Source organism: Stenotrophomonas sp. YJH_SMC_12-1 (assembly GCF_059370935.1).
This window is the reverse complement of the sequence record NZ_JCAFUD010000001.1, coordinates 619,792-733,514: the sequence shown is the minus strand read 5'-3', so window position 1 is coordinate 733,514 and position 113,723 is coordinate 619,792. Positions and strand designations below refer to the sequence as shown.

The 113,723-nt window shown below is 67.2% G+C and carries 96 protein-coding genes and 1 tRNA gene (2 of these 97 only partly in view); 68 read left to right on the top strand and 29 right to left on the bottom strand.

Annotated elements, in window-relative coordinates:
* Nucleotides 1-2,227, bottom strand: partial view of a TonB-dependent receptor plug domain-containing protein gene (locus AC5P8Y_RS03340; RefSeq protein WP_164133609.1) — the 5' portion only. 209 nt of this gene lie to the left of the window's left edge; 2,227 of the gene's 2,436 nt are visible here — the first part of the coding sequence; the start codon lies at nucleotides 2,225-2,227; the stop codon falls past the left edge of the window.
* A gap of 215 nt (nucleotides 2,228-2,442) precedes the next feature.
* On the opposite strand from AC5P8Y_RS03340, the gene AC5P8Y_RS03335 reads away from it, so the two are divergent.
* From AC5P8Y_RS03335 to AC5P8Y_RS03320, 4 genes are all read left to right on the top strand, one after another.
* Nucleotides 2,443-2,925, top strand: a complete 483-nt coding sequence (locus AC5P8Y_RS03335; protein ID WP_049410962.1) for a DUF3574 domain-containing protein — start codon at nucleotides 2,443-2,445, stop codon at nucleotides 2,923-2,925.
* Nucleotides 2,926-2,961: 36 nt separating this feature from the next.
* The gene (locus AC5P8Y_RS03330) at nucleotides 2,962-3,816 is read left to right on the top strand and encodes an XAC2610-related protein (protein ID WP_111108692.1); all 855 of its coding nucleotides are present in this window, start codon (nucleotides 2,962-2,964) and stop codon (nucleotides 3,814-3,816) included.
* A gap of 131 nt (nucleotides 3,817-3,947) precedes the next feature.
* Nucleotides 3,948-5,666 carry a thiamine pyrophosphate-dependent enzyme gene (locus tag AC5P8Y_RS03325; protein WP_111108681.1) on the top strand — a complete coding sequence of 573 codons (1,719 nt, stop codon included), beginning with the start codon at nucleotides 3,948-3,950 and terminating at the stop codon, nucleotides 5,664-5,666.
* Between the two features lie 613 nt (nucleotides 5,667-6,279).
* Complete coding sequence (locus tag AC5P8Y_RS03320) at nucleotides 6,280-7,884, top strand: SulP family inorganic anion transporter (protein ID WP_164133555.1); 1,605 nt, start codon at nucleotides 6,280-6,282, stop codon at nucleotides 7,882-7,884.
* 79 nt (nucleotides 7,885-7,963) lie between these two features.
* Here AC5P8Y_RS03320 and AC5P8Y_RS03315 read toward each other — a convergent pair whose 3' ends face one another.
* Entirely contained in the window at nucleotides 7,964-8,674 is a 711-nt protein-coding gene (locus tag AC5P8Y_RS03315; protein WP_049403885.1) for a glutathione S-transferase, read from the bottom strand.
* A 168-nt stretch (nucleotides 8,675-8,842) separates the two neighbouring features.
* Here AC5P8Y_RS03315 and AC5P8Y_RS03310 point away from each other — a divergent pair, with 168 nt between their 5' ends.
* Entirely contained in the window at nucleotides 8,843-9,664 is an 822-nt protein-coding gene (locus AC5P8Y_RS03310; RefSeq protein ID WP_111108683.1) for a DUF3014 domain-containing protein, read from the top strand.
* A gap of 181 nt (nucleotides 9,665-9,845) precedes the next feature.
* Nucleotides 9,846-12,431 (top strand): ATP-dependent chaperone ClpB, encoded by a 2,586-nt coding sequence (clpB, locus tag AC5P8Y_RS03305; protein WP_049451219.1) that lies wholly within the window; start codon nucleotides 9,846-9,848, stop codon nucleotides 12,429-12,431.
* A 72-nt stretch (nucleotides 12,432-12,503) separates the two neighbouring features.
* Here the strand turns inward: clpB and AC5P8Y_RS03300 are convergent, their stop codons facing one another.
* The 3 genes from AC5P8Y_RS03300 to AC5P8Y_RS03290 form a co-directional block, all read right to left on the bottom strand.
* Nucleotides 12,504-13,304, bottom strand: a complete 801-nt coding sequence (locus AC5P8Y_RS03300) for a MipA/OmpV family protein (RefSeq protein WP_005410774.1) — start codon at nucleotides 13,302-13,304, stop codon at nucleotides 12,504-12,506.
* A 140-nt stretch (nucleotides 13,305-13,444) separates the two neighbouring features.
* Entirely contained in the window at nucleotides 13,445-14,734 is a 1,290-nt protein-coding gene (locus AC5P8Y_RS03295; RefSeq protein WP_111108684.1) for an ATP-binding protein, read from the bottom strand.
* Nucleotides 14,731-15,468, bottom strand: a complete 738-nt coding sequence (locus tag AC5P8Y_RS03290; RefSeq protein ID WP_111108685.1) for a winged helix-turn-helix domain-containing protein — start codon at nucleotides 15,466-15,468, stop codon at nucleotides 14,731-14,733. The genes AC5P8Y_RS03295 and AC5P8Y_RS03290 overlap by 4 nt, the downstream gene beginning before the upstream one ends.
* A gap of 182 nt (nucleotides 15,469-15,650) precedes the next feature.
* Here AC5P8Y_RS03290 and AC5P8Y_RS03285 point away from each other — a divergent pair, with 182 nt between their 5' ends.
* Nucleotides 15,651-16,937: an O-acetylhomoserine aminocarboxypropyltransferase/cysteine synthase family protein gene (locus AC5P8Y_RS03285; RefSeq protein ID WP_005410771.1), complete on the top strand. Its 1,287-nt coding sequence runs from the start codon at nucleotides 15,651-15,653 to the stop codon at nucleotides 16,935-16,937.
* 449 nt (nucleotides 16,938-17,386) lie between these two features.
* Here the strand turns inward: AC5P8Y_RS03285 and ybaL are convergent, their stop codons facing one another.
* Nucleotides 17,387-19,084 (bottom strand): YbaL family putative K(+) efflux transporter, encoded by a 1,698-nt coding sequence (gene ybaL, locus AC5P8Y_RS03280; RefSeq protein ID WP_032958934.1) that lies wholly within the window; start codon nucleotides 19,082-19,084, stop codon nucleotides 17,387-17,389.
* Between the two features lie 483 nt (nucleotides 19,085-19,567).
* Here ybaL and AC5P8Y_RS03275 point away from each other — a divergent pair, with 483 nt between their 5' ends.
* From AC5P8Y_RS03275 to AC5P8Y_RS03260, 4 genes are all read left to right on the top strand, one after another.
* Nucleotides 19,568-19,840 carry a hypothetical protein gene (locus AC5P8Y_RS03275; protein WP_239502988.1) on the top strand — a complete coding sequence of 91 codons (273 nt, stop codon included), beginning with the start codon at nucleotides 19,568-19,570 and terminating at the stop codon, nucleotides 19,838-19,840.
* Nucleotides 19,837-20,106, top strand: coding sequence for a hypothetical protein (locus tag AC5P8Y_RS03270; RefSeq protein ID WP_239502989.1), 270 nt, complete (start codon nucleotides 19,837-19,839; stop codon nucleotides 20,104-20,106). The genes AC5P8Y_RS03275 and AC5P8Y_RS03270 overlap by 4 nt, the downstream gene beginning before the upstream one ends.
* Nucleotides 20,107-20,150: 44 nt before the next feature.
* Nucleotides 20,151-20,648: a hypothetical protein gene (locus AC5P8Y_RS03265; RefSeq protein ID WP_495201838.1), complete on the top strand. Its 498-nt coding sequence runs from the start codon at nucleotides 20,151-20,153 to the stop codon at nucleotides 20,646-20,648.
* 156 nt (nucleotides 20,649-20,804) lie between these two features.
* On the top strand, nucleotides 20,805-21,656 hold the full coding sequence (locus AC5P8Y_RS03260) for a hypothetical protein (protein ID WP_239502990.1): 852 nt from the start codon (nucleotides 20,805-20,807) through the stop codon (nucleotides 21,654-21,656).
* A gap of 104 nt (nucleotides 21,657-21,760) precedes the next feature.
* Here AC5P8Y_RS03260 and AC5P8Y_RS03255 read toward each other — a convergent pair whose 3' ends face one another.
* Nucleotides 21,761-24,148, bottom strand: a complete 2,388-nt coding sequence (locus tag AC5P8Y_RS03255; protein ID WP_111108688.1) for a TonB-dependent receptor plug domain-containing protein — start codon at nucleotides 24,146-24,148, stop codon at nucleotides 21,761-21,763.
* A gap of 335 nt (nucleotides 24,149-24,483) precedes the next feature.
* On the opposite strand from AC5P8Y_RS03255, the gene AC5P8Y_RS03250 reads away from it, so the two are divergent.
* Complete coding sequence (locus AC5P8Y_RS03250; protein ID WP_005414284.1) at nucleotides 24,484-26,349, top strand: ABC-F family ATP-binding cassette domain-containing protein; 1,866 nt, start codon at nucleotides 24,484-24,486, stop codon at nucleotides 26,347-26,349.
* A gap of 78 nt (nucleotides 26,350-26,427) precedes the next feature.
* On the opposite strand, the gene ampR is transcribed toward AC5P8Y_RS03250, so the two are convergent.
* On the bottom strand, nucleotides 26,428-27,294 hold the full coding sequence (gene ampR, locus AC5P8Y_RS03245) for a LysR family transcriptional regulator AmpR (protein WP_005410767.1): 867 nt from the start codon (nucleotides 27,292-27,294) through the stop codon (nucleotides 26,428-26,430).
* A gap of 175 nt (nucleotides 27,295-27,469) precedes the next feature.
* On the opposite strand from ampR, the gene blaL2 reads away from it, so the two are divergent.
* From blaL2 to AC5P8Y_RS03230, 3 genes are all read left to right on the top strand, one after another.
* Nucleotides 27,470-28,381, top strand: a complete 912-nt coding sequence (blaL2, locus tag AC5P8Y_RS03240) for a L2 family extended-spectrum class A beta-lactamase (RefSeq protein ID WP_111108689.1) — start codon at nucleotides 27,470-27,472, stop codon at nucleotides 28,379-28,381.
* 85 nt (nucleotides 28,382-28,466) lie between these two features.
* Entirely contained in the window at nucleotides 28,467-29,681 is a 1,215-nt protein-coding gene (locus tag AC5P8Y_RS03235; protein WP_005410765.1) for a cation:proton antiporter, read from the top strand.
* 53 nt (nucleotides 29,682-29,734) lie between these two features.
* Nucleotides 29,735-30,376, top strand: coding sequence for a hypothetical protein (locus AC5P8Y_RS03230; RefSeq protein WP_033832988.1), 642 nt, complete (start codon nucleotides 29,735-29,737; stop codon nucleotides 30,374-30,376).
* Between the two features lie 49 nt (nucleotides 30,377-30,425).
* Here the strand turns inward: AC5P8Y_RS03230 and AC5P8Y_RS03225 are convergent, their stop codons facing one another.
* Nucleotides 30,426-31,163, bottom strand: coding sequence for a DUF3011 domain-containing protein (locus AC5P8Y_RS03225; RefSeq protein WP_033832987.1), 738 nt, complete (start codon nucleotides 31,161-31,163; stop codon nucleotides 30,426-30,428).
* Nucleotides 31,164-31,321: 158 nt separating this feature from the next.
* Here AC5P8Y_RS03225 and aspS point away from each other — a divergent pair, with 158 nt between their 5' ends.
* The 18 genes from aspS (at nucleotide 31,322) to queC (ending at nucleotide 47,518) form a co-directional block, all read left to right on the top strand.
* Complete coding sequence (gene aspS, locus AC5P8Y_RS03220) at nucleotides 31,322-33,073, top strand: aspartate--tRNA ligase (protein WP_111108690.1); 1,752 nt, start codon at nucleotides 31,322-31,324, stop codon at nucleotides 33,071-33,073.
* A 16-nt stretch (nucleotides 33,074-33,089) separates the two neighbouring features.
* Complete coding sequence (locus AC5P8Y_RS03215) at nucleotides 33,090-33,407, top strand: hypothetical protein (protein ID WP_005410761.1); 318 nt, start codon at nucleotides 33,090-33,092, stop codon at nucleotides 33,405-33,407.
* Between the two features lie 31 nt (nucleotides 33,408-33,438).
* Entirely contained in the window at nucleotides 33,439-33,960 is a 522-nt protein-coding gene (locus tag AC5P8Y_RS03210; protein ID WP_111108691.1) for a GNAT family N-acetyltransferase, read from the top strand.
* Between the two features lie 75 nt (nucleotides 33,961-34,035).
* On the top strand, nucleotides 34,036-34,668 hold the full coding sequence (locus AC5P8Y_RS03205) for an esterase/lipase family protein (protein ID WP_005410759.1): 633 nt from the start codon (nucleotides 34,036-34,038) through the stop codon (nucleotides 34,666-34,668).
* Nucleotides 34,669-34,852: 184 nt separating this feature from the next.
* The gene (locus AC5P8Y_RS03200) at nucleotides 34,853-35,584 is read left to right on the top strand and encodes a YebC/PmpR family DNA-binding transcriptional regulator (RefSeq protein WP_005414277.1); all 732 of its coding nucleotides are present in this window, start codon (nucleotides 34,853-34,855) and stop codon (nucleotides 35,582-35,584) included.
* Nucleotides 35,585-35,689: 105 nt separating this feature from the next.
* Nucleotides 35,690-36,211, top strand: a complete 522-nt coding sequence (gene ruvC, locus AC5P8Y_RS03195; protein ID WP_005410757.1) for a crossover junction endodeoxyribonuclease RuvC — start codon at nucleotides 35,690-35,692, stop codon at nucleotides 36,209-36,211.
* Nucleotides 36,212-36,224: 13 nt separating this feature from the next.
* Nucleotides 36,225-36,818, top strand: a complete 594-nt coding sequence (gene ruvA / locus AC5P8Y_RS03190; RefSeq protein ID WP_005410756.1) for a Holliday junction branch migration protein RuvA — start codon at nucleotides 36,225-36,227, stop codon at nucleotides 36,816-36,818.
* 49 nt (nucleotides 36,819-36,867) lie between these two features.
* Nucleotides 36,868-38,787, top strand: coding sequence for a potassium transporter Kup (locus AC5P8Y_RS03185; RefSeq protein ID WP_005410755.1), 1,920 nt, complete (start codon nucleotides 36,868-36,870; stop codon nucleotides 38,785-38,787).
* Nucleotides 38,788-39,176: 389 nt separating this feature from the next.
* Complete coding sequence (ruvB, locus tag AC5P8Y_RS03180; RefSeq protein ID WP_005410754.1) at nucleotides 39,177-40,217, top strand: Holliday junction branch migration DNA helicase RuvB; 1,041 nt, start codon at nucleotides 39,177-39,179, stop codon at nucleotides 40,215-40,217.
* Nucleotides 40,207-40,638 carry a tol-pal system-associated acyl-CoA thioesterase gene (gene ybgC / locus AC5P8Y_RS03175; protein ID WP_033832981.1) on the top strand — a complete coding sequence of 144 codons (432 nt, stop codon included), beginning with the start codon at nucleotides 40,207-40,209 and terminating at the stop codon, nucleotides 40,636-40,638. Before ruvB ends, ybgC begins: the two co-directional genes overlap by 11 nt.
* Nucleotides 40,639-40,648: 10 nt before the next feature.
* Nucleotides 40,649-41,428, top strand: coding sequence for a protein TolQ (gene tolQ, locus AC5P8Y_RS03170; RefSeq protein WP_005410752.1), 780 nt, complete (start codon nucleotides 40,649-40,651; stop codon nucleotides 41,426-41,428).
* 24 nt (nucleotides 41,429-41,452) lie between these two features.
* Nucleotides 41,453-41,881 (top strand): protein TolR, encoded by a 429-nt coding sequence (tolR, locus tag AC5P8Y_RS03165; protein WP_005410751.1) that lies wholly within the window; start codon nucleotides 41,453-41,455, stop codon nucleotides 41,879-41,881.
* On the top strand, nucleotides 41,871-42,926 hold the full coding sequence (gene tolA / locus AC5P8Y_RS03160) for a cell envelope integrity protein TolA (protein ID WP_005410750.1): 1,056 nt from the start codon (nucleotides 41,871-41,873) through the stop codon (nucleotides 42,924-42,926). Before tolR ends, tolA begins: the two co-directional genes overlap by 11 nt.
* 282 nt (nucleotides 42,927-43,208) lie before the next feature.
* Nucleotides 43,209-44,528 (top strand): Tol-Pal system beta propeller repeat protein TolB, encoded by a 1,320-nt coding sequence (gene tolB, locus AC5P8Y_RS03155; RefSeq protein WP_005410749.1) that lies wholly within the window; start codon nucleotides 43,209-43,211, stop codon nucleotides 44,526-44,528.
* Between the two features lie 64 nt (nucleotides 44,529-44,592).
* A complete protein-coding gene (gene pal, locus AC5P8Y_RS03150; protein WP_005410748.1) occupies nucleotides 44,593-45,111 on the top strand; it encodes a peptidoglycan-associated lipoprotein Pal in 519 nt (172 codons plus the stop codon).
* A 3-nt stretch (nucleotides 45,112-45,114) separates the two neighbouring features.
* Nucleotides 45,115-45,933, top strand: coding sequence for a tol-pal system protein YbgF (gene ybgF / locus AC5P8Y_RS03145; RefSeq protein ID WP_033832980.1), 819 nt, complete (start codon nucleotides 45,115-45,117; stop codon nucleotides 45,931-45,933).
* 139 nt (nucleotides 45,934-46,072) lie between these two features.
* A complete protein-coding gene (gene queE / locus AC5P8Y_RS03140; protein ID WP_024958176.1) occupies nucleotides 46,073-46,774 on the top strand; it encodes a 7-carboxy-7-deazaguanine synthase QueE in 702 nt (233 codons plus the stop codon).
* 78 nt (nucleotides 46,775-46,852) lie between these two features.
* The gene (gene queC, locus AC5P8Y_RS03135) at nucleotides 46,853-47,518 is read left to right on the top strand and encodes a 7-cyano-7-deazaguanine synthase QueC (RefSeq protein ID WP_005410745.1); all 666 of its coding nucleotides are present in this window, start codon (nucleotides 46,853-46,855) and stop codon (nucleotides 47,516-47,518) included.
* A gap of 132 nt (nucleotides 47,519-47,650) precedes the next feature.
* Here queC and AC5P8Y_RS03130 read toward each other — a convergent pair whose 3' ends face one another.
* Nucleotides 47,651-48,607, bottom strand: coding sequence for a DUF2268 domain-containing putative Zn-dependent protease (locus AC5P8Y_RS03130; protein WP_024958175.1), 957 nt, complete (start codon nucleotides 48,605-48,607; stop codon nucleotides 47,651-47,653).
* Between the two features lie 179 nt (nucleotides 48,608-48,786).
* Here AC5P8Y_RS03130 and AC5P8Y_RS03125 point away from each other — a divergent pair.
* Nucleotides 48,787-48,862 (top strand) — tRNA-Lys (locus tag AC5P8Y_RS03125).
* Nucleotides 48,863-48,937: 75 nt separating this feature from the next.
* On the opposite strand, the gene AC5P8Y_RS03120 is transcribed toward AC5P8Y_RS03125, so the two are convergent.
* Nucleotides 48,938-49,276, bottom strand: coding sequence for a hypothetical protein (locus AC5P8Y_RS03120; protein WP_005410743.1), 339 nt, complete (start codon nucleotides 49,274-49,276; stop codon nucleotides 48,938-48,940).
* Nucleotides 49,277-49,450: 174 nt separating this feature from the next.
* Here AC5P8Y_RS03120 and AC5P8Y_RS03115 point away from each other — a divergent pair, with 174 nt between their 5' ends.
* A complete protein-coding gene (locus tag AC5P8Y_RS03115; RefSeq protein ID WP_062605813.1) occupies nucleotides 49,451-50,293 on the top strand; it encodes an alpha/beta hydrolase in 843 nt (280 codons plus the stop codon).
* Between the two features lie 82 nt (nucleotides 50,294-50,375).
* Nucleotides 50,376-51,314 carry an alpha/beta hydrolase gene (locus AC5P8Y_RS03110; RefSeq protein ID WP_049404673.1) on the top strand — a complete coding sequence of 313 codons (939 nt, stop codon included), beginning with the start codon at nucleotides 50,376-50,378 and terminating at the stop codon, nucleotides 51,312-51,314.
* A gap of 8 nt (nucleotides 51,315-51,322) precedes the next feature.
* Here the strand turns inward: AC5P8Y_RS03110 and AC5P8Y_RS03105 are convergent, their stop codons facing one another.
* Complete coding sequence (locus tag AC5P8Y_RS03105) at nucleotides 51,323-51,745, bottom strand: response regulator (RefSeq protein ID WP_005410740.1); 423 nt, start codon at nucleotides 51,743-51,745, stop codon at nucleotides 51,323-51,325.
* Nucleotides 51,746-51,837: 92 nt separating this feature from the next.
* Entirely contained in the window at nucleotides 51,838-52,605 is a 768-nt protein-coding gene (locus tag AC5P8Y_RS03100; protein WP_111188474.1) for a CPBP family glutamic-type intramembrane protease, read from the bottom strand.
* Between the two features lie 149 nt (nucleotides 52,606-52,754).
* Between AC5P8Y_RS03100 and AC5P8Y_RS03095 the strand changes: the two genes are divergently transcribed.
* The gene (locus AC5P8Y_RS03095) at nucleotides 52,755-53,063 is read left to right on the top strand and encodes a TFIIB-type zinc ribbon-containing protein (RefSeq protein ID WP_044570743.1); all 309 of its coding nucleotides are present in this window, start codon (nucleotides 52,755-52,757) and stop codon (nucleotides 53,061-53,063) included.
* Nucleotides 53,064-53,136: 73 nt separating this feature from the next.
* On the opposite strand, the gene AC5P8Y_RS03090 is transcribed toward AC5P8Y_RS03095, so the two are convergent.
* From AC5P8Y_RS03090 to AC5P8Y_RS03065, 6 genes are all read right to left on the bottom strand, one after another.
* Entirely contained in the window at nucleotides 53,137-53,649 is a 513-nt protein-coding gene (locus AC5P8Y_RS03090; RefSeq protein ID WP_184014032.1) for a GNAT family N-acetyltransferase, read from the bottom strand.
* An 81-nt stretch (nucleotides 53,650-53,730) separates the two neighbouring features.
* Nucleotides 53,731-54,756 (bottom strand): copper resistance protein B, encoded by a 1,026-nt coding sequence (locus AC5P8Y_RS03085; RefSeq protein ID WP_353949856.1) that lies wholly within the window; start codon nucleotides 54,754-54,756, stop codon nucleotides 53,731-53,733.
* Nucleotides 54,753-56,561 carry a copper resistance system multicopper oxidase gene (locus AC5P8Y_RS03080; RefSeq protein ID WP_353949857.1) on the bottom strand — a complete coding sequence of 603 codons (1,809 nt, stop codon included), beginning with the start codon at nucleotides 56,559-56,561 and terminating at the stop codon, nucleotides 54,753-54,755. Before AC5P8Y_RS03080 ends, AC5P8Y_RS03085 begins: the two co-directional genes overlap by 4 nt.
* A 75-nt stretch (nucleotides 56,562-56,636) precedes the next feature.
* The gene (locus AC5P8Y_RS03075; RefSeq protein ID WP_049396260.1) at nucleotides 56,637-57,017 is read right to left on the bottom strand and encodes a CopL family metal-binding regulatory protein; all 381 of its coding nucleotides are present in this window, start codon (nucleotides 57,015-57,017) and stop codon (nucleotides 56,637-56,639) included.
* 154 nt (nucleotides 57,018-57,171) lie between these two features.
* The gene (recQ, locus tag AC5P8Y_RS03070; RefSeq protein WP_033832969.1) at nucleotides 57,172-58,977 is read right to left on the bottom strand and encodes a DNA helicase RecQ; all 1,806 of its coding nucleotides are present in this window, start codon (nucleotides 58,975-58,977) and stop codon (nucleotides 57,172-57,174) included.
* A gap of 640 nt (nucleotides 58,978-59,617) precedes the next feature.
* On the bottom strand, nucleotides 59,618-60,166 hold the full coding sequence (locus AC5P8Y_RS03065) for a Dps family protein (protein ID WP_005410730.1): 549 nt from the start codon (nucleotides 60,164-60,166) through the stop codon (nucleotides 59,618-59,620).
* Between the two features lie 86 nt (nucleotides 60,167-60,252).
* On the opposite strand from AC5P8Y_RS03065, the gene hrpA reads away from it, so the two are divergent.
* The gene (hrpA, locus tag AC5P8Y_RS03060; protein ID WP_353949858.1) at nucleotides 60,253-64,338 is read left to right on the top strand and encodes an ATP-dependent RNA helicase HrpA; all 4,086 of its coding nucleotides are present in this window, start codon (nucleotides 60,253-60,255) and stop codon (nucleotides 64,336-64,338) included.
* Between the two features lie 73 nt (nucleotides 64,339-64,411).
* Here the strand turns inward: hrpA and AC5P8Y_RS03055 are convergent, their stop codons facing one another.
* Nucleotides 64,412-64,948, bottom strand: coding sequence for a hypothetical protein (locus AC5P8Y_RS03055; protein ID WP_005410728.1), 537 nt, complete (start codon nucleotides 64,946-64,948; stop codon nucleotides 64,412-64,414).
* Between the two features lie 130 nt (nucleotides 64,949-65,078).
* Between AC5P8Y_RS03055 and AC5P8Y_RS03050 the strand changes: the two genes are divergently transcribed.
* The 8 genes from AC5P8Y_RS03050 (at nucleotide 65,079) to tsaB (ending at nucleotide 77,376) form a co-directional block, all read left to right on the top strand.
* A complete protein-coding gene (locus AC5P8Y_RS03050) occupies nucleotides 65,079-67,235 on the top strand; it encodes a bifunctional (p)ppGpp synthetase/guanosine-3',5'-bis(diphosphate) 3'-pyrophosphohydrolase (protein ID WP_164133624.1) in 2,157 nt (718 codons plus the stop codon).
* Between the two features lie 30 nt (nucleotides 67,236-67,265).
* Entirely contained in the window at nucleotides 67,266-68,837 is a 1,572-nt protein-coding gene (locus tag AC5P8Y_RS03045; protein WP_049404687.1) for a hypothetical protein, read from the top strand.
* A 62-nt stretch (nucleotides 68,838-68,899) separates the two neighbouring features.
* On the top strand, nucleotides 68,900-69,790 hold the full coding sequence (locus AC5P8Y_RS03040) for an SDR family oxidoreductase (RefSeq protein ID WP_495201837.1): 891 nt from the start codon (nucleotides 68,900-68,902) through the stop codon (nucleotides 69,788-69,790).
* A gap of 72 nt (nucleotides 69,791-69,862) precedes the next feature.
* Nucleotides 69,863-70,915: a glycosyltransferase family 2 protein gene (locus AC5P8Y_RS03035; RefSeq protein WP_049404690.1), complete on the top strand. Its 1,053-nt coding sequence runs from the start codon at nucleotides 69,863-69,865 to the stop codon at nucleotides 70,913-70,915.
* An 84-nt stretch (nucleotides 70,916-70,999) separates the two neighbouring features.
* The gene (gene mrcB, locus AC5P8Y_RS03030) at nucleotides 71,000-73,435 is read left to right on the top strand and encodes a penicillin-binding protein 1B (RefSeq protein ID WP_495201836.1); all 2,436 of its coding nucleotides are present in this window, start codon (nucleotides 71,000-71,002) and stop codon (nucleotides 73,433-73,435) included.
* The gene (locus AC5P8Y_RS03025) at nucleotides 73,432-73,968 is read left to right on the top strand and encodes a hypothetical protein (protein ID WP_049404693.1); all 537 of its coding nucleotides are present in this window, start codon (nucleotides 73,432-73,434) and stop codon (nucleotides 73,966-73,968) included. The genes mrcB and AC5P8Y_RS03025 overlap by 4 nt, the downstream gene beginning before the upstream one ends.
* 636 nt (nucleotides 73,969-74,604) lie before the next feature.
* Nucleotides 74,605-76,653, top strand: a complete 2,049-nt coding sequence (yoaA, locus tag AC5P8Y_RS03020) for a DNA repair helicase YoaA (protein ID WP_049452989.1) — start codon at nucleotides 74,605-74,607, stop codon at nucleotides 76,651-76,653.
* A 9-nt stretch (nucleotides 76,654-76,662) separates the two neighbouring features.
* Entirely contained in the window at nucleotides 76,663-77,376 is a 714-nt protein-coding gene (tsaB, locus tag AC5P8Y_RS03015; protein WP_049402513.1) for a tRNA (adenosine(37)-N6)-threonylcarbamoyltransferase complex dimerization subunit type 1 TsaB, read from the top strand.
* A gap of 491 nt (nucleotides 77,377-77,867) precedes the next feature.
* On the opposite strand, the gene AC5P8Y_RS03010 is transcribed toward tsaB, so the two are convergent.
* Both AC5P8Y_RS03010 and gshB read right to left on the bottom strand, forming a co-directional pair.
* The gene (locus AC5P8Y_RS03010) at nucleotides 77,868-78,752 is read right to left on the bottom strand and encodes an energy transducer TonB family protein (RefSeq protein WP_111108631.1); all 885 of its coding nucleotides are present in this window, start codon (nucleotides 78,750-78,752) and stop codon (nucleotides 77,868-77,870) included.
* Nucleotides 78,752-79,699 carry a glutathione synthase gene (gene gshB / locus AC5P8Y_RS03005; protein ID WP_049404563.1) on the bottom strand — a complete coding sequence of 316 codons (948 nt, stop codon included), beginning with the start codon at nucleotides 79,697-79,699 and terminating at the stop codon, nucleotides 78,752-78,754. Before gshB ends, AC5P8Y_RS03010 begins: the two co-directional genes overlap by 1 nt.
* Nucleotides 79,700-79,939: 240 nt before the next feature.
* Between gshB and pilG the strand changes: the two genes are divergently transcribed.
* The 7 genes from pilG to AC5P8Y_RS02970 all read left to right on the top strand — a co-directional run bounded on the left by pilG (nucleotide 79,940) and on the right by AC5P8Y_RS02970 (nucleotide 91,881).
* Entirely contained in the window at nucleotides 79,940-80,341 is a 402-nt protein-coding gene (gene pilG, locus AC5P8Y_RS03000) for a twitching motility response regulator PilG (RefSeq protein ID WP_005418455.1), read from the top strand.
* Between the two features lie 18 nt (nucleotides 80,342-80,359).
* Nucleotides 80,360-80,722: a response regulator gene (locus tag AC5P8Y_RS02995; RefSeq protein WP_005410717.1), complete on the top strand. Its 363-nt coding sequence runs from the start codon at nucleotides 80,360-80,362 to the stop codon at nucleotides 80,720-80,722.
* Nucleotides 80,722-81,252: a chemotaxis protein CheW gene (locus AC5P8Y_RS02990; protein WP_005410716.1), complete on the top strand. Its 531-nt coding sequence runs from the start codon at nucleotides 80,722-80,724 to the stop codon at nucleotides 81,250-81,252. Before AC5P8Y_RS02995 ends, AC5P8Y_RS02990 begins: the two co-directional genes overlap by 1 nt.
* A 41-nt stretch (nucleotides 81,253-81,293) precedes the next feature.
* The gene (locus AC5P8Y_RS02985) at nucleotides 81,294-83,330 is read left to right on the top strand and encodes a methyl-accepting chemotaxis protein (RefSeq protein ID WP_005410715.1); all 2,037 of its coding nucleotides are present in this window, start codon (nucleotides 81,294-81,296) and stop codon (nucleotides 83,328-83,330) included.
* Between the two features lie 100 nt (nucleotides 83,331-83,430).
* Complete coding sequence (locus tag AC5P8Y_RS02980) at nucleotides 83,431-90,108, top strand: Hpt domain-containing protein (protein ID WP_049404565.1); 6,678 nt, start codon at nucleotides 83,431-83,433, stop codon at nucleotides 90,106-90,108.
* Nucleotides 90,095-91,420 (top strand): chemotaxis protein CheB, encoded by a 1,326-nt coding sequence (locus AC5P8Y_RS02975; protein ID WP_033833437.1) that lies wholly within the window; start codon nucleotides 90,095-90,097, stop codon nucleotides 91,418-91,420. Before AC5P8Y_RS02980 ends, AC5P8Y_RS02975 begins: the two co-directional genes overlap by 14 nt.
* The gene (locus tag AC5P8Y_RS02970; protein ID WP_033833436.1) at nucleotides 91,417-91,881 is read left to right on the top strand and encodes a chemotaxis protein CheW; all 465 of its coding nucleotides are present in this window, start codon (nucleotides 91,417-91,419) and stop codon (nucleotides 91,879-91,881) included. The genes AC5P8Y_RS02975 and AC5P8Y_RS02970 overlap by 4 nt, the downstream gene beginning before the upstream one ends.
* Before the next feature lie 102 nt (nucleotides 91,882-91,983).
* On the opposite strand, the gene AC5P8Y_RS02965 is transcribed toward AC5P8Y_RS02970, so the two are convergent.
* The gene (locus AC5P8Y_RS02965) at nucleotides 91,984-92,721 is read right to left on the bottom strand and encodes a 16S rRNA (uracil(1498)-N(3))-methyltransferase (protein ID WP_033833435.1); all 738 of its coding nucleotides are present in this window, start codon (nucleotides 92,719-92,721) and stop codon (nucleotides 91,984-91,986) included.
* The gene (bioA, locus tag AC5P8Y_RS02960) at nucleotides 92,712-94,103 is read right to left on the bottom strand and encodes an adenosylmethionine--8-amino-7-oxononanoate transaminase (RefSeq protein WP_033833434.1); all 1,392 of its coding nucleotides are present in this window, start codon (nucleotides 94,101-94,103) and stop codon (nucleotides 92,712-92,714) included. The genes AC5P8Y_RS02965 and bioA overlap by 10 nt, the downstream gene beginning before the upstream one ends.
* Before the next feature lie 77 nt (nucleotides 94,104-94,180).
* Between bioA and nudE the strand changes: the two genes are divergently transcribed.
* From nudE to AC5P8Y_RS02910, 10 genes are all read left to right on the top strand, one after another.
* The gene (gene nudE / locus AC5P8Y_RS02955) at nucleotides 94,181-94,744 is read left to right on the top strand and encodes an ADP compounds hydrolase NudE (RefSeq protein WP_033833433.1); all 564 of its coding nucleotides are present in this window, start codon (nucleotides 94,181-94,183) and stop codon (nucleotides 94,742-94,744) included.
* Nucleotides 94,741-95,544: a 3'(2'),5'-bisphosphate nucleotidase CysQ gene (cysQ, locus tag AC5P8Y_RS02950; RefSeq protein WP_033833432.1), complete on the top strand. Its 804-nt coding sequence runs from the start codon at nucleotides 94,741-94,743 to the stop codon at nucleotides 95,542-95,544. Before nudE ends, cysQ begins: the two co-directional genes overlap by 4 nt.
* 13 nt (nucleotides 95,545-95,557) lie before the next feature.
* Nucleotides 95,558-96,397, top strand: a complete 840-nt coding sequence (gene mazG / locus AC5P8Y_RS02945; protein WP_033833431.1) for a nucleoside triphosphate pyrophosphohydrolase — start codon at nucleotides 95,558-95,560, stop codon at nucleotides 96,395-96,397.
* A complete protein-coding gene (locus tag AC5P8Y_RS02940; RefSeq protein WP_049395784.1) occupies nucleotides 96,394-96,723 on the top strand; it encodes a YnfA family protein in 330 nt (109 codons plus the stop codon). Before mazG ends, AC5P8Y_RS02940 begins: the two co-directional genes overlap by 4 nt.
* A gap of 125 nt (nucleotides 96,724-96,848) precedes the next feature.
* Nucleotides 96,849-97,151 carry an Mpo1-like protein gene (locus AC5P8Y_RS02935; protein WP_033833429.1) on the top strand — a complete coding sequence of 101 codons (303 nt, stop codon included), beginning with the start codon at nucleotides 96,849-96,851 and terminating at the stop codon, nucleotides 97,149-97,151.
* Nucleotides 97,152-97,217: 66 nt separating this feature from the next.
* Nucleotides 97,218-98,177 carry an SPFH domain-containing protein gene (locus AC5P8Y_RS02930; protein WP_005410704.1) on the top strand — a complete coding sequence of 320 codons (960 nt, stop codon included), beginning with the start codon at nucleotides 97,218-97,220 and terminating at the stop codon, nucleotides 98,175-98,177.
* A 1-nt stretch (nucleotide 98,178) separates the two neighbouring features.
* Nucleotides 98,179-98,625, top strand: coding sequence for an NfeD family protein (locus AC5P8Y_RS02925; protein ID WP_049404570.1), 447 nt, complete (start codon nucleotides 98,179-98,181; stop codon nucleotides 98,623-98,625).
* A gap of 359 nt (nucleotides 98,626-98,984) precedes the next feature.
* Nucleotides 98,985-100,097: a glycine cleavage system aminomethyltransferase GcvT gene (gene gcvT, locus AC5P8Y_RS02920; RefSeq protein WP_049402546.1), complete on the top strand. Its 1,113-nt coding sequence runs from the start codon at nucleotides 98,985-98,987 to the stop codon at nucleotides 100,095-100,097.
* Nucleotides 100,098-100,190: 93 nt separating this feature from the next.
* The gene (gene gcvH, locus AC5P8Y_RS02915) at nucleotides 100,191-100,586 is read left to right on the top strand and encodes a glycine cleavage system protein GcvH (protein ID WP_005410701.1); all 396 of its coding nucleotides are present in this window, start codon (nucleotides 100,191-100,193) and stop codon (nucleotides 100,584-100,586) included.
* 774 nt (nucleotides 100,587-101,360) lie between these two features.
* Nucleotides 101,361-101,855 (top strand): hypothetical protein, encoded by a 495-nt coding sequence (locus AC5P8Y_RS02910; RefSeq protein WP_049402545.1) that lies wholly within the window; start codon nucleotides 101,361-101,363, stop codon nucleotides 101,853-101,855.
* Nucleotides 101,856-101,975: 120 nt separating this feature from the next.
* Here AC5P8Y_RS02910 and AC5P8Y_RS02905 read toward each other — a convergent pair whose 3' ends face one another.
* Complete coding sequence (locus AC5P8Y_RS02905) at nucleotides 101,976-102,869, bottom strand: LysR substrate-binding domain-containing protein (RefSeq protein ID WP_049402544.1); 894 nt, start codon at nucleotides 102,867-102,869, stop codon at nucleotides 101,976-101,978.
* Between the two features lie 114 nt (nucleotides 102,870-102,983).
* Between AC5P8Y_RS02905 and AC5P8Y_RS02900 the strand changes: the two genes are divergently transcribed.
* Entirely contained in the window at nucleotides 102,984-103,742 is a 759-nt protein-coding gene (locus AC5P8Y_RS02900; RefSeq protein WP_049402543.1) for an SDR family NAD(P)-dependent oxidoreductase, read from the top strand.
* A gap of 99 nt (nucleotides 103,743-103,841) precedes the next feature.
* On the opposite strand, the gene AC5P8Y_RS02895 is transcribed toward AC5P8Y_RS02900, so the two are convergent.
* Nucleotides 103,842-105,242: a serine hydrolase domain-containing protein gene (locus tag AC5P8Y_RS02895; protein ID WP_005410697.1), complete on the bottom strand. Its 1,401-nt coding sequence runs from the start codon at nucleotides 105,240-105,242 to the stop codon at nucleotides 103,842-103,844.
* A 324-nt stretch (nucleotides 105,243-105,566) separates the two neighbouring features.
* Here AC5P8Y_RS02895 and AC5P8Y_RS02890 point away from each other — a divergent pair, with 324 nt between their 5' ends.
* Nucleotides 105,567-106,856 (top strand): NTP/NDP exchange transporter, encoded by a 1,290-nt coding sequence (locus tag AC5P8Y_RS02890; protein ID WP_172958442.1) that lies wholly within the window; start codon nucleotides 105,567-105,569, stop codon nucleotides 106,854-106,856.
* A gap of 42 nt (nucleotides 106,857-106,898) precedes the next feature.
* The gene (locus tag AC5P8Y_RS02885) at nucleotides 106,899-107,249 is read left to right on the top strand and encodes a DUF1304 domain-containing protein (RefSeq protein ID WP_043034500.1); all 351 of its coding nucleotides are present in this window, start codon (nucleotides 106,899-106,901) and stop codon (nucleotides 107,247-107,249) included.
* Between the two features lie 505 nt (nucleotides 107,250-107,754).
* Here the strand turns inward: AC5P8Y_RS02885 and AC5P8Y_RS02880 are convergent.
* From AC5P8Y_RS02880 to AC5P8Y_RS02870, 3 genes are all read right to left on the bottom strand, one after another.
* Nucleotides 107,755-108,222 carry a hotdog fold domain-containing protein gene (locus tag AC5P8Y_RS02880; RefSeq protein WP_005410693.1) on the bottom strand — a complete coding sequence of 156 codons (468 nt, stop codon included), beginning with the start codon at nucleotides 108,220-108,222 and terminating at the stop codon, nucleotides 107,755-107,757.
* 76 nt (nucleotides 108,223-108,298) lie between these two features.
* A complete protein-coding gene (locus AC5P8Y_RS02875; RefSeq protein ID WP_049404523.1) occupies nucleotides 108,299-110,776 on the bottom strand; it encodes an acyl-CoA dehydrogenase in 2,478 nt (825 codons plus the stop codon).
* Nucleotides 110,773-111,690: an alpha/beta fold hydrolase gene (locus tag AC5P8Y_RS02870; RefSeq protein ID WP_005410691.1), complete on the bottom strand. Its 918-nt coding sequence runs from the start codon at nucleotides 111,688-111,690 to the stop codon at nucleotides 110,773-110,775. The genes AC5P8Y_RS02875 and AC5P8Y_RS02870 overlap by 4 nt, the downstream gene beginning before the upstream one ends.
* Before the next feature lie 141 nt (nucleotides 111,691-111,831).
* On the opposite strand from AC5P8Y_RS02870, the gene AC5P8Y_RS02865 reads away from it, so the two are divergent.
* Together AC5P8Y_RS02865 and AC5P8Y_RS02860 are read left to right on the top strand one after the other, a co-directional pair.
* A complete protein-coding gene (locus AC5P8Y_RS02865; RefSeq protein ID WP_005410690.1) occupies nucleotides 111,832-112,431 on the top strand; it encodes a TetR/AcrR family transcriptional regulator in 600 nt (199 codons plus the stop codon).
* Nucleotides 112,432-112,661: 230 nt separating this feature from the next.
* Nucleotides 112,662-113,723, top strand: the 5' end (the start) of a protein-coding gene (locus AC5P8Y_RS02860) for a TonB-dependent receptor domain-containing protein (protein WP_033834033.1). It continues 1,896 nt past the right edge of the window; 1,062 of the gene's 2,958 nt are visible here — the first part of the coding sequence; the start codon lies at nucleotides 112,662-112,664; its stop codon lies off the right edge, out of view.

The following is a 113,723-nucleotide window of genomic DNA, read 5'->3' as shown; positions in this document are numbered from 1 at the left end:
AGGTCTGGCGCGGGATGTAGCCGTCACCGAAGTTGAACACGCGGGTGGCGCTGCCGTAGCGGTTCACGCGGCTGCTCAGCGACCAGTGGTCGTTGCTCCACGCGGCAGAGAAGCTGCCGCGGGTACGCGGCGTGGCATCGGTAAGCGTGTTGGTTTCTTCGATGCCGAACAGCACGTAGTCCGGATTCAGTGCACGCAGCTGTGCCGGCGTGGCCAGCACGTTCTTCAGCGTGGTCTTGGTGTACGCATAGGTGCCGGTCAGCAGCAGCTGGCCGTCGCCCAGCGACTGGCGCCAGTTGCTCACCAGCTCGGCGCCGCGGGTGCGGGTATCGGCGGCGTTGACGAAGAAACTGGCGCTCTGCAGGCCGCTGACGCCGTAGTTGGCGGCCACGTAGTCGGTCAGTGCATCGCCGGTGATGCTCTCCGACAGCGCGATGCGATCGTCGATGTCGATCTGGAAGAAGTCCAGTGACAGGTCGAAATGCTCGCCGATGCGGCTGGTGAAGCCCAACGAGGTGTTCAGCGATTTCTCCGGCTTCAGATTCTGCGCACCCAGGCCACGCGCGATCGGATTGTTGACCGACAGCAGGCGGCCCTGCACCAGCTGGCCGCCAGCGTTGTAGCCGGTGGAGGTGGATTCGTAGCCGATCTGTGCCAGCGACGGCGCACGGAAGTTGTTGGAGATGGCACCGCGCAGCGCGAACGCCGGGGTGAATTCATAGCGCAGGCCGAGTTTGCCGGTCAGTTCACCGCCGAAGTCGTCGTTGTGCTCGTAGCGCGCGGCCAGGTCGGTGGAGAACTTCTCGCCGAACTGACTGGACAGGCTGGCGTAGGCGCTGGCGACATCGCGCGACAGGGTGGCCGCGTCCTGCGGGGTCAAGCCGCCACCGGCCTGCGAACCGGTCGGGCGGTCGGTGTACGGGCCGGCCGCATAGCTGGCCGGGTCGCCGGGACGGGTCTGGTAGCGCTCATGGCGCGCTTCCACGCCCAGGCCCAGCGTGTGGCTGATGCTGTCGCTCTGGGTGAACACGCGGCTCAGGTCGAGATTGCCCACCGTCTGTGCGTACTGGTAATCGGCAGTCTTGAAGCGGGTCGGGCTGGTCGGGCCCAGCGAGGCGTTGAGCGAATCACGCAGGCGGTAGGTGAAGTCGTTCTGGCCGTAGTCCAGGCTGCCGTCGTAGCTCCATTCGCCCCACTGCCCGCGCACGCCGGCCACGGCCTGAACGTCGCGGTTCTCGCCCTCGGAGATCGGCCGGTACCCATTCGGATAGACCTCCTTCCAGTTGGCCTCGCCATCGGGGTAGCGGAAGTAGTTCGCACCTTCGGTATCGCGCTGGTTGAAGGTGCCGAATGCATAGAATGTCGAGGTCTGGCCCACCGGGATCTCGGTGTTCAGCCACAGGTTGATGTCCTTGCTCTTGCCATCGCCCAGCACATAGTTGCGCTTGCCCTGCAGCGCCAGGTTGCCCGGGGTCTGGTCCCACGGCGGAATCTGGTCGAAGCCGGCGCGGTTGGTGCCGTTGCGGTGCTTGTATTCCAGGCCGACGCGCAGGAAGCCGCCGTCCTCGCCCAGCGAGGTACCGACCTTGGCGCTGATATTGCCGGTCTGGCCGTCGGTAAGGGTACGCCCGATCGGCTTGAGGTCGGTGTGGTTGGCGCCGTAGCTGGCCTCGATCTCGCCACCGTCGCCGCCGTTGTCGAGGATCACGTTGATCACACCGGCCACCGCATCCGAGCCATACAGCGCACCAGCGCCATCACGCAGTACTTCGATGCGCTTGATCGCGCTGACCGGGATCGAATTGAAATCAACCGGGGTGGTGCCCTTGCCGATCTTGCTGTCGGTGTTGACCAGCGCGGTGTGGTGGCGGCGCTTGCCGTTGACCAGCACCAGCACCTGGTCCGGCGACAGGCCACGCAACTGCGCGGCGCGCACATGGTCGGCGCCACCGGAGTTGGACTGGCGCGGGAAGTTGAACGACGGCAGCAGCGCCTGCAGCGCGCTGCCCAGCTCACCGTTGACCACGCCCGCCTTGCGGATGTCCTCGGCGGTGAGCACATCCACCGGCGAGGTGGATTCGAGCACGGTGCGGTCGGCGGCACGGGTGCCGGTGACGATCACCGTATCCAGGTTGGTGGCGTCCTGGGCCAGGGCCGGGGCGGCGGCGGAGGAAAGCGCGAGGGCGATGGCGAGGCCGAGCGGCGACGCGGGCAGGCGGGCGGACATGGGGGCTCCAGCAACAACGACGACGGGGGAAGAGGAGATAGTTTCACTTACATCCATCCGGATGAAGCGATATATTATCTTCGCGTGATGACCGGTGCGGATGCAAGCCCCTGCCGGTCCGGCATGAGCTGATGCCCGGTTGGCATCAGCACGCCGGGCCGGTGGCGCTGTACGCTGCCGGCTCGCCTTGTCCCCCCTTCTCCGGAGCTGTACCGATGAAACACCTTGGCCTCGTCTTCGCCGTGCTGTTGGCCACCAGCGGCTGCGCCAGCCTCTCATCGCAGGCGCCCAGCGCCTATGCCACGGCCACCACCGCCGAACTGAAGGGCGATGCTGCACGCCCGTCCGCCGGCCACGGCTGGGTGCGCAGCGAGCTGTATTTCGGCGTGGGCGAGGAGCAGGGCGCCGGCAACCGCCCGCAGGCCGATACCATCAGCGAGGCGCAGTGGCGCACCTTCCTGGACAAGGAAGTGACCCCGCGCTTCCCGGATGGCCTGACCGTGTTCGATGCCTATGGCCAATGGCTGTTCCGCGGTGATGCCGCGCCCAACCGCCTGCGCACCAAGGTGCTGGTGGTGCTGCATGAGGACACCCCGCAGCGCCGCGCCGATATCGAAGCGATCCGCCTGGCGTGGAAGCAGCAGACCAGGCATCAGTCGGTGCTGTGGTCGCGGCAGCCGGTCGAGGTATCGTTCTGAGTTGAAGGTGCCGCCGCGGTGCCGCAGGGAGCAATGATGAACTACAGGGAATGCCTGCTGGGCCTGGTGTTGGCCGGCGCGCTGGCACCGACGGCGCAGGCGGAGGACGAGGGCGAAACGCTACGCTTCCAGGTGGCCGCGCATGTGCAGGCGCACGCCGATCCCCAGCAGGACGGAAGCATCGTGGTGCAGCTGTCACCGTCGGGCAAGCGGCAGACGCTGGCGGGCGCGGCGGATGCCGACGGCAATTCGCGCTGGGGTCTGGAGGACGTCGATTTCGATGGCTACCCGGAACTGGTCGCGCGCGCCTCGGTAGGCATGGTCAACGAGGCGGTGGCGGTGTACCGCTTCGATCCGGCCAGTGCCGGTTTCCGCGCGCTGCAGGCCGATACCCACGGCAAGGACAGTTGTGGTGACCTGATGGGGCTGAGTGTCGACCGTCCGAGCCGCACCCTGACCAGCAGCTGCCGCAGCGGCCCGATGTGGTACACCGACCAGTACCGGTTTGCAGGCGCGAAGCTCCATCTGTACCGCTCTGAGAGCGTGCTGATGCTGGGCGATACGTTGAACGCCGCGCTGCATTGGGAACAGACCGAAGAGCAGGGCCCGTTGGCGGTCTGGCGCACCTATGACCCCGCCGGCCGTGTGCTGGAAAGTGCCATCGCCGATGGCCTGGGAGCACCGCCGGACGGGCCGTTGCGGGGGCAGCAGGCCACCGTGGTGCCCGCGCGCCTGTTCCTCTTCGACCGACCCGGCGCGTCCAGCACCAAGCGTTACCTGGTGCAGGGGGATCGCGTGGAACTGCTGGATGAACAGGACGGCTGGGTGAAGCTGCGCTACCGCAACGTGAAGCAGGGCGCGGTGGTGGGCTGGATCAACGTCAACGATTGAAGAAAAAGGGGACGGAGGGAATCAAGTCGTTTGTGGCACATACGACTTGATTCCCTCCGTCCCCTTTTTTTGCGGAGGCATCACTTCATCGGGTCTAGCCTCGGACGTTCCCCCGTTCGAGGATGTATCCGATGAGCAAGCGCGTGGCCGAAATCGTGGTGGACGCCCTGCAGCAGGCCGGTGTCCGCCGTTGCTACGGCATCGTGGGCGATACGCTCAACCATGTGACCGATGCGATGCATGGCAGCGAGATCGCATGGGTGCATGTGCGGCATGAGGAAGTAGCAGCCTTTGCCGCAGGCGCCGATTCGCTGGTGAGCGGCGAGTTGACCGCCTGTGCGGGCTCCTGTGGTCCCGGTGGCCTGCACTTCATCAACGGCGTGTTTGAGAGCAACCGCAACCGTGCGCCGATGGTGCTGATCGCCAGCCAGGTGGTGACCAGTGAGCTGGGCATGGAATTTCCGCAGGAAGTGGATTTCAAGGCGGTCTATGGCAGCTGCACGGTGTTCTGCGAGCAGGTGCACAGCCCGGAGCAGGCGCGACGCGTGGTGGCCCTGGCCTGCCAGGCGGCGATCAGCCGGCGTGGCGTGGCGGTAGTGATCCTGCCGGCCGACATCAGCCAGGCTGAGGTGAAGCACGATGTGCCGTTCTCGGTGCACTACACCCAGCCGGTGCTGCGCCCGTCCGACGCCGAACTGCAGCGCATTGCCGAGCTGCTGGGGCAGGGCAAGCGTATCGGCATCTATGCCGGTGCCGGTTGCCAGGGCGCGCACGCGCAGCTGCTGGAACTGGCCCGGCGCCTGCAGGCGCCGGTTGCGCATACTTCGCGCGCCAAGGATTTCGTCGAGCCGGACAACCCGTACAACATGGGCATGACCGGAATCTTCGGCATCGAATCCGGCTTCCACACGCTGATGGAGTGCGACACGCTGCTGCTGCTCGGCGCCGACTTCGCCTGGGGCCAGTTCTACCCGGACAAGGCCACGATCATCCAGGTCGACCGCGATGGCAGCCACCTCGGCCGCCGCCACCCGGTAAACCTGGGCGTGGTCGGTGACATCGCACCGACGCTGGATGCCTTGCTGCCGATGCTGCCGCCGCGCGAGGACAGCAGTTTCCTGGACGAATGTATCGAACGTCGCGACAAGGCGCTGAAGAAGCGCGAGCAGGAAGAACAGCCGGGCGAGGGCGAGCTGATCCACCCGCAGCATCTGACCGCGCTGCTGTCGAAGCATGCCAGCGACGATGCGCTGTTCACCGCTGACGGCGGCTCGCCGATGGTCTGGGTGCTGCGGCATATCCGCGTCAACGGTCGCCGCCGCACGCTGACCAGCCTGCTGCACGGCACGATGGCCAATGCAATGCCGCAGGCCCTGGGCCTGCAGAAGGCGTTCCCCGGCCGGCAGGTGATTTCGCTGTCCGGCGATGGTGGCCTGGCGATGCTGTTGGGTGACCTGCTGACCGCGGTGCAGGAAAACCTGCCGATCAAGGTGGTGGTGTTCAACAATGGCTCGCTGAACTTCGTCGAGCTGGAGCAGAAGGTGGAAGGCCTGCTGGACAACTACACCGACCTGAAGAACCCGGACTTCGGGCGCCTGGCCGAGGTGATCGGCTTCCACGGCCGCACGGTGACCCGTAGTGAGGATCTGGAGGAAGCGGTGCAGGATTTCCTGGCCCAGCGCGGCCCGGCGCTGCTGGATGTGCATACCAGCCGCGCCGAGCTGGTGATGCCGCCGCAGATCGAGGCCAAGCAGGTGGCCGGTACCGCGCTGTATGCAGCCAAGGCGGTGTTGAACGGCCGCTTCGACGACGTGAAGCATCTGCTGGTGGACAACTTCCTGAAGAAGTAACGGGGTGGGTTTGATGCAGGGCTGCGCCCTGCACCCGCTACGAGCCGGAGCCAGAGCAGAAGCGGGCTTCCTGAGGGATGGCGGGGTGGGTCCGGTTGCGGGGGACGCCGTAAACCCGTCCCTGGGGGCTTGGCCGCGGCATCCATGCCGCGGACACCCCCGCAACCGGACCCACCCCACCTTCGACAGTTTCCTGCGATCTGTCGGTAGATCCACGCCCTGCGTGGATAGCGTGGAAATGATCGAATTGTTCGTGTAGAGCCGAGCCATGCTCGGCTCAGAGCGAAGCGACCCGCTTTTGCTTTTGATCCTTTGATTCCTTTCCGTGGCTGGCACGCGCAAGGAATTATCAGGGAATTATCAGGGGCCGGTCGGGATGGGCTGCGCAGGACCGTTGGCGCCATGGATGGCGCCATCGAGCCCCCAGGGATGGGTTTACGGCGTGTCCTGCGCAGCCCATCCCGACCGGCCCACTCCGATAAAGCTGCTTTTGACGCCCCCCCCAGCCACGAGGGGCTCCGCCGTTGGCTGGAACCCATCATTCCACGACGGAATTGGCGCGCTGGCCCCGCTGGGCCTACCATCGGCGGTCCCCACCCCCACCGCCCCTTCCATGTCCGCTCCCGCTTCCGCCGCACCGCGTCGCTGGTTCGTCGCCGGTGACTTCAACGGCTTCTTCGGTCTGGTCGTCGACAACCTCTCCATCCTCGGCTTCATCGCCATGGCCCTGGTCGGGATCTTCCAGTTCCCCGCCGACGTGGTGTTCGGCCGCATGTTCCCCGGCACCGCCTTCGGCGTGCTGGTCGGCAACCTGCTGTACACCCTGATGGCGCGGCGGCTGGCCGCGCGCACCGGCCGCGACGATGTCACCGCCATGCCGCTCGGCCTGGATGCACCGACCAGCATCGGCATGGCGCTGCTGGTGCTCGGCCCGGCCTTCCTCGCGTTCAAGCAGCAGGGCATGGACCCGCACGCTGCGGGCATCGCCACCTGGCAGCTGGGCATGGCCGCGCTGGTCATCATGGGCGTGCTCAAGTTCGTGCTGTCGTTCTTCGGCGAAGCGGTCACCCGCGCGCTGCCGCGAGCCGCGCTGCTGGGTTCCATCGCCGGCATCGCGCTGGTGCTGATGGGCCTGCTGCCGCTGCTGGAAACGCTGCGCTCGCCGCTGGTCGGCTTCACCACGCTCGGTTTGCTGCTGTACGTGCTGATCGCCAAGGGCAAGCTGCCGGTGCGTGGCCCGGGCGTGCTGCTGGCCTTCGTGTTCGGCACCGTGCTGTATTACGGCCTCGGCCTGGCCGGGCTGGGCGCGCCGGGCTTCCATGTGCCGGCGTGGGTGCCGCCGCAGGTGGTGCTGCCACTGCCGACGCTGGGCTTCCTCGACGGCCTACCCACCGCGATGACCTACCTGCCGCTGCTGTTGCCGTTCGGTCTGCTGATGGTGGTCGGCGGCATCAACGTGTCTGAAAGCGCGCGCGCAGCCGGCGACGACTATCGCACCCGCGACATCCTGCTGGTGGAAGCGGTGGCCACGCTGGTGGCCGGCGTCTGCGGTGGCGTGGCGCAGACCACGCCGTACATCGGCCAGCCGGCGTACAAGCACATGGGTGCGCGCAGCGGCTACACGCTGCTGACCGGCCTGTTCGTCGGCATCGGCGGCATGCTCGGCATCATCTCCGGGCTGGTGCAGTGGCTGCCGCTGGCGGTGCTGGCACCGATCATCGTGTACGTGGCCATCGATATCACCACCCAGGCCTTCCAGGCCACGCCGCGTCACCACACCGGTGCGATGGTGTTCGGTTTCCTGCCGTCGGTGGCCTACCTGCTGGCGATCAAGGCACCTGGCTGGATCGCGCCGGACCAGCTGCCGCAGCTGCTGACCAAACTGGATGGCCACGGTCTGCCCGAGCTGGCGGTGATCTTTACCCTCGGCAACGGCTTCATCATCACCTCGATGCTGTGGATTTCGGCGGTGGCGGCGATGGTCGATGGCCGCCTGCGCCGTGCCTGCGGCTTCCTGCTGGTGGCTGCGGTGCTGACCCTGTTCGGGCTGATCCACTCGGTGGATCCGCGCGGTGGCATCTACCTGCCGTGGGAGCTGGACGGCCTGGCGCGCATCGTCAGCTGGCAGTTCGCTGGTGCCTACGTGGCACTGGCGTTGCTGCTGGGGTTGCTTTCGCTGCAGAAGCAGCCGGTGCAGCCGCTGGGTGAAAACAACTGACCCAACGGTAGTGCCGGCCGCTGGCCGGCAACCTCATGGGCTTCGGTCGGATCGTGCAGCTGCCGGCCAGCGGCCGGCACTACCGTTCGGCGTCCAGTTCCGGGTAGTGGCGGAAGATACCGTTGGTGTTGAACGGCAACCGCCGCTCCGAGGCCAGATAGGCGGCGATGTTCGGCCGCTTTGCCACCCGCTCCTGCAGCGCGCGCAGCAGGGGCAGGGTCGGCGCCAGTGCCTGCATCCGGCGCGGGAACATGTAGTCCAGCCCGCTCAGCAGCTGGAACAGCGACAGATCCACATAGGAATGCTCGCGCAGTGCGTGGCGGCCACCATTGGCGGCCAGCACCTGCTCGAAGTAGCCGAGGAACTTCGGCAGCCGCTCGCTGCGCAGTGACGCGGCACGCGCCTTGGCTTCGCTCTTCTGCTCTTCGTAGTACTTCGATGCGGCAATTGGATGGTGGGTGTCGTGCACCTCGGCTACCAGGTCGGCGATGGTCAGCTGCAACTGCAGTGCCTGCACCCGCCGCGAGGCCGCCTGCGGCACCAGGTCCAGCGTCGGGCCGAGGAAATCCAGGATCGCGGCGACCTGTGCAATGACCTGGCGGCCCGCCTTCAGGAATGGCGGCGCGAAGGGCTGCGCACCTTCACTGCCGCCATCGAGAAACGGCTCCATCACCGCATCGCCGTGCACCCGCGCCATGTCGATGTAGTCGGCACCGGCGTCCTCCAGCGCAAGCCGCACGAACTCGCCACGGCCCTGGATGCCGGTCCAGTAATACAGCGCGTACTGCATGGTGGTGCCTCCACAGTGCAAGGCGTACAGCCTCGCGCGAAGCATGCAAAGCAGGCGTGAGCGCGACACGGGTGCAGGCGAACCCCAACGGCAGCGGAACAGCCGGGGAACCCGTTGCAACCGTGGGGGTCACACCCTTTCCATGCGTGTAATACGAGGTGCTGCATCATGCAGAGCGGAAAGGCGGTCTGGCCCTGGGTGTTGGGTGTGGTGGTGATCGGTGGTGCGGGCGGCTGGTTGTTCCGCGATCAGCTGAAGCGCCTGGCAGACGGTGTTTCCGTGCCGGTGCAATCAACCCCCGCCAGTACCAGCGCGCCGCCGCAACCGCAGGCGGCCGCAGAACCCGCGCCAGCACCGCCCGCGATCAAGCATCCGCTGGATACCGAGGCCGCAGCCGATCCGGCGCTGCCGAAGCTGGCTGACAGCGATACGGCCGCCTGGGGTGCATTGACCCAGTTGTTCCAGGGCGAGGGGCCACTGACCCTGCTGCTGCGCGATCATCTGATCCAGCGCCTGGTCACCCAGGTCGACAACCTGGACAAGCCCAGCGTGCCGCCGACTGCGCTGGCCGCGCGGCCGCTGCCGGGCAACCTGCAGGTCGAGCCGGGCGAGGGTGGCGAACGCATCGCCGCCAGCAACGCGGCGCGCTATGCACCCTACGTGCAGGCCTTCACCGCGCTGGACCCGGCGGCAACGTCTACCGCCTACAAGCGCTTCTATCCGCTGATCCAGCAGGCCTATGTGGACCTGGGCCGGCCCGACGGGTACTTCAACGACCGCCTGGTCGCGGTGATCGACAACCTGCTGGACACCCCGGAACTGGCCCAGTCCCCAGTGGTGCAGCGCGATGAACGCGGCCGCTACCGCTTTGTCGATCCCACCCTGCAGTCGCGCTCGATCGGGCAGAAGGCGCTGCTGCGGATGGATGCCGCCCAGGCGCGGGCGGTCAAGCAGCAGCTGCGGGCGATCCGCAGCGCGATCACCCGCTGAGCCCGTTCACCGCGTAGAACTGATCGGGATCAACGCGCCGACCACACCGGTTCCGGCATGCTGGCCGAAGCCTGACTGGCCTCGGGGTGCAGTCGCAGCCACCCTTGAAACCGGGTGGGGCAACCGCATCTTTCCAGCATCGCCGGCGCGGGCCGGCCCTGATGACCGATGAGGATTCGCAATGCGGATGGACAAGCTCACCTCGCGTTTCCAGCAGGCGCTGGCAGACGCACAGTCGCTGGCCGTGGGCCGCGACAACAGCATCATCGAACCGGTTCACCTGTTCAGCGCGCTGCTGGACCAGCAGGGCGGCAGCACGCGTCCGCTGCTGGCCCAGGCCGGGGTGAACGTGCCGGTGCTGCGCGAGCGCCTGACCGAGGCGCTGGATGCGCTGCCGAAGGTGTCCGGCCAGGCCGGCAACGTCTCGATGGGCAACGACCTGGGGCGCCTGCTGAACCAGACCGACAAGCTGGCCCAGCAGCACGGGGATGCCTTCATTGCCAGCGAGTGGTTCGTGCTGGCGGCGCTGGACGACGGCGGCACGCTGGGCATGGCGCTGCGCGCCGCCGGTGCCGACAAGACGCGCCTGCAGGCGGCCATCGACAAGCTGCGCGGCGGCGAGAACGTGCAGTCGGAGAATGCCGAGGAACAGCGCCAGGCGCTGGAGAAATACACCATCGACCTGACCGCGCGTGCCGAGAGCGGCAAGCTCGACCCGGTGATCGGCCGAGACGAGGAGATCCGCCGCACCATCCAGGTGCTGCAGCGCCGGACCAAGAACAACCCGGTGCTGATCGGCGAACCCGGCGTGGGCAAGACCGCGATCGTGGAAGGGCTGGCCCAGCGCATCATCAACGACGAAGTGCCCGAAGGCCTGCGCGGCAAGCGCGTGCTGTCGCTGGACATGGGCGCGCTGATTGCCGGGGCCAAGTTCCGCGGCGAATTCGAGGAGCGCCTGAAGGGCGTGCTCAACGACCTGGCCAAGAACGAGGGCCAGATCATCCTGTTCATCGACGAACTGCACACCATGGTCGGCGCCGGCAAGGCCGATGGCGCGATGGATGCCGGCAACATGCTGAAGCCAGCGCTGGCACGCGGCGAGCTGCACTGCATCGGCGCCACCACGCTGGACGAATACCGCAAGTACATCGAGAAGGATGCTGCGCTGGAGCGTCGCTTCCAGAAGGTATTCGTGGGCGAGCCGTCGGTGGAGGACACCATCGCGATCCTGCGCGGCCTGAAGGAAAAGTACGCGGTGCACCACGGCGTGGAAATCACCGATCCGGCCATCGTGGCGGCTGCGACGTTGTCCAACCGCTACATCACCGACCGCCAGCTGCCGGACAAGGCCATCGACCTGATGGACGAAGCCGCCTCGCGACTGCGCATGGAGATCGACTCCAAGCCGGAGGAGCTGGACCGCCTTGAGCGGCGGGTGATCCAGCTGAAGATCCAGCGCGAGATGCTGAAGAAGGAGAAGGACGAAGCCTCGCGGCAGCGCCTGGCCGATCTGGAAAACGACATCGACGGGCTGGAGCGCGAGTTCTCCGACCTCAATGAAATCTGGAAGTCGGAGAAGGCCGCGCTGCAGGGCGCGACCAAGATCAAGGAACAGGTCGAGCAGGCCAAGCTGGAGCTGGAGGCCGCGCAGCGCCGCCAGGATTTCGCCAAGATGAGCGAGATCCAGTACGGGCTGTTGCCGCAGCTGGAAAAGCAGCTGGCCGCGGCCCAGGAGGCCGAGCACAAAGACTTCAAGCTGGTGCAGGATCGCGTGACCGACGAGGAGATCGCCGAGGTTGTATCGCGCTGGACCGGCATTCCGGTCAACAAGATGCTCGAAGGCGAGCGCGACAAGCTGCTGCGCATGGAAGAGGTGCTGCACAACCGCGTGGTCGGCCAGGAGGAAGCGATCAAGGTCGTCTCCGATGCGGTGCGCCGCTCGCGAGCGGGCCTGTCCGATCCGAATCGCCCGGCCGGCTCGTTCCTGTTCCTCGGCCCGACCGGCGTCGGCAAGACCGAACTGTGCAAGTCGCTGGCCGAATTCCTGTTCGACAGCGCCGACGCGATGATCCGCATCGACATGAGCGAGTTCATGGAGAAGCACAGCGTCGCCCGCTTGATCGGTGCGCCCCCGGGCTATGTCGGCTACGAGGAAGGCGGCTACCTGACCGAGGCGGTGCGTCGTCGCCCGTATTCGCTGATCCTGCTCGACGAAGTGGAGAAGGCGCATCCAGATGTGTTCAACATCCTGCTGCAGGTGCTGGACGATGGCCGCCTGACCGATGGACAGGGCCGTACCGTGGACTTCCGCAACACCGTCATCGTGATGACCTCGAACCTGGGCTCGCACCAGATCCAGGACATGAGCACCGACGACAGTCCGGAGGCCTACACGCAGATGAAGGCGGCGGTGATGGGCGTGGTGCAGGCGCACTTCCGGCCGGAGTTCATCAACCGCCTTGACGACATCGTGGTGTTCCACCCGCTGGACAAGCAGCAGATCAAGCAGATCGCGCGCATCCAGATGCGTGGGCTTGAAAAGCGGCTGGCCGAGCGCGGGTTGAAGCTGGCGGTCTCCGATGCGGCGTTCGACCTGCTCGGCAACGTCGGTTTCGATCCGGTCTATGGCGCGCGCCCGTTGAAGCGTGCAATCCAGTCGCAGCTGGAGAATCCGCTGGCGCAGCAGATCCTGTCCGGTGCTTTCGTCAACGGCGATACCATCGAAGTCGGAAACGACGGCGGCCGCCTGGTGTTCGCCAAAGCGTGATTCACACGGGGCGCTGCCTGGCTGTAGCGCCCCGTTTCCTGCGAAGTGGGCCGGGCAATGCCCGGCGCTCACTCAGAAGCGGTGCGTATAGCCGCTCATCAAGCCGAACTGGTTCGCCTTCTGCACGATCGGGCTGTCGGCGGCATCACCGAGCAGGCGCGTGCCTTCGGCCGAGATGTACCAGTTGCCGTTGCGGCCCACGCGGTGGCTCCACTTCAGGCCGACACCGGCACTGACCAGGCCGGCCTTTGGCTTGTGCTCGGCAAAGCCGGTACGCGCCGCCTGTTCCGGGCTGACGCCGTACCAGGTCTGCATGTAGCCGCGGTTGCCGTAGTCGGTGGACACGCTGCCGCTGACCACGCCGCCGGCCAGGTCGAACAGCGGCATGCTCAGGTTCAGATGGATCTGCTGGGTGGCCAGGCCGTTCTCGGCCTTGTCCTCGTCCTTGCGGGTGAACTGCCAGGAGCCGCTCAGCACGGCTTCGCCCAGCGTATAACCAGCCGAGACGCCGACCAGGGGACGGGCATCGATATCACCCATGCCGCGCAGGAAGTCGGAACCGCCGAGCAGCGAGTCCTTTTCCTTGCGGATGCCGCTGGCGCCGACATACGCGCGCACGCGGGTGTGTTCGCCGATGGAGGTGCCCCAGCCAATGCCACTGGTGCCCAGAAACCATCCACCCGGCGAGGTGACATCAAAGGACAACGACGGCGTCGCACGATACTCCTCGCTGCCGCTGTAGCGCGGCGCCACGCCACCGCCGGCAGCGACCTCGAAGGTCCAGTGGTCATCCTTGGCGTGGGCGATCGGTGCGGCGAACAGCGGCAACAGGGCCAGGCAGAGCAGGGCGGGGGAACGGCGAAGCTGGGACATGGAAACTCTCGACAATGGGAGGAAGGCAGCACGCGCATCCGGCGAGTGCTGCAGGGTCACTAGCGTGGCGATACGCCGGCGACCGATCCGTCCGCAGTTGTGCGGGAGTTGTAATCAACTGTAATTGCGCCCAAGGGCGTTCAGCTGGCAGCCAGCGGCCAGTGCATCTCCAGGCGCGCGCCGCCCAACGTGGCGCGGCTGATGCGAAGCTCGCCGCCGTGGCGGACGGCAATGCGGCTGACGATGGCCAGGCCCAGGCCGAAGCCCCCGGTATCGCGGCTGCGGCTGTCATCCAGGCGGGTGAACGGGCGCATCACCTTCTCGCGATCGGCTTCGGCAATGCCGGGACCGTCGTCGTCCACACGCAGGCAGGCGCGGCCGCTGACACCGACCAGCGAGACTTCCACCTGCGAACGCGCATGGCGCAGCGCATTGCCCACCAGATTGCTGAGTGCCAGCTGCAGCAGGCGTGGTTCGGCATCCACCCGCGGCAACGCACTGGGCTGCACGCGCAGTACCACCCCGGCACGTTCGGCATCACGGCGCGCATCGGCCAGGCAGGCCTGCAGCCAGTCATTGGCTTCGATGCGCTGCATCGGCTCGCCCTCGCTGGGATGCTCCAGCCGTTCGTAAGCCAGCAGTTCGCTGACCAGCCGGTTGAGCTCGGCCAGGTCACCGTGCAGGCCCTGCGCCAGCCGTTCGCGGCGTTCGCGGTCATCGCTGTCCTGCATCAGGTCCAGGCCGAAGGCCACGCGCGCGATCGGCGTGCGCAGCTCGTGCGAGATCGCATGGGTCAGGTCGCGCTGGCGCTGCACCAGTTCGGCCACGCGTGCCGCCATGCGGTTGGAGTGGTCGACGATGACCCGGATCTGCGAGCGTGGCGAGACCTGTGCACGTGCCTGCAGATCGCCCGAACCGATGCGGTCGGCATGCCGGCGCAGCGCTTCCAGGTCGCGCCAGAGCAGGCGCACCCACGCGTACAGGCTGGCGCCCACCAGCAGCAGGATGCTGAGGTAGGCGGCGATGGTCATGTACGTCGTCATCTGCACCGCGCCAGGCAGGCGCAGGTGCAGCCAGCGGCCATCGCTGCCCTCGATGGGCAGCAGGACCTGCTGGTATTGATCGCGCACGATGAAACCATCGGCCTTCACGGCCACCTGTTCCTGCGCGTCGAGTGCGGGAGGTTTGTCGAGCAGGGTCAGGGCGATGCCGTAGTGTGGCTGCCACTGCTGCAGGCGCTCACGCTGCTGGTCGGCATCCAGGCCGGCCAGGCCACTGCGCAGGGCGTACACCTGACCACGCACCTGCTGGACGAAGACGCGATCCTGCACGGGCGTGTAGATGCCGTCCAGGATGTGGTTGAGGAAGAACACCGACACCAGGAAGCAGGCACCCGTGATAAACCACAACCACAGGAACAGCCGCTTCATGCCGTCCAGGCCGACGGATTGAACTGGTAGCCACGGCCCCACACGGTCTTGATCCGCCGCGGTTCGCGCGCATCATCGCCGAGCTTGCGGCGCAGCTTGCCGATGCTGACATCGACACTGCGGTCCAGGCCGTCAAAGCCGATGCCGCGCACCGCCTGCAGGATATGGTCGCGCGACAGGATCTGCCCCGGCTGGCTGGCCAGCAGCCACAGGATCTCGAATTCCGTGGTGCCCAGCTCGACCGGCTGACCATGCAGGTGCACATCGCGCTGCATGCGGTCGATCAGCAGTTCGCCATGCATCAGACGGCTGGGTGTACCGGTGTTGCTGCTGCCATGGCGGCGCCGCAGCAGGGCACGCAGCCGGGCCAGCAGCAGGCGCGGCTCGATCGGTTTGTGCACATAGTCATCGGCGCCCGATTCCAGGCCCAGCACCTGCTCGATGTCGTCTTCGCAGGCGGTCAGCATCAGGATCGGCACGTCGGAGAAACTGCGGATCTGCCGGCACACGTCGATGCCGCCGAGGCCGGGCAGCATCAGGTCCAGTACCACCAGCTCGGGCGCATGCTGGCGGCAGGCCGCGCCGGCAAGGTCACCGCGCGCGACATGCTGCACGGCGAAACCATGTTCGTGGAGATAGTCGCTGACCAGCTCGGCCAAGCGACGGTCGTCCTCCACCAACAAGACCTGGGTCGGGGTGCCGTTGGCGGTGGGTGTCCAGGGGGATGGCTGCATGCGCGTGGGGCCTCCGTGCCCGGGCAGGAGCGCCCGGCGGCGAAGCCTATCAACGCCCCGTGACCGCTGCCTGAATCGCGGCCAACCTGATAACCCCCGGTATGGACGTCATCGCCAGCAGCTTTCAGCGGCCGGCGACGGCTGGCCTATGGTGGCGGTTTCCCCGGATGGAGCCTGGCGCAATGAGCGACCCGCAGTGGCAACTGGAAACCCTGGCCGTGCACGGCGGCTACCGTCCCGACCCGACTACCCGCGCGGTGGCGGTGCCGATCTACCAGACGGTGGCGTATGCCTTCGATGACACCCAGCACGGCGCCGACCTGTTCGACCTGAAGGTACCGGGCAATATCTATACGCGCATCATGAACCCCACCACCGACGTGCTGGAGCAGCGCCTGGCCGCGCTGGAAGGCGGCATCGGTGCGCTGGCGCTGGCCTCGGGGCAGGCCGCGATCACCTATGCCATCCAGACCATTGCAGAGGCCGGCGACAACATCGTCGCCTCCAGCGCGCTGTATGGCGGCAGCCTCAACCTGCTGGCGCACACCCTGCCGCAGTACGGCATCCAGGCGCGCTTTGCTGATCCGGCTGATCCTTCCGCGTTCGCCGCGCTGATCGACGAGCGCACCAAGGCGGTGTTCGTCGAATCCATCGGCAACCCGCGCGGCAACGTCACCGACATCGCTGCGATTGCGGAGGTCGCGCATGCCGCTGGCGTGCCCCTGATCGTCGACAACACCGTGGCCACGCCGTTCCTGCTGCGCCCATTCGAGCACGGCGCCGACATCGTGGTGCATTCGCTGACCAAGTACCTGGGCGGCCACGGCACCAGCCTCGGCGGCGCGATCATCGATTCCGGCCGCTTCGACTGGACCGCACAGCCCCAACGCTTCGCGCGGCTCAACCAGCCCGACCCCAGCTACCACGGCGTGGTCTATACCGAAGCCCTGGGGCCAGCGGCCTACATCGGCCGCGCGCGGGTGGTGCCGCTGCGCAATACCGGTGCTGCGTTGTCGCCGTTCAATGCGTTCCTGATCCTGCAGGGCATCGAGACCCTGGCCCTGCGCATGGAACGCATCAACGCCAACGCACTGGCCGTCGCGCAGTTCCTGAAGTCACACGCAAAGGTGGCGTGGGTGCGCTATGCCGGGCTGGCCGACGATCCCGAGCACGCCGCCGCGCAGCGCTATCTGGGTGGGCACGGCTCGGGCGTGCTGACCTTCGGCCTGCCGGGCGGGCGCGAGGCAGGCGCACGTTTCCTTGACGCGCTGAAATTGTTCACCCGCCTGGTCAACCTCGGCGATGCGAAGTCGCTGGCCACCCATCCCGCCTCGACCACCCACCGCCAGCTGGATGCCGCCGAACTGGCCAAGGCTGGCGTCAGCGAGGACACCGTGCGGCTGTCGATCGGCATCGAGCACATCGGCGACCTGCGTGCTGACCTGGAACAGGCCCTGGCCGGCGCCTGATAGCCACGCGCTTGGTCGTCATCGCTACTGGCGATCACCACCGGCACCGCGATGCGCTACGGTGGAACTGCCTCTCCAAGGCATGGCAACGTGGCGATCCAGATCCCCGGTCGATGCGGGTCGACCGGGGATCTTTTTTGTTTCCGGGGTCAGATCCGTTTTCCTGTGGAAAACGGATCTGACCCATGCGCCGACGTGTCGACCCAGGGCGACACCTACCAGAGCAGAACGCCGTTCCGGCAGATCGCAGGAATCTGTCGAAGGCGGGGTGGGTCCGGTTGCAGGGGCGTGAGCGCCATGGATGGCGCGACCGAGCCTCCATGGACGGATTCACGGCGTCCCCTGCAACCGGACCTACCCCGCCATCCCACGGATAGTCAGCTTTTGCCTTTGCCTTTGCTGTTGCCTTGGCAGGTGCAGGGCTGCAAGCCCTGCCGCACCCACACCCCTCACACCACCGGAATGCTGTGCTGCCCCAGATTCCGGTACGGCGGCGTGGACATGATCATCTCCGCCAGCGAATACGCCAGCTCACGTTCGGCCATCACTGTGCCATCCGCACCGTGTTCCAGCAGATGCTTCACCTCGGCGTCGCTGTGCGCACGCGCCAGCAGGGTCAGGTCCGGGTTGATCGCCCGCAGCTTGGCCAGTGCCTCACCGGCTTCCAGCGGCTGCGGAATCGCCAGCACCGCGATCTTCGCGCGTTCCGGATGGGCCTCGGCCAGCACCCGGTCGGCAGCGGCACTGCCGCGGATCGCCGCCAGGCCCTTGGCGTGCGCCTGCTCGACGTGTTCCTTGTTGTCATCGATCACCAGCACCGGCACGCCACGGTCGCGCAGCACCTGCGCCAGTTCGCTGCCCACCCGGCCATAGCCGATCACGATGGCGTGGTCATGCAGGTCGCGCGACGGGCCGATCGCTTCGGGCGGCTCGGGTACCTGCGGAGACTGCTCCTGCTTGGCCTGCCAACGGTCGAGCAGGCCGAACACCAGCGGGTTGAGCATGATCGACACCAGTGCCCCGGCCAGCACCAGCGACTGGCCCTCCTTCGGCAGGATCTGCAGCGCCACGCCGAGGCCGGCGATGATGAAGGCGAACTCGCCGATCTGCGCCAGGCTGGCAGAGATGGTCAGCGCGGTGCTGGTCGGGTGGCCGAACGCACGCACGATGAAGAACGCGGCGGCCGACTTGCCGAACATGATGATCAGCACCGTGGCCAGCACCTGCCACGGGTGCTGTACGATGATGTTGGGGTCGAACAGCATGCCGACCGACACAAAGAACAACACCGCGAACGCATCGCGCAGCGGCAGCGAATCATGCGCGGCCTTGTGGCTCAGCTCCGATTCGTTGAGCAGCATGCCGGCAAAGAACGCGCCCAGCGCGAACGAGACGCCGAACAGCATCGCCGAGCCGAACGCCACGCCCAGCGCGATCGCCAGCACGGACAGGGTGAACAGCTCACGCGAACCGGTACCGGCGATGCGTTCCAGGATCCACGGGATGACCCGGCGCCCGACCACCAGCATCACCGCCACGAACAGGCCCAGCTGCACGAAGGTCCAGCCGATGTCGGCCAGCACGCTGCCCAGCGAGTGCGATTCCTTGGCCGCGTCGGGGCCGAACACGCCGGCCATCACCGGCATCATCACCAGTGCCAGCACGCAGGCCAGGTCTTCCACGATCAGCCAGCCGACCGCGATCTTGCCGCGCATCGTCTCCAGCAGGCGGCGTTCTTCCATCGCCCGCAGCAGCACCACGGTGCTGGCGGTAGCCAGCGAGAAACCGAAGATGACGCCATGGATGGCCGGCCAGCCCATCAGCGAGGCCACGCCCCAGCCGAGCAGGGTGGCCACTGCGATCTGCCCAATGGCACCGGGAATGGCGATGGCCTTGACCGCCATCAGGTCCTTCAGCGAGAAGTGCAGGCCGACGCCGAACATCAGCAGCATCACGCCCAGCTCGGCCAGCTGGTTGGCCAGCGCCTGGTCGGCGACGAAGCCGGGGGTGAACGGACCTACGCAGATGCCAGCAACCAGGTAACCGACCAGGGGAGACAAGCGGAGCTTGTTGGCCAGCGCGCCGAAGATGAAGGCGAGCCCCAGGCCAACGGCAACGATGTTGATCAGGTCGGTGTCATGGTGCATCGGCACTCGCAGGAAATCGGGGGAATGCCCCGATTTTCACCGATGCGGCCAGATACGGCAAACCGGGCCAGCGTATCGGATCGTTGCGTGGGCGGAGCCATCAGTGGTCGGCGTCCGGCCTGGCGTGTGCGGGGCGGTCGAGGGTGGCGCTGTCGGGATCGGACCTGTTTGGGGTGGCCAGTGGCTCTGGACCGTGAACCGCAGCCAGGCCGACGCCACCCGAGAAAGGCACGGGAAGGGGATGGGTTCGATACGCGGCGGTGCCATCGCAGGACCCTTTGCCCCTGTGCGCCAAGGTTTTCAGTCGATGCGACAGCATCCAAGGGCCGGTGGCCGGCCGGGAGGCGCAGGCGACGGGGCTGAAGTTTGCAATCTGGCGGAGGGTTCCTCGAGTCCGGAACACGTCACCATGTGTCCGCTACTCCGTTCTGCTGACCAATCAGAGGGGCCTGCTCTCTCCAGACCGCATGGGCGAACGACCACATGAAGCTTCCCGGCATTGACGTAGTGATTCAGGCGATAGGTCAAGACACAAGCTCGGCGCCCCTGTCCCGCTTGCTCCTTGATCTGGAAATTGGTGAGCGCGACTTTCGTCACTATCCGTTGAAGTTGGCGGGAATGCGGTTCTGGACTGACGAGGAAAATACGCTGCAGTTGGAATTCAAGGACGTCGGGCTGCTGGTGGACATTCCTTACCACGACCTGGACGAAGGGCCCTGGGTACTGACGAGCGTAGCGCTCTGGGAGCGAGAGTGAGTAAGAAGAACAAAGTCAGGAAGGAGAAGCCTGCCTACTCAGGCCCGTTGCCCTGTGGACTGAGCTTTTCCATGCTGCGCCAGCATGTAAGGGAGCGACTCGCCGCGTTGAGTGCAGGGAATGCTGTTGAAATGGGATTTGATGGTGAGGTGGATGTCTGGTGCGTCAGTGGCTTGGAGCTTGCGGTTGATTTCTCTGGTCCAGATGACTCGATCCGCTGCATCTCGTTGAGCATCCCCATCAAGCGTAGCGATCACCATCCGTAAGCGCTACGTAGGCGCATCTCGCCCATACAGATAGGCGGAATTTCATGAATCATCCCACCGTTGAAGAGTTCATCGCCGCGATCGGTAGAGATTCGGAATCGAAGGAGCTCGAAACCATCTTTTCCAGGATCGGAATCCAGCTTCAGAATCTGGATGATTACCGCCTGGGTGTCAGTGGTCACCGGATCTGGGTAGATGACGCTGCTGGACTGCAGCTTGAATTCAAGGATGCCGGTCTGGTCTCAGAGACCGCCTATCACGACATCGATGATGGCCCCTGGATGCTCACCGACGTGATCTTCTGGGGCTGGCGAAATGACACCGGCACCCAGTATGAAGGGCCGATGCCTTTCGGCCTGAACTTCCTGATGTCCAGGGACCAGATCAGGTCGGACGCATCTGTCGATCTGGGGGCGCCAACGGTGTTTGGTCTGTCTGGCAATGTCGACGCATGGATGCTCGGAAAGCTGGAGCTGGCTGTCGACTACGACGGTGAAAGGGGAGTCCGCTGCGTCAGCCTGGGGCTGCCACAAGAGGAATGAATGGACCTACAGGCGATAACAGCCCTGTTTGGCAGAAGCGCCACTGACCCAGCCGTCTCAACGATGCTGCAGTCGCTTGGCGTCAGGCGAAGGCCAGAGCTGGCCCGGCCTGCCAAAAGCCCTTACGAGGCGATTGTGCGTGTGAGCGCGCGGGGCATGCTGTTCTCCTTCAGCGAGCGCAACTACTGGAACGGGCGATCCATTGCTTCGCACGGCAAGAGCGGTGAGCTGATCTTCACCAACGTTGCGGTGACGGCCGGCATTCCGGATGTCATGCGCAGGTACGAAGGCGACCTGCTGTTTGGCCTGCAATGGGAGGACGATAGGACGACAGCGCGCGAAAGGCTCGCCACGGCGGGCTTTGGGGACAGCTTGCACGCCGGCAGGCGTGACGCGTGGTGGTTGCCTGACTACCGCATCCGTCTGACGTATCAGGCTGGATGCATCAAACAGGCAGGAGCGTGTGGGATCTTTGATATCAGCTTGGGAATTCCCATGCATCCATTGGCTTGCGCACCGGCAACGCGCGAGTACCCTTCGGCGGAGCAGGTGCTCGCTGTCCTCGGCAGATCGACCAATGACCCCGATTTCGAGGTCGCGTTCCGGGACCTTGGTCTTGCGAGTCTGATGGCGGAGGCGAGCAGCGAGGTCGTTGATAGAGCCGACGAGCATGGCTTCATCCTTTACTTTGACAGTAGGCAGGGCGTGCCCGGTAGCCATCCGGTATGCACCGGCATCAGTTTCGTCCGCGATCGACTGGGAAACTCAAGAGCCTGGGCTGGGCCGCTGCCATTCGGCCTTCAATTCGATGATCCGCCGTCCATTCTCGAAGAGCGCATGGATCAACGAGCCAGTCGTTGGCTTGATGAAGGAACGTTTGGCAGCGCGAGGTGGTCGCTGCCTGGTCTTCAAGTGAGCGTGAATTTTGACAGTCTGGACAACTGTCTTGAGTCTGTCCGTGTGATCGTAGAAGGTCATCGCACGTCCAATTGCCAGCCGCGCGGCTGATCTTGCCCGCAGCACATAACAAAACACCCGCCGGATCACTCCGGCGGGTGTGAGAGATGTGGCTAGGAGTTGCCGGCCAGCGGCCGGCACTACCAGAGCGTCGCTTACCAGGTGTACTTGATCCGCCCGTACACATACGCGCCGTTGAAGCCGAACGGCGAGTAGTTGCTGTACGGCAGCATGCCGAAGGTGGAGTTCTGCAGATCTTCGGTACGGTCCGGGTACTTGTCCAGCAGGTTGTCGGCGCCCACGGTCAGCGTCCAGTTGCTGCTCGGCTTGTAGCTGGCCGAAGCATCCACCACCCAGGCATCGCCGTAGGTCTGGTCGCGCAGCGCGGTGGCCGAGTTGCGCACGGTGAATTTGCCGTAGCGGGTGGCGGCCAGGCCTAGTTCCCAGTGGTCCGAACGCCAGGTGCCGCTCAGGATCGCCTTGTCGCGCGGGTAGCTGTCCTCGATGCGGCCAATTTCGTCGCGACCGATCAGCGACTGGGTCAGGCCCAGCGTTCCGAACACCGCCGGGGTGCCGCCGACGCGGCGCACTTCGGTGTCGTTGTAGCTGTACGCAGCGGTCAGCTCCAGGCTGCTGGCGCTGAACGGCACCGTATAGCTGGACACGAAGTCGACGCCACGTGTGCGCGTATCCAGGCCGTTGGTGAAGTAGGAGAACGCGGTCACCTGCGGCAGGCCCAGGGTGCCCAGCAGCGCGCTGGTGGCCGCGTTGGTGGTGATGCTGGACGACAATGCGATGCGGTCATCGATGTCGATCTGGTAGGCGTCGACGGTGATGTACAGGCGGTCGGCCGGCTGCAGCACCAGGCCCAGGCTGTAGGAGGTGGAGGTTTCAGCCTTCAGCGGCGAGGCGCCCAGCGCCTGCGCGGCCGGGCTGGTGGTCGGGAAGGTGCCACGCTCGACGAATACGCCATTGAGGAACTGGCTGGTGACTGCCTGGTAGCCCTGCTGCGCCAGCGACGGTGCACGGAAGCCACTGGAGGCGGTGGCCCGCAGCGCGACCTTGTCGGTGAATGCATAGCGCGCCGACAGCTTGCCGGAGAAGCGGTCGCCGAAGTCCGAGTAGTCCTCGTAGCGGCCGGTGATGCCGGCCGAGAACTTCTCGGTCAGGTCCGCTTCCAGGCCAGCATAGACCGCGTAGTTGTGGCGGTCCGCATGCACTTCATTGGTCGGGGTGAAGCCCGCGAAGCCCTGCGCGCCGCTGCCGGTGTACGAGTTCAGCTCGCCCGGGTTCTGGTCCCACTTTTCCTTGCGGTACTCACCACCGAAGGACAGCGTGACCGGGTAGGCCAGGCCCCAGTCCAGTGACTTGGTCAGGTCGGCATTGAAGATGTCCTGCTGGTACTTCAGCGTGCCGTCGTAGAACGAGCGCGGGCTGGTTGCGCCGAGGCTGTAGTTGATGCTGTTGCGGGTGTGGAAGTCGAGGGTGTTCTCGCCGTGGTTCAGGCTCAGGTCCCAGGTCCAGCCGTTGTCGGTGTTGCCCTTGACCCCGGCCACCAGCGAGCGGTCCTTCGAATACTGGTTGATCTCCGGCACGAAGCCGTCGGGGTAGGTCTGCGCCAGCAGCGCGCTCTGCCCGCTGTGGTTGCGCGAACGGTAGAACGCGAACGAGGTGATGTCGCGGTTGCTGAGCAGCGCGCTGGCGTAGCCGGTCACGTGGTCGCTGAAGTCGAAGCTGGCGTTGGCCGACGCGGCGGTGGCATCCACGCGCGGGTCGCCGACGATGAAGGTCTTCTGGCCGATGCTGGGGAAGTTGCCGGTGTTCGGGGTGGTGCCGCGGTACGGGCCGGCGCGGTTGCTCTCGTCCTGCTGGCTGATCTGGCCAGCCACGTGCACGCGACCACGGCCGTTGCCGAACTCGACGCCGGTATCGCCGGAGAGCTGGTACTTGTTGCCGTCACCGGCCGAGTACTGGCCGTAGTCCACGGCCAGGCTGCCGCCACGGCCGCTGCCCTTGAGCACGATGTTGATGACGCCTGCAATGGCGTCCGAGCCGTACTGTGCCGACGCACCGTCGCGCAGCACTTCCACGCGCTCGATGGCGGCAATCGGGATCGCATTGATGTCCACTGCCGACGAGCCACGGCCGATGCTGCCGTTGACGTTGATCATCGCCGAGGTGTGGCGGCGCTTGCCGTTGACCAGCACCAGCACCTGGTCCGGCGACAGGCCGCGCAGCTGCGCCGGGCGCACGCCACTGGTGCCGTCGGTCAAGGCCGGGCGCGGGAAGTTCAGCGAGGGCAGGGCGCGCGACAGTGCGGTGGCCAGTTCACTGGTGCCGGTGGACTGCAGCACTTCAGGGGTGATGATGTCGATCGGCGACTGCGATTCGGCGACGGTGCGGTCGGCCACGCGGGTGCCGGTGACGATCACCGTGTCCAGGGTGTTGGCGGCGGTGCCGGCCTGCTGGGCAGCGGCAACGAACGGAGAGCCACCGAGTGCGACAGCGACGGCGGCGGCGATCAGGCTGGTCTTGCGGGTCATCGGGATGGGGCTCCGGTTGGCGGGGGTGGCACCGGAATCGACATCACGGGGGTGAGGCGGACGGCGGTTGTTGCGGTGCGCAAGGCAGGAATTAACGGGATATTCAGTGCCTGTCAAATGGTTGCAACAGGAAAAAACGTTGCAGCAGCAACCATTTAGCGGCAGAGGGCAGCGGCGGGAGGTGGGGCCCGGGGGCTGCGCGGGGCCGACGAGGGAGAGAGTTGGCCTGCCGCCGCGCATCCCGGGGCGCGTCAAGTATTCGTTAACGCTAGAATTACGTCGCAGGAACAGTGCTCACCAGCACATTCCATCCGGTTATATGGACCCCTCCCCCGATGATCTCCCTTCGTAATTTCGCCTTGCGCCGCGGCGAGCGGCTGCTGTTGTCCAATGTCGACCTGACCCTGCACGCCGGTTACCGGGTGGGCGTCGTCGGCCGCAACGGTGCTGGCAAGTCCAGCCTGTTCGCGGCGGTGAAGGGCGAGCTGGAGGCCGACAAGGGTGACGTCGACCTGCCCGGCAAGGTCCGTATCGCCAGCGTGGCCCAGGAAACCCCGTCGCTGCCGGACCCGGCGCTGAGCTTTGTGCTGGGCGGGGATACCGATGTGGCTGCGGTGCTGGCTGAAGAGGCTGAAGCAACCGCGCGCGAAGACTGGGAGGCGGTGGCCAACGCGCACACGAAGATGGCCGAGATGGGGGCCTACGACGCCGAAGCGCGCGCCGGCAAGCTGCTGCACGGCCTCGGTTTCCCGGCCGAGACCCACCACCGCGCGGTGTCCTCGTTCTCCGGCGGCTGGCGCGTACGCCTGAACCTGGCCCGCGCGCTGATGATGCCCAGCGACCTGCTGCTGCTGGACGAACCGACCAACCACCTGGACCTGGACGCGGTGTACTGGCTGGAGCAGTGGCTGCTGAAGTACCCCGGCACCCTGCTGTTGATCTCGCATGACCGCGAGTTCCTCGACAACGTGGCCACCCACACCCTGCACCTGCACGGCGGCGGCGCCAAGCTCTACCCGGGCGGTTATACCGATTTCGAGCGCCAGCGCGCCGAACAGCTGCGCCAGCAGCAGATCGCGCACGAGAAGGAACAGGCCGAGCGCGCCCACCTGCAGAGCTTCATCGACCGCTTCAAGGCACAGGCCAGCAAGGCCGCGCAGGCGCAGAGCCGCATGAAGCGCCTGGCCAAGCTGGCCGGCACCGAAGCAGTGCGCGCCGAGCGCGAGTTCCGCATCGAGTTCGCGCCGCCGGCCAAGCTGCCGTTCTCGCTGATCCGCCTGAACCATGTCGAGGCCGGCTACGGCAAGGACGCAGTGATCCTGCACAACGTGGGCTTCGGTCTGGAAGCGGGCCAGCGCATTGGCCTGCTCGGCCCGAACGGTGCCGGCAAGACCACCCTGGTGAAGACCCTGGTGGGCGAGCTGGCACCGATCGTCGGCGAGCGCATGGCGCACCCGGACCTGAAGATCGGCTACTTCGCCCAGCACACGGTGGAGTCGCTGCACGAAGGCCAGTCGCCGATGGAGCATTTCCGCGAGATCGCCCCGGACGCACCGAACCAGTCGTTCCGCGATTTCCTCGGCAAGTGGAACTTCCCGGGTGACCGCGCGTTCGAGCCGGTCGATGGCTTCTCCGGTGGCGAGCGCGCGCGCCTGGCGCTGGCGCTGATCGCCTGGCAGCAGCCGAACGTGCTGCTGCTGGACGAACCGACCAACCACCTTGACCTGGAAATGCGCGAAGCGCTGGCCGAAGCACTGGCCACCTTCGAAGGCGCGATCGTGATGGTCTCGCACGACCGCCATCTGATCGGCCTGGTCTGCGATACCTACTGGCGCGTGGCCGATGGCGTGGTCGAGCCGTTCGATGGCGACCTGGACGCCTACGCCGCGTGGCTGCGTACCCGCCCGCAGGCGCAGGGAACCAAGGCGCGCATGGAACAGGTGGAAGAGCCGGTGGTGGTCAAGACCGCCCCGGTGGCGCAGGTGGTGCAGAAGAAGCCGGTGAACCCGCACAAGCTGGCCGCCGCTGAAGCCAAGGTGGCCGAGCTGGAAGGTGCCCTGGCCGAGCTGGACCGCCAGCTGGCCGACCCGGCCAACTACGCCGATGCCACGCGCATGGCCGTGCTTGGCCGCGATCGCGAAACCGCCGCCGCGCAGCTGGAAAAGGCCGAAGCCGCCTGGATGGAACTGCTCGAGTCCTGACCGGTAGTGCCGGCCGCTGGCCGGCAGCGCGATGCGCCCACAACGATCAAGGGATTGCCGGCCAGCGGCCGGCACTGCCTACCCGCCCTGTGCCTGCAGCCATTCGCGGAAGCGCCTGGCCGGCTCACGTTCGGCACGCGATCGCAGCCGCGTCAGCCAGTAGCGCCCCAGCTCCAGCGTGGTGCTGAACGGCTGCAGCAGGCGACCCTCGGCCAGTTCCTGCTCGAACATGCGCAGCGGCAGCAAGGCCACACCGGCGCCACCGGCGGCCGCCATCGCGACCGTCAACGAGGAATCGAATACCGGCCCGCGCGCTTCCACGCCGCTGACCCCGGCCGCCTGCAGCCAGCGCGGCCATTCGTCGCTGCGGTAGGAACGAAGCAGCGGCAGCGTGCCCAGGTCGCGTGGCTGTTTCAGGCGCCGCGCCAGTGCCGGTGCGCACAGCGGTGCAAACGGCGCGTCGAGGATCGCCGTGCACGCCTGGCCCTGCCAGTCGCCATCACCAAAGCGGATCGCCAGGTCCAGCCCTTCGCCGGCCAGGTCGATGCGGTTGTTGTGGGTCTGCAGGCGCAGCTCGATGTCCGGGTGCGCTGCCTCGAACGCGGCCAGCCGTGGCAGCAGCCAGCCGGTGGCGAAGGTGCCGACCACGCCCAGGGTCAGCACTTCACGCGCAGGTCCGCCGGTGTAACGCGCGATGCTGGCGGAGATGCGCTCGAACGATTCGTTGAGCACCGGATACAGCGCCGCGCCTTCGTCGGTGAGCGCCACGCCGCGCGGGAGGCGATGGAACAGGCGGATGCCGAGCCGGTCCTCCAGTCCACGGATCTGGTGGCTCAGTGCGGCCTGGCTGACACACAGCTCCAGCGCGGCACGGGTGAAGTTCTGGTGGCGGGCGGCGGCCTCGAAGGCGCGCAGCGCGTTCAGTGGCAGGGTAGGGTGCAGCATCGCGCAGTCGTGAGCTGGAGTGATGGATGATCCTAACGCTTCAACGAAACATTTCGGAAAATTAAGGGGTTGAATGCGTCAGACATTAATCGAACTAATGTCTCTCGCAGATTTTTTGCGCTGGTCGCCCCCGATCAAGGCTTCAATAATCGAGCGGTCCCCCAGGAGAACCCGCATGCTCGCCCGTCGCCGATTCCTGCAGTTCAGTGGTGCCGCCGTGGCTTCCTCGCTTGCCTTGCCGCTGCTGGCACGTGCAGCGGGCAAGGCCACCGCCAACGCACCCACCGATGCCGCCATCACCGCCGCCAGTGATTTCGCCGCGCTGGAAAAGGCCTGCGCCGGACGCCTCGGCGTGACCCTGCTGGACACTGCCAGCGGTCGCCGCATCAGTCATCGCCAGGACGAGCGCTTCCCGATGTGCAGCACCTTCAAGAGCATGCTGGCAGCCACCGCGCTCAGCCAGGCCGAACGCATGCCGGCATTGCTGGACAGGCGCGTGCCGGTGGGCGAGGCCGATCTGCTCTCGCATGCACCGGTCACCCGCCGCCACGCCGGCAAGGACATGACCGTGCGCGACCTGTGCCGTGCCACGATCATCACCAGCGACAACACCGCCGCCAACCTGCTGTTCGGCGTGGTCGGTGGCCCGCCCGCAGTGACCGCGTTCCTGCGCGCCAGCGGCGACACGGTGAGCCGCAGTGACCGCCTGGAGCCGGAGCTGAACAGCTTTGCCAAGGGCGACCCGCGCGACACCACCACGCCGGCGGCGATGGCCGCGACCCTGCAGCGCGTGGTGTTGGGCGAGGTACTGCAACCGGCTTCGCGGCAGCAGCTGGCCGACTGGCTGATCGACAACGAAACCGGCGACGCCTGCCTGCGCGCGGGCCTGGGCAAGCGCTGGCGCGTGGGTGACAAGACCGGCAGCAATGGTGAAGACGCGCGCAACGACATTGCCGTGCTGTGGCCCGTAGCCGGAGGCGCCCCGTGGGTGTTGACGGCTTATCTGCAGGCGGGCGCGATCAGCTACGAGCAACGCGCTAGCGTGCTGGCACAGGTGGGGCGGATTGCCGACCGGTTGATCGGATGAGGTAACCGGGGTCATTCAAACGTGGCTTGCCGGATCGGTTCGGCGCGCGCATCCTGCGCGCGTTCGAACCACACGGAAGTCCCCCATGAGCCATGAACTGATCTACCTGCTGCTGATCTTCGCGCTGCTGGTGATCCCGCGCGCGCTGCAGCGTTTCAGCCTGCCCGCGCCGCTGACCTGCCTGCTGTTCGGCATCATCGGCATGCTCTGGCTGGGCGACCAGGCCCACGATGCGGTGATCGGCCTGCTGGCCACGCTGGGCATTTCCTCGCTGTTCCTGTTCGCCGGCCTGGAAGTGGACCTGCAGGCGCTGCGCCGTGGCATGTGGCCGCTGCTGGCGCACCTGGTGATCCGTACCGGCACGCTGTTCGGCGTGGGCTGGCTGGCCTGGCGTTATGCGGGGCTGCCGTGGCAGGCCGCCGGGCTGCTGGCGCTGGCGCTGCTGACGCCGTCCACGGGCTTCATCATGGACTCGCTGTCGCGGCTGGGCCTCAGCGAAGACGAGCGGTTCTGGGTGACCAGCAAGGCCATCGCCGGCGAACTGCTGGCGCTGGCGGCGTTGTTCATCGTGCTGCAGGCCGGTGATCCAGGGCACATGGCGTTGTCCAGCCTGGCACTGCTGGCGATGATGATCGGCCTGCCGCTGCTGTTCATCGCGCTGGGCCGCTGGGTCGCACCGCACGCGCCGGGCTCGGAATTCTCGCTGCTGGTGATGGTCGGCATGGTGGCGGCCTACATCACCTACCTGCTGGGCGTGTACTACCTGGTTGGCGCATTCATCGCCGGCCTGGTCGCGCGCCTGCTGCACCAGCGCATGCCGCTGCTGGCCTCGCACGAGAACCTGCACGCGCTGCGCCTGTTCGCCTCGTTCTTCGTGCCGTTCTACTTCTTCAACGCCGGCACCAAGGTGCCCGCCGAAGCGCTGAGCTTCGAGGCGCTGGGGCTGGGCATCGTGATCACCCTGGTGGTGCTGCCGCTGCGCATCGGCGTGGTCTGGCTGCAGCGCCGGGTGATGTTCGGCGAGAGCTTCCGCAGCAGCCTGCGGGTCTCGCTGGCGCTGGCACCGACGCTGATCTTCACCCTGGTGCTGGCGGCGATCATGCGTGAGCGCTTCCAGATTCCGGCGGTGCTGTTCGGTGCGCTGCTGCTGTACGCGGCGCTGACCACGCTGTTGCCGTCGCTGGTGTTCCGTACACCGTTTGACGTTGATCCGGTGGAGCAGGAGCCGGCCGGCGAGGGCGAGGCCGCACCGGTGGCGGCGACCGAAGCATTGCCGGCAGCACCGTCTGCCGAGCGCTGAGCCGGACTGGCGCGCGGTTTGCGCCCATCGTCCATGGCCGTTAGGGTTGGGGCATGAGACCGATTGCCGTTGCCACTACCGCCGCCCTCCTGCTCAGCCTCGCTGCGTGCACGCAGCGCTCCGATACGGTCGCCCATGACCTGGCGACCGCACCGGCCGATGCGTTCATGGCCGCCATCGCCGCACATTGCGGCCAGGCCTACGTCGGCAAGGTGGTGGAGGACACGCCTGCACCGACCGCCAAGGATCCGTTCGCCGGGCAGCGCCTGGTCATGCATGTGCGCGGCTGCGCCGACCCGGCGCACGAGCTGCGCATTCCGTTCCATGTCGGTGATGACCACTCGCGGACCTGGGTGCTGACCCGCACGCCGAACGGGCTGCGCCTGAAACACGACCATCGCCACGAAGACGGCAGCCCCGACGCAATCACCCTGTACGGTGGCGACAGCACGCCGCCGGGCACCGCCGAGCGCCAGCAGTTCCCTGCCGATGCCGATTCGGTGGCGATGTTCCGCCGTGCCGACATGCTGGCTTCCACGCACAACACCTGGGCGATGGAGATCGATCCGGACCAGACGTTCGTCTACGAACTGACGCGCCCGGACGGCCGCCGCTTCCGCGTGCAGTTCGACCTGAGCAAGCCGGTCGACCTGCCACCGCCACCGTGGGGCGACGACATAGCACCCGCGCCGTGATCCCAGGGTCGGATCCCTCCTGCGGAGGGCTCTGACCCCGACCCTGCACTCATCGCGTGCCGAAGCGCGCCCGGCAGCCGTTGCTCACCCACACCTGACCACGCGAGTAACCCCAGCTGCGGCCTTCCTGGCAGGCGCTGCCCGACAGCTGCTGCTGCAGCACCGGCCGGCCCTGGCGCTCATCCCAGTCGCAGGTCTGCGAGCGGTTGTTGTTGCTGCTGCAGGTGACGGAATAGTTGCTGTTGCCACCGCCCCAGCCGCCACCGCCCCAGCCGCGGGCCTCGGCGAATTCGGCGCGGCAGCCATTGCTGACCCATACCGCGCCGTTGCGCACACCCCAGGTACGGCCCTCGTCGCAAGGGCTGCCGGACAACTGGCGGACCAGGCGGGCATTGCGCCAGCCGACCGGGCAGCTGCGCTCGCGGTTGTTCTGGCTTTCGCAGCGGATGGTCTCGCCGGGCCGACCGTTGTTGCCTCCCCAGCCACCGCCATTGCCGCCGCTCCAGCCACCACGGGCCTCGACGAACTCGGCGCGGCAACCATTGGTGACCCAGATGCTGCCATTGCGGCTGCCCCAGGAGCGCCCTTCCTCGCAGGGGCTGCCAGACAACTGGCGGACCAGCTGCGCGCCGCGCCAGCCGGTGTTGCAGACCCGTTCGCGGTTGCTCTGGCTTTCGCAGCGGATCACCCCGTTCTGCGCAGAGGCGGACGGGGCGGGCAGGGCAAGGGTGCCCAGCGCACCCAGGCTGAGGGTCACGGCCAGGCTGGCCAGGGACAGCGGTTTCATGGCGGCATCCCATACGGTGGCAGGTGCCCGACTATAGGGAGGGGGACGATCAAGCCGGTGTGACTGGCCGGATTTGCCCCAGCCGGGGCCTCGGCCGCAGAATACGAGGCTTTCCGGCCCCCACCCGGTGCCGGCGTTCTCCAGCGGAGCTTCCCCCCATGCGTACCCACTTCTGCGGCCTGGTCGACGAGACCCTGATTGGCCAGACTGTCACCCTCGCCGGCTGGACCGACGTGGCCCGTAACCAGGGCGGCGTCTGCTTCATCGATCTCCGCGATCATGAAGGCATCGTGCAGGTGACGGTGGAGGTCGACAATGCCGAAGTGTTCGCGGTGGCCGCGTCGCTGGGCTACGAGGATGTGCTGCAGGTGGAAGGCGTCGTGCGTGCCCGCCACGCGGTGAACGACAAGATGCGCACCGGCAAGGTGGAAGTGATCGCCACCGCCATCACCGTGCTGAACAAGGCTGCGCCGCTGCCGTTCCACGCCCACGAGAACCCGGGCGAGGAAACCCGCCTGAAGTACCGCTACCTGGACCTGCGCCGCCCGGAAATGCAGCGCATGCAGCGCACCCGCATCAAGCTGGTGCAGGCGCTGCGCCGCCACCTGGACGAAAAGGGCTTCCAGGACATCGAAACCCCGATCCTGACCAAGGCCACCCCGGAAGGCGCACGCGACTTCCTGGTGCCGGCGCGCATGCACCCGGGCGAGTTCTACGCACTGCCGCAGAGCCCGCAGCTGTTCAAGCAGATCCTGATGGTGGCCGGCTTCGACCGCTACTACCAGATCGCGCGCTGCTTCCGCGACGAGGCCCTGCGTGCCGATCGCCAGCTGGAGTTCACCCAGCTGGACATGGAATTCGCCTTCGTCCGCGAGCGCGACGTGCAGGATTTCGTCGAGGACATGATCCGCGCCATCTTCAAGGAAGTGGTGGACGTGCAGCTGGATGCCAGCTTCCCGCGCATGACCTGGGCCGAGGCCATGCGCCGCTACGGCTCGGACAAGCCGGACCTGCGCATCGCGCTGGAGCTGGTGGACGTGGCCGAACTGGTCAAGGGCAGCGAGTTCCCGGTGTTCACCGGCCCGGCCAATGATGCCGAGGGCCGCGTTGCCGCGCTGCGCATCCCGGGCGGTGCGTCGCTGTCGCGCAAGCAGATCGACGAATACGCCGCGCATGCCGCCAAGTACGGCGCCAAGGGCCTGGCCTACATCAAGATCGCCGACAACGGCGAAATCAGCTCGCCGATCCAGAAGTTCTTCAGCGAAGCGTCGTTCGCCGCGCTGGTTGCCCACGTCGGCGCCGGCAACGGCGACATCGTGTTCTTCGGTGCCGGCGGCTACAACAAGGTCTCCGACTTCATGGGCGCGCTGCGGCTGAAGGCCGGCAAGGACTTCGGCCTGGTCGCCGACGGCTGGGCACCGCTGTGGGTCACCGACTTCCCGATGTTCGAGTGGGACGAGGAAGAACAGCGCTACGTCGCCCTGCATCACCCCTTCACCGCACCGGCCGTGGACGACATCGCCGACCTGCGCGCCAATGCCCGTACCGCCGTTTCGCGCGGCTACGACATGGTGCTCAACGGCAATGAGATCGGCGGCGGTTCGATCCGTATCCACCGTCCGGACATGCAGAGCGCGGTGTTCGAGCTGCTGGGCATCGGTGCCGAAGAAGCCCGTGCCAAGTTCGGCTTCCTGCTCGACGCGCTGAACTACGGCGCACCGCCGCACGGTGGCATCGCCTTCGGCATCGATCGCATCGCCGCGCTGATGGCCGGCACCGAGTCGATCCGCGACGTCATCCCGTTCCCGAAGACCACGGGTGCACAGGATCTGATGACCGACGCGCCGTCGCCGATCGTCGACGCGCAGCTGGCCGAAGTGCACATCCAGGTTCGCCCCAAGACCAACTGATCAGGAGATCCAGGCAATGACCGAGTTTGCGTTTTCGCTGGAGTGGGAAAAGCTGGGCAATGAAGGCTCCGAGGCCAACCTGGTCACCGAGCGTGCACGCGTGTTCGGTGGTTGGCTGGTCCGCGTCGGTACCAACCCGGCCGCGATGGCCCTGACCTTCGTCGCCGACGGTGAAGGCCGTTGGGATGGAGAAGACTTCGGCGTCGAGGATTACGAGGACGACGAAGAGGAAGAGTACGACGAGGACGAGGAAGGCGAAGAAGACGAGGACGAAGAGGAATACGAGGAAGAGGACGAGGAAGACGAAGAAGCGGAATCGTCGGAAAAGGCTTGACCGCCCCTTCGCGCTGACGTCAACTTCCTGCATGTATTCCATCCGCCGCGCCACCGTGGACGACGCGCCGACCCTGTCGGCGCTGGCCGCCCGCACGTTCACCGAAACCTTCGGCCATCTGTATCCGCCGCAGGACCTGCAGGCCTTCCTTGAGGAGGCCTACACGGTCGAGCGCCAGCGCGTGATCCTGGCCCACCCGGATTACGCGGTGTGGCTGCTGGAGCTGGACGGGGAGGCGGTCGGCCATGCCGCCGCCGGCCCCTGTGGCCTGCCGCACCCGGACGTGAAGCCCGGTGACGGCGAACTCAAGCGCCTGTACCTGATCAAGACGCAGCAAAGCTGCGGCTGGGGCAGCCGCCTGCTGGAAACCGCGCTGGCCTGGCTGGAACACGAGGGCCCGCGCACCCTGTGGTTGGGCGTGTGGTCGGAGAACTTCGGCGCACAGCGCTTTTACGCCCGCTACGGGTTCGAGAAGGCCGGCGAATACCTGTTCCCGGTGGGCGACACGAACGATCTCGAATTCATCCTGCGCCGCGCACCGGGCGCGGCCTGATGTTCACTGCCGCTTGCTGCGCGCGCGTGTTCAATCACCGTACGTTCCTGCCCCGCTGACCGCCAGGCTGTTTGCATGACTCCCCCCGTATTGCTGCTGCATGGCATCTGGAATGCCCGCGCCTGGGTCGGGCCGCTGGCCTGGCGCCTGCGCGCGCGCGGCTTCCAGGTGCACGCGTTTGGTTATTCCTCGGTGTTCGGTGGGCCGGACGTGGCCGTACCGCAGCTGCTGGAGCGGCTGGCCGACGCCGGCCCACTGAGTTTGGTCGGCCACAGCCTGGGCGGGCTGCTGGCGCTGGAAGCGCTGCGGCGCAATCCGCAGCTGCCGGTGCAGCGCGTGGTCTGCCTGGGTTCACCGCTGCGCGGCAGTGGCACCGCGCGCTCGTTGTCCGATCATGGTTGGGGCCTGGCGCTGGGGCGCAGCAGCGAGCTGCTGCTGGACGGCCTGCCGGACTGGCAGGGCAAGGCCGAGGTCGGGCTGATCGCCGGTTCGGTGCCGCATGGTCTGGGCAGCCTGCTGGGCGCGATGGACGACGCCTCCGATGGCACTGTGGCCCTGGCCGAAACCCGCCTGCCGGGCCTGACCGATCATTGCGTGGTGCGCACCAGCCACAGCGGCCTCGTGGTGTCGCCGGATGCCGCGCGGCAGACCGCGCATTTCCTGCGCCACGGCCAGTTCGACCACAGCCGCGACGCCGCCGCCGCGTAATCTGGTAGGGGCGACCGCCCTGGCTCGGTGGGTGCGGACCGTCCTGCCTTGGTGGATGCGAACCGTTGGTTCGCACGCGCTTCGCCGGGCCATGCGCGACGGCATCTCCGCCCTAGACACGGTTGCCGCCCCCGATCAGGTAGAATCCGCGCCTTGATCCTGAAGCAGCCAGACGGTAGCACCCATGGGTAGAGGCCCCTCCATCGAAGCCCGCAAGAACGCGTCCGACGCGAAGCGCGGCAAGATTTTCACCAAGATCATCCGCGAGATCGGCGTTGCCGCGCGCGGCGGTGGAGGCGACCCCAACAACAACCCGCGCCTGCGCGTGGCGGTGGACAAGGGCCTGGCCGTGAACATGTCCAAGGACGTGATCGAGCGCGCCATCAAGAAGGCCACCGGTGAACTGGAAGGCGTCGACTACGAGGAAATCCGCTACGAAGGCTACGCCCCGGGTGGCGTGGCCGTGATCGTCGACTGCCTGACCGACAACCGCGTGCGCACCGTGGCCGATGTCCGCCATGCGTTCAGCAAGTGCGGCGGCAACATGGGCACCGAAGGCTCGGTGGCCTTCATGTTCAAGCGCCTGGGCGTGCTCAGCTTCGCCCCGGGTGCCGACGAGGAAGCCATCACCGAGGCGGCCATCGAGGCCGGCGCTGATGACATCGTGGTCTATCCGGACGATGGCTCGATCGATGTGGTCACCAGCCCTGACGCGTTCAGCGCAGTCAAGGACGCGATGACCGCCGCTGGCCATGTCGCCGACCACGCCGAGATCACCTTCCGCGCCGACAACGACATCAAGGTCGAGGGCGAGGTCGCCCTGCAGGTCAAGAAGCTGCTGGACATGCTGGAAGACCTGGACGACGTGCAGGACGTGTATTCCAACGCCGAACTCGGCGCCGACGCCTACGCCTGAGCCGTCTTCGACGGCCTGGGCGCGGGCCGTTGAACGGTCACCGCGGACAGTCATGAGCCCATACGCCTGCCAGCGCATTCCGTTCCGCCCCGCCAGGAGTGCAGCATGACCCGCATCCTCGGCATCGACCCCGGTTCGCAGCGGACCGGGGTCGGCATCATTGATGTCGATGCCACCGGACGCGTCAGCTACGTGCACCACCAGCCGCTGGTGCTGCTGGGCGCTGACGACTTCCCGCAGCGCATGAAGCTGCTGGTGCTGGGCCTGGCCGACCTGTGCCGCGAGTATGAGCCGCAGGAAGTGGCCATCGAACGCGTGTTCATGGCCCGCAACCCCGATTCGGCATTGAAGCTGGGCCAGGCCCGTGGCGCGGCGATCTCGGCGGTGGTGCTGCGCGACCTGCCGGTGCACGAATATGCTGCCAGCGAGATCAAGCTGGCGGTTGTCGGGCGCGGTGGCGCCGAAAAGCAACAGGTTCAACACATGGTCGGGCTCATGCTCAACCTGAAAATCAAGCTGCAGGCCGACGCGGCCGACGCGTTGGCGGTGGCGATCACCCATGCCCACGTAAGGGCGACGGCCAACCGCCTGGGGCTCAGTGCCCGCCAGGCATGGGGCCGCAAATGAGGAGCTGCACGCAATGATCGGTCGACTGCGCGGCATCGTCGCCTACAAGGCGCCGCCGTGGCTGGTGGTGGACGTGAACGGAGTGGGCTACGAACTGGAGGCGCCGATGAGCACCTTCTACGACCTGCCCGAGCTCGGCCGCGAGGTCACCCTGTATACCCACTACTCGCAGAAGGAAGACAGCGTCTCGCTGTACGGCTTCCTGCGCGAGGGCGAGCGGCGCCTGTTCCGCGACGTGCAGAAGGTCAGCGGCATCGGCGCGAAGATCGCGCTGGCCGTGCTGTCCGGCGTCACCGTCGAGGAGTTCGCGCGCATGGTCCAGGCCGGTGACATCACCGCGCTGACCCGCATTCCGGGCATCGGCAAGAAGACCGCCGAGCGCATGGTGCTGGAGCTGCGTGACCGCGCGGCCCAGTTCGGTGCCGGCGGCGCGCTGCCCACCGGCAGTGGCCCGGCCCCGGCCGACCCGCTGTCCGATGCCACCGTGGCGCTGCAGCAGCTGGGCTACAAGCCGGCTGAAGCCGCCCGCATGGCCCGGGACGCCTTCAATGAAGGCGACGAAGTGGCCACCGTGATCCGCAAGGCGCTGCAGTCGGCGCTGCGTTGATCCGCCTTCCTTTCCTTCAACAAACCGCCTGAGCTTCGCCAGGAGTCCCATGTCCAGCAGTCAAACCCCGCACGCAGCCGCCCCCGGCGGCCATGGCCACGCCCCCTCCGCTGGAGGACTGGCGCTGGTCATCGGTGCGATCGGCGTGGTCTTCGGCGATATCGGTACCAGCCCGCTGTACACCCTGAAGGAGGCGTTCTCGCCGCACTACGGGCTCAACAGCGACCACGATACCGTGCTGGGCGTGCTGTCGCTGGCGTTCTGGGCGCTGAACCTGGTGGTGACGCTGAAGTACGTCACCATCATCATGCGCGCCGACAATGATGGCGAGGGCGGCATCATGGCGCTGATGGCGTTGACCCAGCGCACGCTGCGCAATGGCTCGCGCTCGGCTTATGTAGTGGGCATCCTCGGCATCTTCGGCGCCTCGCTGTTCTTCGGCGACGGCGTGATCACCCCGGCCATGTCCGTGCTCAGTGCGGTCGAAGGCCTGGAGGTGGCCGCGCCCGGACTGCATGTCTTCATCGTGCCGGTCACCCTGGTGGTGCTGCTGGCAGTGTTCGCCGCGCAACGCTTCGGTACCGAGAAGATCGGCAAGGCGTTCGGCCCGATCATGGCGATCTGGTTCGTATCGCTGGCGGCGATCGGCATCTACAACATTGTCGATGCGCCCGAGGTGCTGAAGGCCTTCAACCCATGGTGGGGCATCCGCTTCTTCATGGAGCACGGCTGGCACGGCATCTTCATTCTCGGTGCAGTGGTGCTGGCGGTGACCGGCGGCGAAGCGCTGTATGCGGACATGGGCCACTTCGGCCTGCGCCCGATCCGCCACGCCTGGTACTTCTTCGTGCTGCCGTGCCTGGTGCTGAACTACCTGGGGCAGGGCGCACTGGTGCTCAACCACCCCGAGGCCCTGAAGAACCCGTTCTTCGAGGCGGTGCCCTCGTGGGCGCTGTACCCGATGATCATCCTGGCCACCATGGCGGCGGTGATCGCCTCGCAGTCGGTCATCACCGGCGCGTTCTCGGTCTCGCGCCAGGCCATGCAGCTGGGCTACATCCCGCGCATGCGCATCAAGCACACCTCGCACGACACCATCGGCCAGATCTACATCCCGGGCATCAACTGGGGCATCGCGGTGATGGTGTTCGGCCTGGTGCTGGCGTTCCGCAGCTCGTCCAACCTGGCCGTGGCCTACGGCATCTCGGTGTCGGCCACGATGCTGATCGACACCCTGCTGCTGGCCGTGGTGGCACGTTCGCTGTGGCCGAAGTCGCGTGGCTGGCTGCTGCCGCTGTGCGTGGTGTTCTTCATCATCGACCTCGGCTTTGTCATCGCCAACGGCGCCAAGCTGCTGCAGGGCGCCTGGTTCCCGGTGGTGCTGGGCATCTTCCTGTTCACCATGATGCGCACCTGGCGGCGTGGCCGCGAACTGCTGCGTGATGAGATCCGCAAGGACGGCATCCGCCTGGACACCTTCCTGCCGGGCCTGATGCTGGCACCGCCGGTACGCGTGCCGGGCACCGCGGTATTCCTCACCGCCGACCCGACCGTGGCCCCGCACGCGCTGATGCACAACCTCAAGCACAACAAGGTGCTGCACGAGCGCAACGTGTTCCTGCACGTGGAAACCCTGCCCATTCCCTATGCGATGGAAGGGCAGCGGCTGAAGATCGAGTCGGTGGGCGACGAGTTCTACCGGGTCTATGTGCGCTTCGGTTTCATGGAAACCCCGGACGTGCCGCTGGCGCTGATGCGCTCGTGTGACCACGGTGGCATCTACTTCGACCCGATGGACACCACCTTCTTCGCCAGCCGCGAAACCATTGTGGCCACCGCCAACCGCGGCATGCCGATCTGGCGCGACAAGCTGTTCGCGCTGATGCACCGGAATGCCGCGCCCGCGACCGGCTTCTTCCGGATTCCGGGCAACCGCCTGGTCGAACTCGGCGCGCAGGTGGAGATCTGACCGCGCGGGGTCGGATCCCTTTTCCGCAGGAAAAGGGCTCTGACCCCATGTCTTGAGCCATCCACACATCCATCCACGCATGGCGTGGATCTACCGTGTCGACCAAGGTCGACACCCACCAAGAGTAGGCAGAGCAGGCCACGCCATCCAGGCAGATCGCAGAAACCTGTCGAAGGCGGGGTGGGTCCGGTTGCGGGGGCGTGAGCCGCATGGATGCGGCGACCGAGCTTACATGGACGTACTTGCAGCGTCCCCCGCAAGCGGACCCACCCCGCCATTCCCCAGGAAGCCCGCTTCGGCTGTTGCTCTGGATGTTGCCGTTGCTGTTGCCTCTGCGGGTGCCGGGCGCAGCCCGGCCGAAACCCGTACTTTTGCCGCATAATCAGCACATGACCGACGACCGCATCATCGGCGCCGGCGCCACCCGCGAGGATGACGCCGCCGACGCCAGCATCCGCCCCAAGCGCCTTGCCGACTACCTCGGCCAGGTGCCGGTGCGCGAGCAGATGGAAATCTACATCCAGGCGGCCAAGGGGCGTGGCGACGCGCTCGACCACGTACTGATCTTCGGGCCGCCGGGCCTGGGCAAGACCACCCTCAGCCATGTCATTGCCAACGAACTGGGCGTGGCCCTGCGGGTGACCTCCGGCCCGGTGATCGAAAAGGCCGGCGACCTGGCTGCGCTGCTGACCAACCTGCAGCCGCACGACGTGCTGTTCATCGACGAGATCCATCGCCTGTCGCCGGTGGTCGAGGAAGTGCTGTACCCGGCGATGGAAGATTTCCAGATCGACATCATGATCGGCGAGGGCCCCGCCGCCCGCTCGATCAAGATCGACCTGCCGCCGTTCACCCTGATCGGCGCCACCACCCGCGCCGGCCTGCTGACCGCGCCGCTGCGCGACCGCTTCGGCATCGTCCAGCGCCTGGAGTTCTACAGCGTCGAGGAACTGACCCGTATCGTGCGCCGCTCCGCCAGCATCCTCGGCATCGACTGCACCGCCGATGGGGCAGGGGAGATCGCGCGCCGCGCGCGTGGTACCCCGCGTATCGCCAACCGCCTGCTCCGACGCGTGCGCGACTATGCGCAGGTCAAGGCCGGTGGCCACATCGACGAGCCCGTGGCCCAGGCCGCGATGAAGATGCTCAAGGTCGACCCGGAAGGCTTCGATGAGCTTGACCGGCGCCTGCTCAAGACCATGGTCGACTACTTCGATGGTGGCCCGGTCGGTATCGAATCGCTGGCCGCGGCGCTGTCCGAAGAGCGTGGCACGCTGGAAGACGTGGTCGAGCCGTACCTGATCCAGCAGGGCTTCCTGGTGCGTACCGCGCGTGGCCGCATGGCCACCCACAAGGCCTACCGGCACATGGGCCTGAAGCCGAAGAACCCGCCGCAGGACCTGTTCGCGGAGGTTCCCGATGTCGGTTGAGCCACTATTCAGTTGGCCGACACGCATTTACTGGGAAGATACCGACGCTGGCGGCGTGGTCTACCACGCCCGCTACGTGGCCTTCATGGAACGGGCCCGGACCGAATGGATGCGCGCGCTCGGCTACGGCCAGGAGCGTATGCGCGCCGAGCACGGGATGGTCTTCGCGGTGCGCTCGATGCAGATGGATTTCGTCAGGCCGGCACGGCTGGATGACACCCTGCAGGTGACTGCCCGCCTGGTCCAGCTGAAGAAGGCCAGCATGGTCTTCGACCAGCAGATCCTGCGCGACGGCGAGCTGCTGCTGTCGGCCCAGGTCCGCATCGCCGCACTGGACGCGGCCAGTTTCCGCCCGCGTGGCATGGACGAGGCTGTCCTTGCCGTGCTGCAACCCCACCTCCACCCCGAATCCGAACACTGAGGAACAACGGATGATCGCAACGCTCCTGGCCCTGCAGGCCACGGTCACCGAGGCACTGCCGGCCGACGTCAGCAACGCCGCGACACAGACCCTTGCCCAGGCCACCACCGGCGGCGGCATCAACTACCTCGAACTGATGGCCAAGGCCAGCCTGCCGGTGAAGATCATCGTGCTGCTGCTGCTGGTCGGCTCGTTCGTCAGCTGGGTGATCATTTTCCGCAAGGCCCGCGTGTTCAAGCAGGCCACCCGCGAAGCCGACGAGTTCGAGAACCGCTTCTGGTCCGGCGCGGACCTGGGCAAGCTGTACAGTGCGGCCACCGACCGCAGCCGCAGCGTGACCGGCCTGGAAGCCATCTTCGAAGCAGGGTTCCGCGAATACACCCGCCTGCGTGACAAGCGCCGCCTGGATGGTCGCGCACAGCTGGAAGGCGCGCAGCGCGCGATGCGCACCACCTATACCCGCGAAGTGGACCAGCTCGAGCGCAACCTGGAGCTGCTGGCCAACATCGGTTCGACCGCGCCGTACGTGGGCCTGGTCGGCACCGTGTTCGGCATCATGGTGACCATGCACGACATGATCAGCAGTGGGGCGCAGGCCGGCATCGCCGCCGTCGCGCCGGGCATTTCCGAAGCCCTGTTCGCTACCGCCATCGGCCTGTTCGTGGCGATCCCGGCGGTGTGGGCCTACAACCGCTTCACCACGCGCGTTGAGCGCATGTCGGTGCGGTTCGAGACCTTTGCCGAAGAGTTCAGCTCCATCCTGCAGCGCCAGAGCGCTGGCGACGAGTAAGCGCCTGACCCGGGAGTCCAAGCCATGTCCGCTGCCATCGGTCGCCGCAAGCGCCGCAAGCTGAAATCGGAAATCAACGTCGTTCCCTACATCGACGTCATGCTGGTGCTGCTGATCATCTTCATGGTCACCGCGCCGCTGCTCACCCTGAGCTTCGACGTCGACCTGCCGCAGTCCAACGCCAAGGCGCTGGAGAGCAAGCAGGACCCGGTGATCGTCTCGGTGCGCCAGGACGGCCAGCTCAGCCTGAAGCTGCCCGATGCCAAGGAACCGACCGCCGTGTCGGCCGAGGAACTGGAAGGCCGCCTGGCCGGCATCGCCGCCCAGGACAAGGGCGTGCGCGTGATCGTCGCCGCCGACCGTGCCGTGGCCTATGAAAAGGTCATCGCCGCGATGGATGTGATCAAGCGCGCCAAGGTAGACAAGGTAGGCCTGGCCACCGATGCACGCTGACGCCCTGCCACCCCCGCATCAGCGCGAACCCGGCTGGGGCCTGCCCCTGGCATTGGCGTTGCTGGTGCACCTGCTGGTCGCGCTGGTCTTCATCGTGGCCTGGTTCTGGTCGCCCGAGCGCAACACCGACGCCGCCGCCGGTGATCCGTCGGTCGAGGCCAGCCTGGCGCTGTCTGCGTCGGAGGCCTCCGCTGCGCGCCAGGCCCTGCGCCAGTCGGAAAAGCTGGAAGACCTGCCGCCGCCGGTGGCCGAGCCCATCCCGGTGCCGGAAGACACCATTCCGCCGCCGCAGCCGATCCCGGAACCGCGCCCACAGGACGCCCCCACGCCGCAGCAGCAACAGGCGCAGGAGCGTGTCGCGCAGCCGGATACCAAGGATCAGGAAGCGGTGAGTGCGCTGGCCATCTCCCAGGAGAAGGCCAAGCAGGAACAGGAAGCCAAGCGCCGCCAGGAACAGATCGACCTGACCGAACGCAAGCGCCAGGAGGAAGCCGAGCAGAAGCTGCGCCTGGCCAAGCAGCAGGAAGCGGACGAGAAGAAGAAGCAGGCCGAGCAGGAGCGCGTGGCCGCTGACAAGGCCGAGGCCGAGAAGCAGAAGAAGATCGCCGAGATCCGTGCCCGCCGCGAGCAGGCCGAGAAGGAAGCCAAGCTGGCCGAGCAGAAGCTGCGCCAGGTGGCCGCCGCGCGCAATGCCGCCGGCAGTGCCGCTGCCGGTTCCAGTGGTGCCTCGCAGCCGGCCGCCGGTGGCGGTGGCAACAGCGACGACCTTTCGGCCAAGTACGCAGCCGCCATCCAGGCCAAGGTGCTGTCGCAGTGGGTGCGCCCGGATACGGTGCCGTTGGGCCAGCGCTGCCAGATCACCATCACCCAGATTCCGGGTGGCACGGTGATGCAGGCCAAGGTCAGCCCGAACTGCCCGTACGACGAGGCCGGCAAGCGCTCGATCGAGGCCGCCGTGCTCAACGCGCAGCCGCTGCCGTACCGCGGCTTCGAGTCGGTGTTCGCACGCACGCTCAACTTCACCTTCACCGCCCAGGATCGCTGAGGCGGGCAGGGCCGGGTGGCTCTCCGCTGCCCGCGTCCACGGATGTCGCGCTTGCCTCTGGCAGGCCAGGTCTCGACCGGGCAGGCTTTGGGCTGCTGTCGGACACCGCCCCGCAGGGCGGCGTGACGGGGAGACGGGCGCGATGTTAGCCACGACGTTAACGGTGCGTGAGAGGACGGGCTGGAACTGACCCGGAATTCACGTACCCTTGGTTCATGATTGCGAAGCGGTTCACTGCCGCTTTGTTATCCCTCGTTCCGGTTTCCCCCTATTGAGCGCTCCATGAAAAAGATGCCTCGCTGGCTTGCCGTGTTTGCGGCCCTGTTGCTGCCCTTTGCTGCCGTCGCGCAGCAGAAGGGGCTGGATATCGACATCATCGGCGGCAATGCTTCCGCGCTGCCGATCACCATCGTGCCGATGCCTTACCAGGGGTCGTCGGCTGCACCGCAGACCGACGTCGCCGGCGTGGTCCGTGCCGACCTGGAGCGCTCGGGCCAGTTCCGTACGCTGCCCGAAGCGCAGATCGTCGAGAAGCCGGTGCGCGGCGGAGACATCCAGTTCGCCACCTGGCGCGCGCTGAAGCAGAACTACATCGTGGTCGGCCGCGTGCTCGACGCCGGTGCCGGCGCCTACCGCGTCGAGTACGAACTGTTCGACGTACCCAAGGGCGAGCGCCTGCTGGGCCTGGCGATGACCGCCCGTGGCAACGCCATGCGCGATGTTGCCCACCAGATGGCCGACGCCATCTACGAAAAGATCACCGGCGTGCGCGGCGCCTTCTGGACCCGCATCGCCTACGTGACCGCCAGCGGCAAGGGCGACGCCATGCGCTACGCGCTGATGGTGGCTGACTCCGATGGCTTCAATCCGCAGACCATCGTGCGTTCGGCCGAGCCGCTGCTGTCGCCGTCGTGGAGCCCGGATGGCAGCAAGCTGGCCTACGTCAGCTTCGAGCGTGGCAATTCGGCCATCTACATCCAGAACATCGGTACCGGCGCGCGTGAGCTCGTCACCAGCTTCCGCGGCATCAACAGCGCCCCGGCGTTCTCGCCGGACGGCCGCAAGCTGGCCCTGACCCTGTCGCGTTCGGGCAACCCGGAAATCTACGTGATGGACCTGGGCAGCAAGCAGCTGACCCAGCTGACCAACCACTTCGCCATCGATACCGAGCCGACCTGGGCGCCGGACGGCAGCGCGGTGTACTTCACCTCCGACCGCGGCGGCCGTCCGCAGGTCTACAAGGTCGGCGCGGGCGGCGGCAGCGCCGAGCGCGTGACCTTCCAGGGCAACTACAATGCCAAGCCCTCGGTGTCCTACGACGGCAAGAAGATCGCCGTCGCCCAGGGCTCGGGCAACAGCTACAAGATCGCGGTGATGGACAGCTCGCTGGGTTCGCCGCGCTGGAGCACGCTGTCCCCGGGCTCGCTGGATGAATCGCCGAGCTTTGCGCCCAACGCGAGCATGGTGTTGTACGCCGCCCGCGAAGGTGGCCGTGGTGTGTTGTATGCCGTCTCGGCCGATGCGCGGGTTCGCCAGCGCCTGGTCCTGGCCGATGGTGATGTGCGCGAGCCGGCATGGTCCCCATACCGTACCCAGCGCTAAAAGAGTGTTAATATTTTCGTTGTCTTGAACCCCTCATCGGCCTAGGAGCCACAAAGGTATCGCCATGAACAAGTCCACCCGCGTTCTGCTTGTTTCCCTGCTGTCTGTGGCCGTCCTGGCCGGTTGCTCGAAGAAGGTGAAGGAAGAGCCGGCAGCCCCGGTCGACACCGGCACCTCGACCACCACCCCGACCGGTCCGTCGACCTCGGGCCTGTACGGCCCGGGCGACCTGGATACCGACGCTTGCCTGCGCCAGCGCGTTGTCTACTTCGACCTGGACAAGGAAGACGTGAAGCCGGAATTCCAGGCCATCATGGCGTGCCACGCCAAGTACCTGCGTGACCGTCCGTCCTCGCGCATCACCCTGCAGGGTCACACCGACGAGCGCGGTTCGCGCGCGTACAACCAGGCCCTGGGTGAGCGTCGTGGCAACGGCGTCAACTCGGCCCTGCAGGCCAACGGTGGCTCGGCTTCGCAGCTGACCGTCGTTTCCTACGGTGAAGAGCGTCCGGTCTGCACCGAGTCGAACGAGTCCTGCTGGTCGCAGAACCGTCGCGTCGAAATCGTCTACACCGCGCAGTAATCCATGCGCATTGGCATCAAACTGATGCTGGTCGTTGCGGCAGCCCTCGTGGCTGCCGCACCGGCGCATGCACAGCGACAGAGCCTGGCTGACCGTGTCGGCGCGCTCGAGCAGCAGATGTACAACAACAGTGCCAACCAGGACCTGTTGAACCAGATCAACCAGCTGCGGCAGCAGGTCACCAGCCTGCAGGCCTCGATCGAGCAGTTGCAGCACGACAACGCCCAGCTCAAGCAGTCCGCCCAGGACCAGTACCTGGATCTGGACAGCCGCCTGAACCGGTTGGAAGGGGGCAATGCGGCCCCGGCCCTGCCGCCCGTTCCGGCGAGCGCGCCGAAGGCCGCACCGGCCCCGGCAAAACCCGCAGCGGCGGCCACTTCCGAGCGGCCGCCTTCCGTCCATGGTGATGCCGGCAGCCTTGCCGCCACCGGCGACGAGCGCACCTCCTACAACGTCGCCTTCGATTCGCTGAAGGCCGGCAAGTACGATGATTCGGCGCAGCTTTTCCTGAGCTTCCTGCAGCTGTACCCGAACGGCGTCTACGCGCCGAACGCGCTGTACTGGCTGGGCGAGAGCTACTACGCCACCCGCAATTTCCCGATGGCCGAGACCCAGTTCCGTGAACTGCTCGCGCGCTATCCGACCCACGACAAGGCCGCTGGCGGCCTGCTCAAGGTTGGCCTCTCGCAGTATGGCGAGGGCAAGGTCGACCAGGCCCAGCAGACGCTGGAGACCGTCGTGGCGCAGTACCCCGGCTCGGACGCCGCGCGCACCGCGCAGGACCGTCTGCAGTCCATCCGCCTCGGCAAGCAGATCCGTTGATCCGCTGACCGGGCGTACAATGCGTACCCTGGCGCCGGGCTGATTTCCGGCAGCCTCCTGTAGAGCCGAGCCCATGCTCGGCTGCTTTCGTTTCCGGCGCCGATAAATCGGTCGCCCGTCCCATGAAGAATTGTTTGCCATGACCGCCGTTACCCCGTCCAACGCCGTCGCCACCCCCAGCGACATCGTGCAGTCGCCGCTGCCGCGCCTGAAGATCACCGAGATCTTCACCTCGCTGCAGGGCGAAGCCGATACCGCCGGCTGGCCGACCGTGTTCGTGCGCCTGACCGGCTGCCCGCTGCGCTGCCAGTACTGCGATACGGCCTATGCCTTCCATGGCGGCACCTGGTGGGACATCGACGACATCGTGGCCGAGGTGCTGGCCCAGGGCGTGCGCCACGTCTGCGTGACCGGCGGCGAGCCGCTGGCGCAGAAACGCTGCCTGGTGCTGCTGCAGAAGCTGTGCGACGCCGGCATGGACGTCTCGCTGGAAACCTCCGGCGCGCTGGACGTCAGCGCGGTGGACCCGCGTGTATCGCGCGTGGTCGACATCAAGACCCCGGGGTCGGCCGAAGCGGCGCGCAACCGCTGGGAAAACCTGCCGCTGCTGACCGCACGCGACCAGATCAAGTTCGTCATCTGCAGCCGCGAGGACTACGACTGGGCCAAGGCCCTGGTCGCCGAGCACGAGCTGGTGAAGCGCTGCACCGTATTCTTCTCGCCCAGCAAGGGCGAGATCACCGCGCGGCGGCTGGCCGACTGGATCGTCGAAGACCGCCTGCCGGTGCGCTTCCAGATGCAGTTGCATAAAATCCTGTGGAACGACGAGCCGGGCCGATGAGCCCGCGCGGCGTTCCCTGATGTAGCTCCGGCGCGGGACAGCGTGCTGGCTTTCCCCTCCCAACCGGATGTTTTACCCATGAAGAAGGCAGTCGTGCTTCTCTCCGGCGGCATGGATTCAGCCGCCGTCATCGCCATGGCCCAGGAACAGGGCTTTGCCGTGCATGCCCTGAGCGTGCGCTATGGCCAGCGCCATACCTCCGAACTGGATGCCGCCGCCCGCGTGGCCAAGGCCCAGGGCGTGGTCGCGCACAAGACCGTGGACGTGGACCTGCGCAGCATCGGTGGCTCGGCGCTCACCGATGACATCGACGTGCCCGAGGCCGGCGGTGCCGGCATTCCGGTCACCTACGTACCGGCGCGCAACACCATCATGCTGTCGCTGGCCCTCGGCTGGGCCGAAGTGCTCGGCGCCAACGACATCTTCTGCGGCGTCAACGCCGTGGATTACTCCGGCTACCCGGACTGCCGCCCCGAGTTCGTGGCCGCGTTCCAGGCGCTGGCCAACCTGGCCACCAAGTCGGGCGTGGAAGGTGCGGGCATCAAGGTACACGCGCCGCTGCAGTTCCTCAGCAAGGGCCAGATCGTCAGCGAAGGCGTGCGCCTGGGCGTGGACTTCGGCCTGACCGTGTCCTGCTACAACGCCGACGCCAACGGCGCCGCCTGCGGCCACTGTGATGCCTGCCGCCTGCGCGCGCAGGGCTTCGCCGAAGCCGGCGTGCCCGACCCGACGCTGTACGCCTGATCGCCCCTGGTAGTGCCGGCCGCTGGCCGGCTTCCCTGATGGGTGTGAATTCCCAGATGGTGGGGGCGAACTGCTCCACGGTGGGTGCGAACCTTGGTTCGCACTCCCTGACCCGCCAGGCATGGCCCGGCGCTACCGTTGCCGCAGCCACCCCGACGCTTCAATAAACGCCCGCACCGCCTTCGGATCGGCATAGTCCAGCTCGATCATCCGCGCGACACCGGCTTTCTCGTCGGCTTGCTGGCGCATGTACTCCTGCGCGATGCGGTAGCCGGCGTAGTACCCCACATCACCCACCCCGAACGGATTACGGGCGCTGTTGTACAGCCAGTTGTCCAGATCCCCGCCGTCCATTTCAGCGACGAAACGCGTGCGGATTTCCGCTTCGTGCGCGGGCCCGTAGCTGTACAGCGGAAGCGCCGGCCGACGCCCACTCAGCCGTTCGGCCACATACTCCGCCACGCCTTCGCGCACCGCGTACTGCGCCAGGCTGCCGGTAGTCTCGCGCTGCTGGGTATGCACGTACTCGTGCAGGTTGTTCTGCGCGTTGTTCGCCCCCGGACGGCTGTCGTAGAAGATCCGCAGGCGGCTGCGCATCGGCTCCGGCAGCTCGCTCACGTCCACGCGTTCATCGCCCAGCGCCATCTCCGCACCGATCAGTACCTTGTCACCCAGCGTGGTCCCGCCAGTACGCAGCACGCCCACGGCATAGGTGATGGTGGCCGGGCGCAGGGCGGGGTAGAGCGTGCGGAAGGCGGCCAGGTCCCGTTCCAGTGTGGCGCTGGCCTGCTGCGCGTTGGCGGTCAATGGGCGTACCGACGTCCAGAAGCGCGGCCACGCACGCATGGCCTCGGCGTATTCGCGGGCGGTGTAGTTACGGACCTGCATCAGCGCATGCAGGCCGGGGCTGCATGGATCGATGTAGCGCGCCTGCACCAGTGCGACGTGGCGTTCAACGTCGGGCTCGGCGCGCACAGCGTCATAAGTGGCCCAGAAGCGGCCGATGTCGTCGGTGACGACCTGGGATGGGGCGGCCAGTGCCGCACAGGGCAGCAACAGGGCGGCAATCAGGCTGAAGGGCAGGCGCATCCGGAATTCCGCGATGGGATCACAGTTGAGATGCGACGTTGGCCCGGAAGGTTTAAGCCCGCGGCCCAGATCGAGGTAGTGCCGGCCGCTGGCCGGCAACCTCGACACACCGGGGTTTCACGCGATCGGCCAAAGTAGGGTAGAATGCCCACCCCGCCGAAAGGCTGGGGCAGTGCAATGGGCCGTTAGCTCAGTCGGTAGAGCAGAAGACTTTTAATCTTTTGGTCGAAGGTTCGAATCCTTCACGGCCCACCATTGCATCCAATGACCCAGGTCATTCAGAAAGGCACCGTAATGCGGTGCCTTTTTTGTTGCCCTGGTCCGTGGCCTCTACTTCGCCCGCATTCCCTTGGCTTTTGCGGCCGCCGCGTCGGCAGCTTGCTGTGCGGCCGTCGCTGCCGCATTCGCGGAACGCACGGCTTCCGCTTGAGCCGCGTCAAAGTCAGCCCGGCGCTGCGCGCTGATCCGGCGTTCCAGTTCTGAATATGCGACGTAGCTCTCCGGATACTTCGCGACGCAGGCCTGCTGCAGCAGCGGGATCGCGTGGTCGGACAATCCCGGTTGGAGGTGGGCGAGCAGGCAGTCCGCATACGCTGCGGATGCTGGCGGAGTGCTGCTGGACTGCGGTGAGGCGGCGGCAAGGGTGGTGGCGATCAATACACTCAACATGGGAACCTCCTTGTGGATATGAGCGTGGCGGCGACCAGTCCTTGAGCCAAAGTGCCCGTTGCATGACCATCACCGGCTCCATGGTGCTCCAGTTCCGGCAGATCGGCAAAGTGCCGCGAACGACAGTGCCTCCGGCGGTCTATGCTCGGCATCTTTCCCAGGATGGGCTGTCCCATGCGTCTGATCGTGCTGTCGCTGTTGTTGTCCGTCGTCTCCGCCGCGCCGCTGATGGCCGCCGAATCCGCGTCGCCCGCCGCCGCCACGCCGCTGGTCATCGGCGAGACCTTCACCATCGAGTCGAAGGCGCTGGGCGAGACCCGTCGTATCAACGTCTATCGCCCGCAGCCGTGGGGGCTGGACCCGAAGGCACCGCTACCGGTGCTCTACATGCCCGACGGCGGCATCGGCGAGGACTTCCTGCATGTGGCCGGGCTGGTGCAGGTGCTCAGCGGCAACGGCAGCATGCGTCCGTTCCTGCTGGTTGGCATCGAGAACACCGAGCGCCGCCGCGACATGACCGGCCCCAGCAAGGACCCTCAGGACCAGAAGATCGCGCCGCGCATCGGCGGCTCGGCGGCCTACCGTACCTTCCTGCGCGATGAACTGATGCCGCAGGTGCGTCAGCGTTACCCGACCACCGAGGAGCGCGCGCTGATCGGCGAGTCGCTGGCCGGCCTGTTCGTGGTCGAGACGCTGCTGCAGGAGCCTACGCTGTTCAACAGCTACATCGCGCTGGACCCCAGCCTGTGGTGGAACCGTGGCGCAATGCTGGCCGGCGCGGCCAAGCAGCTGCCGGCGGTGACGCGTGCGCAGCCGCGCGTGTTCCTGGCCAGCAGTGGGCAGCCAGAGCTGGCTGCGTCCGCCGCGCAGTTGGCCACGCTGCTGCAACAGGCGTCGCCGTCGCCGCTGGTGAAGTACCTGCCGTTGCCGGAGGAAACCCACGCCACGATCTATCATCCGGCCGCGTTGCAGGCGCTGCGCACGCTGTTCCCGGCGCCGCCGCCGGCCTCGCCCTGACCGCACTGGTACCCGCCCGCACACCATGCAACGATGCGGCAGCGGCGCCATCGGGTGCGCCGCCCGCAACGGGAGCGTGTGGATGCAGCGTGTGCGTGGATGGAGTATGGCGGCCTGCCTGGCCGTGAGTGGCTGTGCGATGTCGGTCGCGCCGCCCGCAGTGCAGAGTGAAGCGAAGGACAGTGCGCCGACTGCCACGCCGGGTGTGGTCCTGCCGGACACCGAAGTGCTGCGCGTGCACGACCCTGTCGGCCGCGACTATCCGGTCTGGGTGGCGCTGCCGGCCGACTATGCGGCGCGTCCGGAAAAGCACTACCCGGTGCTGTACGTGACCGATGCGCTGTACAGCTTCCCGCTGGTGCGCAGCGTGCGCAACATGGTCGGGCAGAAGGGCGTCAACATCGAGGATTTCATCCTGGTCGGGCTGCCGCCGCAGGAAGGCCTGACCTCCAAGCAGAGCCGCTCGCGCGATTACACGCCCAGCGACCCGGCGCGTACCGATCCGCGTGATTACAGCGATGACGTCAGCTACGGCGGCGCGGCGCACTACCGCGATTTCCTCGCTGGGCAGGTACTGCCGATGATCGATGCGCGCTACCGCACCGATCCGGCGCGGCGTGCCTATGCGGGTCATTCCTATGGTGGCCTGTTCGGCGCCTATGTGCTGACCACGCGCCCGGACATGTTCCGCACCTACATCCTGTCCAGCCCATCGCTGTGGTTCGACGACCATCGGGTGCCGCGCATGCAGGCCGAAGCCAAGGCGCCGGCGCAGCCGACCACGGTGGTGCTGTCGGTGGGCAGCTTTGAAACGGTCAAGCCCGAACCGCGCTACTTCACCCGCAACGACATGCTGCGCCACAACGCCGAATTCGCCGAGCAGCTGCGCAGCAGCGGGCGATCGTTGAAGGTGGAGAACATGGTGATCGATGACGAGGATCACTTCACCGTCTACCCGGACATGATCACCCGCGCACTGCTGAAGGTGTTCCCGGGTACCGGACCGTACAGCAGCGGTTGATGAATGCCTCAGGCCGCCTCTGCATCCGGCCCGGTCAATACGCCCACATCGGCGTGCCGGAAGCACAGCCGGATGGCGTCGAGCAGCTCGCTCATGTTGTACGGCTTGGGCAGGAAATGGATGCCGTCGCGCAGCTGCGGCAGCACCTGGTGCTGGTCCATGCCCGACGTCACCAGGATCGGCAGCTGGGGATACAGGCCGCGGACCCGGTTGGCGGCTTCAATGCCACTGATCGCGCCCAGATTCACGTCGGTGAACAGCAGGTCGAAACGCTCACCGGCGGCCAGCAGGCCCAGCGCCGCTTCGGCAGAGCTCACGCCCACTACGTGGCAGGCCTGGCTTTCCAGCGCCAGCCGGCTCAGTTCGCGGGTTTCCTCGGCGTCCTCGATGAGCAGGACGCGGGGTTCAACGTGGCGCTTGGACAGCAACATGACGCGACAACTCCGGACAGCAACGGTGAAAAGGCGCGCAAGTATGCGCAAGCCGGTAGTGATCCCGACGTGCACGGCAAGCTAAGCGGGCGTTACAGGCTTCTCTGGCGCCGGAGCCGCACGTGCCAGGCCAGCACCGCGACCGCGAGCAGGGCGGTGCCGATGCGCAGGCTGGTGGCCTGCCAGCCCAATGCGAGGGCGTCATCGAGGCTGAACACATTCCAGGCCAGGTTCATCGAAACATGCAGGACCAGGCCGCACCAGAGCGTGTTGCCGTCAAGGTGGTCGAGCCAGGCGAAGATGAAGCCGCCCAGGGCGATCACCGCGCCGACGAACAGCGCGATGCCGCCACCGTCGAACCCGCCGAAGCCGAGCCAGTGCACCATGCCGAACAACAGCGCCTGCGGCAGTGCAAGCCATGGCCAGGGGCCGCGCACGATCTTTACCAGCAGCACGAAGCCCAAGCCGCGGAAGAGCACTTCCTCGGCCAGCGGGAACAGCACCGCCAGCATCGTGGCATCCAAGACGGTCAGCGCGGTGTTCGGCGTGCCGAGCAGCGCCAGGCCGAGCCAGCAGGGCAGGCTGGCCAGCAACACCCACATGGGACCGCTCCAGCCGTTTGTGCGCAGCCCGAGGCTGGCCAGCAGGCTCATGCCACGGGGCCGCAGCAGCGCGGCCAGCAGCAGTGCCACCAGTACCGCCAGCGCGTTGTCCAACAGGCTGCCGCCATAGGGGATGGGCAGTGCGGGAATCGGTGTGCCGATGGCCGTGGCGATATCGCGCAGGTTCAGGCCAAGGCCGACACCCAGCAGCACCAGCAACAGGCGTGCGGTGGTGGGCAGGCGGGACAACACGGTCATGTACGCATTCCCTGCGGAACAAGGACGCAGCGTGCCACGCGGTATGCATGTGGACACGCGCCGGAAGTCCCTGTGCCATCGGTCACGCGTTGCCGCACAGTCATCGCGGTGCAGGTACAGTCGAAACCAGACCGACAGGAGCAATGCCGATGCTGTGCCCCGTGTGCAAGACCCAGACGCTGCAGATGGCCGAACGCCATGGCATCGAGATTGATTACTGCCCGAGTTGCCGCGGTGTGTGGCTGGATCGTGGCGAGCTGGACAAGATCATCGAACGTGCAGGCGCCGGTGCTGCAGTACCTCCGCCAGCGCCCGTGCAGGCTCAGCCGGCGTCCGCGCCGCCACCGGTGACGCACCGTGATACCCGCCACCTCGGCCAGCGCTACGAGGACAACCGGGGACACGGCTACAAGAAAAAGAAGAAGGACAGCTTCCTGTCGGAGTTGTTCGATTTCTAGTTTGTAGCGTCGAGCCATGCTCGACGTTTGGCGCTAACAGTCGAGCAAGCTTGACTCTACATGGGGCGCATGGTCACGGCCGCCGCAGGATGAACTCGCGGTCGCGCGTGTCACCGACGATGAAGTCGTACTCGCCAACCTTGCTGCAGCCATAGCGCGCGTAGAAGCGCTGCGCGCCGAAATTCTCTTCCCACACGCCCACCCACAGGGTGCGGCGCTGCGGCTGGTCCAGCCACGCCATGAACGCGTCCATCATGCGTGCACCATGTCCGCCGTTCTGGTGTCCGGCCAGGATGTAGAACCGCTTCAGTTCGATGTCACCCTCGCATGCATCCGTGTGCGGCAAGGTGTTGGCACCGGCGGCCAGGTAGCCGACCACGGCGTCATCGTCCAGCAACAGCCAGATGGCACTGCGTGGGTCGGACAGTTCGATGCGCTGCGGTTCGCTGCTGTAGTGCGCCTGCAGGAAATCGTGCAGCTCCTGCGGCGGATAGGAATCGCCCCAGGTTTCGTTGTACGTGGCGATGGCGATCGCCGACAGCGCGTCGACATCGGCAAGGGTGGCGCGGCGGATCTGCAACGACATGGCGGTGCCTGCATTGGAACGTGGCGAAGTGTAGCCGGCCCCGGCGGCTGCCGGGGCTGGCCATTGCTCACGATCTGCTGCTCAGAACCACATGCGCACGCCGGCCACCCAGCGCGTGTCGCGCGCGTGGTCACCGGCATAGTCGGCGGTGTCGCCAAAACTGCGTTCGTGACTGATGCCGATGTAGGGCGCGAAGCGACGGCTGAACTCGTAGCGCAGGCGCAGGCCGGCCTCTACCTTGTTCAGGCCACGGCCGATGCCGTACTCCTGCTCGTCCTTGGCCGCAACGGTAGCTTCCAGTAGCGGCTGCAGGATCAATCGGTTGGTCAGCAGCACGTCGTACTCGACCTCGGCCTTGGCCAGCACCTGGCCGCCGGAGCCCATGTACAGCGTGGCCGAGCTTTCGAACTTGTACGGCGCCAGACCCTGGATGCCGATGGCCGCCCATGTGCGCGAGTCGGACGGGCGGAAGTCCTGGCGCACGCCGACCAGCACGTCCCACCACGGCGACACGCTGCGGCCATACAGTGCTTCCAGTGACGACGATTCGGTGCGGCCGCGGCTGCGTTCGCCATCGGTGCGCAGCCACAGGCGGTTGATGTTGCCGCCGACCCAGCCGGTGGCCTCCCATGCCTGGCCGTTGCTGCTCTTGCCATCCCAATGCTCAAGCCGGTCGATCAGCAGCAGGCTGTTGATCTCCGGCGCGTGTTCCATCGCGCCATGCGCGATCGGCGGGAAGGCGGCGGCGCGGTCGGCATCGGTCGGGACCGGGATCGGTTCGCGCGGTTCGGTGGGTGCAGGCGTGCCGTGGCCCATCGCCCCGTGGTCCATCTGCGAATGGTCCATCGCCGCTGGCTGCATCGTGCCATGGTCCATCTTCGAGTGGTCCATCGTGGAGTGGTCCATGCCGGCCTGATCCGCCGCACCCATGTCCCTCTCCGAATGATCCATCTTTGAGTGATCGACCGGTTCGGCCGGGGTCTTCGCGCTCCTCGCAGGCGCGTTCATCGCGCCCATGTCATGGCCGGCGTGCGACTGCGCGAACACCGGCAACGCGGCGGCCAGGCCCAGGGCCAGCAGGCTGGGGGAAAGCGGTGAGCGGCTCATTCTTCGATCCTCACTTCACGCATCATGCCCGCTTCCATGTGGTACAGCAGATGGCAGTGGTAGGCCCAGCGGCCGAGTGCATCGGCGCGCACGCGATAGCTGCGGCGGGTGCCCGGCGGCATGTCGATGGTGTGCTTGCGGACCTGGAACTCACCTTGCGCGTTTTCCAGATCGCTCCACACGCCGTGCAGGTGGAGCGGGTGCTGCATCATGGTGTCGTTGACCAGCACGATGCGCATGCGCTCGCCGTAGTTCAGCCGCAGCGGCTCGGCGCTGGCGAACGGGACGCCATCGAACGACCAGGAGAACTTCTCCATGTGGCCGGTCAGGTGCAGCTCGATCTCGCGGCTCGGCTCGCGGCCATCCGGGTCTTCGAACAGGCTGCGCATCGCGCCGTAGGTCAGCACCTGGCGGCCGTTGCCGCGCAGGCCGATGCCAGGGTCGTCCAGCTTCGGCTCGGTGGCCGAACTCTGCATGTCCACCAGCGGGTTGTTGCGCTCGCTGGCCGGATGCTTCGGTACCTTGCTGGCGGCACCGCCGCCGTGCGCACCGTGGCCCATGCTGGCGCCGCAGCTACCTTCCGTGCCCTTCATCGCGGCCATGTCGTGGCCACCATGGCCACCACTGCTCATGTCGTGCCCCATGTCGCTCATCGTCAGCAACGGGCGTGGGTCGCGCGCGGGAATCGGTGCCTGCAGCCCGTGGCGTACCGCCAGCGTGCCGGCGGCGTAGCCGGTGCGACCCATGTCCTGGCAGAAAATGGTGAACGCATCCTGGCCGGTGGGTTCGACCAGCACGTCGTAGGTTTCGGCGGGAGCGATGCGGAATTCGTCGATGCTGACCGGGTGGATGTACTGGCCGTCAGCGGCCACCACGGTCATCTTCAAACCGGGGATGCGCACGTCGAAGTAGGTCATCGACCCGCCGTTGATGAAGCGCAGCAGCACCTTTTCGCCACTGCGGAACAGGCCGGTCCAGTTGCCGGCCGGGGCGGTGCCGTTCATCAGGTAGGTGTAGGTATGCGCGTTGATATCGGAGATATCGGTGGGCGTCATCCGCATCCGGCCCCACATGCCACGGTCGGACAGCGCCGCGGACCAACCGTCGCGTTTCGCGTCGCGCAGGAAGTCGGGCAGGGTGCGCTTGTAGTAGTTGTCGTGCTCGGCCAGCTTCTTCATGCGCCGGAACAGCGCGCCCGGATCCATGTCGGTCCAGTCCGACAGCATGATCACGTGCTCGCGGTCGTGGTGGTACGGCGCCGGTTCGGCCGGGTCGATGATCAGCGCGCCGTACAGGCCGGCCTGTTCCTGGAACATCGAGTGGCTGTGGTACCAGTAGGTGCCCGACTGCTTCAGCTGGAAGTGGTAGTGGTAGGTTTCGCCGGGGCCGATGCCGTTGAAGCTCAGGCCCGGCACGCCGTCCATGTTGGCCGGCAGCAGGATGCCGTGCCAGTGGATGGAGGTCGGGTGGCGTTCCAGCGTGTTGCGCACGAACAGGTCCACGGTCTGGCCTTCGCGCCAGCGCAGGATCGGGGCCGGCAACGAGCCGTTGACGGTGATCGCCGGGCGGGTGCGGCCGGTGAAATTGGCCAGCGATTCGCCGATGGCCAGTTCGATGCGGGTATCGCTGAGCACGGCAGGGGCACCGGCCAACCGTGGGGCGGCAGTGGCGGCGGCGAGCGCGCGCTGCGGCACGCCGACAGCGGCGATGCCGGCGACCACGCCACCGGCGGCCAGGCCCTGCACGAACAGGCGGCGCGACGGCATGGGCACAGCGCCCGGACCGGGGGGATTGCGGGTATTCATGGTGGAGACTCCAGACACGGAAAGACGCCGGCAGGCCGCCGGCTCCGGTGCGCAGGGCGCACAGTGCGTGGGGAATCAGCCGATGGGAGGGCGTGAGATCGGCGGCAGCGGCGGCGACGGGCGGCCGGTGGCCGGCATCGGCTGTGGTGCCAGCGACAACGCCGGGCCGGCCATGAACGGCAACGCCTGCACCACCAGCAGCGGGTGCTGGGCGCAGCTGCGCACGCAGTCCTTGATCTGGCAGTGGGCGTCGTGGGCGGGGGCCTTGGCCTGCGGGGCCTGATCGGCCTGCATGGCGGCGTGGTGGTGGCAGTCGGCATTGCCGCCTTCAAGGGCGGCTGCCGCGTGGGCCATCCGGCCCATTTCCTCGTGACCGCTGGCCATGGCCGCGTTCAGCCCGTTGAGCAGCAGGCTGAGCATGAGCACGACACGAAGCAGGGTCGAGGCGAGGGACATGGCGCTAATCTAGCCGCAAGCGGCCGTGGATGCACTTCCGGCTGAATGGCCGGTTCAAGGATGGACCTGCACCAATGTAGAGCCGAACCCGCGCTCGGCTGCTTCTGCGGCCACGGCAGCCGAGCGTGGGCTCGGCGCTACAGGGAGCCCGGCGTTACCCTTCTTCGCGCACGATCTCGACCAGTCGCGGGCCGTAGCGGCTCAGCTTGGTGCCGCCGATGCCGCCGACCCGGGCCAGTTCATCCAGGCTGGTCGGGCGCTGCTCGGCGATGTTGCGCAGGGTGCTGTCGTGGAAGATCACGAAGGCCGGCACGTTCTGTTCGCGCGCCAGTTCGGCACGCAGCCCGCGCAGGGCGTTGAACAGTGCCAGGTCCTGCGGCAGTACCGACAAGCCGGTGCGCTGCGCACTGCGCTCGCGTCCGCTGGTGCTGCTGGCCGGGTCGCGGCGCATGCTGATCTGGCGGCGGCCGGTCAGTACGTCACGGCTGGCATCGGTCAGGCGCAGGCCACCGTGGCCCTCGCTGTCCACTTCCAGCAGGCTGGTGGCGACCAGCTGGCGGAACACGCTGCGCCAGGTGCGCGCATCCAGATCGCGGCCGATGGCGTAGGTGCTGAGCTTGTCGTGGCCCTGCTGCTTCACCTTCTCGTTCTCGCTGCCACGCAGGACGTCGATCAGGTGGCCGACGCCGAAGCGCTGGCCGGTGCGGTAGACACAGCTCAGTGCCTTCTGCGCCGGAATGGTCGCGTCCCACGAGGCCGGCGGCGTCAGGCAGTTGTCGCAGTTGCCGCACGGCTGGGGATAGGTCTCGCCGAAACCGGCCAGCAGCACCTGGCGGCGGCACTGCATGGATTCGCAGTAGCCCAGCAGGTGATCGAGCTTGCCCCGCTCCAGCTGCTTGCGTTCTTCGCCGGCCTCGGATTGTTCGATCATCTGCTTGAGCAGTACCACGTCGCCCAGGCCGTAGCACAGCCAGGCCTCGGCAGCTTCGCCATCACGACCAGCGCGGCCGGTTTCCTGGTAGTAGCCTTCCATCGACTTGGGCAGGTCGGTATGCGCCACGAAGCGCACGTCCGGCTTGTCGATGCCCATGCCGAAGGCAATGGTGGCGCACATGACGATGCCGTCCTCGCGCAGGAAGCGGCGCTGGTTGTTCGCGCGCACTTCCGGCGGCAGGCCGGCGTGGTAGGCCAGGGCGTTGAAGCCCTGGCCGCAGAGGAATTCAGCGGTCTCCTCGACCTTGCGCCGCGACATGCAGTAGACGATGCCGGCCTCGCCACGGTGGCCGCGCAGGAAATCGGTCAGCTGCTTGCGCGCGTTGTCCTTCTGCACCACGGTGTAGCGGATGTTGGGGCGGTCGAAGGAGCTGACGAAGTGGCGTGCTTCCTGCAGGTCGAGGCGCTCGGCGATCTCGCGCTGGGTCGGCGGGTCGGCGGTGGCGGTGAGCGCGATCCGCGGAATCTGCGGCCAGCGCTCGTGCAGTACGGTCAGCTGGCGGTATTCCGGGCGGAAGTCGTGGCCCCACTGCGACACGCAGTGGGCTTCGTCGATGGCGAACAGGGCGATCTGGCTGCGCGACAACAGCGACAGGAAGCGGCCGGTCAGCAGCCGCTCGGGAGCGACATAGAGCATGTCCAGCTCACCCGCGAGCAGTTCGCGCTCGACGCGGCCGGCGGTCTCGGCATCCAGGGTTGAATTCAGGTACTCGGCACGCACGCCGAGCTGGCGCAGGGCTTCGACCTGGTCCTGCATCAGCGCGATCAGCGGCGAGATGACGATGCCACATCCGTCACGCAGCAGGGCCGGGACCTGGTAGCACAGCGACTTGCCACCGCCGGTGGGCATCAGCACCAGGGCATCATGACCGGCAGCCACATGCTCCACGATGTCCTGCTGCGGACCACGGAAATCGTCGTAACCAAAGACGCGTTGGAGCAGGTCGTGCGCGGGACGGGAAGCCATCCGGCTAGTTTACCCCGGCGGGGGAGTCGGCAGGGCTGCGCCCTGCACCTGCTACAAGCCAGAGCAACGTCAAAGGCAACAGCCGGCTCTGGCGTGTCTGCTGGTTGGGCGGGGCGGTGTGGGCTTGCAGGACACGCCGTAAACCCCGCTCCGCGGTCCGGCCCAGCCGCTGGCGGCTGTGCGTTCGGGCGCTTGCGAAGCAGTGCTTCGCAAGCAAAGCGCCCTCACCCCTGGGGGCTCGATGGCGCCATCCATGGCGCCAACGGTCCTGCAAGCCCACACCGCCCCACCCCCGACAGTTTCCCGGTGACGGTGGATCCATCCACGCCATGCGTGGATGAAATCTGTCAGATATCGACAAACAAAATGGGGTCAGATCCGTTTTCCTGCGGAAAACGGATCTGACCCCAAGCAATGCCCTGGCAGATCGCGGAAATCTGTCGAAGGCGGGGTGGGGCCGGTGGCAGGGGTGTGCGCGGCATGGATGCCGCGGCCAAGCCCCCAAGGACGGGTTTACGGCGTCCCCTGCCACCGGATCCACCCCGCCAACCCTCAGGAAACCAGCTTCTGCTCTGGCTCTGGCCGTTGATTTAAGGCCTCTGCGGGTGCAGGGCGCAGCCCTGCCGAATACCCCCAACCCTTACTGGAGCAGGGAACGCAGCATCCAAGCGTACTTCTCGTGTGTCTGCAGCCGCTGGGTCATCAGATCCTCGGTCGGGGCGTCGTCCCCCTTGGCCGCCACCTCCAGCACTTCACGTGCCGTACGGCAGACTGCTTCGTTGGCGACCACCAACTGGCGTACCATTTCACGCCAGTCCGCACTGTCGGTCAGGCCCGGTTCCTCGGCGATCGAGGTCAGCGCAGCGAATTCCCGGTAGGAGCCCGGGGCATTGAAGCCCAGCGCGCGGATGCGCTCGGCCACGTCGTCCAGTGCCGCCCACTGCTCGGTGTACTGCGTCTCGAACATGGTGTGCAGCGAGTTGAACATCGACCCGGTCACGTTCCAGTGGAAGTTGTGCGTCTTCAGGTAGAGCGTGAACGCATCGGCCTGGAAGCGCGACAGACCGTCGGCGATCTTCTTGCGGTCGCCCTGGGTGATCCCGATATCGATGTTCGGTGCCGACGGTGCCGCCGCAGCAAGCTTCTGCTTGCCGGTTTTGGCCTTGGTCGTGCTCTTGGTCTTCGCCATGGGGTTCCTCCTTGTGGAATCGTTGGCCTTCACAATAAACCGGTCGTGATGACTGGTCGCTTTCAAAGTTTTGAACGAACCGATTGATGAACTCTATCGATAAAAATCCATCGCCCCGCCTGCGCCAACAGCGTGCCGCCATCGACGGCGCCATGAGCCGCGACCGGGGCCGTTTGCTGGGGATGCTCTCGCGTTGCCAGGCCAAGCCACAGGATGCGGCACTGGCCGCCACCTTCGAGCAGGCCTTGCAGGCGTCGGTGCAGCGCCGGCAGGTGCGGGCGCAACAGCAGCCGTCCATTACTCTGGACCCGCAGCTGCCGATTGCGCGTGAAGCCGACGCCATCATCGGGCTGATCCGCGAACACCAGGTGGTGGTGATCGCCGGTGAAACCGGCTCGGGCAAGACCACCCAGCTGCCGAAACTGTGCCTGGCCGCCGGCCGTGGCCAGGCCGGCATGATCGGCTGCACCCAGCCGCGACGGATTGCCGCACGTGCGGTGGCCAGCCGTGTCGCACAGGAACTGCAGAGTGAACTGGGCCAGCTGGTCGGCTACCAGGTGCGCTTCAATGACAAGGTCAGCGAAGACAGCCGCATCAAGTTCATGACCGACGGCATCCTGCTGGCGGAGATCGCCAGTGACCGCTGGCTGTCGAACTACGACACGATCATCGTCGACGAGGCGCACGAACGCAGCCTCAACATCGATTTCCTGCTGGGCTACCTGAAGCAGCTGCTGCGCAAGCGCCCGGACCTGAAGCTGATCGTCACCTCGGCCACCATCGACACCGAACGCTTCGCCCAGCATTTCGACAATGCGCCGGTGATCAGCGTCGAAGGCCGTACCTATCCGGTGGAAGTGCGCTACCGCGCGCTGGAAGGCGAGGGCGAAGACCAGGGCGAACGCACCGTCAACGACGCCATCGTGTCGGCCATCGACGAGATCACCCGCCTGGATGCGCGCGGCGACGTGCTGATCTTCCTGCCGGGCGAGCGCGAGATCCGCGATGCGCACCAGTCGCTGGAACGGCGCAAGTACCGCAATACCGAGGTGCTGCCGTTGTACGCGCGGCTGTCCAACCAAGACCAGGACCGCGTGTTCAACCCCGGGCCGAACCGGCGTATCGTGCTGGCCACCAACGTGGCCGAAACCTCGCTGACGGTGCCGCGCATCCGTTACGTGGTCGATCCGGGTTTCGCCCGCGTCAAGCGCTACAGCCCGCGCAACAAGCTGGACCGCCTGCACATCGAGCCGATCTCGCAGGCCAGCGCCAACCAGCGCAAAGGTCGCTGCGGACGTATCGCCGAAGGTATCTGTTACCGCCTGTACGCCGAAGCCGATTTCCAGGCGCGGCCCGAATTCACCGATCCAGAGATCCGCCGCTCCAGCCTGGCCGGGGTGATCCTGCGCATGCTGCAGCTGGGCCTGGGCCGCATCGAGGATTTCCCGTTCCTGGAAGCGCCGGACGAGCGTGCGGTGGCCGATGGCTGGCAGCAACTGACCGAACTGGGCGCGATCGATGCCGAGCGGCGCATGACCACCATCGGCAAGCAGATGGCACGCCTGCCGGTGGACGTGAAGCTTGCGCGCATGCTGGTGGCCGCGCAGGCTGCAGGCTGCCTGCGGCCGATGCTGGTGATCGCCTCGTTCCTGGGCATCCAGGACCCGCGCGAACGCCCACCCGAAGCGCGTGGTGCGGCCGACAGCGCGCACGCGCAGTTCGCCGATGGCCGCTCCGAGTTCGTTGGCGTGCTGCGCCTGTGGGATGCCTACCGGCAGGCCCATGAAGACCTGACCCAGTCCAAGCTGCGCGACTGGTGCGGACGTCATTTCCTCGGCTTCCTGCGCATGCGCGAGTGGCGCGAGCTGCATCGCCAGCTGCGGCTGCTGTGCGAGGAACTGGGCTGGAAGGAGGAGGCCAGCGAGGCGTCGATGGCGCCGTTGCTGGCCGGCAGCAGTGCGCCGGCACCGGCGCGTGACGACGCGGCGGCGGTGAAAGCCACCCGGGGCCAGCTGCACCGCGCCGCACGCCTGGCCCGCGAAGGCAAGGCCGAGGCCGCACCGGCGCCGGTGGCCGTGCGCGCGCAGAAGGAGCAGGCACCGGTAGGAGGTGGTTTCAGCGAACGCGTGCGCGCCGCCGCCTACCAGACCCTGCACCGCGCGCTGGTGGCGGGCCTGCCGACGCAGATCGGCCACCGCACCGAAAAGGGCGATTTCCAGGCGCCGCGCCAGCGTCGCTTCCTGCCGTTCCCGGGTTCGGCGCTGTCCAAGCGGCCGCCGCCGTGGCTGCTGGTGGCCAATCTGCTGGATACGCAGAAGGTGTGGGGCATGACCCTGGCCGCGATCGAGCCGGACTGGGTGATCGCCGAGCTGCCGCACCTGCTGTTGCGCAAGCACTTCGATCCGCACTGGTCGCGCGCACAGGGACAGGTGCTGGCGTCCGAGCAGATCAGCCTGTTCGGCCTGGTGCTGGCGCCGAAGAAGCCGGTGCATTACGGCCGCATCGAGCCGGGCGAGGCACATGACATCTTCGTGCGCCAGGCCTTGGTGACCGGCGAGATCAACACCCGCGCCAGTTTCGTGGCCGACAACCAGAAAGTGCTGGAGGTCGCCCGCGAGGAGGAAGCCAAGCTGCGCCGCGCCGGCATTGTTGCCGACGAGGACTGGCAGGCGCGCTGGTACCTGGACCGGGTACCGCCGCAGATCCATTCGGCGGCGGGGCTGGATACCTGGTGGAAGGGACTGGCACCGGAACAGCGCAAGACCCTGCACTGGTCGCTCGCAGACTTGCTGCCCGGAGAGGGCAGTGAGCAGGAGCGCTACCCGAAATACCTGGCGCTGGGCCAGGCGCGGTTGCCGCTGCACTACCGCTTCGAGCCGGGTGCCGACGATGACGGCGTGACCCTGGACGTGCCGCTGCACCTGCTCAATGCATTGGACCCGGTGCAGCTGGGCTGGCTGGCGCCGGGCTTCGTCGCCGACAAGGCCTCGGCACTGATCCGCAGCCTGCCCAAGGCAATGCGTCGCAACTACGTGCCGGCGCCGGACTTCGGCCGCGCGTTCTATGAGGCGTTTCCGCAGCCCAGCGCCGATGCCATCACCGGCGAACTGGCGCGTTTCCTGTCACGTGCAACCGGTGCCACCGTGACCGCGCTCGATTTCGAGCCCGGTTCGATCGAGCCGCACCTGCACATGAACCTGCGGCTGCGCGACGAGCAGGGCAAGGTGCTGGCCACTTCGCGTGATCTGGACGCACTGCGCGCGAAATTCGGCGGTCGCGCCGGCGATGCCTTCGCTGCACGCGCTGGCCGCGAGATGGCGGCCGATGGCCTGCGCACGTTCCCGGCGACGCCGATACCGTTGCAGGTGCCCGGTGAAGCCGGCGTTCCGGCCTATCCGGCGTTGCTGGACGAGGGTGACAGCGTGGCGCTGCGCATCTTCGCCGATCGGCAGCAGGCACAGGAGGCTCACCCGCTGGGCGTGCGCCGGCTGCTGGAGATCGCCCTGGCCGAGAAGATCAAGCAGGCGCGCAAGCAGCTGCCGGTGGGCGCCAAGACCGGCCTGTTGTATGCGGCGATCGAGTCGCAGGAGCGCCTGCGCGGAGACCTGGTGGATGCGGCGATGAACGCGGTGTTGGCGGAGGGCCTGGAAGACATCCGCGATGCGGCGGCCTTTGAACAGCGCCGTGAGCATGCGGCCAAGGCCCTGTTCGGCGAGGCCATGTCGCGGCTGAAACTGGCCGAAACCATCCTGGCGCTGGTGGCGGAACTGAAGCCGATGCTGGAAGCACCGTTGATGGGTTGGGCGCGCGGCAACCTGGACGACATGGAAGCGCAGCTGTCCGGGCTGATCCACCCCGGCTTCCTGCGCGATACGCCGGCCGACGCGCTGGCGCAGTATCCGCGCTACCTGAAGGCGATGATCCTGCGCACCGAACGCGCCAAGCGTGATCCGCCACGTGACCAGGCACGCATGCTGGAACTGCATCCGTTCCTGGAAGCGCTGGAAACGGCAGAGCAGCAGGGCCTGCGCGATCGCCCGCAATGGCAGGCGCTGCGCTGGGACCTGGAAGAGCTGCGGGTGTCACTGTTCGCGCAGGAGCTGGGGGCACGTACCGGCATTTCGGCGAAGAAGCTGGCGCAGCGGGTGACGGCACTGCGCCAGGCCTCGTAACCCCCGACCCGACCCCGCCGGACGATGACCGGCGGGGTACGGTGGAATGTCATCCACGCGTGGCGTGGATCCACTACTTGGAGCGGCGCACCTTGGGCTGGCTGTTCACGCCTTCCACCTTCATGTACCACACGCCCATCACGCCGGGCTTGATGCTGACCTTGGGCGATTGCTTGCGCACGCCGACCACGCTGGTGCTGTCGGTCTGCTCCCATTCCTGGCCGTTGTCCAGCACGTAGACGCGGCCCTTGCCGAAGCCACGGAACTCGCCCTGCAGCACGCCGGTGATCGGCTCGCTGCTGCCGAAATCGAAGAACCCGCGGTTCTTCACGATCACTTCCTGGCGGCCCTGTTCGCGGGCTTCTTCGCGTACCGCTGCCACAGCCTGGGTCGTCGCCGCTTCAACCTTGCCCTGCAGCCAGCGGTTGAGCGTGGCCAGTTCCTGCGCGCTCAGCTTGTCCAAGCCGGCCGCCTTGAATTCGGTCGGCGACATCTGCTGCTGCAGGTCACCGTCCACCACGCGCTGGGCCAGCGCAGGCGCCGACAGGGACAGCAGCAGTGCGGCGCAGGCCAGCAGCCGTGGACGGAAACGTGGGGCGATCGAGGGCATGGCGGAACTCTCCTGGGTTTGCCGGCGAGTGTAGCGGCATGTCTTCATGCCGGGTGATGGTGGCTGCGGTGATTGTCCCTGATCGGCGCCGGCGCTAGTGTAGGAACCTCTGTCTTGCCTGCTCGATGCTGTGAACCGCGCTTCTGTCCCCGGCCTGGATGCCTTGTTGAACCGTCCCTCCGCCGCGGTGCTGCCCGCTCCGCTGCGCCAGGCCCTGCGCGAACACTGGGAAGCACCCGAGTGCGACCACCAGATGCGCGCCAGCTGGTCGGTGCTGGGCGATACCCTCGATGCACTGTCGATGCTCTCGGCCGACGAAGGCGCGGTGGTTGCCGCGCTGTTGTTCGACCTGCCCGGCCTGCGCGCCAGCCTGGACCAGCTGCCGCTGGGCAACCACAAGGCGGCGGTGATCGGCCTGCTCGACGGCCAGGACGCCGCCGATCCGGTCTGGGCGCTGCATGCTGGCCGCGAGGCCGGGCGCAACAGCGAGGGCCTGCGCCGCCTGCTGCTGGCGATCATCCGCGACCTGCGCGTGGTGCCGATCCTGCTGGCCCGGCAGCTGGCGAGAATGCGCGCTGCCGACAAGCTGGACGACGAGCAGCGCCGGGCGCTGGCGCAGCTGACCCGCGACATCCATGCGCCGCTGGCCAACCGGTTGGGCATCTGGCAGCTGAAGTGGGAGCTGGAGGACCTGGCGTTCCGCCACCTGGAGCCGGAAACCTACCGCCGCATCGCGCGCGAAGTGGACGAAACCCGCGTGGCGCGCGAGCGCTACGTGCAGAACGTGAAGAAGCAGCTGTCGCGCGAGCTGGCCGCACAGGGCATCCATGCCGAAGTGAGTGGCCGCCCCAAGCACATCTACAGCATCTGGCGGAAGATGCAGAAGAAGCGGCTGGCGTTCGACCAGCTGTACGACATCCGCGCGGTGCGGGTGATGGTCGACGACGTCGCCGCCTGCTACGCCGCGCTGGGTGTGGTGCATGCGCTGTGGGCCCCGGTGCCGAGCGAGTTCGACGATTACATCGCACGCCCGAAGGCCAACGACTACCGTTCGCTGCACACCGCCGTGGTCGGCCCGGAAGGGCGCACGATCGAAGTGCAGATCCGCACCCACGAGATGCATTCCCAGGCCGAGCTGGGCGTGGCCGCGCACTGGAAGTACAAGGAAGGCGGCAAGGGCGCGGAAAAGTCGTTCGATCGCAAGATCACCTGGATGCGCCAGCTGCTGGAGCAGGCGCAGGACGGGCAGGGCAATGAACTGGCCGGGGCACTCGACGCCGAGCTGACCGAGGACCGGGTCTATGCGCTCAGCCCGAAGGACGAGGTGCTGGACCTGCCCCAGGGGGCCACGCCGCTCGATTTCGCCTACCAGGTACATACGATGGTGGGCCACCGCTGCCGTGGCGCCAAGGTCAATGGCCGCATCGTGCCGCTGACCTATCGCCTGCGCAGCGGCGACCGTGTCGAGATCCTCACCGGCAAGGAGGCCGACCCCCGCCGCGACTGGCTGATGCCCGCGCTGGGCTTCCTGGCCAGCAACCGCTCGCGCGAAAAGGTGCGCAGCTGGTTCCACAAGCTGGACCGCGCGCGCAACGTGCAGGCCGGGCGCGAACTGCTCGAGCGCGAGCTGAAGCGCCTGGGGCTGCAGCATTCGGATCTGGCGGTGGCGGCGAAGAAGTTCCATGCCGACAGCGTTGACGACCTCTACATCCAGGTGGCGCTGGGCGACACCGGCCCGAACCAGGTCAGCCGTACGCTGCTGGAGGCAGAGCGCGCGGCCAGCCAGCCGGCCCCTGCGCCGGCGCTTCCGCGCCCGACCGCCCGCCGCGAGAACCTGGGCAAGTCCAAGTTCACGGTGCAGGGCGTGGGCAATCTGCTGGTGCAGCTGGCGCGCTGCTGCCAGCCGGTGGCCGGCGAACCGATCGTCGGCTACCTCACCCGTAGCCGCGGTGTCACCGTGCACCGGGCAGACTGTGCCGCGCTGGCCCGGCTGGCGGCCACCAGCCCGCAGCGCATCCTGCCGGTGGAGTGGGGCCAGGCCGGGGGCGGCTACGAGGTGGACGTGGTGGTCGATGCGGTCGACCGCCGCTGGCTGCTGAAGGACATCACCAACCTGATCGCCCAGGAAGACGCCTACGTGCTGGACATCCACAGTGACAACGTGCGCAACAGTGGCCGTGCCCATCTGCGCCTGCGGCTGAAGGTCAGCGACTACGGCCAGTTGTCGAACCTGCTGGGCAAGCTGGACGCGCTGCCGGGCGTGAGCGAGGCGCGTCGCCTCGGCTGAGCTTCACGCTGCCCCGGCTACCCTGCACGCATGGAACGCGAGCCCCCGCATCGCCCGCATGGCGCTGAACATCCTGCGCTGGATCGCGTCCGCCGCGAGGGCCGCTGGTGGTGGCTGCAGGCACGCCATGCGCGGCGGGTCTGGCGATGGGCGCTGGTCGCGGCGCTGGCGGTGTTCGTGCTGCTGGTGCTGCTGCGCAAGCCGCTGGCCGACTGGTTCTGGGACGAGCCGCAGATCGAACAGCTGCTGGTCGAAGGCGATCGCGCGCTCGCCGCCGGCCGGCTGAGTGCGGCCGACGGCAGTGGTGCGCGGGAGCGCTACCAGGCGGTGCTGGCACTGGATGGCGATCGGCCGCAGGCGCGCCAGGGCCTTGCACGAACCGCCGCGGCAGCACTGCAGCAGGCCCGCGACAGGCTGCAGGGCGACGATCTGGAGGGCAGCGCGCAGTCACTGGCGCTGGCCCGCGAGCTGCAGGTGCCGCAGGGCGACGCCGACGCCGTGGCCCGCCAACTGCAGGCGCGGCGTAGCGCCGGCGCCGGTATCGGCGCGTTGCTGGCCCAGGCCCGCAATGCGTTCGCGGCCGGCCGGCTGGACGATGGCGACAGCAGTGCGTTGCCGCTGTTCCAGCGCATCCTGGCACTGCAGCCGGACAACCTGCCCGCTCTGGAGGGGCGCGAGGATGCACTGAGCGATCTGCTGCAGCATGCGCGCGCGCTGGCCGGACGCGGGGAACTGGCTGAAGCCGCTGCGACGTTGCAGCGCGCGCGCCTGTTCGATGCAGGCCACGCCGATCTTCCCGCCAGCCAGGAGGCCCTGGCACGGGCGGTCGACGAGCGCTTGCGGCAGGCACGGCGCGCACTTCAGCGACAGCAGCTGGAACGTGCCGCAAAGGGGTTCCTGGCCGTGCTGGCGGTGGCGCCGGACGATCCCACTGCCCAGCGGGGCCGCGAGCAGGTGCTGCAGGCGGTGCTGGCGCGAAGCCAGATCCAGGCCGACGATTTCCAGTTCGAGGCGGCGCAGCGTGATGCCGTGCTGGCCGAAGCACTGGGCGCTTCGCAGGCGGCACGACAGCAACTGGTGCAGCGCCTGCAGCGTGCACGGCAGGCCCGGGAGGCACTGCAGCAGCCCGCAGTGAGCAACGCGCAGCGTGAACGCGAGCTGCGCGATCACCTGCGCCGGATCGAACGCGCCGAGCGCGCAGGCCAATGGATCAGCCCGCCGGGGCACAGCGCATTCGATGCCCTTCGCGAAGCACAGGCGCTGGCACCGCGCGATTCACGTGTGAAGGCCGCGGCCGCGCGCCTGCTGCCTGCCAGTCGCCGTTGTTTCGACGACAACCTCCGGCAGAACCGGGTGCAGGCTGCAGGTGCCTGCCTGCAGGCCTGGCAGACGTTGTCTCCCACCGCTGGCGGCCTGCCTGCGGCCCGCCAGCGCCTCGCGCAGCGTTGGATTGCGATTGGCAGCGAACGATTGGGCAACGGAGATGTCGCCTTTGCCGAACGTGCGCTCCAGCAGGCGGGCGAGCTTGGCGTCGGCCCTTCCAGCAGCGAGTACCAGCAGTTGCGGCAGCGCCTGCGCGACATCGGGGTGTCGTCGCCCTGAGCCCGCCGCTGCCGGAGGGGCCGCTATAGTAGCCACCCCCGCAACATCCCCACGGAGTGCAGATGACCGTCCTTGTTTCCGGAGCCACCAGCCAGATCGGCCGGTTCCTGCTGCCGCGCCTGGTGCAGGTGCATGGGCGGGTACAGGCAGTGAGCCGGCGACCGCAACCGGCACAGGACGGCGTGCAGTGGCTGTGCGGGGACCTGGCGGCTGCGCTGGACAGCGTGCCGTCTCCGGACTGGCAGGCCATTGCCAGCTTCGGCCCCCTTGAAGCACTGGCGCAGTGGTTGTCGCGGCAGACGGTGGCCCCGGCGCGGCAGGTCATCGCCACCAGTTCGATGAGCTTGCTGAGCAAGCAGGATTCCGAGCAGGCCGACGAGCAGGACGTTGTGGCGATGCTGCAGCGGGGCGAAGCGGGCCTGATCGCGCAGGCCGAGCGTCTTGGCATGGGCTGGACGATCCTGCGCCCAACCCTGATCTATGGGGCCGGCATCGACCGCAGCATCACCCCGATCGTGCAGCGTGCGCTGCGTCTGCGCCTGTTTCCGATTCCGCTGGTGGGAGGCCTGCGCCAACCGGTGCATGCCGACGATATCGCCCGCGCCGTGGTGGCCTGCATCGCCACCGGTGCAGCGTCGGCACGGGTGCTGGAAATCGGCGGTGGCGAGCGCCTGCCCTATCACGCGATGTTCCGCCGCGTGCACGCCAGCCTGGCACAGCCGACATTGGCGCTACCGTTGCCGGGCGCGGCGCTGCGGGGCCTGGCCGCGGTGCTGCCGCGGGCGCGTGGTCCGGTGTCACGCCTGCAGCAGGATCTGATTGCGGACAATGGCCCACTGCAGGCGCTGCTGGACGTACATCCGCGGCCGTTCCAGCCCGACGCGGACACGTGGCGACCGATGAGCGCGGCCCAGGCCGTGCAGCGGATCGCTGCGTATCCCGACAACGGCTAGCCAGCCACCATATCCATCCTCTTGGGGGGCTCTGCTACCATCCCCCGGCCCTTGTTTCCGCGAGTACGTTCGATGCCTGACGCGCCATCCCGATCGGCCCCTGCCGAGCGCATTGGCGTCGCGCTGTGCACCTACAACGGTGCGCGCTACCTGCAGGCGCAGCTGGACAGCATCCTCGACCAGGATCTTCCGGTGAACGAAGTCATGATCGGCGATGACGGTTCCAGCGACCAGACGCTGCAGCTGCTGCAGGCCTTCGTGCCGCGTGCACAGGCGCTGGGCATCCGTGTCGAGATCGTCCAGCACGCGCGCAATCTCGGCTATGTGCGCAATTTCGCCGATGCACTGATGCGTTGCCAGGCCGACATCCTGTTCCTGTGCGACCAGGATGATGTCTGGCATCCGGGGCGTGTCCGCCGCTATGTTCAACGCTTCCACGCCTACCAGGGCCTGTTGCTGCTGCACAGCGACGCACGGCTGGTGGACGCGCAGGGCGCGCCGCTGGGCCAGCGGCTGCTGGAGGTGCTGGTGGTCCATCCGGCCGAGGTCGAGCTGGAACGCTCGGGCCTTGCGATCGATGCGATCCTGCTGCGCAACTTCATCACCGGTGCCACCTGTGCGCTGCGCCGTGGGCTGCTGGCCGGATCGCTGCCGGTCCCGCCGGGCTGGAGCCACGACGAATGGCTGGCGGTCCACGCATCGCTGCGTGGAGGATTGGATATGCTGGCCGAACCGACCATCGACTACCGGCAGCATGGGAACAACCAGATCGGGGCCAGTCGCCGCGGTTTCCTGCAACGCCTGCGCCATCTCGATCTGTTCGATTCGCAGGCGCGCCAGCGCACGGCCGGGCGCCTGCTTGCCCTGGCCGATCTGCTGGGGCAGCGCGGCGTGGTGGTGGCGCCGGAGCGCTTCCAGGGACTTCACGCGCTCGCCTGGCGCATGGCCTGGTCGCGACTGCAGCTGTATCGCCGCGCGGACGTGCCGGCAGGCTGGATCGCCCATGATGCGCCGCGGTTGATCGCACGCCTGGCCAACGTCTGCCTGGCGGGGGGCGGCTGGAAAGGGGGCTGGGCGGCGCTTGCGGGCGCCTGGGCCGGGTGGCGGGTGCCGCGCGCTGCTTGAACTGCAGTGAAACCGCGGGCCATTGCCTGCCAGCCACCGCGGCGCCTGCGTTAGACTCGCCAGACCCTACCTGCCTGCATCCCCGTGCCCCGACGCTACGATTCCGACGACATCGACGATTTCGACGACGACCAGCAGGATGACAGCCCGCTGTGGCGGCGTCGCCTGATCACCTGGAGCATGGCTGCGGTCGCGTTGGGATTGGGCTTCCTGATCCCTTATACGCTGTACCTGAACCAACAGGTGACCCAGCGCTTCGGCGAACTTCGCTGGCAGATTCCGACCCGCGTGTACGCACGCCCGCTCGTGCTCACGCCGGGCAAGGCGATGGACGCGGCGACCCTGAAGACCGAGCTCGCCGCATCCGCCTACCGCGATGACGGGCAGGGCAAGGAGCCGGCTACCTATGCAGTGAACGGCGGGCGCTTCGTCATTTCCAGCCGTGGCTACAACGATGTGGATGGCCGCGTCGCACCGCGCCGGCTGGAACTGTCGCTGGCCGACGGTGCGGTCGCCTCGCTGCGTGACGCTGACAACCGCAAGGCGCTGAAGGCTGCGCGCCTGGACCCGGCACGTATTGCCACCCTGTACGGGCAGAAGCAGGAAGAACGCCGCCTGATCCGCATGGACGAGGCGCCTGACCTGCTGGTGACCGGCCTGCAGGCGGTGGAGGACAAGGACTTCAACCGCCATCACGGCATCGATCTGTCCGGCATTGCGCGCGCGGTGTGGGTGACGATCCGCTCCGGTGGCCAGAGCCGCCAGGGTGCTTCCACGCTGACCCAGCAGCTGGCCCGCAGCGGCCTGCTGGGTATCGGCAAGGAACAGACCGTCACCCGCAAATTCAACGAAGTGCTGTACGCGCTGATCATGGAGGCGCGCTACGACAAGCGCACCATCTTCGAGGCCTATCTCAACCAGGTGTACCTGGGGCAGCGCGGCAGCCAGGCCATCCACGGCATGTCTTCCGGCGCCGAGTTCTGGTTCGGCCGTGACCTGCAATCGCTGGAAACCGAGCAGATCGCGCTGCTGATCGGCCTGGTCAAGGGCCCGTCCTACTACGATCCGCGGCGCAACCCGGAACGCGCGCTGGATCGCCGTAATTTCGTGCTGGGCAAGCTGCATGAGGCGACGCTGATCGACGATGCCGAGTACCAGCGTGCGTTGAAGGCGCCGCTGGGCGTGCCCAAGACGCCGGGCCTGGTGGCGGCCAACCGCTTCCCGGCCTATGTGGACCTGGTTCGCCGCCAGCTCGGCCATGACTATCCGGAATCGGCGCTGCAGGGCGCCGGCCTGAGCGTGATGACCGGCATGTCGCCGTCTGCGCAGGCCTATGCCGAAGGCGCGGTGACCCGCACCATCAAGTCGCTGGAAAGCAAGCGCCGTCCCGAACTGCAGGCCGGCATGGTGCTGACCGACGTGCACAACGGTGACGTGTTGGCGGTGATCGGCAGCCGTGAGGTGTCCGAGGTGGGGTTCAATCGAGCGATCGAAGCACAGCGCCCGGTCGGCTCGCTGTTGAAGCCGTTCGTGTACCTGCTGGCGCTGGCGCAGCCGGACCGCTACTCGCTGGCCAGCTGGGTCGACGATTCGCCGGTGACGGTGCAGCTCGGCCGTGGCCGCAACTGGAGCCCGGGCAACGCGGACAACCGCAGCCACGGCACCGTGCGCCTGATCGACGCGCTGGCGCATTCCTACAACCAGGCCACGGTGCGCGTGGGCATGCAGGTCGGCCCCGAGCGTGTGACCCAGCTGATCCACGTGCTGGCCGGCATCAAGGCCGAAGCGAATCCGGCGGTGATCCTCGGTTCGACCGACCAGAGCCCATACGCGATGGCACAGCTGTACCAGTTCCTCGCGTCCGGTGGCGAAATCCAGCCATTGCATGCGGTGCGTGGCGTGCTCGATCCGCAGGGCAAGCTGCTCAAGCGTTACGACAAGACCCTGGCACCGGCCCAGGAAGGCGATTCGATTGCCGCCAACCTGATCAGTGTCGGCCTGCAGCAGGTGGTTGCCAGCGGCACCGCGCAGCGGCTCAACGCCGATGGCCTCAGCCGCCTGCAGCCGGCCGGCAAGACCGGTACCACCAATGATGGTCGTGACAGCTGGTATGCCGGTTACACCGGGGATCACCTGGCGGTGATCTGGATCGGCAACGACCAGAACGAGCAGGCTGGCCTGTACGGTGCTACCGGCGCGATGCGGGTCTGGTCGGGTATCTTCCAGCGTCTTCCCAGTGCGCCGCTGCGGGTCAGCAACAAGGGCCTGGACTGGCAGTCGGTGGCCGCCAGCGGCCTCAACACGACCGACGAAGGCTGCCCGGGAGCGCGCCGCTTCCCGTTCGTGGTCGGCTATGCGCCGGCCTATGCGCCCTGTGCACCGGCGGTGTCGCCGGACGGGCAGGGTGAGGCCGAAGGCGAGGGTGGTGGCTGGCGCAGCTGGTTCGGCCTGGACCGCAAGCCGGAAGTGCCTGCCGAACCTGCCGCGACGCCCGCTGCCACTCCTCCCCCGAGCCGATGATGCCGATGAACATGCGATCCCTGCTGCAGCCCCTGGCCCTGACCGGCCTCAGCCTGTCCCTGGCCGCCTGCGTGAGCAGTGCACCGCCGGTGGTCAAACCGGTCGATACCACCACGCCGGCGCAGCGCCTGGCCGCAGTTGACGCAGCCGCTGGCCCGGATGACAAGGAGCTGTCGGTGCAGCCGTTGCGTGACTCGCAGGTGGAAGATCTGCGGGTGACCGCGCAGGCGCAACGCCAAGCCAACGATCTGGCCGGTGCCGCCAGCAGCCTGGACCACGCGCTGGAAATCGTCGCCGGCGACCCGGCGGTGCTGCAGGAGCGCGCCGAGCTGGCGCTGCTGCAGGGGCAGTGGGCGCAGGCGGAGGCGTTCGCGCGCAAGGCGGTCGACCTGGGCTCGAAGACAGGGCCGCTGTGCCGCCGGCATTGGGCGACGATCGAGCAGTCTCGCCTGGCGCGGGGCGAGAAGGAGAATGCGGTGTCGGCGCATGCGCAGCTGGAAGGCTGCACGGTGCCGGGGATCAAGCGGTACTGAGTTTTCAGCCAACGGAACAGCCCCTCGTGGCTGGCTGCTTGGCCGCGTAAAGCAAAAGCCGCGCTTGGCCGGGCGGGGTGGGTCCGCGGGGGACGCCGTGAACCGTCCCTGGGGGCTTGGCCGCGGCATCCATGCCGCGGACACCCCCGCGAAGCCACCCCGCCCGGCCTCTGACAGTTCCCGTGTGCGTCCAGCCACGGAAAAGAAAAAGAAAATCAAAAGCGGGTCGCGCGCTGCGCGCACTCGACCCCTTCTTGTTTCCGTTCGACCCACCGCTTCTGAATCCAGTCGAGCAAGCGCGACGCCACGAAGCACGTCCATCCGTCACCGGGAAACTGTCGAAGGCGGGGCGGGAGGGGCAGGCAGGACCGTTGGCGCCATGGGCCCGAGGCACGCCTCGGGCGGGTTGGGCAGGACGCCCAACCCCGGTCTTGCCGTGTGCGCAGGACAGCGCACACGAGCAAGGCGCCATCGAGCCCCCATGGACGGGTTTACGGCGTGTCCTGCCTGCCCCTCCCGCCCCGCCAAACACGCAGCAACCCAGAGCCATGAACCACGCTGTTGCTGTTGCCTTTGCCTGCGCTCTGGCTTGAAACGGGTGCCGGGCAGCGCCCGGCCGGGTATCCTTTCCCTCTGATGTCCGACCTTGTCCATGCCAGCCGCGAAGCCCTCAGCGACGGCGGCGCGCTCGCCTCGCACCTGGATGCCTTCGTCCCGCGTCCGGCACAGCTGCACCTGACCGAAGCCATCGCCGATGCGCTGCAGCAGCGTGACCCGCTGCTGGCCGAGGCCGGTACCGGCACTGGCAAGACCTTTGCCTACCTGGTGCCGGTGCTGCTGTCCGGGCTGCGTACCATCATTTCCACCGGAACCCGCGCGCTGCAGGACCAGCTCTACCACCGCGATCTGCCACGGGTGCGTCAGGCGCTGGGTGTCGGCCTGCGCAGTGCGCTGCTGAAGGGGCGCGCGAACTACCTGTGCCGCTATCGCCTGCAGCAGGCGCGCGGCGAGCCGCGTTTTTCCAGCCCCGAACAGGCGGCGCAGTTCCAGCGCATCCTGGCCTGGTCCGGTCGTTCGGAGTTCGGTGACATCGCCGAACTGGAAGGCCTGGCCGATGATTCGCCGCTGCTGCCGATGGTCACTTCCACTGTCGACAACTGCCTGGGTACCGACTGCCCGTTCTGGGATGACTGCTTCGTGGTGCGCGCGCGGCAGCGTGCGCAGGCGGCCGATGTGGTGGTGGTCAACCATCACCTGCTGCTGGCCGATCTGGCCCTGAAGCAGGATGGCTTCGGTGAACTGCTGCCGGGGGCGCAGGCCTTCGTCATCGACGAGGCACACCAGCTGCCCGAATTGGCCGCGCAGTTCTTCGGCGAAGGTTTCGGCATGCGCCCGTGGCAGGAACTGGGCCGCGACTGCCTGGCCGAAGCGCGTGGCGTCGGCGGCGCGCAGTCGGCGCTGCAGGAACCGGTCGACCAGTTGCAGCAGGCGCTGCTGGCCCTGCGTTCGGCGATGGAGGGACTGCCGCCGCGTGGCACGCAATGGCGCGCGTTGGCGATGCCGCAGGTGCGCGATGGATTCGATACGGTGATGGCGGGGTTGGTGACGCTGGAGCAGGCACTGCAGCCGCTGCGCGAAGCCGCGGCGGGCCTGGATGCCTGCCATGCACGGGCGCGCGAAGCGGTCTCGCGGCTCAGCCGCTGGCTGGGCGATGACGAACCTGCCCTCGATTTCGATACCGACCCGGCGGAAACCGCCACTGCCGCTGATGTGCTCTGGTACGAGCTCACGCCACGTGGTTTTCGCTGCCAGCGCACGCCGATGGATGTGTCCGGCCCGTTGCGTGAGCATCGCGAACGCAGTCGCGCGGCATGGATCTTCACCTCGGCGACGCTGACCGTGGGCGGTGGCTTCGACCACATCGCCACCCGCCTGGGCCTGGACGATCCGCACACGCTGGTCCAGCCGAGTCCGTTCAATTGGCCCGAGCAGGCATTGTGCTACCTGCCCGAAGGCCTGCCTGATCCGGCTGCGCGGGGCTTCGGTACTGCGTTGATCCAGACCCTGCGGCCGGTGTTGCAGGCCTCGCAGGGCAGGGCATTCCTGTTGTTTGCCTCGCACCGTGCATTGCGCGAGGCCGCCGAGGCACTGCGTGATGGGCCATGGCCGTTGTTCGTGCAGGGCGAGGCGCCGCGCGCGACGCTGCTGCAGCGCTTCCGCGAATCGGGCAATGGCGTGCTGCTGGGCTCGGCCAGTTTCCGCGAGGGCGTGGACGTGGTGGGCGAGGCGCTGAGCGTGGTGATGATCGACAAGCTGCCGTTCGCGGCGCCGGACGATCCGGTGTACGAGGCACGGCTGGAGGCGATCCGCAGCCAGGGTGGCAATCCGTTCCGCGATGAGCAGCTGCCGCAGGCGGTGATTGCGCTGAAACAGGGCGTCGGTCGCCTGATCCGCAGTGAGAGCGACCGTGGTGTGTTGGTATTGTGCGACCCGCGCCTGCTCAACCGTGGTTATGGCCGGGTCTTCCTCGATTCACTGCCGCCATTCCGCCGTACCCGCAGTCTGGCCGATGTGCAGGCCTTCTTTACGCCACAATGGGCGCCCGTGGCCGATCATGCGGCTGCCCCGGCCGCCGTTGCGACCGGCCCCGAGCCGGCGCCCGGTGCCACGTTCCCCCTGTTCTGACCCGATCCGATGAAACTGCTCGCCTTTGAAACCGCCACCGAAGCCTGTTCCGTTGCCCTGCATGTCGATGGGCAGGTGCTGGAACGCTTCGAGATCGCCCCGCGCCGGCATGCCGAACTGAGCCTGCCGTGGGCCGAGGCGCTGCTGGCCGAAGCAGGCATCAGCCGCCGCCAGCTGGACGGTATCGCGCTCAGCCGCGGCCCGGGTGCGTTCACCGGCGTGCGCCTGGCGATCGCCATCGCGCAAGGCATTGCGCTGGCACTGGATCGGCCGTTGCTGCCGGTCTCGACGCTGCAGGTGCTGGCGCTGCGGGCACCGGCGGACGAAACGCAGATCCTGTCGGCGATCGATGCACGGATGGGGGAGCTGTATGTCGCGCGCTTCGAACGTGTAGACGGCCTACCGGTGGCACGCGATGCCGAGCGCGTGTGCGCACCCGCTGCGGTTGCGCTGCCGGAAGGGATGTCGGCCTACGGTGTCGGCACCGGTTTCGGTGCAGCCGAGGGGGCACTGGTGACCCAGCTGGGCACCGGCCTGCGCGGCTTTGATGCGACGGCGCTGCCGCGGGCGTCGGATGTATTGGCACTGGCGGTGCCGGCGTTCGCTCGCGGCGAAGCCATTGCACCGGAGAAGGTCGAGCCGGCGTACCTGCGTGACAATGTGGCGCTGACCCTGGTCGAGCAGCAGACCGCGCGCGAGGCGAAGGCGAAGGCCAACGGCTGAGCCCCTCGTGGCGGGATTGGTCGCGTAGATCAAAAGCCGTGGTTTGGCCGGGCGGGTGGGCTGCGCAGGGGGCGCTGCAAGTACGTCCCTGTAAGCTCGGTCGCCGCATCCATGCGGCTCACGCCCCTGCGCAGCCCACCCGCCCGGCCTCTGACAGTTTCCGTGTGCGTCTGCCACGGAAAATCAAAAAAGAGAATCAAAGTCAAAAGCGGATCGCTTCGCTCGCATCCACGCGTAGCGTGGATGTGTATCGACCAAGGTCGACACCTACCAAAGCAGTGGTGCGCCGCGATCTGTCAGAGGCGGGGCGGTGTCGGGCGGCGGGGTATCCGCGGCATGGATGCCGCGGCTAAGCCTACACGGACGTACTTGCGGCGTCCCCGCCGCCCGACACCGCCTCGCCACGCTTCAGTACACCAACCGCCGCTGTTGCTGTTGCCGTTGCTCTAGCCTTTCAGCGGGTCCCGGGCCGCAGGCCCGGGCAACAAACCCTACCGGTCGTCGCGCAGTTCGCCGCCCGGCAGGAACACCCACGTACGGGTAACCTGCAGGATGTCGATTTCGTCTTCAGTCTTCGGCAATGGCGGGAACGGCTGGGCCAGCTGCACCACCCGCAGTGCGGCCTCATCCAACAATGGCGTCCCGCTCGAACGCAGGATCCGGCTGCTCTCCACGCTGCCATCGCGGCGCACGCCCACGCTGATCACTACCTGGCCGCCGAGGCGGCGCTGCCGCGCCTCATCCGGGTAATTCAGGTTGCCTACCTTCTCGGCACGGTCGACCCAGGCGCGCAGGTAATTGGCATAGGCATACTCACGCGTGCTGGCCGACACGAACTTGCGGTTCGGGCGCTTGGCGTACTGCGCCGAGCGCAGATGTACTTCGGCAGCCAGCCGCGCCATCTCCACGTCGCGCTGTTCGCGTGCGCTCAAGGGCGCATCCGGTTCGGGCTGATCCGGCGTGGGGCGGGACTGCGCCTGCGCCACCACCTCTTCGCCATTGCGGCTGCTGACCACCCGTGCCTGTGGCGGCGGAACCGGCGCGGCCGATTGCTGCTGCTGTGGAACCGGGCTGATTCCGGACTGGGCCTGCGGCACGATGCCGGCCTGGTTGTCGCGCGGACGCTGTGCGCGGTCGTGCTCGCCACCGCCTTCCTGATTGGCCGCGGCCAGGAAATCGGCCTGCTTCGGGGTCAGCGCGGTGCGGGTCTGGCTGAAAATGACTTCCAGTGTCGGCACCAGCGGCGCATCGCCCTTCACGGCGAAGCCCACGCCCAGGATCAGCAGGGCGTGGACCAGCACCGACAGCGCGATGGTCGCCCCCAGCCGTTGCGCTTCGCGCGGCGGCGGGGGCAGGACGGCAGGTGCGGCAGACATCAGCGCAGGCCGGCCTCGAGTGCGTCGAACAGGGTGCCAGCGATGTTCAGGCCGTACTGCGAGTCCAGTTCGCGCACGCAGGTCGGGCTGGTCACGTTGACCTCGGTCAGGTAATCGCCGATCACGTCCAGGCCGACGAAGCGCATGCCGCGGCGCTTCATCTCCGGGCCGACCTGGGCGGCGATCCAGCGGTCGCGCTCGCTCAGCGGGCGGCCTTCGCCGCGGCCGCCGGCGGCCAGGTTGCCGCGGAATTCATCGCCCTGCGGGATGCGCGCCAGGCAGTAGTCCACCGGTTCGCCATCGACCAGCAGGATGCGCTTGTCGCCAGCGGTGATGTCGGGAATGAACTTCTGGGCCAGCGCCAGCTTGCGGCCGCCGTCGGTCAGGGTTTCCAGGATCACGTTCAGATTCGGATCGCCCTGGCCGCTGCGGAAGATCGAGCGGCCGCCCATGCCGTCCAGCGGCTTCAGCACGGCCTGGCCGTGCTCCAGCGCAAAGGCCTTCAAGACCTTCGCGTCGCGGCTGACCAGGGTCGGCGGGCAGCACTGGGGGAACAGCAGCGCGGCCAGCTTCTCGTTGTAGTCGCGCAGGCCCTGCGGGTTGTTGACCACGCAGGCGCCAGCCGCTGCGGCCACGTCCAGCACCTGGGTGTCGTAGATGTATTCGGCGTCGACCGGCGGGTCCTTGCGCATCAGCACGATCTGGCCGGGGCCGAACTCGGTGCGGCTGAACGCGCCCAGCTCATACCAGCCGGCCGGGTCGTCGCGCACCTGCAGCGGCGCGGTCTGGGCCACCGCTACGCCACCCTCCAGGGCCAGGCCGCCCGGGCGCACGTAGTGCAGGGCATGGCCGCGGCGCTGGGCTTCCAGCAGCATGGCGAAGGTGGTGTCCTTGGCGATCTTGATGTGGGCGATGGGATCCATCACCACGATGACGTTCAACGGCATGGGCGCACCTGTCAGGCAAGGCGTTGATGGTAGCGGCAACGCCGCTCGCGCGCCTCCCCGCCGTCCTGCAACGCAGCGTCCGCCCGGCGGTCGCGCACGCATTGCGAAACCCGTCACGTTCAGGAGGGTGCCATGCCCCGCGCCATGGGGCGGCCTTGAAGCGGGCGCGGAAAGTGCGATATAGATACGCTTTCGTAGCGGCCCCCGCCAGAGATCGGGCCGTGCGCTTGGGGATAGGCAATGACTGAAAACACGACTGCGGGCGGGGAACTCGCAGGACTCCGGGTGATGGTCATCGATGATTCGAAGACCATCCGCAGGACTGCGGAAACGCTGCTCAAGCGCGAAGGCTGCGAGGTGGTCACCGCCACCGACGGCTTCGAAGCGCTTGCGAAGATCGCAGACCAGCAGCCGCAGATCATCTTCGTCGACATCATGATGCCGCGCCTGGACGGGTACCAGACCTGTGCGCTGATCAAGGGCAACCAGCTGTTCAAGGCGACCCCGGTCATCATGCTCTCGTCCAAGGATGGCCTGTTCGACAAGGCGCGGGGACGCATCGTCGGCTCGGAGCAGTACCTGACGAAGCCTTTCACGCGTGAAGAACTGCTGGGTGCCATCCGCACATACGTCAACGCCTGACCAGGGGGGAAAGGCACAATGGCTCGTATCGTTCTGATCGAGGATTCACCGACCGACCGCGCGGTGTTCACCCAGTGGCTGCGCCGTGCCGGCCACGAGGTGCTGGAGGCGGACAATGCCGAGGATGGACTGCAGCTGGTCCGCGACCAGGTGCCGCAGCTGGTGCTGATGGACGTGGTACTGCCCGGCATGAGCGGCTTCCAGGCCACCCGCGCGATGGCCCGTGATGCGGCGATCAAGCACATCCCGGTGATCATCGTCAGCACCAAGGCGATGGAAACCGACAAGGCCTGGGGCCTGCGCCAGGGCGCGGCCGATTACATCGTCAAGCCGCCGCGCGAGGATGAACTGATCGCGCGGATCAACGAACTGGTGGCCTGATGCGCTCGCCCTTCGACATTCTCGAAGCCTACGAACGGCGCAGCCTGGCCCACGCGGTGCAGCTGCCCGAGCGGCAGTTCGCCCAGGACCTCTGGCGTGGCGTGGGTTACCGCGTCGGCCAGCGCCGGCTGGTGTCCGATTTCCGCGAAGTGGTGGAAATCGTGCCGATGCCGCCGGTGACCCCGGTGCCGTGCGCGCAGCCGTGGCTGCTGGGCGTGGGCAATCTGCGCGGCAACCTGTTCCCGGTGGTCGACCTGAAGTACTTCCTGGAAGGCACGCGTACCGTGCAGCAGGAAGGCCAGCGCGTGCTGATCATGCGCCAGGCCGGCGGCGACGTCGCCCTGACCATCGATGAACTGTTCGGCCAGCGCAGCTTTGAACTGGACCAGCAGATCGCGGCCGGCACGCTGGCCGAAGGGCGCTACGGCCACTTCGTCGATCGCGCCTTCCACGCCGACGGCCACGACTGGGGCGTGTTCTCCCTCTCGCTGCTGTCGCGTACCCCTGAATTCCGGCAAGCCGCGGCCTGAGGCCGGGCATCGCCCCCTGCATTGAAGATCGAGGTTGAACGATGAGTACTGCTTCGGACGCCACCAAGACCGGCAAGCTGCGGCTGGGCGGCAGCAACCTCTGGCTGTTCCTGCTGCTGGCATCGATGATCCTGTTCGGCGTCAACACCGGCGTCGCCACCTGGCAGGGCAGTCGCCTGGCCGATGCCGGTTCCAAGGCGGCCGACCTGCAGGTGCTGTCGCAGCAGCTGGCCAACCAGGGCCGTGACGCGGTGGGCGGCAACGCGCAGGCGTTCACCGCCTTCAAGGCGACCCGCAACGCGATCGAACAGAACGTGTCGACACTGCAGGGGCGCTACGGCAAGGAGCCGGGCGTGTCCGGTGCCATCGCCACCCTGGGCGAGACCTGGGCGCCGCTGGGCAAGCAGGCCGGGCAGCTGGTCGCCAGTGAACCGGCGGTGCTGGCGCTGGCTGGCAACGCCAACAACTTCACCGGTGCGGTGCCGGGCCTGCAGGCCCAGCTGAACGAGCTGGTGCGTGCGATGTCGGCCTCCGGCGCGCCGTCGTCGCAGGTGTACAGCGCCCTGCAGCAGGTGGTGGTGGCCGGCTCCATGGCCCGTCGCGTGACCGAAATGCGCGCCGGTGGCAGCGCCGCAGCGACGTCCGGCGATGCACTGGCACGCGACATCACCGTGTTCTCGCAGGTGCTCGACGGCCTGCGCAACGGCAACGAGGAACTGGGCATCACCGCCGTGCGCGGTGCCGCCGCCGTCGCCGCACTGGAGCAGTCGCAGCAGAAGTGGGAAGCGATGAAGCAGGACGCTGACGCGATCCTGGCCAGCTCGCGCCAGCTGTTCGCGGCGCAGTCCGCCGCCACCGCGCTGGGCCAGGGTTCGGCCCACATGCTGGATGACAGCCGCAAGCTGTTCGATGCGTTCTCTTCGTTCGGCTCGGTGTCTGACACCCGCCTGTTCCCGAACTTCTGGATCGGTGTGGTATCCGGTGCGCTGTCGCTGATCGCGATCATCGGCTTCGTTTCCACCAACGTGCGCAGCCGCTCGCGCGAGCAGGAACTGCGCTACCAGACCCAGGTGGAATTCAACAGCCGCAACCAGCAGGCGATCATGCGGCTGCTGGACGAAATCTCCTCGCTGGGTGAGGGCGACCTGACGGTGAAGGCCTCGGTGACCGAGGACATGACCGGCGCCATCGCCGACGCGATCAACTACGCCGTCGACGAGCTGCGCCACCTGGTGACCACCATCAACGACACCTCGGCCAAGGTCGCGCTGTCCACCCAGGAAACCCAGGCCACCGCCATGCAGCTGGCAGAGGCGGCGGGCCACCAGGCCAACCAGATCACCTCGGCGTCGGACCGCATCGGCGAAATCGCGGCGAGCATCGAACAGGTGTCGCGCAACTCGGCCGAGTCGGCCGACGTGGCACAGCGTTCGGTGGTGATCGCCGCCGAAGGTGCCGGCGTGGTGCGCGAGACCATCCAGGGCATGGACCAGATCCGTGACCAGATCCAGGAAACCTCCAAGCGCATCAAGCGCCTGGGTGAGTCGTCGCAGGAAATCGGCTCGATCGTGGAACTGATCAACGACATTTCCGAACAGACCAACATCCTGGCGTTGAACGCGGCAGTGCAGGCGGCGTCGGCCGGTGAAGCGGGTCGCGGTTTCGCGGTCGTGGCCGACGAAGTGCAGCGCCTGGCAGAACGTACCTCCGGCGCGACCCGACGCATCGAGAACCTGGTGCAGGCCATTCAGGCCGATACCAACGAAGCGGTCACCTCGATGGAACAGACCACCGCCGAAGTGGTGTCCGGTGCACGCCTGGCCGAGGATGCCGGCACCGCGCTGACCGAGATCGAGCGCGTGTCCAATGCACTGAACACCCTCATCAAGAACATCTCCATCGCCGCCCAGCAGCAGTCGGCTGCGGCCTCGGACATCACCCGCACCATGGGCGTGATCCGGCAGATCACCGGCCAGACCTCGCAGGGTGCCGGGCAGACCGCCGAATCGATCGGCCACCTCGCGCAGCTGGCGGCCGACCTGCGTCGTTCGGTCGCCGACTTCAAGCTGCCGGCGTGACGCGGGCAGGGCGGCGAGCAAGGAACCAGTCGATGAAGCATTTCCATTCCCCACGCCAGAACTCGCGCGGCTTCCGCGCGGCGGCGAACGGAGCGCGTCCATGAGCAGTCTGCGCGATGCGATGAGCCACGCAGCGCTGGGCTGGGTCAAGCCCGAGCTGGACGAGACCCTGCGCCAGGTGCGCAACGAAGTCGAGTACTACGCGGAAGACCCGACCGACGCCAGCCGCATGCGCATCTGCGCCGGCTACCTGCACCAGGTGCAGGGCACCCTGCGCATGGTCGAGCTGTACGCCCCGGCCATGGTGGCCGAGGAGCTGGAACAGCTGGCCAATGCCATTGGCGCCGGTGGCGTGGCCGATCGGGATGAAGCCTGCGCGACCCTGATGCGTGGCAGCGTGCTGCTGCCCGATTACCTGGAGCGCCTGCAGAACGGTCACCGTGACATCCCGATCGTGCTGATGCCGCTGCTGAACGAGATCCGTGCCGCACGTGGCGAAGAGGGCGTACATGACAGCGTGCTGCTGGCATTCGCACCGGACAGCGTCACCGCCACCGAGGCCGAGCTGGACCATGCCCGTGGCAGCCTGAGCGGGCGCAACCGCGAGCTGCTCGATACCGTGGGCAGTGCAGTGAAGGAAGAACTGCTGCGCATCAAGGATGCGCTGGACCTGCACCTGCGTACCGGCGGTGCGCCGGAGCAGCTGCAGACCCAGGCCAACGAGCTCGGTGCGGTCGCCGATACGCTGGGCATGATGGGCCTGGGCGTGGCCCGCGGCGTGGTCGTGCAGCAACGTGATGCCCTGCGTGGCGTGGTCGAGGGCCGCCAGCAGATCGACGAAAACCTGCTGCTGGATATCGCCGGGGCGCTGCTCTACGTGGATGCGTCGCTGGATGACCAGGTCGCCCACCTGGGCGCCGGCGGCAGTGGCCAGGACGATCCGAGCGCAGTGGAGAACCGGCGCACGGTAGAGGTGCTGGCGCACGAGGCCATCGCCAACTTCGCCGCCGCGCGCGAGCACTTCGTCGCGTTCATTGAAACCAGCTGGAACCATGCCGAGCTGCACGACGTGCCGCGCCTGCTGGGCGATGTGTCCGGTGCGCTGCGCATGCTCGACCTGGGTACCGCCGCCGATTACCTGCGCGGTGTGCAGCAGTACATCGAAGCCGAGCTGATCGGTCGCCAGCGCGTGCCGAGTGGCCGCCAGCTGGACACGCTGGCCGACGCCATGGCCAGCCTGGAGTACTACCTGGAAGCCCTGCGCGACCGTCGTCCGGGTCGCGAGGACATCCTCGACATCACCCGCAGCAGCCTTGAGGCGCTGCGCTACTGGCCGTTGCCGGACCACGATGCGGCTGAGCCGGCAGCGTCCGTGCCGCAGTCGATCGAGCGTGAGCCGGTCGTGCTGCAGGGCGAGGCACTGCAGCCAGAGCACATCGAGATCCCGGTACAGTCGGCCGCGCCGGCACCCGGTGAGGTGCCGGTACCGCTGCCGGACTTCACCTTCGATCCGCCACCGGCCACGCCTTCGCCTGCAGCGGCGGACAACAGCTTGATGTTCGGTGGGCTGGGATCCGTCGCCTCCGCGCCACTATCGCTGCGTGACGAGTCGGATGCACCGCTGGTCTTTGCCGCCTCCAGTGCACCTGCACCCGAGGTCCCGCAATGGGATCTGGCACCGTTCCATCCTGAGACCGATCCGCCCGCTCCAGCGGACGATGAGCGCAGTCCGACGTTTGCCAGCTTCGATCCGGTCAGTTTCGAACAGCTCGATGCAGGGCAGGGCGCCGCCGCCCATTGGACGCTGTCGGAGGCGGCTCTGCCAGTGCAGTCCAATGCGACAACCGGCCTGGACGTAGAGGACGCCGCCGACGCCTCGCTGTCCATCGAGACCGGCGCGCATGCCGCACCGGGGTTCGACCCGGTGGCCGCCGAACATGACGCGGTTTCTGCAAGTGACGACGTCGTGTTCCGTTTCGATGCCGATGCGCTGGACAATGCCGACGACGTGTTGTCGCTGCATGCGATGGAGGCATTGTCGCTGGAGGACGCTGCCGGGCTGCATCCGTCGCTGGAGAGCATCGATGCCACTGCCCCTGCGGTGGTGGAAGAGAGCCCGGCTGCCGCAGAGCCGGACATCACCCCTGTGGATGTGCCGGTGGAAGCGCCCGCACCGCTTGCCGATGTGCCGGCAGCGGCGGTGTCGATGATCGACATCGACACCATCGCACCGATTGATTTCAGCGAAGCCGACGCGCAGTTCTTTGCCGAGCTGAGCGCTGCCGCCGCGGACTTCAATCCGCAGGCGACCCCGACGCCGGCCGATGCGGAAGCGCCAGTCGCCGTGGGCAGCGCGGAAGATGCAGACGCCGGCTTCGAGGCCGGCTTCGACGACGATGCCGAGAACATCGACGAGGACATCCGCGAGGTGTTCCTGGAAGAGTTCGACGACGAACTGGCCAACCTCGGAACGTTGCTGCCGGCATGGCGCATGCAGCCGGACAACATGGACCGTCTGCGTCCCATCCGCCGCATCTTCCATACGCTCAAGGGCAGTGGCCGACTGGTCGGTGCACGCACCCTGGGCGAATTCGCGTGGAAGATCGAGGGCATGCTCAACCGCGTGCTCGACGGCAGCCGCCCGGCGACGCCAGCCGTGCTGGCCATGGTCGACAACGCGCATGCCGCGCTGCCGCAGCTGAACGCCGCGTTGCGTCATGGCCAGCGGATCAGCGTGGACCTGCAAGCGATGCAGGCCATTGCCGATCGCGTCGGCGCGGGTGAGGAAACCTATTACGTACCGCTGCCGGTTGCGGCCGCTCCCGCCGCACCGGTGGTCGAAGCCGATGGCGAGGACGAGATCAGCCGCATCCTCGAAGCCGAAGCAATGGCGTCGGTGCAGGCTGAAGCCGATGCGGACCCGGCGCCTGAAGCATTGGGCACGCCGGCCAACATCGACAGCGTGCTGCGCGAGATCCTGGAAGCCGAAGTGGAGGTCCACCAGGCGACCCTGCAGGACTGGCTGCGCTTGGCGCAGCAGGCGCCGCAGCCGGTCAGCGACGCGCTGCTGCGCGCGGTGCACACCATGAACGGCGCCTTCGCGATGACCGAAGTGCCGGAAATCACTGCCGTTACCGGCGGTGCCGAGTCCTACATCAAGCGCGCGCTGGCCGCGGACGTGGTGCCGGGCGACGAGGGCGTGGCTGCGCTGGATGCGACCGCGCAGGCGATCACCGCGACCATGGAAGCGCTGCAGGCCGAGCAGCCGCGCATCACGCCACAGGAAGCGTTGGTACAGCGCCTGCAGGCGCTGGCCGGTGAACTGCCGGAAGCGCGCTGGCCGATGGTCGGGCTGGAGGACGAGGATGAAGAGGGCATCGAGCTGGCGCCTGATGTCGGGCAGGCATCCGAAGCCGAAGCGCCGCTGGCCGGGCTGGACACGCTGGACGAAACCAGCATGGCGTCCGCTTTCGATGTGGCGCCCGATCTCATTGCCGAGCCGCAGCCGCTTGCCGAAGATGCGCTGGAACCGGTTCCAGCTGCAACCGACCCGCAGACGCTGGACATCGCAGCCGACAGCGGCCTGGACGTGGGCGAGCTGACCGCCAGCGACGATCTTTCGCGTTACTTCGACGCCGGCTGGCCGTCGGTGCCGGGCAAAGGTGAACCTGCGGTGGCGGACCCCGGCGCGATTGAATCGATCCAGCCGGTCGAGAGTGCGCCTGTTGTCGAAGTGGCCGAAGCAGATGCCGTGCCCACGATCGCGACGGTCGACGACGCTGATCTGACCATGGCCGACGATCTGTCGCCCTACCTCGACGCCAGTGCGCTGCCGGTGGATGACCGCGACGCGGAAGAGCGGCCGGTGCCTGCGGAAGTTGACGCGATCGACCTGAATACGCCGTTGTCCTTTGATTCGGGCAGTGCCGATGACAGCGTCATTGACGCCGCTGCTGCACTGCCACTCGACAGCGGGCTGTCGAGCCTGCAGGATGAAATGGCTGCGCCGGGTTTTGCAGAACCGGTCACGCTGGCAGCCGCGCTCGAGGCCGGCCTGCACGTGATCGAAGACGAGCAGACCCTGGACGACGACGGGCAATGGCCCGTGCTCGGCCTCCAGGCCAGCGAACTCGCGCCGGGCGAGGCGGAAGCCTTTGCCGAGGATGCGGACGTCGGCGGGGAGGCGGCGGTCGGCGAAGGAGAGAGCGCCGATCAGCCGTCCCCGGCGACGGTGAACGAGGTGAGCGCTGCCGAAGCACTGCAGGCCACCGCCGAGCCGGTGCGGTTCTTCGAACTGGAAGAAGCGCCGGGGCAGGGCACGGCCAACACCGATGCCGAACCTGCCGAGGCCGACGCCGGAGAGCGGGCGCCGCTCCACGATGAAGCCTCCACCCTGGAAGACACCGCGGATGGCGCCGATGCGCTCGACTTCAGCGTGTACGACCGCGAACTGGTCGACATCTTCGTCGAGGAAGGCAAGGATCTGCTCGACCACTGCGATGGCCTGATCAGCGAGCTTCGCAATGCGCCGCAGGATCGCGAGGTGCTGGCCGGCCTGCAACGTGACCTGCACACCCTGAAGGGGGGCGCACGCATGGCCGGCATCAATGCCATCGGCGACCTTGGCCACAGCATCGAATCCCTGCTGGAAGCCGTGGCGGCCGGCCGCACCGAGATCGAACGCCGCGACGTGCAGCTGCTGGAGCGCGGCTTCGACCGCCTGCACCAGCTGCTGACGCGGACCGGTGCCCACCGCGTGGTGGCGCCTGCACAGGACCTGGTGGAGGCCTTCGAGGTCCGCACCACCACCGATATCGCGGCGGCCGCTGCGGCCGCGCGTGCGGCCAGCGAGGCCGAGGCCGTGCCGGCACAGGCTGTGGGCCCGCTGACGACGCCGGCCGATGCCCCGCTGTCGGCACCACTGCCGGCCGAAGGCGTGGCCGACGAAGATCCGCTGGCGCGTCCGCAGCAGGAGCAGGTGCGGGTGCGCGCCGACCTGCTCGACCGCCTGGTCAACCATGCCGGTGAAGTGGCGATCTATCGCTCGCGTCTGGAACAGCAGCTGGGTGCCTTCCGTGGTGCCATGGCCGAACTGGAGCGCACCAATGCGCGACTGCGCGACCAGCTGCGCCGACTCGACCTGGAAACCGAGGCGCAGATCGTCGCCCGCTACCAGCGCGAGCAGGACCAGGCGGACCAGAAGTTCGATCCGCTGGAACTGGACCGTTTCTCCACCCTGCAGCAGCTCAGCCGTGCGCTGAACGAGTCCGCCGCCGACCTTGGCGGCCTGCAGGGCGTCCTGGACGATCTGTCGCGCCAGTACGACTCCCTGCTGCAGCAGCAGTCGCGCGTAAGCTCGGAACTGCAGGATGGCCTGATGCGCGCGCGCATGGTGCCGTTCGACGGTCTGGTGCCGCGCCTGCGCCGCGTGGTCCGCCAGTCCGGCATGGATACCGGCAAGCAGGTCCACCTGACCCTGGAAGGTACCCACGGCGAACTGGACCGCAACGTCCTCGACCGCATGGTCGCGCCGCTGGAACACATGCTGCGCAACTCCGTGGCCCATGGCCTGGAGGCGCCGGAACAGCGCCGCGCCGCCGGCAAGCCGGAGGAGGGCGAGATCGCCATCCGCCTGCACCGCGAAGGCTCGGAAATCGTGCTGGAAGTGGCCGATGACGGCGCCGGCCTGGACCGCGAGGCGATCCGCCGCCGCGCCATCGACCGTGGCCTGCTGGCTGCCGATGCCCAGCCGAACGAGCAGGAACTGGACAACCTGATCTTCGCCTCTGGTTTCACCACCGCCGACCAGGTCAGCCAGCTGGCAGGCCGTGGCGTGGGCATGGACGTGGTGCGCAACGAAGTGCGCCAGCTGGGCGGTTCGGTCGATATCCAGTCAGTGCGGGGCCAGGGCGTGCGCTTCACCCTGCGCCTGCCGCAGACGCTGGCGGTCACCCAGGCGGTGTTCGTGCAGATCGGCGAAACCACCTTTGCGGTGCCGGTCGCATCGGTCAGTGGCATCGGCCGCCTGTCGCGCGAGCGTTTCGAAGCGGCCGACAGCAGCTATCGCTACAGCGGCGAGGACTATCCGCTGTACGACCTCGGCAGCCTGGTCGGGCAGGCCCCGGCGCGTGCCGATGGCCAGGACCAGGTACCGCTGCTGCTGGTCCGTGCCGGTGACCTGCGTGCCGCCGTGGCGATCGACCAGGTGCTGGGCAACCGCGAAATCGTGGTCAAGCCGGTCGGCCTGCAGATCGCGTCGGTGCCGGGCATCTACGGTGCAACCATCACCGGCGATGGCCGCGTGGTGGTGATCCTGGACGTCGCGCCGCTGGTGCGCCGCTTCCTCGCCAACCCGACGCTGCCGGTGCTGGCCAACGCGCCACGCCAGGAGCGCCAGGTGCCGCTGGTGATGGTGGTGGACGATTCGCTGACCATGCGCAAGGTGACCGGGCGCATCCTCGAACGCCACAACTTCGAGGTCAGCGTCGCCCGCGACGGCGTGGAAGCACTGGAGCGCCTGGAAGAACGCGTGCCCGACCTGATGCTGCTGGACATCGAGATGCCGCGCATGGATGGTTACGAGCTGGCCACCGCGATGCGTGCCGACCCGCGCTACAAGGACGTGCCGATCGTGATGATCACCTCGCGCAGCGGCGACAAGCACCGCCAGCGCGCCTTCGAGATCGGCGTGCAGCGCTACCTGGGCAAGCCGTACCAGGAGCTGGACCTGATGCGTAACGTGTACGACCTGCTGGGGATCGCCCGTGTCCGTGAGTGAAGCCCAGGCGGCCCCGGCCGTCGCCCTGCTGGCCCGTCCTGGCGCGGCGCGCGAGCGCCTGCGCGAGGCGTTGTCGCATGCCGATGTGCAGCTGGTGCTGGAAGACGACCCCAACGGCCTGGAGCCGCAGCTGCTGCAGGACGCGCGTCCACAGTTCGTGGTGATCGCGCTGGAAGCGGCCATCGAGGATGCTCTGGAGCGGCTTGAAGCGGTGCTGTCCGCACCAGGCCTGACCCTGGTCTTCGACGAAGCCGAGCTGGCGGCGCGCCGTGATGGCTGGGAGGCACAGCGCTGGGGCCGCCATCTGGCCGCCAAGCTGCACGGCCACCAGCAGGTGCTGCCGCCGGGTGCGGAAGACGAACCCACCCTGCAGCTGGAACCGGGTCACCCGGCACCGCCGCCGGCACCACGGGAAGAAGCGCTCCAGCCGCATCTGGACCAGGCATTGAGCTGGGCCGACGAGGTACCGGCGGACAGCCTGTATGCGCCACCGGCGCACCTGCACGAACCGATCGCGCTGGAGCAGGCACTGGCCGCGCTGCAGCCGGTGGTGCCGGAGCCGCTGGAGGCAGCGCCGATGCAGCCGGTTGCCGCACCGGCAACGCCGCCGGTGTCCTTCGACCACACCGCGTGGTCGCTGGTCGAGGACGTAGCAGACGCACCCGCAGCCACCGGGTACAGCGCCGCGATGGAAGCCCCGCTGCCGTCCTTCGATACCGATCACCTCAGCCTGGTGGACCTGGACACTGCGGCGCCTGCGGGCGCACGTGCCGGCTCGCTGCTGGTGCTGGCCGGCATTGGCGGCCCGGATGCGCTGCGCCGCCTGCTCGGTGCGCTGCCGTCGTCGCTGAGCGTGCCGGTGCTGGTGCACATGCGCCTGGACGGTGGCCGCTACGGCAACCTGGTCAAGCAGATGGCACGGGTGTCGCCGCTGCCGGTGCAGCTGGCCGAAGCCGGCCAGCGTGCAACACCCGGTGAAGTGCGCGTGCTGGCCGATGACATCGGCGTGCAGGCAGCCAGCGACGGCCTGTATTTCGTCAGCGACGCGCAAGGTATTTCGATTGCCGGGCTGCCGGCCGACCACACTGCGCTGGTCCTGCTCAGCGGCGCCGACCTTGCGCATGTGGGTCCGGTGCTGGATCTGGCCGCCGCCGGTGCCTGGGTGGCCGGGCAGGTCGGCGAGGGATGCTATGACCCTGCCGCAGCCACGGCGGTGGTCGCCGCTGGCATGGTGGCGGGTGAGCCACAGGAACTGGCGCAGGCCATCGCCTCGCGCTGGGGCGTGGAAGACGATAACGGAGAGGCACCATGAGCTATGCCAGCAATGACGAAATCCGCGGCGTCCTGATCCAGGCCGGCAACGAGCGCGTGCTGCTGCCCAATGCCACCGTGGCCGAAATGATGTCGCGGGTGCCGGTGCAGCCGGTTTCCGACGCCCCGCGCTGGCTGGTCGGCGAAATCGGCTGGCACGGTTGGCAGGTGCCGCTGGTGTCGTTCGCGCGCCTTTCCGGCCTGGGCGAGGAAGCCGTGGGCGGCCACAACAAGGTCGTCGTGCTGAAGGCCCTCAGCGGCAACGCGCAGCGCCCCTACTACGCGCTGCTGACGCAGAATTTCCCGCAGTTGATCTCGGTGCCGCGCGATGGCCTGCTGGCCGATGCTTCCGAGGAAACCCTGCCGCAGATCGTGCACATGCGCGTGCTGCTGGGTGAGCAGAGCGCGCTGCTGCCGAACCTGGATGCGCTGGAAGCCGCGCTGGATTCGCTGGCGACCTGATCGGCAATCCGCCGGTCGGGTTCCCGGTAGTGCCGGCCGCTGGCCGGCAACCTCATGATCCCTTGGATGCCGGCCAGCGGCCGGCACTACCACCAATCAACCTTACCCCAGGTCGCCCAACCACGCCTGCAATGCCGCGATCGCGGCCAGCCCGGCGGTCTCCGTGCGCAGGATGCGCGGCCCCAGCTGCAGGCCCTGGAATCCTGCCGCTGCCAGCTGATCCCGGTCGCGCGGCGACCAGCCGCCTTCCGGGCCGATCGCGATCACGATGCCGCCGGTCGGCGCCGCGTCGAGCGTCGACAGGCGATGGGCACCGTGCGGGTCCAGCGTCAGCCGCAGCGTATCGGCCGGCAGCGTCGCCGCCGCCTGCGCCAATGCCACCGGCGAGCCCACCTGCGGAATGCGCGCGCGCCCGGACTGGCCGCAGGCCGAGGTCACCACGTTGTTCCAGTGCGCTACGCGCTTCTCCGCGCGCGCGGCATCCAGCTTCACTTCGGTGCGCTCGGCATTCACCGGAACGATGGCGCTCACGCCCAGCTCGGTGGCCTTCTGCAGGATCAGGTCCATCTTCTCGCCTCGGGCAATGCCCTGCAGCAGAGTGATCGCCAGCGGCGATTCGTTGTCCACCGCCTGCACCGCATCGATGCGCACCTGCACCTCGCGCTTGCCAGCGGCGGTCAGCGTGGCGCTGTAGTCGTGGCCATCGCCGTTGAACAGCACGCAGGTATCACCCTCGCGCAGGCGCATCACCCGCACCAGATGGTTGGCCGTCTCTTCCGGCAGGGTCACGGTCTGGCCGCTGTGCAGCGCCAGGTCGATGGGGCAGCGGGTCACGCGCATGCAATCGCCTCGTCAATCGCCGCCAGCGTGGTATGTGCCAGCAGCTCCAGTTGTTCGTCATCCACGCAGTAGGGTGGCATCCAGTACAGCACGTCGCCCAGCGGACGCAGCACCACGCCACGTTTCAGCGCAGCCTTGTAGGCGTGCAGGCCCAGTCGCAGCGCCGGATCGAACGGCGTGCGCTTGTTGCCATCCCGCGACAGCTCGAAGGCCACCACCATGCCGGCCTGGCGGACGTCGGCCACGTGCGGATGGTCGCTCAATGGCGCAGCCAGCGCGCCCATCACCGAGGCGATGCCACGGTTGCGGGCGATCACATCGTCGTCGCGGAAGATGTCCAGCGTCGCCAGCGCAGCCGCACAGGCCAGCGGGTTGCCGGTGTAACTGTGCGAATGCAGGAAGGCGCGCTCGCGCGAGTCATCAAGGAAGGCGTCGTACAGCGCCTGCGTGGCCAGCACCGCGGCAAGCGGCAGGAAGCCGCCGGTCAGGCCCTTGGACAGGCACATCAGGTCCGGCATCACGCCGGCCTGCTCGCAGGCGAACAGGGTGCCGGTGCGGCCGAAGCCGGTGGCGATCTCGTCGGCGATCATGAATGCGCCGTGCGCATCACACAGTTCGCGCACCCGCTGCAGGTACACCGGGTCATGCATGCGCATGCCGCCGGCGCACTGCAGGCGCGGTTCCAGGATCACTGCGCAGATCTCGCCGGGATGCTGGTCAAACAGAGTGGCCAGGCCATCAGCGGCTTGGCGTGCGCGATCAGCCGCACTCTGGCCCGGCTCGGCCAGGTAGGCATCGGGCGAGGGCGCGAACAGGCCTTCGGCCAGCAGCGGCGCGTAGACGCGGCGGTACAGCGGAATGTCCGCCATCGCCAGCGCTCCAAGGGTCTCGCCGTGGTAGCCGTTCTCCAGCGCGATGAAGCGCGTGCGCCGTGGCTCGCCGCGGTTCTGGAAATACTGGAAGGCCATCTTCAGCGCGACTTCAACGCCGGCCGAGCCGTTGTCGGCGTAGAACACCTTGGCCAGCGGCTCGCGGCCGGGCTGGCGTGGCGCCAGCGCCAGCAGGCGCTCGGCCAGGGTGATCGCCGGCTCATGGCCGAAGCCAGCCAGCATCACCTGTTCCAGCTGCCCGGCCTGCGCCGCGATGGCGCCGCCGATGCGCGGCTCGGCATGGCCGAACAGATTGGTCCACCAGCTGCTGACGGCGTCCAGGTAGCGGTTGCCGTCGTGGTCGATCAGCCATGCGCCTTCACCACGGGCGATCGGCACCAGCGGCAGGGTATGCGGGTGCTCACGCATCTGCGTGCACGGATGCCACAGCACCTGCAGGTCGCGTTGCCGCCAGTGCTGGGCCAGCGGGGAGGGGGTTGGGTCTGCTAGCATTTCGGGCTCATGAACATGTTGCTGCCTGCACATTCTATCGGCCCCGGCGCTGGCGCCGGCCGCCGCGGAGATTCCGCATGAACGATGACCGTGCCGGCCGGCGCTTGCCGATCATCCATCGGATCACCGATGAGGAGAACGGCCCCTTCCAGCGCCAGCACCTGGACCTGGAGTTCTCCAACGGTGAACGCCGCCGCTTCGAACGCCTGGTCAGCCGTGGCCATGGTGCGGTGGTGGTGGTGCCGATGCTCGATGACGAGACGGTGCTGCTGGTGCGTGAATACGCCGCCGGCATGCACCGCTATGAACTGGGCCTGGTCAAAGGCCGGATCGACGCCGGCGAAACCCCCGGGCAGGCCGCCGACCGCGAGCTGAAGGAAGAGGCCGGGTACGGTGCACGCCGGGTCGACGTGCTGCGCGCGATGACCCTGGCCCCCACCTACATGAGCCACCAGTCGTGGCTGGTGGTGGCACGCGACCTGTATCCGGAAAAGCTGGCCGGCGACGAGCCGGAAGAACTGGAGGTGGTGCCGTGGAAGCTGGCCGAACTGGACCAGCTGATGCTGCGCGAGGACTTCTCCGAGGGACGCTCGCTGGCGGCGCTGTTCATCGCTCGCCAGTGGCTGCAGGGAACGCGATGATCAAACTGACCACGGACCTGCGCGAGACCGCCATCGCCATCGCCCAGGAAGCCGGACAGGCCATCATGCAGGTGTACGCCGATGGCTTCGAGGTGCAGATCAAGGACGACGACAGCCCGGTCACCGCCGCCGACCTGGCCGCCAACCAGGTCATCGAACTGGGCCTGCGCCAGCTGACCCCGGACCTGCCGATCCTGTCGGAGGAATCGGCGCAGGTGCCGTGGGAGCACCGCCGCCACTGGGGCGCGTACTGGCTGGTGGATCCGCTTGACGGCACCCGCGAGTTCGTCAAGCGCAATGGCGAGTTCAGCGTCAACATCGCGCTGATCTACCAGGGCGCACCAGCGTTCGGCGTGGTGCTGGCCCCGGTCACCGGCATCGTCTGGCATGCCATGCGTGGCGAGCTGGCCTATCGCCGGCAGGGCCTGCACGACACCGTGCTGCGCACCCGCACGCCGGCCACCGCCCCGCTGCGCGTCGCCGCCAGCCGCTCGCACCGCTCAGCGGAAACCGAGGCGCTGCTGGCGCGCATGGGCCGCATCGAGACCATCGCGCAGGGCTCGTCGCTGAAATTCTGCCGGATCGCCGAAGGTGGCCTGGATGTCTATCCGCGGCTGGGCCCGACCTCCGAATGGGATACCGCCGCCGGCCAGTGCGTGCTGCACGCCGCCGGCGGTGCGGTACTGTCGGCCGCGACCGGCAAGCCGTTCCGCTACAACCGCCGCGAAACCCTGTTGAACGGCGATTTCATTGCCCTTGGTGATACCAGCCTGCCGTGGCGCGACTGGTTGTCCGACTGAACCTGGAGGCCGCATGAGCGCGCACGACACCCCCGCCACCGGCAGCGCCGCCGCCCACGAGCTGGAGCGCCTGCTGGCGATCATGGCGCGCCTGCGCGACCCGCAGGGCGGCTGCCCGTGGGATCTGGAGCAGAACTTCGCAACCATCGCGCCGTACACCATCGAGGAAGCCTACGAGGTGGCCGATGCGATCGACCGTGGCGATCTCGACGATCTCTGTGACGAGCTGGGCGACCTGCTGCTGCAGGTGGTGTTCCATGCGCGCATGGCCGAAGAGCAGGGGGCCTTTGCCTTCGCCGAGGTCGCACGCGCGATCAGCGACAAGATGCAGCGCCGTCACCCGCACGTGTTCGCCGACGTGAGCGTCGACGATGCCGACGGCGTGACGCGCAACTGGGACGCGATCAAGCGTGCCGAGCGTGCCGCCAAGGGCGAGCAGGACACCTCCGCGCTGGCCGGCATTTCGCGCGGGCTGCCGGAATGGCAGCGGGCGGTGAAGCTGCAGTCGCGTGCGGCCAAGGTCGGCTTCGACTGGCCCGGCCCGTTGCCGGTGCTGGACAAGGCGGCCGAGGAACTGCAGGAACTGCGCGAGGAGTTCGAACGCGGCGATATCGCCGGCAACAAGGCGCGGCTGCAGGAAGAACTGGGCGACCTGCTGTTCGTCTGCGCCAACCTGGCGCGCCATGCCGACATCGACCTGGGTGCGGCGCTGCGCGGGGCCAACCACAAGTTCGAACGCCGCTTCCGCGCGATGGAAGCGCAGGCCGACGCGCAGGGTGGGGCGCTGGCTGCGATGGGCCTGGATGCGCAGGAAGCGTTGTGGCAGCAGGCCAAGGCGGCGGAGAAAGCGTGAAGACGCTGGGCCTGTTCCTGCTGACCGCGCTGGCCGAGATCGTCGGCTGCTACCTGCCCTGGGTATGGCTGCGCAAGGGCGGCAGCGTCTGGTTGTTGTTGCCGGCCGCGGCCAGCCTGGCCCTGTTCGCGTGGCTGTTGACCCTGCACCCGACCGCCAGTGGGCGGGTCTATGCGGCCTACGGTGGCGTGTACATCGGCACCGCGCTGTTCTGGTTGTGGCTGGTCGACGGCATCCGCCCCAGCCGCTGGGACCTGCTGGGCGCTGCGCTGTGCCTGGCCGGCATGGCGGTGATCATGTTCGGGCCGCGCACCTCATCAGGGTAGCGCCGGGCCGTGCGTGGCTGCGCCTCCTTCCGACCGCGCTGGCGCGCGCAAGCCGGGCATGGCTCGGCGCCACAAGGTCAGCGATGGTGCATGATGGCGACGCCCCTGGTTCCCGGAGCACGCGCATGTCCCGCTTCGCCAGCTTCCGCGAGTTCTATCCGTTCTACCTCAGCGAGCATCGCCACCCGGTATCGCGCCGGCTGCACTTCATCGGCAGCTGCGGGGTGTTGCTGCTGGTTGCGGCGGCAATCCTGCGCGGGCAAGCCATCCTCGTGCTGGCCGCCCTGGTCTGCGGTTACGGCTTCGCCTGGGTCGGTCACTTCTTTTTCGAGAAGAACCGCCCGGCGACATTCCAGCACCCGCTGTACTCGTTCATGGGCGACTGGGTGATGTTCGCCGACATCCTGCGCGGGCGCATGCCCTGGTAGCTCCGCTGTGAATGCGGCCTTCACGCGCTATGCTGGGGCCTGGACGTCATAGATAAGGAAAGCAAGATGTTCCCGACCATGTTCTTTACCGTGGTGCTGGCCTTCGTGGCCGTGGTGATCCTGTTCAAGGCGGTACGGATGGTGCCGCAGGGCTACGAGTGGACCGTCGAGCGCTTCGGGCGCTACACGCACACCATGACCCCCGGCCTGCACTTCCTGATTCCGATCGTGTACGGGGTCGGGCGCAAGGTGAACATGATGGAGCAGGTGCTGGATGTACCCAGCCAGGAAGTGATCACCAAGGACAACGCCGCCGTGCGCGTGGACGGCGTGGTGTTCTTCCAGGTCCTGGATGCCGCCAAGGCGGCCTATGAGGTGGCCAACCTGGAAGTGGCGATGATCGCCCTGGTGCAGACCAACATCCGTACCGTGATCGGTTCGATGGACCTGGATGAATCGCTCAGCCAGCGCGAGGTGATCAATGCCCAGCTGCTGAGCGTGGTCGACCATGCCACCAACCCGTGGGGTGTGAAGGTCAACCGCATCGAGATCCGCGACATCCAGCCGCCGCGCGACCTGCTGGATGCGATGGCGCGGCAGATGAAGGCCGAGCGCGAGAAGCGCGCGCAGATTCTAGAGGCAGAGGGTTCCCGCCAGTCGGAGATCCTGCGCGCCGATGGCGAAAAGCAGGCCACCGTGCTGGAGGCCGAAGGCCGTCGCGAAGCCGCGTTCCGCGATGCCGAGGCGCGCGAGCGCCTGGCCGAGGCCGAAGCGATGGCGACCAAGGTGGTGTCGGCGGCGATTGCCGAGGGCGACGTGCAGGCGATCAACTACTTTGTTGCGCAGAAGTACGTGGAAGCGTTCAAGGAGCTGGCCAGTTCGCCGAACCAGAAGCTGGTGCTGATGCCGATGGAGGCCAGTGGCGTGATCGGTTCGATCGCCGGCGTGGCCGAACTGGCGAAGCAGGCGCTGGCCAGCCAGGACAACAAGGCCGCGGGCAAGCGGCCGCCGCCGCTCGGAGGCTGACATGCGCTGGGAAGTCGTCGGTTGGGGCGCGCTGGCGCTGCTGCTGTTTGCCGCCGAGGCGTTGGCGCCCGGGGCGTTCATGCTGTGGATCGGCATTGGCGCGGCGGCGGTGTTCGTACTGGTTGCGGTGTTCAGCGGCATTCCATTGCTGTGGCAGGTCGTTGCCTTCGTCGTGCTGAGCGTTGTCTCGATCCAGTGCTACCGGCGCTGGGGCAGGGCAAGGGCGCGACCCAGCGATGCACCGTTGCTCAACCGCCGCGCCGAACAACTGGTCGGACGGGTGGTGCCGTTGCAGCAGGGTATCGTTGGTGGGCAGGGCCGGGTCAGCATCGACGACGCGTACTGGCAGGTCAGCGGCCCGGAACTGCAGGCCGGTGCCATGGTGCGGGTGGTAGCGGTGCAGGGCAGCACGCTGGTGGTCGAGTCTGCTGCGGGTAGAGTCGACTGATAGTCGACTGGCATGTGTTGGGTCGGGCGGGTTGGGTTCGGGGTACACGCCGTAAACCCCGCTCCGCGGTCCGGCCCAGCCGCTGGCGGCTGCGCGTTCGGGCGCTTGCGAAGCAGTGCTTCGCAAGCAAAGCGCCCCCAGGGATGGGATCACGGCGTGTCCCGCTCGCCCATACCGCTCCGGCCAAGCCGTCGACTTCGCCGAGCCGATACGCTTTGGCTGTTGCCGTTGCCTGGCCTGTAAAAGGCGCCCGCCGGCCGCAGGCCGGCCAAACACCCCCCGCTGCGCTGCGGCGCGACCTGCAGGCGACCGATCTGGGATAATGGGCATTCTTGTTTCCTCTGCTGCCGGACCCGGTCATGACCCAGAAGACGCTGCTCAACGATACCCACCGCGCCCTTGGCGCCAAGATGGTCGATTTCGGGGGTTGGGACATGCCCATCCACTACGGCTCGCAGCTGGACGAGCACCACCTGGTGCGTCGCGAGTCGGGTGTGTTCGACGTCAGCCACATGACCGTGGTCGACCTGCGCGGTGACCAGGTCAAGCCGTTCCTGCGCCGCCTGTTGGCCAACTCGGTCGACAAGCTGAAGGTCACCGGCAAGGCGCTGTACTCGTGCATGCTGAATCCGCGCGGCGGCGTCATCGACGACCTGATCGTCTACTACCTGGGCGAGGATTTCTTCCGCATGGTGGTCAATGCCTCCACCCGCGAAAAGGACCTGGCCTGGCTGCGCGAGCAGGCTGCGCCGTTCGGCGTCACCGTCGAGCAGCGCCCGGACCTGGCCATCCTCGCCGTGCAGGGCCCGCAGGCGCGCGATATCGTGATCGGCCTGGCCCGCGAAGCCGACCGTGCCGCGTTGACCAAGCTGGGTCGCTTCGCCGCCCTGCAGGTGCAGTCCGACGACGGCGCCGAACTGTTTGTCGCCCGCACCGGTTACACCGGCGAGGACGGGTTCGAGATCCTGCTGCCGCAGGACGCGGTGGTCGCGTTCTGGAACCGCCTGCTGGCGGCGGGCGTGAAGCCGGCCGGTCTCGGCGCACGCGACACGCTGCGCCTGGAAGCCGGCATGAACCTGTATGGCCAGGACATGGACGAAGAGATCAGCCCGTACGAAGCGGCGCTGGCCTGGACCGTGTCGCTGGACGAAGGCCGCGACTTCATCGGTCGCGACGCGCTGGAAGCGCAGAAGGCTGCAGGCACAGCACGCCAGATGATCGGCCTGGTGATGGACGAGAAGGGCGTGCTGCGCCATGGCCAGGCGGTGACCACCGCTGGCGGCCAGGGCGAGATCCTGTCCGGCACCTTCTCGCCGACCCTGGCCAAGGGCATCGCTTTTGCCCGCGTGCCCGCCGGTGAACTCGGCGAGGTCACCGTCGACATCCGCGGCCGGCAGGTGCCCGTGCGCGTGGTCAAGTTCCCGTTCGTGCGCGAAGGCCAGGCCCAGCCCGGCGTGCTCGCCGACGCCTGATCCGGACATGCCGGTCGTCACTGACAGCAGTGGCGGCCGGTTGGTTACACTAGCCCCGTTTTTTCCACCCCTGCATATCTCTGGAGCAGTCCCATGAGCGAGATCCCCGGCGACCTCAAGTTCCTCAAGTCCCATGAGTGGGCCCGTGTCGAAGGCAATGGCCGCGTCACCGTCGGTATTTCCGACCATGCCCAGGGCCTGCTGGGTGACCTGGTCTACGTCGAACTGCCGGAAGTCGGCGCCGACGCCAAGGCCGGCGAACAGATCGCCGTCGTCGAGTCGGTGAAGGCCGCCTCGGACGTCTACAGCCCGATCAGCGGCAAGGTTGTCGAGGTCAACTCGGCCCTGTCCGACAAGCCGGAAACCATCAACGAAGATGCCTACGGCGAAGGTTGGATGTTCGTGGTCGAACTGACCAACGCTGAAGAGGTCAACGAGCTGCTGGACCCGGACGCGTACGCCGAAGCCCTGGAGAACGACGACCACTGAGTCGTCGTTTACGGGTTCTGCAACGGCCACCTTCGGGTGGCCGTTTTTGTTTTGGCGAGTACGTCGGCTCATGACGCAGGGTTTGCTGCGCGCCCTCGACGCGGCATCAGCAGACCCGCGAACGGTACCGAGGGGCGTGCGCAGTTTTGCGCAAATCCGCGTTTCCGCCCCGCGCCGACGCGTCCGGATGTGAAAACTTTTCGCCCCCCGTTGCGGTGCCGTTGTGCTGGCGCTGGTGCCGGCGCCGGCCGGTGCCGGCGTTGCGTGCATGCAGCGGCCGCCAACATGCATGCATCTGCGCAGAGTGCCTATTTCAAGTGGTTTTTGTTCAACGCTTGCGTTGTTGTTGCTGCAGGCAACGCGCGTGCGTGGTGCTTTGTTGGTCGTCGAGGGCGGAGCGTCGCGACCGTGCAGGCAACACCGCGGATGGCGCGGATGTGAAAATTTTTCGCGGGGGTTGTTGACAGTAAAAAAAACCGTGATTAGGTTTCGCCTCAGCAGACCTTGCCTGCCAAACCGAGTGCGCAGAATCAATCGTCCGATGCGAAGCAGCCCCTTCAAGACCACCGCGACCCAGATGACGGTGGACATGGCCCCGCTTCCCCCGGAGAAATGCAAGGCACCTCCCGTTCCGATGCCCGCTCCGCCGATCGAGGCGGGCATTGCCGCATCCGTAACGGCGCGCTTGACGCGCCGGCGGTCCCCGCACGCAGCATCCGCGGGTTTGATCCACCTGGGCGTTTCAACTCCCTATCACTGACGAGGAGCCATCCCATGGCAACCAAGAAAGCTGCGAAGAAAAAGCCCGCCGCCAAGAAGGCGGTGAAGAAGGTCGCGAAGAAGGCCGCTGCCAAGAAGGCAGTGAAGAAGGTCGCGAAGAAGGCGACCGCCAAGAAGGCAGTGAAGAAGGCTGCGAAGAAGGTCGCCAAGAAGGCCACTGCGAAGAAGGCAGTGAAGAAGGCGGCGAAGAAGGTAGCCAAGAAGTCTCCTGCCAAGAAGACCGCGAAGAAGGTAGCCAAGAAGGCCACCAAGAAGACTGCCAAGAAGGCAACGGCCCGCAAGCCGGCCAAGAAGGTCGCGAAGAAGGCGACTGCCAAGAAGGCCGTCAAGAAGACCGCCAAGAAGGCAGTGAAGAAGACCGCGAAGAAGGCCACCAAGAAGGCTGCCCCGAAGAAGGCAGCGAAGAAGGTTGCCAAGCGCAAGCCGGCCGCCCGCAAGAAGAAGGCCGCTCCGGTCGCTCTGCCGGCAACCCCGGCGCCGCTGATCTAAGTACTTCCCGATAGCCGCATCCTGAAACCCCTTCCCTGGCTGCCCAGCGGGGAGGGGGTTTTTTTTATGGAGCCATTGGTAGCGTCGAGCCATGCTCGACCGCCTTGCTGACGGTCGATGCTAGCTGTGCGGCGCCGGTGGAAAGCGCTCCACCAGGAAATCGATGAAGCTGCGCAGGCGGGTCGAGGGATAGCGGTCGTGGGCGTAGACCACGTGCATCGGCCGCCCCGCGTGGCCGTGTTCGGGAAACAGCTGCACCAACCGCCCAGCCTCGACATCCGCGGCCAGAAGCAGTGCCGATTGCAGCACGATGCCCAGCCCATGCAGCGCCGCTGTACGCAGCGCTTCGCCGTTGTTGATCTGCAGTCGACCTGTGGGCACATGGCCGAGCCCGCCAGCATCGGCCTGCAGCCACTGCGCCAGCGCGCTGGGTTCGAAGGACAGGCATTGGTGCCGGGCAAGCGCCAGCAGGTCGGAGGGCGTACCGTGCCGGGCGAGGTATCCGGGCGAGGCGCACATCATCAAGCGATATGGTGCCAATGCACGCGCCACCAGCACGCTGCTGTCGGCCAGCGTGCCGATGCGCAGGGCTGCTTCGAAACCTTCCTCTGCGAGGTCGACCACGCGGTCGGTCAGCACCGCGTCGACACGCACGTCGGGGTAGCGCGCCATGTAATCGGCCAACGCCGGCACCAGCGCATGCGTGCCGAAGATCACCGGCGCGCTGATGCGCAGCGTGCCTGCAGGTGCAAGGTGCTGGTACTGGGCCTGAGCATCGGTTTCCTCCACCAGCCGCAGGATCTCCCGGCAGCGGGCGTAGTAGTCCTCGCCGAACGGCGTCATGTGCTGGCGCCGGGTGGTACGACTGAGCAACTGCATGCCCAGCCGCGCCTCCAACGCACGCAGGTGCTTGCCGGCCATCGTCGGGGAGATGGCCAGTGCTGCCGCCGCAGCGCTGAGGCTGCCCTTGTCCACGATCAGCACGTAGACCTGCATGCTTTCCAGCAGGTTCATCTGACACTCCGGGTGTTGAATGCTGAAACTTTTGCGGAGTTTATCAATCACGGGTGATCAAACAGCATGCACTGCAGGGGCCGGATCCACCGGCCGTGCTGAAAGGAGAACACGATGGATTTGAATCTTGAGGGACGCACAGCGCTGGTCACCGGGGCGGGCAGTGGCATCGGTGCCGCTGTCGCCAGGCAACTGGCCGCGCAGGGCGTACGTGTTGCCATCTCGTCACGGCGGCAGGCACCGCTGCAGGCGCTGGCGGCAGGGATCGAAGCGGCGGGCGCACCCGCGCCGATCATCCTGCTGGGCGATGTCACTGACGCCGGGGACGTGCGACGCATTGCTGACGCGTCGCTGGCGGCGTTGCAGCGGGTGGACATCTTGGTCAACGCGGCTGGCGGTTCGCGGCCAACGACCGTCGATGCAGCCGACTCGATCTGGGAGGAGGCATTGGCGCTGAACTTCTCTGCCGCACGACGGCTGACCCAGGCACTGCTGCCGGCGATGCAGGCGCAGGGATGGGGGCGGGTGATCAACTTCAGCGGTTCGATGGAGCCCCGTTCGGTGAATGCCGCCACCGCGGCGAAAGCAGCGTTGCATCTGTGGAGCAAGGGGCTGTCGTCGGAGGTGGCCGGGCAGGGCATCACGGTGAATGCCATTGCGCCGGGTCGGATCAACAGCCCGCAGATCCTGGACCGCCTGCATCCCACCGAGGAAAGCCGACGCGCGTTCATCGCCAGTAACATCCCGATCGGGCGCTTCGGTGAGCCGGAAGAAGCGGCGCCGCTGGTGGCATTCCTCGCCTCGCCGTTGGCCGGTTACATCACCGGTGCGGTGATTCCGGTGGACGGCGGCATGCACTACTTCGCGCATTAGCCCTCCGTTTGTAGAGTCGAGCGCGGCTCGATTCCACAACAGCCAACAAAAAGGGCGGCCTGCAGGCCGCCCTTCATGCTCACGGTCGCGCCCGCCTGATCAGCGCGGCGACGCCACCGCGCGGTTGCTGGAAGCGCCCTTGCCCTTGCGCTTGTCCTGCTGCGCCGGGCTTGCACCTTCGGCCATCAGGTTGTCGCTGCCGAAGTCGGTGTCCACATCCAGCCAGCGCTGTGCCGGCAGGCCGAGCGCGGAATCGAGCACGGTCGGCAGCAGGCCGCTGGGCAGGCCGCTCTCGCCATTCCACATGATGGCGATGCCGAGATCGCGTTCCGGCACCAGCGCGACCAGGCCGCGGTAGCCCTGTACGGCACCGGCATGGAACACCACGTCGTGGCCGGCGTAGTCGAAGGTGCGCCAGCCCAGCGCGTAGCCGGCCGAGTGCAGGCGCTCGCGGCGCCAGCCCGAACGCATCTCGCCGGGGGTGTTGATCAGGCTCGAATGCAGGGTGGCCAGCAGCGGTGCCGGCAGCACATCGGGGCGATGGCCGGTGTGCGCCAGCAGCCACTGCGCCATGTCGCTGGCGCTGGCGTTGACGCCAGCCGCCGGGGCAACACGGTAGTAGGTCGGCTTCGGTGTCAGCGACACCCAGCCGTTGCGGCTGCGCACGTGCGGGCGCGCCCAGCGCGAGCTGGCCTGGATGCCGGCCAGGCCGAGGCTGGCATCGTTCATGCCCAGCGGCTTGAAGATGCGGCGCTCGACCGACTGCTCGTAGAAGCTGCCGGAGGCGGCATAGACGACGTCGCCGATCAGGCTGAAGGCCACGTTCTGGTAGGCGTAGCAGTCGCCCGGCAGGCACTTCAGGCTGGTGTTGGCCAGCTTCTGGGTCAGCGCGTAGTACTCGGCGTTGCCTTCGATGTCGCGGTCGTAGGCGTTGTAGGGCAGGCCGACGCGGTGGCTGAGCACATCGGCCACGGTCAGGCGGTCGGTGGCTTCGGGCGAGTTGAGGCGGAAGCCCGGCACGTAGTCGGTGACCTTGCTGTCCCAGCGCAGCGTGCCGTCGTTGACCAGCAGTCCGGCCATGGTGCCGGCGAAGGCCTTGGACAGCGAAGCCAGGCGGAACACGGTGTGGGCGTCGACCGGCAGCGGATTGTTGACGTCGGTAACGCCATAGCCGCGCGCGCTGAGGATGCGGCCGCCCTGCACGATGGCCACGGCCATGCCCGGCACGCGCTCGCCATAGGTGAGCTGCTGCGCCATCGATTCGATATTGGCGACGTTGAAGCCTGCGGCGGGCGCCTGCACCTGCGGCACCAGCCCGGTACGGTAGGCCGCCGGCTGGGTGTGGGCAACGGCGGTGGCCGCAGCGGACTCGATGTTGGCCGGCATCGGCGGCAACGGCGGCGGGGTCTGCGCGGTGGTGGACAAGGCAACAGGCATCAACATGCCCAGCAAACCGGTGGCCGCCGAACGGATCGGACGACGCAGGCTGTTCTTTTTCATCGGTGGGACCCGTGCGCGACTGCTGATGGCGATTCTAGCGCCGCTTTTCCTCTGTGCACAAACAAAGCGAAGATGAATGCGCATCTCGTTGAAAAAGTTGGGATTTTGACGCCTCGAAGGCGTGTATCGGAACGTGTCATCCGGACCCGGTCATGACACCGCGTTGCGGCCTTCAGACGGCCACCTGCTGGCGATGTTGCAGTGCATTGGATAACGTACGCGCTTCACCGCCCCGGAGCTTGCCATGCCGCTGTCCAACCGCCGTCATCTGGCGAGGGACGCCGCGTGAGCGCGGTACGAGGGAAGGGCCCGCTGCAGGGGCTGATGGCGGCACTGCGCGAGTCCCCGGCGCTGTGGTGGTCGTTCCTGTACTTCTTCTGCCTGCTCAGCGGCTACTACGTGCTGCGTCCGGTGCGTGAAGCCATGGCCGCCTCGGCGGACCTGGAAACGGTGTTCCCGCCAATGCTGATTGCCTGGTTCGCCGGTCACGGCATCGCGCTGAAGGACTTCGTCCTGCAGTTCCTGTTCTCCTGTGTGTTCGTGATCATGCTGGTGCTGCAGCCGGTGTACGGCTGGCTGGTCAGCCGCTTCCCGCGACGGGTGTTCCTGCCGGCGGTGTATGGGTTCTTCATCGTGACCCTGCTTGGCTTCTACATGATGTTCGACAGCGGCGTGCCTGGCCGCGGCATGGCTTTCTTCTTCTGGATCACCGTCTTCAACCTGTTCGCAGTGGCGGTGTTCTGGAGTTTCATGGCCGATGTCTTCTCCAATGTGCAGGCCCGGGCCTTCTATGGCTACATCGGCGCGGCGGGCACCGTCGGTGCCTTCCTTGGTCCGGTCATCACCAGTGCGCTGGTGCAGCGCGTGGGCATCGCCAACCTGATGCTGGTGTCGGCCGGTTTCCTGGCGATCTGCTTGTTCTGCATCTGGCGCCTGCGGCACTGGGCGGTGCTGCGCGAGCAGGAGCAGCAGTTGGTATCGGGTGAGAAGCCGATGGGCGGCAGCGTGCTGGATGGCCTGAAACTGATCGTGCGCGAGCCGTTGCTGCGCTGGCTGGCGATCATGGTGGTGTTCGGCGTGGGCGTGGGGACGCTGCTCTACAACCAGCAGGCTGCGATCGTGCGTGCGGCGTTCACTGACCCGGCGGCCAGTACCGCGTTCTTCTCGCGCATCGACCTGGCAGTGAACGCGCTGGCGCTGCTGATGCAGGTGGGCCTGACCCGCTGGCTGCTGTCGCGCCACGGCATCGCGCCGGCGCTGCTGATTCCCGGTTTCGCGATCCTGATCGGCTTCTCGGTGCTGGCAGCCTCGCCGATGCCGTTGATGGTCGCGGTGGTGCAGGTGATGACCCGCGCCAGCGAATTTGCACTGGCCAAGCCGGCGCGCGAGACCATCTACACGCGCGTGGACCGGCAGTGGCGCTACAAGGCCGGCGCAGCGATCGACACCGTGGTCTACCGCGGTGCGGACCTGAGCTTTGCCTGGGTGCACAAGGGCCTGTCATTGTTCGGCTCGCACGTGGTGTTCATCGGCGGCATGCTGGTGGCCGCGTGCATGACCGCAGCCGCGTTCGGTGTACTGCGCGAAGAAAAGAAACTGCCGCGCGACCGCTGATTTTCCGGGGCCCGATCCCCATCCCTGTCCAAGGAACTGCCCATGTACTGGATCGCACTCACCCTGACGTTGCTCGTCGCCCTGCTGCACGTCTATTTCCTGGTGCTGGAGATGTTCCTGTGGACCCGCCCGCTGGGCCTGAAGACCTTCCGCAACACGCCGGAGAAGGCGGAGACCACGCGGGTGCTGGCGGCCAACCAGGGCCTGTACAACGGCTTCCTGGCAGCAGGCATCGTGGTGGGGCTGGTGATCGGGCAGCCGGTGCTGGTGACGTTCTCGCTGGCCTGCGTGGTGGTGGCAGGGTGCTATGGCGCCTACAGCGTGAGCCGGCGCATTTTCATGATCCAGGCGGTGCCTGCGATCCTGGCGTTGGTGTTTCGCGCGGTGGCGTGATTTCCAGCCAACGGCGCAGCCCCTCGTGGGTTGGTCGCGTAATGCTTGTCATGGGGTTGGCTGGGCGGGTTGGGTTCGCGGGGGACGCCGCAAGTACGTCCGTGTAGGCTTGGCCGCGGCATCCATGCCGCGGACACCCCCGCGAACCCAACCCGCCCGGCCCCTGACAGGTTCCGTGTGCGGCCAGCCCACGGAGAAGAAAAAGAAGATCAAGAGCAACAGCGGGTCGCTGCGCTCGTGGGTTCTGCGCGCATGAAAAAAGCGGCCGAAGGGCCGCTTTTGCTTTTGCTTTTGCTCTTTTTTTCTCTTCCGTGGGTGGACGCCACAGAGATTTGTCAGAGGCTGGGGGCGGTGAGTTCGCGGGGGTGTCCGCGGCATGGATGCCGCGGCCAAGCCCCCAAGGACGGGTTCACGGCGTCCCCCGCGAACTCACCGCCCCCAGCCAAACCAAGGCTTTCTGCGATCAACCGTCCACCCACGAGGGGCTGCGCCGTTCGCTGGAACACTACTTCGCCGGCGACATCCACATGTCGATGACCGCGCTGAACACCTCCGTCCCCGCGCGGTCGCGCACACTCACCGTCACCGGCAGTGCATAGCCCTCGGCAGCGGCCACGATCGGCTGGGCCGGCAATGCCACCGCCTGCAGCATGCCCCGTGCCTTGGCCAGGTACTGCACCTGCATCCCCTTCGGAATCCAGCGCATGCCCTTCGGCAGCGAGGCGTCGACCATCAGCCCGGCGGTCAGTTCGGCCAGGTTGCACATCGCGATCGCGTGCACCGTGCCGATGTGGTTGCGCACCCTGCGGCGGTCGGCCAGCGTGCCTTCGCAGCGGCCGTGTTCCAGGCGGGTGATGCGCGGCGCGATGCTGGCGAAGTAGGGCGCCTTGAAGCAGACCGCGCGCGAGAACAGCCAGGTGCCGGCAGGCCAGCGTTGCAGCCGGTGGTAGAGCGAGAGCAGAGGCGTGGACATGGTCGGTGTTCCGGTCTTCGGATAGAGCGACGGCGGGCCGAGGCCCGCCGTCGAAGGCAACGCGTATCGCGGGCGATCAGGCGGCCTGCGAATGCGGATCCTTGTGCTGGCGGTCGTAGTAGCTGGCCGCGCGCAGTTCGTGGGTGTCGAAGTCGTCCACGGTGATCGTATCCAGGGTCAGCGTGCGCAGCTCTTCCAGCAGGCTGCGCTCGTCCTGGGTGATCACGCCCTCGGCCACGGCTTCGTCCAGCTGGCTCTTGAAGTCCAGCGCCTCGATGCCCTTGCTCTTCAGCGCCTTCAGGAACTTGCGCTCCACCGGCTCGGCCATGATCGCCTTGCTCAGGTAGCTGTTGATGCGGCCACCCGGGTTGTTCTCGCACGGGGTCAGGAACACGCCACTGGCCAAGCGGTCGCGGGCTTCGTTCGGCGCCATCAGCAGGGCGGCGACGCGGCGGCTCAGGCGGTCGCCCGGGGCCTCGGCACGACGGCCCAGCGGGAAGATCAGCGCCCACATCAGCCAGCCGATCGGGCGGATCGGGAAGTTGCGCAGGGCCGCCGACAGCGATTCCTCGATCTTGTGCACGCTGTCATGGAAGGCCCAGGCCAGCAGCGGCTGGTCGGCCTGCGGTGCGCCTTCATCGTGGTAGCGCTTGAGCATGGCGCTGGTCATGTAGACGTGGCTCAGCACGTCGCCCAGGCGGCCGGACAGCGATTCCTTGAACTTCAGCTTGCCGCCGAGGGTCATCATCGAGATGTCGGCCATCAGCGCCAGGTTGGCCGAGTAACGGTCCAGCTTGCGGAAGTAGCGGCGGGTGTAGGCGTCACCCGGGGCGGCGCCGAAGCGCGCGCCGGTCAGGCCAAACCAGAACGAGCGCACGGCATTGGAGATGCCGAAGCGGATGTGGCCGAACAGGCTGCGGTCGAAGTCCTGCAGGCCGGCACGGGTATCCGGATCCTGCGCGGCCTTCATTTCCTTCAGTACCCACGGGTGGCAGAGGATCGCACCCTGGCCGAAGATCAGCAGGCTGCGGGTCATGATGTTGGCGCCTTCCACGGTGATCGCGATCGGCGCAGCCTGCCAGCTGCGGCCGGCGAAGTTGCGCGGCCCCAGGATGATGCCCTTGCCGCCGATCACGTCCATCATGTCCGAGATCACTTCGCGGCTCATGGTGGTGCAGTGGTACTTGGCGATGGCCGACGGTACCGACGGCACGTCACCACGGTCGACTGCAGCAGCGGTGGCCTGCGACAGCGCGCTGATCTTGTACGCCTTGCCGCCGATGCGGGCCAGCGCTTCTTCCACGCCTTCGAAGCGGCCGACCGACAGGCCGAACTGCTTGCGGATGCGTGCATAGGCGCCGGTCACGGCGGCACCGGCCTTGGCTCCGCCACTGGCGGTGGACGGCAGGGTGATCGAGCGGCCCACGGCCAGGCACTCGTTGAGCATGTTCCAGCCCTTGCCGGCCATGGCCGCGCCACCGATCAGCTGGGTCAGCGGAATGAACACGTCCTTGCCGCGGATCGGGCCGTTCTGGAACGTCGAGTTCAGCGGGAAGTGGCGACGGCCGATTTCAACGCCGGCGGTGTCGCGCGGCAGCAGGCCCAGGGTGATGCCGATGTCGCGGGTGTCGCCGATCAGGCCATCCGGGTCGTACATGCGGAAGGCCAGGCCGATCAGCGAAGCGACCGGGGCCAGGGTGATGTAACGCTTGTCGAAGGTCAGCTTGACGCCGAGCACCTGCTCGCCGTTCCACTCGCCCCTGCAGACGATGCCGTAGTCTGGAATCGAGGTGGCGTCGGAGCCGGCGAACGGACCGGTCAGGCCGAAGCAGGGCACTTCGCGGCCATCGGCCAGGCGCGGCAGGTACTGGTCCTTCTGTTCCTGGGTGCCGTAATGCACCAGCAGTTCACCCGGGCCCAGCGAGTTGGGCACACCGACGGTGGAGCTGACCACCGAGGACACCGAGGCCAGCTTCTGGATCACCTTGTGGTGGGCCAGCGCAGAGAAGCCCAGGCCGCCATATTCCTTCGGGATGATCATGCCGAAGAACTTGTTCTTCTTGATGAAGGCCCACAGCTCCGGCGGCAGGTCAGCGTGGACGTGGGTGATTTCCCAGTCGTTGACCATCGTGCACAGCTCTTCGACCGGGCCATCGAGGAAGGCCTGTTCTTCGGCGGTCAGCTGCGGCTTGGGGTAATTGAGCAGGATGTTCCAGTCCGGATCACCGGTGAACAGTTCGCCCTCGAAGCCAACCGAGCCGGTTTCCAGCGCGATGCGCTCGGTCTGCGACAGCGGCGGCAGCACCTTGCGGAACACCTTCATCATCGGGCCGGTCAGCAGCGGCTTGCGGATGAACGGCAGCAGCAGCGGCACGGCGATGACGGCCAATGCGGCGGCAGCCACGATCGTGGCGGTCTGGTTGACGTAGGGAATGAACCAGCAGGCGACCAGCAGGGCCACGCTGATCAGCGTCCAGGTAACCAGCCGCATGCGGTGGTAGGCGACGAACGCGCCTGCCAGCAGCAGGGCGAGGAAGGGAAGAACGATGCTCATGAGCGTGCTCCGGTGACGTGCTCGTTTGTGGCGGACGAAGCTGCAGCATCCGCTGCGGGCAACACGTCCAGATAGTCCAACACAGTAGCGGTAAAGGCGTCGTTGTCATCGCCGGCGACCATGTGCGTGGCCTGCGGCAGCTGTACATGACGCGCGTGCGGCGCCAACGCCAGGAATTCGGCCACGGTCTGTGGCGTGACCAGGTCGCTTCGGCCGCCGCTGACCAGCAGCAGCGGGCACTTCACCTGGCGTGCGGCCTCGGCCAGCGCATCCTGGTGCTGCTCGCTGTCGCGCGCCAGTTCGGCCACCAGGCGCGGGTCCCAGTGCCAACGCCAGCGGCCGTGGCCGTCCTCGCGCAGCAGTGCGCGCAGCGACTGCTCGGATTTGCGCGGACGGTGCGGCATGTAGGCCGAGATCACATCGGCGGCCTGGGTGAGCGAGGCAAAGCCGTCGGGATGGGCGGTCATGAAGGCCAGGATGCGTTCAACACCGGCGGTATCCCAACGCGGGGTGATGTCCACCAGCACCATCGCTGAGAACAGGCCCGGCCAGCGCGATTCGGCCAGCAGGCCGAACAGGCCGCCCATCGAGGCTGCGACCAGCACCGGCGGGCGTGGCTGTTCCCCGGCCAGCACGATCAGGTCATCAGCGAACTGCTCGCCGTGATAGGGCAGTTCGGCAGAATTCCAGTCCGAATCGCCGTGGCCACGGGCGTCGTAGGCCAGCGTCTGCAGCCCCGCCGCAGACAGGGCCCGCGCGGTGGCGTTCCATGCGTGCCGGGTCTGGCCGAAGCCATGCGCGAACAACACGCGGCCACGGCGGCCGTGGTCGCTGGCGGTTGCGGCCAGGCGTGCGCCATGGGCGGCCTCCAGGCGAAGATCATGGAACGCAGCGGGAGTAGGGGACGTAACCATACTTGCTAGTATGGATCGCTTGTGAGGGAAGTCAATACTGCACGGTATGGTGCGCTGCGGCAGGTGCCCAGGCGGGCGCCGCGACGGTTTCGGCCGCAACCGCGTACTGCAACGAACCCCGGCGTATGGTTAAATCAGCCCATGAATCAACCTGACGCTTCCGCCGGCGAACCGCGCGCCGGCCGCAACAGCCGCCTGAGTGCCGAAGACTGGGCCCAGGCCGCTCTCGATCTGATTGCTGAACAAGGTGTGGGGGCCGTCGCGGTGGAACCGTTGGCGCGGCGCCTGGGCGTGACCAAGGGCAGTTTCTACTGGCACTTCCCCTCGCGTGATGCACTGCTGCAGGCGGCGCTGGAACGCTGGGAACTGTTCGAACAGGAACAGGTGTTCGGCAGCCTGGAGGACGTGCCGGATCCGCGCGTGCGCCTGCGCCAGCTGTTCCAGATGGTGGCGCACGAAGTGCAGCCGCACATCATCTACAGCGAACTGCTGAAGGCGCTGGACCACCCGATGGTGCGCCCGGTGATCGACCGCGTTTCGCAGCGCCGGCTCGACTACCTGGTTGCTTCGTTCCGCCAGGCCGGGCTCAGCTCCACCGATGCACGGCATCGCGCGCGCCTGGCCTATGCCGCCTACGTCGGCTTCCTGCAGCTGTCGCTGCAGCTGCAGCAACCCAAGCAGGCCCGCGAGGATTTCGAGGCCTATGTCGAGCATCTGATCGAGACGCTCATTCCCAGCTGAATGGGAGAATGGCGCCCTGCAAGTGCCGAATGCGCCTTGCAGGCGACCTCAATGCGCCAACGTATGTCGTGGTGAGGCTGGTTTCACGCGATTTGGGCATTTTCTTAACGACTCTTTAATTCCAGATCAAGTGTGGCTACTATCGGGTCACCAGCCGTTTTTTGTGCCTCCCTTTTGGGGCACGTCGGTTGGACTCAGCACACAACCCAAGATCCATGGAGAGAGAGCCCATGAAGTTGAACAGCAACAAGCTGCGCGATGCAGTGTGCGTTGCGCTGGCCGCCAGCGCCGCATCCGTTGCCGGTACCGGGGTGGCGTCTGCCCAGACCGCCACCAACCTGGACCGCATCGAAGTCACCGGTTCGCGCATCCGTACCGTCGACGTCGAAACCGCCCAGCCGGTCCTGACCCTCAACCGCGCTGACATCGAGAAGCAGGGCTTCTCGTCGGTCGCTGACATCCTGCAGAACATCAGCGCCGTGGGTACGCCGCCGATCAGCCGTGCCCAGCCGCTGTCCTCGGGCGAAGCCGTCGGCGGCACCTACATCAGCCTGCGTGACCTGGGCGCCACCCGCACCCTGGTGCTGCTCAACGGCAAGCGCCTGGGCATCACCACCGGTGGCCTGCAGGACATCTCGACCGTGCCGGTCTCGGCCATCGAGCGCATCGAAGTGCTGAAGGACGGCGCTTCGTCGATCTACGGTTCCGATGCCATCGCCGGCGTCATCAACATCATCACCCGTACCAACTTCGAAGGCGCCACCGGCAGCGTCTACTACGGCCAGTACAGTGAAGGCGACGGTGCCACCCGCACCATGGACTTCACCATGGGCGTGAAGGGTGAGCGCGGTTCGCTGACCATCGGTGCCGAGTACGCCAAGGAAGACAAGGTGCGGGCGGCCGATCGTCCGTACGGTGCGTTCCCGCGCAGCTCCAACCACCCGGACTTCGGTTGGACCACCGTCGGTGAGTTCGGCGGTTTCGTCAGCCGTCCGGCCGATGGCCTGCCGGGCGTCACCTATCCGGCCGCCAGCGCATCCAACCCGAACCGCGAAGTGCGCGTGATCCTGCGTGAGGGTGGCAACGCGAACAACAAGGCCGACTACGTCGCGCAGAACGTCAACAGCTTCTCCACCAAGGACAAGACCAACACCAACCTGCAGACCGACCTGCGTACCCCGCAGGAACGCCGTGCAGTGTTCGTCGATGGCATCTACGACCTGACCGACAACGTGCGCCTGCGCACCAACATGCTGTACAGCTTCCGCGATTCGAACCGCCAGATCGCCGGC

Coding starts and splice junctions, on each gene's coding strand:
- queC (WP_005410745.1), top strand. CDS start 46,853: ATGAAGAAGGCAGTCGTGCTTCTCTCCGGCGGCATGGATTCAGCCGCC.
- AC5P8Y_RS03095 (WP_044570743.1), top strand. CDS start 52,755: ATGCTGTGCCCCGTGTGCAAGACCCAGACGCTGCAGATGGCCGAACGC.
- AC5P8Y_RS03075 (WP_049396260.1), bottom strand. CDS start 57,017: ATGTCCCTCGCCTCGACCCTGCTTCGTGTCGTGCTCATGCTCAGCCTG.
- AC5P8Y_RS02865 (WP_005410690.1), top strand. CDS start 111,832: ATGAATCAACCTGACGCTTCCGCCGGCGAACCGCGCGCCGGCCGCAAC.
- queE (WP_024958176.1), top strand. CDS start 46,073: ATGACCGCCGTTACCCCGTCCAACGCCGTCGCCACCCCCAGCGACATC.
- ampR (WP_005410767.1), bottom strand. CDS start 27,294: ATGCTGCACCCTACCCTGCCACTGAACGCGCTGCGCGCCTTCGAGGCC.
- AC5P8Y_RS02880 (WP_005410693.1), bottom strand. CDS start 108,222: ATGTCCACGCCTCTGCTCTCGCTCTACCACCGGCTGCAACGCTGGCCT.
- AC5P8Y_RS03225 (WP_033832987.1), bottom strand. CDS start 31,163: ATGAAACCGCTGTCCCTGGCCAGCCTGGCCGTGACCCTCAGCCTGGGT.
- ruvB (WP_005410754.1), top strand. CDS start 39,177: ATGACCGACGACCGCATCATCGGCGCCGGCGCCACCCGCGAGGATGAC.
- AC5P8Y_RS02970 (WP_033833436.1), top strand. CDS start 91,417: ATGAGCTATGCCAGCAATGACGAAATCCGCGGCGTCCTGATCCAGGCC.
- AC5P8Y_RS03085 (WP_353949856.1), bottom strand. CDS start 54,756: ATGAGCCGCTCACCGCTTTCCCCCAGCCTGCTGGCCCTGGGCCTGGCC.
- AC5P8Y_RS03290 (WP_111108685.1), bottom strand. CDS start 15,468: ATGCAGCCATCCCCCTGGACACCCACCGCCAACGGCACCCCGACCCAG.
- AC5P8Y_RS02900 (WP_049402543.1), top strand. CDS start 102,984: ATGGATTTGAATCTTGAGGGACGCACAGCGCTGGTCACCGGGGCGGGC.
- AC5P8Y_RS02870 (WP_005410691.1), bottom strand. CDS start 111,690: ATGGTTACGTCCCCTACTCCCGCTGCGTTCCATGATCTTCGCCTGGAG.
- AC5P8Y_RS03325 (WP_111108681.1), top strand. CDS start 3,948: ATGAGCAAGCGCGTGGCCGAAATCGTGGTGGACGCCCTGCAGCAGGCC.
- AC5P8Y_RS02935 (WP_033833429.1), top strand. CDS start 96,849: ATGTCCCGCTTCGCCAGCTTCCGCGAGTTCTATCCGTTCTACCTCAGC.
- ybgF (WP_033832980.1), top strand. CDS start 45,115: ATGCGCATTGGCATCAAACTGATGCTGGTCGTTGCGGCAGCCCTCGTG.
- pal (WP_005410748.1), top strand. CDS start 44,593: ATGAACAAGTCCACCCGCGTTCTGCTTGTTTCCCTGCTGTCTGTGGCC.
- pilG (WP_005418455.1), top strand. CDS start 79,940: ATGACTGAAAACACGACTGCGGGCGGGGAACTCGCAGGACTCCGGGTG.
- tolA (WP_005410750.1), top strand. CDS start 41,871: ATGCACGCTGACGCCCTGCCACCCCCGCATCAGCGCGAACCCGGCTGG.
- gcvH (WP_005410701.1), top strand. CDS start 100,191: ATGAGCGAGATCCCCGGCGACCTCAAGTTCCTCAAGTCCCATGAGTGG.
- recQ (WP_033832969.1), bottom strand. CDS start 58,977: ATGGCTTCCCGTCCCGCGCACGACCTGCTCCAACGCGTCTTTGGTTAC.
- AC5P8Y_RS03255 (WP_111108688.1), bottom strand. CDS start 24,148: ATGACCCGCAAGACCAGCCTGATCGCCGCCGCCGTCGCTGTCGCACTC.
- gshB (WP_049404563.1), bottom strand. CDS start 79,699: ATGCCGTTGAACGTCATCGTGGTGATGGATCCCATCGCCCACATCAAG.
- AC5P8Y_RS03335 (WP_049410962.1), top strand. CDS start 2,443: ATGAAACACCTTGGCCTCGTCTTCGCCGTGCTGTTGGCCACCAGCGGC.
- AC5P8Y_RS03205 (WP_005410759.1), top strand. CDS start 34,036: ATGACTCCCCCCGTATTGCTGCTGCATGGCATCTGGAATGCCCGCGCC.
- AC5P8Y_RS03105 (WP_005410740.1), bottom strand. CDS start 51,745: ATGTTGCTGTCCAAGCGCCACGTTGAACCCCGCGTCCTGCTCATCGAG.
- AC5P8Y_RS03320 (WP_164133555.1), top strand. CDS start 6,280: ATGTCCGCTCCCGCTTCCGCCGCACCGCGTCGCTGGTTCGTCGCCGGT.
- AC5P8Y_RS03235 (WP_005410765.1), top strand. CDS start 28,467: ATGAGCCATGAACTGATCTACCTGCTGCTGATCTTCGCGCTGCTGGTG.
- AC5P8Y_RS03230 (WP_033832988.1), top strand. CDS start 29,735: ATGAGACCGATTGCCGTTGCCACTACCGCCGCCCTCCTGCTCAGCCTC.
- AC5P8Y_RS03265 (WP_495201838.1), top strand. CDS start 20,151: ATGAATCATCCCACCGTTGAAGAGTTCATCGCCGCGATCGGTAGAGAT.
- tolR (WP_005410751.1), top strand. CDS start 41,453: ATGTCCGCTGCCATCGGTCGCCGCAAGCGCCGCAAGCTGAAATCGGAA.
- gcvT (WP_049402546.1), top strand. CDS start 98,985: ATGACCCAGAAGACGCTGCTCAACGATACCCACCGCGCCCTTGGCGCC.
- AC5P8Y_RS03120 (WP_005410743.1), bottom strand. CDS start 49,276: ATGTTGAGTGTATTGATCGCCACCACCCTTGCCGCCGCCTCACCGCAG.
- AC5P8Y_RS03330 (WP_111108692.1), top strand. CDS start 2,962: ATGAACTACAGGGAATGCCTGCTGGGCCTGGTGTTGGCCGGCGCGCTG.
- AC5P8Y_RS03100 (WP_111188474.1), bottom strand. CDS start 52,605: ATGACCGTGTTGTCCCGCCTGCCCACCACCGCACGCCTGTTGCTGGTG.
- tolQ (WP_005410752.1), top strand. CDS start 40,649: ATGATCGCAACGCTCCTGGCCCTGCAGGCCACGGTCACCGAGGCACTG.
- AC5P8Y_RS02875 (WP_049404523.1), bottom strand. CDS start 110,776: ATGAGCATCGTTCTTCCCTTCCTCGCCCTGCTGCTGGCAGGCGCGTTC.
- AC5P8Y_RS03035 (WP_049404690.1), top strand. CDS start 69,863: ATGCCTGACGCGCCATCCCGATCGGCCCCTGCCGAGCGCATTGGCGTC.
- cysQ (WP_033833432.1), top strand. CDS start 94,741: ATGATCAAACTGACCACGGACCTGCGCGAGACCGCCATCGCCATCGCC.
- AC5P8Y_RS03110 (WP_049404673.1), top strand. CDS start 50,376: ATGCAGCGTGTGCGTGGATGGAGTATGGCGGCCTGCCTGGCCGTGAGT.
- AC5P8Y_RS03130 (WP_024958175.1), bottom strand. CDS start 48,607: ATGCGCCTGCCCTTCAGCCTGATTGCCGCCCTGTTGCTGCCCTGTGCG.
- AC5P8Y_RS02965 (WP_033833435.1), bottom strand. CDS start 92,721: ATGCGCGTGACCCGCTGCCCCATCGACCTGGCGCTGCACAGCGGCCAG.
- AC5P8Y_RS02910 (WP_049402545.1), top strand. CDS start 101,361: ATGGCAACCAAGAAAGCTGCGAAGAAAAAGCCCGCCGCCAAGAAGGCG.
- AC5P8Y_RS03250 (WP_005414284.1), top strand. CDS start 24,484: ATGATCTCCCTTCGTAATTTCGCCTTGCGCCGCGGCGAGCGGCTGCTG.
- AC5P8Y_RS03080 (WP_353949857.1), bottom strand. CDS start 56,561: ATGAATACCCGCAATCCCCCCGGTCCGGGCGCTGTGCCCATGCCGTCG.
- AC5P8Y_RS03315 (WP_049403885.1), bottom strand. CDS start 8,674: ATGCAGTACGCGCTGTATTACTGGACCGGCATCCAGGGCCGTGGCGAG.
- tolB (WP_005410749.1), top strand. CDS start 43,209: ATGAAAAAGATGCCTCGCTGGCTTGCCGTGTTTGCGGCCCTGTTGCTG.
- AC5P8Y_RS03185 (WP_005410755.1), top strand. CDS start 36,868: ATGTCCAGCAGTCAAACCCCGCACGCAGCCGCCCCCGGCGGCCATGGC.
- aspS (WP_111108690.1), top strand. CDS start 31,322: ATGCGTACCCACTTCTGCGGCCTGGTCGACGAGACCCTGATTGGCCAG.
- clpB (WP_049451219.1), top strand. CDS start 9,846: ATGCGGATGGACAAGCTCACCTCGCGTTTCCAGCAGGCGCTGGCAGAC.
- AC5P8Y_RS02905 (WP_049402544.1), bottom strand. CDS start 102,869: ATGAACCTGCTGGAAAGCATGCAGGTCTACGTGCTGATCGTGGACAAG.
- AC5P8Y_RS03045 (WP_049404687.1), top strand. CDS start 67,266: ATGGAACGCGAGCCCCCGCATCGCCCGCATGGCGCTGAACATCCTGCG.
- AC5P8Y_RS03285 (WP_005410771.1), top strand. CDS start 15,651: ATGAGCGACCCGCAGTGGCAACTGGAAACCCTGGCCGTGCACGGCGGC.
- AC5P8Y_RS03295 (WP_111108684.1), bottom strand. CDS start 14,734: ATGAAGCGGCTGTTCCTGTGGTTGTGGTTTATCACGGGTGCCTGCTTC.
- AC5P8Y_RS03310 (WP_111108683.1), top strand. CDS start 8,843: ATGCAGAGCGGAAAGGCGGTCTGGCCCTGGGTGTTGGGTGTGGTGGTG.
- tsaB (WP_049402513.1), top strand. CDS start 76,663: ATGAAACTGCTCGCCTTTGAAACCGCCACCGAAGCCTGTTCCGTTGCC.
- AC5P8Y_RS03215 (WP_005410761.1), top strand. CDS start 33,090: ATGACCGAGTTTGCGTTTTCGCTGGAGTGGGAAAAGCTGGGCAATGAA.
- AC5P8Y_RS03090 (WP_184014032.1), bottom strand. CDS start 53,649: ATGTCGTTGCAGATCCGCCGCGCCACCCTTGCCGATGTCGACGCGCTG.
- blaL2 (WP_111108689.1), top strand. CDS start 27,470: ATGCTCGCCCGTCGCCGATTCCTGCAGTTCAGTGGTGCCGCCGTGGCT.
- AC5P8Y_RS03025 (WP_049404693.1), top strand. CDS start 73,432: ATGATGCCGATGAACATGCGATCCCTGCTGCAGCCCCTGGCCCTGACC.
- AC5P8Y_RS03260 (WP_239502990.1), top strand. CDS start 20,805: ATGCTGTTCTCCTTCAGCGAGCGCAACTACTGGAACGGGCGATCCATT.
- AC5P8Y_RS02895 (WP_005410697.1), bottom strand. CDS start 105,242: ATGAAAAAGAACAGCCTGCGTCGTCCGATCCGTTCGGCGGCCACCGGT.
- AC5P8Y_RS02985 (WP_005410715.1), top strand. CDS start 81,294: ATGAGTACTGCTTCGGACGCCACCAAGACCGGCAAGCTGCGGCTGGGC.
- AC5P8Y_RS03065 (WP_005410730.1), bottom strand. CDS start 60,166: ATGGCGAAGACCAAGAGCACGACCAAGGCCAAAACCGGCAAGCAGAAG.
- AC5P8Y_RS03055 (WP_005410728.1), bottom strand. CDS start 64,948: ATGCCCTCGATCGCCCCACGTTTCCGTCCACGGCTGCTGGCCTGCGCC.
- mazG (WP_033833431.1), top strand. CDS start 95,558: ATGAGCGCGCACGACACCCCCGCCACCGGCAGCGCCGCCGCCCACGAG.
- ybaL (WP_032958934.1), bottom strand. CDS start 19,084: ATGCACCATGACACCGACCTGATCAACATCGTTGCCGTTGGCCTGGGG.
- AC5P8Y_RS02890 (WP_172958442.1), top strand. CDS start 105,567: ATGGCGGCACTGCGCGAGTCCCCGGCGCTGTGGTGGTCGTTCCTGTAC.
- bioA (WP_033833434.1), bottom strand. CDS start 94,103: ATGCTAGCAGACCCAACCCCCTCCCCGCTGGCCCAGCACTGGCGGCAA.
- yoaA (WP_049452989.1), top strand. CDS start 74,605: ATGTCCGACCTTGTCCATGCCAGCCGCGAAGCCCTCAGCGACGGCGGC.
- AC5P8Y_RS03010 (WP_111108631.1), bottom strand. CDS start 78,752: ATGTCTGCCGCACCTGCCGTCCTGCCCCCGCCGCCGCGCGAAGCGCAA.
- AC5P8Y_RS02980 (WP_049404565.1), top strand. CDS start 83,431: ATGAGCAGTCTGCGCGATGCGATGAGCCACGCAGCGCTGGGCTGGGTC.
- hrpA (WP_353949858.1), top strand. CDS start 60,253: ATGAACTCTATCGATAAAAATCCATCGCCCCGCCTGCGCCAACAGCGT.
- AC5P8Y_RS03210 (WP_111108691.1), top strand. CDS start 33,439: ATGTATTCCATCCGCCGCGCCACCGTGGACGACGCGCCGACCCTGTCG.
- AC5P8Y_RS02990 (WP_005410716.1), top strand. CDS start 80,722: ATGCGCTCGCCCTTCGACATTCTCGAAGCCTACGAACGGCGCAGCCTG.
- AC5P8Y_RS03275 (WP_239502988.1), top strand. CDS start 19,568: ATGAAGCTTCCCGGCATTGACGTAGTGATTCAGGCGATAGGTCAAGAC.
- AC5P8Y_RS03200 (WP_005414277.1), top strand. CDS start 34,853: ATGGGTAGAGGCCCCTCCATCGAAGCCCGCAAGAACGCGTCCGACGCG.
- AC5P8Y_RS02885 (WP_043034500.1), top strand. CDS start 106,899: ATGTACTGGATCGCACTCACCCTGACGTTGCTCGTCGCCCTGCTGCAC.
- ruvC (WP_005410757.1), top strand. CDS start 35,690: ATGACCCGCATCCTCGGCATCGACCCCGGTTCGCAGCGGACCGGGGTC.
- AC5P8Y_RS02995 (WP_005410717.1), top strand. CDS start 80,360: ATGGCTCGTATCGTTCTGATCGAGGATTCACCGACCGACCGCGCGGTG.
- nudE (WP_033833433.1), top strand. CDS start 94,181: ATGAACGATGACCGTGCCGGCCGGCGCTTGCCGATCATCCATCGGATC.
- ruvA (WP_005410756.1), top strand. CDS start 36,225: ATGATCGGTCGACTGCGCGGCATCGTCGCCTACAAGGCGCCGCCGTGG.
- AC5P8Y_RS03115 (WP_062605813.1), top strand. CDS start 49,451: ATGCGTCTGATCGTGCTGTCGCTGTTGTTGTCCGTCGTCTCCGCCGCG.
- AC5P8Y_RS02925 (WP_049404570.1), top strand. CDS start 98,179: ATGCGCTGGGAAGTCGTCGGTTGGGGCGCGCTGGCGCTGCTGCTGTTT.
- AC5P8Y_RS02930 (WP_005410704.1), top strand. CDS start 97,218: ATGTTCCCGACCATGTTCTTTACCGTGGTGCTGGCCTTCGTGGCCGTG.
- ybgC (WP_033832981.1), top strand. CDS start 40,207: ATGTCGGTTGAGCCACTATTCAGTTGGCCGACACGCATTTACTGGGAA.
- AC5P8Y_RS03300 (WP_005410774.1), bottom strand. CDS start 13,304: ATGTCCCAGCTTCGCCGTTCCCCCGCCCTGCTCTGCCTGGCCCTGTTG.
- AC5P8Y_RS03040 (WP_495201837.1), top strand. CDS start 68,900: ATGACCGTCCTTGTTTCCGGAGCCACCAGCCAGATCGGCCGGTTCCTG.